Here is a 110666-nt window from a genome sequence, read left to right as displayed (position 1 = left end):
TCCCGGGCGCCGACGATCTCGGCAACATGTTCCAGTACTACCGCGACTTCGAAGCCGATTTCCGCAGAACGCGCGACCTCGACGAGACGCGCGCCCTGAATCCCGAGGTGCAGACCTTCGACGCGTGGATCGCCCGCAACGGAAAGAGGATTCCCCTGCCGGATTAGGGGAGGCGGGGGCCAACTTAATCATCGCCGGCCTCGTGCCGGTGATCCCGACCAGAGCGCTGCGAGCGGCTCCGATGGCCATTCACACCCGCCTCCATCCTGCAAGGGAGGGCGCGTTCGCCGGATCGTCTCAGGCCGTCTTCGCAAACAGCTCGCGGCCGATGAGCATGCGGCGGATCTCGCTCGTGCCCGCGCCGATCTCGTAGAGCTTCGCGTCGCGCAGCAGGCGGCCCGTCGGATAATCGTTGATGTAGCCGTTGCCGCCGAGCAGCTGAATGGCATCGAGGGCGCATTGGGTCGCCTTCTCGGCGGCATACAGGATCGCGCCCGCCGCGTCCTCGCGGGTGGTCTCGCCCCGGTCGCAGGCTTTCGCCACCGCATACACGTAGGCCTTGGCGGCGTTCATGGTCACGTACATGTCCGCGACCTTGCCCTGAACGAGCTGGAACTCGCCGATGGGCTGCCCGAACTGCTTGCGCTCGTGGATATAGGGCAACACCACGTCCATGCAGGCCTGCATGATTCCGAGGGGACCGGCCGCGAGCACGGCACGCTCGTAATCAAGGCCCGACATGAGCACGTTCACGCCCTTGCCTACCTGGCCGAGCACGTTCTCCTCAGGCACCTCGCAATCCTCGAACACCAGCTCGCAGGTGTCCGAGCCGCGCATGCCGAGCTTGTCGAGCTTCTGGTGCGTGGAGAAGCCCTTGAAGTCCTTCTCGATCAGGAACGCCGTAATGCCGCGCGGGCCCGCCTCCGGGTCGGTCTTGGCATAAACCACGAGGGTCTCGGCGGTGGGGCCGTTGGTGATCCACATCTTGGTGCCGTTGAGCACGTAGCGGTCGCCACGCTTCTCGGCGCGGGTGCGCATGGAAACCACATCCGAGCCGGAGCCCGGCTCCGACATGGCGAGCGCCCCCACATGCTCGCCGGAGATGAGCTTCGGCAGATAGCGACGCTTCTGCTCGTCGGTGCCGTTGCGGCGGATCTGGTTGACGCAGAGGTTGGAATGCGCCCCGTAGGACAGGCCGACGGAGGCGGAGGCGCGGGAGATTTCCTCCATGGCGATCACGTGCTCGAGATAGCCGAGGCCCGTGCCGCCGAACTCCTCCTCGACGGTGATGCCGTGCAGTCCGAGCTCGCCCATCTGCGGCCAGAGATCCCGCGGGAACTGGTTCGTCCGGTCGATCTCCTCCGCCCGCGGGGCGATCCTCTCCTGGGCGAAGTCGCGCACCGTCTCGCGGATGGCATCGGCGGTCTCGCCGAGGTCGAAGTTGAAGGCCTTTTGGGCGTTCGGCAGCATTCCCGTTCCTCCACATGTCCACAGGCGTCGTTGCGCCAGGGATCGCTCGTCGTTCCGCCATGATCTTGGACAGCCATGCTGACCTTTTCAAGCGGTGCGGTGGAGGAAATTGGTCGAAGGCGGCCGAATGAAAAACTCCCCGGCGGTATGCAGGGGAGCTCAGAAGGCTCGTTGGGTGACGTGTCCTTATTCGTCGATGCTGGCGGTCTGGATCGGGTCCAGGCTCTGGCACTTTCCGGCGGGCGCGAGCCTGCGGTAGTCGCGCGGGTCGCAGGCGCTCTGGACGAACATCCGCCACTGGTTCTCGGTGCCGTAGAAGGTGTTGCGGTCCACGTCGCCGTTGACGCCCGGCACGCGGCCGGTGGTGGTGAACTGCCAGAAGGTCCAGCGGCGGTTGGCATAGCGCTCGTGGGGCTCCGCCGCCGTGCTGCGGATCCAGAACGGGTAATCGGTGAACTCGCCTTCCAGGATCTCCTTGTGGAAGGTGATGTCGGTATAGATGATCGGGCGCTTGCCCGTATGCGCCTCCATCTCCCGCAGCATGACCTCGATCATGGCGAGCGCCTGCTCGCGCGGAACCTTTTTCGGGCAGTTCACGGACTGGCCGTTCCATTCCACGTCGAGGACCGGGGGCAGGGCGTCCGGATCGGCCGGTACGTTCTTCCTGAACCAGGCCGCCTGCTCGTGGGCCGGGCGGCACCAGAACACGAAGTGATAGGCGCCGCGCGGAATGCCCGCCCTCTTCGCCTGATGCCAGTTCTCGAGGAAGCGGCTGTCCACGTGGTCGCCGCCCTCGGTGGCCTTGATGAAGGCGAACTTGGTGCCCGCCTGGCGCAGGGAGGCCCAGTCCACCTGGCCCTGCCACTTGGAGATGTCCACGCCGTGGATCGGCATCCGATGAGCCCTGGCCACGCCCTGGTGCGGGCGGGCGTCGCTTTTCATGGGATAATGGCCGGAGGGCGCGATTGCACAGGAGGCCAGCCCGAGGGCGACGGCGGTCAGAGCGCCAAGGCGGGCTGCCCGGAGGAACGTCGTCAAACCGGAGCTTCGGGAGCGGCGGGGGGAGCGGCGGCGTGTCTTCATCGGGCTTATCTGTAAGGGACGCAGAACTTGATCGCAGCAGGGATACCCCGATTGGGTTAACATCCCCCTTACGACCAAGCTTGCGCAATTCTATTACAGGTTAAACCAGAGCGTTGCTATTCCCAAGAAGGAGAAGAAGCCGACGATATCGGTGATCGTCGTCACGAAGGGGCCGGACGACACCGCGGGATCGACCCCGAGGCGGTTGAGGGTCAGGGGCACGAAGATGCCGCCCAGGGCCGCGAAGGTCAGCACGGTGATGAGCGCCAAGCCGATCACGAGGCCGATCTCGGCGGATTGGAACCACAGGGCCGCGATACCGCCCAGGATGAGGGCGAAGAGGACGCCGTTCAGGAGGCCCACGGCCGCCTCGCGCAGGATGATGCGCCAGGCGTTCGAGCGGCCCAGCTCGCGGGTGGCGAGCGCGCGCACGGCGACGGTCATGGTCTGCGTGCCCGCGTTGCCGCCCATGGAGGCGACGATGGGCATGAGGATGGCGAGCGCCACCATGCTCTGGATCGAGCCCTCGAAGAGGCGGATGACGCCCGCTGCCAGAAAGGCCGTGCACATGTTGGCGAAGAGCCAGGGGAAACGGCTGCGCTGGGTGTACCAGACCGTGTCCGACAGCTCCTCGTCCGGCTTCACGCCGCCGAGCTGCTTGATGTCGGCGTCGGCTTCCTCTTCCAGCACGTCGACGATGTCGTCGACCAGGATCACGCCCACGAGACGGCCTTCGGAATCCACCACGGCTGCGGAGACGAGATTGAAGCGCTCGAACAGGCGGGCGACCTCCTCCTGGTGCTCGGTGGCCTCCACCCGGTCCGGCTCGTCGTCCATGATCTCCTGGATCGTGACGGGGCGCTTGGAGCGCAGCAGCCGGTCGAGGGCGACGGCGCCGAGGAGATGCCCGGCCGGATCGATCACGAAGATCTCGTAGAAGGTCTCGGGCAGGTCCGCCGTCTCGCGCATGAAGTCGATGGTCTGCCCCACAGTCCAGAACGGCGGCACGGCGATGAACCCGGTCTGCATGCGCCGGCCGGCGCTGTCCTCCGGGTAGTCGAGGGAGCGCTGGAGCGCGACGCGCTCCATGGCGGGGAGCTGCTCCAGGACCTCGGCCTTTTCCTCGTCCGGGAGGCTTTCGAGAATCGTGACGGCATCGTCGGAATCGAGGTCGCGGACGCCCTCCGCCACGGTCGAGGTTTCGAGTTCCTCGAGAATCTCCTCGCGCACGGCCTCGTCGACTTCGGTCAGCGCCGTGAAGTCGAAGGCCGATCCGAGAAGCTCGATGAGGCGGGGGCGGTGCTCCGGCGCGAGCGCCTCCAGCAGGTCGCCCAGTTCGGATTCGTGGAAGTCCTCCACCAGCTGCTGCAGGCGCTCGGCATCGGACGCCTCGATGGCGTCCGCGGCGGTGGCGAGGAATTCCGGATTGAGCTCGCCTTCCTGGTCCCTGAGGGTCATGGGCTGAGGCACCGGCCCGTCGGGCGGCGGAAGAGTCGGGGTGTTGTCGACTTCCAGCATGAGCCTGTCCTCGGAATGTTGAGCGGGCCTTTTAGGAGGGTGCGCAGATGAGCGCAATGCGCCTGAAAGCCTTGCTCCGGGAATCGCTTGGCTGCCGTTCCTGCGGGATTGTTTCAGGTTCGGGGGAGGGTGATGCGGGAACCTAGTGCATCGTGCGGAAATGTGGACCCGGTTTTTCCGCACCAACGACGTTCTCCTCCAAGAAAACGCATCGGAAGAATGCATCGGAGCGTTCCCGCGAGGATCGATCCGCTTTGGGCTCCGATGCTGCCGAGTCGATGTCTCGGCCATATCGTTCCGAGAAGTTGAGTGCTTCATCGTATCGGGATCACCGGCACAAGGCCGGTGATGACCTCGGGAGCGGGGCCGTGTCTCCACCGTCATGGTCGTGCTTGTCGCGGCCTTCCACGTCTTGTGCGTACGGGGAGACCGCCTCCTGCATCAGCCATGCGCCGCGTCGGTTCGGAGAGCGGATGGAGCCCGAGCGTCGGCACCACCCGTGGGGTCGCCGCTTTGGCGCGCAGGATGCGCGCAACAAAAAAGGCCCCGGATGGGGCCTTTTTGTCATGCCCGAAGGCATCCGGTGAGTTGGTGCGGCCAAGAGGACTCGAACCTCCACGGGTCTCCCCACTAGCACCTCAAGCTAGCGCGTCTACCAATTCCGCCATGGCCGCGGAACTCGCTCCAGGAGTTGCGCTCCCGAAGTGGTGGTGGCTCTAACAGATCGATCCGGGCGCCGCAAGCCCATCTTTGCACCCTGCGGCGAAACTCGACGTTTCGTTTGGGAACGCATGCATGATCCGGGCCGCAATCCCTATATGGGGCGCAGGTTCGGGAGCGGCGCGTGTTGACCGCCGCCGCTTTTCGGGACCACAACACGCCATCATGAGCAGAAGGTGAAATGGTGTCGAACCTGCGCGACAGCTTGGCCGATCGTTTCGTCGGCGAAAGCGGATCCGATCCCGTGGAATGGGCCATTGCCGAGGGACTGACCCCCTACGCGGAGGCCGTTGCCTTCATGGAGGCACGGGCCCAGGCGATCGCCGACGGCGAGGCCCGCGAGCTCGTCTGGCTGGTGGAGCATCCGCCGCTCTATACGGCCGGAACCTCGGCCCGGCCGGAGGACCTGGTGGACCCGGACCGGTTTCCGGTTCACGCGACCGGGAGAGGCGGGCAATACACCTATCACGGCCCTGGCCAGCGGGTCGCCTATGTGATGCTCGACCTGAAACGCCGCAGGCCCGATCTGCGCCGCTACGTGGCGGCCCTCGAATCATGGCTGATCGGGACGCTCGCGGAATTCAATGTCCGGGGCGAGCGCCGGGAGGACCGGGTCGGCGTCTGGGTGCGCCGGCCGGACAAGGGCGAGGCCGTCGAGGACAAGATCGCCGCCATCGGAATCCGCGTCCGGCGCTGGGCGACCTATCATGGGATCAGCCTCAACGTGGAGCCGGACCTGTCCCATTTCTCCGGCATCGTGCCCTGCGGAGTCACCCGGCATGGGGTCACGAGCCTCGTGGATCTTGGGATCCCTGTGACCATGCCCGAGGTCGATGCGGTCATGCGCAAGGCGTTCGAGGACATCTTCGGCCCCACCGAGAGGGTCGAGGCGCCGTTGCTTCCCGGCCACTGACGGACAGTTATTTCACGTCCGCCTCGGTCAGGCTTCTCCTCCCGCCCGCTTCGTGCTCTAAGCTAGAGCAAACGGATGATCATTGGCGGATATTTCATGCAACGTGCCCTCCTTGCTTCCCTTCTTCTCCTCGGCGTCTCGGCCTGCGGCTATCGCCCGGATCCGGAGGATCTGGTGAAGGTCGTCGATTCGCCCGCCGACGTGCGGGTCTGTCAGCGCCTCGGCGAGGTGAGCCCCGTGGTGCCGACCACGCCCGGCTTCGGCTCCGCGTTCGACGGCATGAAGGAGGCGGTGGTCGCGCTGGGCGGCACGCATCTCTATCTGCAGCAGACTTCCCGGGACTGGTCGCTCGTGCGCGGCATCGCCTACCGCTGCGGCACGCGGGGCACGGTCACCCGGCAAACCGTCATCCGGGCCAAGGGCTGAGGAACAGCCTCGCGAACGGCGCTGCGTGGGCCTCTCTGGTAACGACTGGCGGAGGGCCCTCCGGTTCAGCCGTGACGGAACCATCAGAGGAACAGGGAGCCTGACGCCGTGCCTGTCATCGCCACTTCCGCCGATCTGAACTCGGACGCCGCGCGGGCCAACCGCGCCGCCTGGGCGGAACTCGCCCGTGACCTCCAGGCCCGGCGGCAGGCCGTTGCCGAGGGCGGGCCCGCGAAGGCGCGCGAGCGCCATCTCGCCCGCGGCAAGCTCCTGCCGCGCGAGCGCGTGATGCGCCTGCTCGATCCGGGCGCGCCATTCCTGGAACTCGGTTCGCTTGCGGCCTACGGCATGTACGAGGATGCGATCCACGGGGCCGGGATCATCACCGGCATCGGCCGGGTCGAGGGCCGCGAGGTCATGATCGTCTGCAACGATTCGACGATCAAGGGCGGCACCTATTATCCGATGACGGTGAAGAAGCACCTGCGCGCTCAGGAGATCGCGCGCGAGAACCGTCTGCCGTGCATCTATCTCGTCGATTCGGGCGGCGCGAACCTGCCGCACCAGACGGAGGTTTTTCCCGACCGCGACCATTTCGGCCGCATCTTCTACAACCAGGCGACCCTGTCGTCTCTGGGCATTCCGCAGATCGCCTGCGTGATGGGCTCGTGCACGGCGGGCGGCGCCTATGTGCCGGCCATGTCCGACGAGACCGTGATCGTGCGCCGTCAGGGCACGATCTTTCTCGGTGGCCCGCCCCTGGTGAAGGCGGCGACCGGCGAGGTGGTGTCGGCGGAGGATCTCGGCGGCGCCGATGTTCATGCGCGCCTGTCCGGTGTCGCGGACCACTACGCCACCGACGACGTGCACGCGCTCGCCATCGTGCGGCGCATCGTCGGCACGCTCAACACGCGCAAGTCCGTCGACATCGATCTCGCCGAGCCGGTGGAGCCGAAATACGCCATCGACGATCTCGACGCGATCGTGCCCACCGACCTCAAGAAGCAATACGACATCCGCGAGGTGATCGCGCGGCTCGTCGACGGCTCGGAATTCGACGAGTTCAAGCGGCTCTACGGCACCACCCTGGTCACGGGCTTCGCCCGGATCTGGGGCATGCCCGTGGGCATCGTCGCCAACAACGGCATCCTGTTCTCCGAGAGCGCGCTCAAAGGTGCGCATTTCATCGAGCTGTGCTGCCAGCGGCGGATCCCGCTGCTCTTCCTGCAGAATATCTCCGGCTTCATGGTGGGCCGCCAGTACGAGGCGGGCGGCATCGCCAAGGACGGCGCGAAGCTCGTCACGGCGGTGGCCTGCGCCCGGGTGCCGAAGATCACGTTGCTCGTCGGCGGCTCCTTCGGGGCGGGCAATTACGGCATGTGCGGGCGCGCCTATTCCCCGCGTTTCCTGTTTACCTGGCCCAATTCCCGCATCTCGGTGATGGGCGGCGAGCAGGCGGCGAGCGTTCTGGCGACCGTCCGGCGCGACAACATCGAGGCCGAAGGCAAGTCCTGGAGCGCCGAGGAGGAGGAGGCCTTCAAGGCGCCGATCCGCAGCAAATACGAGGAGGAGGGCTCCCCCTACCACGCCACCGCGCGGCTCTGGGACGACGGCATCATCCTGCCGTCCGAGACCCGGCGCGTGCTGGCGCTCGCCTTCTCGGCGGCGCTCAACGCGCCGATCCCGGAGACGAAGTTCGGCGTGTTCCGGATGTAGGCTTCGAACAAGGGCGGGTCAGGGCGTCTTCCTGCGGGACGATGTCTGCCTCGCCTTGACCTTCTTGGTCTTGGCGCCGGCCTGCGCGGCATGCTGTGCAGCGTGGGCTTCGATCTGCCTCTCAATGTAGGCGTCATTCTCCTGCACGGCGCGTCCCAGCTCGTCGTCGAACCTTTGGGCTTCCTGATTTCTGGACTTGATGATGGATTCCTGAAATTTGGACAGCGCCATTCCGGCAACGCCGGACGGGTCCACGCCACCGACCGTGTTCAGCACGTCCAGCCCGATATTCTCCCCGAACTCCCTCAGCATCCTTCTCTTGTGCGCATCCGCCATGGCGTTCAGATCGACCGGCCCCTGGGGGTGGGCTGGGCAAGACCCGTGGCGGGACAGCAGAGCATGGTGAGGAAACAAAGCTTCAGGATCTGTCGCATGACTGACCGTTCAATCAACAAAGGGATGGGGCAGAGCTGCAACAGGATTACGAAGAAACAGAGTTGCAGTCAAAGCGGAGGTCATTGTCTCCCATGCAGAACCTGTACGGCAGAGCTTGCTGATCCCGTAGGTTTCGAACCTTCGGGGGTGGTCTCCTGGTTTTGGGCTGATGAAAAAAGCCGGTGCCCCGGCCGCTCAAACGGGAGCGCTGTGCGTTATGCCTGCATGCAGGTGACAGCCAGATCCGACGAGCTTCGCAGCGTTTACGCTCGTGCCGTTGCGCAGACGGCAGGAATCCGTGATCCGCGCATCGAGCAGGCGTTTGCCGCCGTTCCCCGCGAGGATTTCCTCCTGCCGCCGCCCTGGACCACCATCAGCGCAGGCGTTGCGATCCAGACCCATGACCTTGCGGGCATCTACGACAATGTTCTTGTGGCCATCGATCGCAGGCGCGGCATCAACAACGGCGAGCCGGCGCTCCATGCGGCCTGGCTCGATGCTGTCGGCCCCCAGCCCGGCGAGGCGGTCGTCCATGTGGGCGCGGGCCTGGGCTATTACACCGCCATCCTGGCGCGCCTGGTCGAACCCGGCGGCCACGTGGACGCCTTCGAGTACGAGGCCGACCTCGCCGCGACGGCCGCGCGGAATCTGAGCGGTTGCGTCAACGTGGCCGTCCATGCGGAATCGGCCTTCGGACGCCCGCTACCCGGGGCCGACGTGATCTACGTGAATGCCGGGGTCGCGGCCCCCGATCCCGAATGGCTGAAAGCGCTCAAGCCCGACGGTCGGCTGATCTTTCCGTGGCAGCCCCATGACGGTTGGGGGCCTGCCGTTCTGGTGCGCCGTCGGGCGGAGGGCTTTCGTGCCACGCCGCTTATGACGGTCGGCTTCATCTCGTGCAGCGGCGCGGCGGCGGAGGAAACGACGCATCCCTTTGCCGAGGCGGATCTCGCCGCCATGCGTTCGATCTGGCTCACCGAAAGCCGGCCTCCCGACCAGAGTGCGATCGCCGTCTACGACCGGGTCTGGTTCTCCTCCGGAGAGGCAGGGGCCTGAAGCAACAGACGCGAAAAACGGGTTCGCACTTTCGGAATCAATCGCTTCTTCCTCTCCCGGCCTGCCGCTCGTGTGTGCTCTCGCACCTTACCTAACGGAATCATGACCTAGACTCATTTCCGAGAGGGACAGGGGAAGCAAGTCGGGCCGGGGTTACAAAGTACCGGAAATGGTTAAAAGTTGTTGCGTGCAGGCAACACCCAGAAACCTTCCTTATCCTGCCGCTCTTGGCCCAAGCGTCGCCGCGATCCCGCCATAAAGCGCGAGCACCTGTAGAAGTCTGTTAAAGTGCTTCCAAACCAACGCTTTATGACGAAGCGCTTCAGGGGCTCAGCCGATTAACGATATCGGACGACCTGTTGCGAGGATCATTGCATCGGTGGCGCAGCACATGGCAGATCACGAAAGTTCCATCCTGTTGGGGCTCTCGTGAGAACCGGATGGAAAAGAGTTGAAGTCCATGCACGCGCGCCTGATCGACACGATGAAGCAGATGAACCGTCGGATGACGGTGGCCGCCTGCGCGCTGGTGCTGCTCGGCACGTCCTCCGCCTTCGCTCTCGACGCCGCGCCGCATCCCCAGCCCCTGACTCAGGCGCTGACGCCCGGCCTCGTTCCAACCGTGAAGTATGGTTCGGTGCGCGAGGCGCTGCGCTCGGGCATGCGCGACTACAATGCGGGCGACAAGCTCGGAGCCGCCGCCGCGCTCGAATACGCGGCGGGGCAAGGGCATACGCTGGCGCTGTGGAAACTCGGTCGCATGTACGCGGACGGCGACGGCGTCGCGCACGACGATCTGCGGGCGTTCGAGTATTTCTCCCGACTCGCGGACCAGCACGCGGACGAGAGCCCGGATTCGCCGAACGCGATGGTCGTCTCGAGCGCGTTCGTGGCGCTGGGCACCTATTTCCTGGACGGCATCAAGGGCACCTACGTGATCGCCAATCCGGCCCGTGCGGTGGAAATGTTCAGCTACGCGGCATCCTATTTCAGCGATTCCAACGCGCAGTACAATCTCGCCCGCCTCTACATGGAGGGAACGGGCGTTTCCCGGGATGCGCGGCAGGCCGCGCGCTGGTTCAACCTGGCGGCTGAAAAGGGGCATCCCCCCTCCCAGGCGCTCCTCGGGCACATGCTGATGAACGGCCAGGGCGTGCCCCGCCAGCGGGCCAAGGGGCTCATGTGGCTGACGCTGGCCCGCGAGGCCGCGATGGCGTCCGGCAAGGACCCGTGGATCGAGAGCCTTCATGCGCAGGCCTTCGCCGGCGCGGACGAGAGCGACCGCAAGCTCGCTCTTGATCTTCTCGAGCAATATATCCAGACCCGCCACTGAAGCATTGGACGTGAAAACCGGATTTGCCCTTTCGGGATCGATCCGAACGTCTATCCCCAGCCTCTCTCAGCCATGACGGCGTAGGATGCGGGGAGGTGCGAGGGTGACGTTTACTCTCCGGTCTCCAGATCGATCATCACCGGCACATGGTCGGAGGGCTTGTCCCAGCCGCGCACCTCCTTGCGGATCGATGCGCTTTTCAGCCTGTCCTGCGCCTGAGGCGACAGGAGGAGATGGTCGATGCGGATGCCGTTGTTCCGCTGGAAGGCTCCGGCCTGATAATCCCAGAACGAGTAGAGACCCGGCTGATCGCTGCAGGAGCGCAAGGCGTCGGCGAATCCGAGATTCAGGAGCTCCCGGAACTTCCTGCGGCTTTCCGGCCGGAACAGCGCGTCGTTCGCCCAGGCCTCCGGATTGGCCGCGTCCTCCGGTTCGGGAATCACGTTGTAGTCGCCGCACAGGACGAGAGGTTCCTCCAGGGCGAGAAGGCGGCGCGCATGGGCGTTCAGCCGGTCCATCCAGGCGAGCTTGTAGTCGAATTTCGGCGTGCCGATGGGATTGCCGTTCGGCAGGTAGATGGAAGCGACCCGCACGATTCCTGCCGGTGTCGAGACGACGCCCTCGAGGTAGCGGGACTGCTCGTCGCCGTCGTCTCCCGGCAGCCCCCGGCGCACATCCTCGAGCGGACGCTTCGACAGGATGGCGACGCCGTTATAGGCCTTCTGGCCATGGGTGACGACGTTGTAGCCGAGCGCTTCGACCTCGGCCCTCGGGAAGGTCTCGTCCGTGCATTTCAGCTCCTGGAGGCACAGCACGTCGGGCTCCGCGCTTTTCACGAAGGTGGCGAGGTGGTCCAATCGCTGCTTGATCGAGTTCACGTTCCAGGTGGCTATGCGCATCTCGTCCGTCTCGTCTGCCTCTCTACAGCCTTCATCGGATGTTCGTCGAAAGCTTGCAAGGTGGCGCTCGCGGCCATCCCCACGGTTGCGTCCCCTGAGGGCATCATGAGCTCGTCATGAATCCATCCTGGTTCCAGGCGATCGACAGCTATTGCGAGCGGCTCGGCCCAGGCTTCTGGGCGGAGCCGGTCAATGCGGCCACGAACGCGGCCTTCCTGCTCGCGGCCGCGCACGCCTTCCTTCTCTGGCGGAGGTGGCGGCCGAGAGACTGGCCCGCCCTGTGGCTCATCGCCGTCACGGCCGTCGTGGGGATCGGAAGCTTCCTGTTCCATACCTTCGCCAATCGATGGTCCCTGCTCGCCGACGTGCTGCCGATCGCGGTGTTCATCTACAGCTATTTTCTGCTGGCCATGTACCGCTACCTGCGCCTGGGAGCCGCCGCCGCGACCGCGGCCACCCTCGCTTTCGCGGTCTTCAACCTGTCCTTCCCGCGCGTGTGGTTCAGCCTCTTTCCCGGCATCGGCCTGAACGGATCGGTCGGCTATCTTCCGGCCCTGGCGGCGCTGGTCGCCGTGGGTATCGCATGCCGGATCCGGCGCGCGGTGCAGCCGGGCCGCGCGCTGCTGTGGGGTGCCGGCGCGTTCGCCCTCTCGCTGGGCTTCCGGTCCATCGACAACGCGGTCTGCCCTGCGCTACCACTCGGCACGCATGCGCTCTGGCACGTGCTGAACGCGCTGGTGCTGTGGATCCTCATGAGAGCGGCGCTGCTGCGCGCTCCCGATCGAAAGGTGCCCCATGTCCCGCATTGAGATCCACGGCTATGCCATCGTGTCGGATGACGAGCGCATCGCCGATGCGGCGGGCCGGACCCCGGACGTGCTGCGCAACGAGGCGGACTGGGCCTATTTTCAGGCCGAGCTCAACCGGTCCGAGGTGACGGTGCTCGGGCGCCTGGGCCACGAGGCCAACCCCAATCCCCGGAACCGCACGCGGATGATCCTGTCCTCCTCCTCACGCGGAATCGAGAGGCGACCGGACGGCTGGTGGTGGAACCCCGGGATGCTCCCATGGGCGGAGGCCATCCGCATGGTCCTGCCGCATGGCGGCCGGGTCGCGGTGCCGGGCGGGCGGCGGGTCTTCGATCTCTTCCTCGACATCGGCTACGACGCGTTCCACCTCACGCGCGCCGAGGGGATTCTCGTCCCGGGCGGGATCGCGCTTTTCTCCGCCTGCGAAGCCGGCAGGAGCGCGGAGGCCGTGCTCTCCGAAGCGGGTCTCGCGCCCGACCCCAGGCAGGTGATCGACCCGGCCGGGCCGGTCAGCCTCGTGGTCTGGCGCAAATGACCTGAAACCGGTGACCTGAAACCTACCCAGTGCGCGCCGAGTTGACGTGCGACAGCCCCTGACGGGAGAAAGCACATGCGCCTCACCATTCCAGCCGTTCTGATCGTCGGCAGTCTCGTGGCCGGCGCCGCCTGGGCCCAGAGCTCGTCTTCGGGAGGCGGAGGCGCCGGTGGAGGCGCTTCCGGCGGAGGCGTCTCCGGGGGCGGCGCCGCGGGAACGTCCTCCGGCGTCGGGACGTCTCCCGGCATCACCGCGCCGTCGACGGGTGCTGCTCCCACGACGACCGACAACAATCCCGCGACCAACGATCCTCCGGCGATCCCGCGTCCCAGGCAGGGCGCTCAGTCCCCGGTCAATCCGGACGAGAATACGGGCCGCGCGCCCGCGCAGGACAGCGCGAACACCGCTCCGACGCCCCCGCCCGGCACCGAAGGGAGCACGGGAGGAACGGCCGCGAGCCGCGGCGGCGACACCACCACGACCGGCGGCATCTCCGGAAGAAACCTGCGGCCGGGCGAGCCGTCTGCCGTTGGTCCGTCGGAACGGGAGGAGGAACTGCTCCGGCAGGGCGAGGAGCTGGAGCAGAAAGCCCGGCAGGGCGTGTGCAAGGGGTGCTGAGCCCCACGGCAGCCCGCGCGGCCAGGCCGGTTCGTGCATGAGGGCACGGCTGAGCTCAATGCTCTGGAAGCCTGGGTTTTCCAGGCTTTCGCCGCGTTCGTAAGCCTTCGTTAACCATGCGCGCTCATTGTTTTCCGCGGCCGATGGAAGTGTTCCAGGCGATTCACCGGGGGTAGCGCTCATGACCGATAAGAGCTTCGCAGAGACGATCCGCGAGAGGGTTGCGGCGGTTGAAGTGGTGGCGGAGGCGATTGCAGAGCACGGGCGGGAAACGGACCTGCGCGATCTGCGCGTTCTGCTCATCAACACCATGAGCCTGCTGAGCCGGGATCCCGGCGTCGAAGCCGCCGTCGACGATCTCTATGCCGCTGCAAGGGAGATCGTGAACGACGCCGCGGCCGGCGTCCATCCGGTCATCCGCAACGTTCGCTGCCTGCGCGGCGCCCTTGTGCGCTTCTCCGAGCGGGTACCCGTCGTGTCCGGCCTGTCCGAGTCCGAAGAGGCCCCGCGCTTCCGCGGCCTGGAGGCGGCCTATGCGGTTCAACTGGAGCGCCAGGAGACGGAAGCAGTGGAGGAGGACGGCGCTGTCCGCTCGGCCGCCTGAAGCATCGTGCGGCGAAGGGGATCCGGCTCGCCGACACCTAGGAGGCCGCTCGGACCAGCGATGCGGCGAGACGCGCCGCCAGCGCGGCGTTGTTCTTGACGAGCGCGATATTGGTCGCAAGGCTGCGGCCGCCCGTGGTCTCGAACAGGAACGACAGCAGGAAGGGCGTCACGGCTTTTCCGGTCACGCCGCGGCGGCTTGCCTCGGCAATCGCCCCGTCGATGAAGCCCCTCATGTCGGACGCGGAGATCTCGTCGGCTTCCGGCACCGGATTGGCCACGAGAACGCCGCCGGTAAGGTCGAGGGCCTGCTTGGTGCGCATGAGATCCGCGATGGCCTCGGGCGTGTCGAGCCGGATCGGAACGGCCAAGCCGCTCGAGCGGCTCCAGAAGGCCGGAAACGTATCGGTCCCGTATCCCACCACCGGCACGCCTCTGGTCTCAAGATATTCCAGGGTTCGCGGCAGGTCGAGGATGGCCTTGGCGCCGGCGCAGACCACGGCGACGGGCGTCCGGGCCAGTTCATCGAGATCGGCCGAGATGTCCATGGTGCTCTCGACCCCTTGATGCACTCCGCCGATCCCGCCGGTGGCGAACACCCGGATTCCGGCCAGGTGCGCGCAGATCATGGTGGCGGCGACCGTCGTCGCGCCATGACGCTTCACGGCAACGGCGTAGGGCAGATCGGCGCGGCTGAGCTTCATCACCTCAGTGGCGGTGCCGAGCCACTCGAGCTCCTCGTCCTTAAGGCCGATCTTGATCCGTCCGCCGATGACGGCGATCGTCGCCGGCACGGCTCCGTTCTCGCGCACCACGGCCTCGACCTCGCGGGCGGTCGCGACGTTCTGCGGGTAGGGCATGCCATGGGTGATGATGGTCGATTCCAAAGCAACGACCGCGCCGCCGCGCTCGAGGGCTGATTCGACCTCGGGGGCGACGTCGAGGAAATAGCCGGTCACGGCATGGCTCATGGGATTTCCCCTTCAGGTTTCCGATGGACGCTCCGCGCCAGGGCGGATTCGAGCAAGGCGGGCGAGAGATCCGGACGGACGCTGTGCGGAGATTCCAGGGTCAATGCCGCCGCGACCGTACCGGTTCGCACCGAGTCCGCCAAGGAGCGGCCCGCGCGCAGGGCCACGAGGGTGGCGGCGATGAGGGCGTCCCCGGCTCCGGTCGCATCGACGATCCGCGCCGGAACCGGCGCGACGCTCGCGAGACCCGTGGAATCGATCGTGAGCACTCCGCCTTCGCCCAGGGTCAGGACGACCCGCGCGGCGCCGCAGGCGCGCAGCGCGACCGCGATCTCGCGCGGCGTCGCGTCGGGCTCGCCCAGGAAGGCTCGCGCCTCGTCCAGGTTGAGGAAGAGGATGCCGACACCGGCGAGGTCGCGCGGCAGGCGCATCACTTTCAGCGCCGAGACGGCGTCGACCGCCAGCATGCGGGAATGCCGCTGCGCCAGATCGAGCAGCGCGTGCAGGGTGGGCGAGGGGAGATTGCAATCGGCGAAGATCCAGGAGTTCAAGACCGCGGCGGAGAGCGCCGGCCATGTTCCGTGCAGGGTCTCGTGCAGGGTCTCATGCAGGGTCTCATGCAGGGTCTCGTGCAGGAGCGATGGCGTGAGTCCGTCGAGGATCGCCATGTCGGCCAGCCCGAGAACGAGTTCGCCGTCCGGGTCGAGAATGGCGACGTATTCCGCGGTCGCATGATCCCGCGAGACCGCCACATGCCGCGTGTCGATCCCGAGGCGCACGAGATCGTCCCGGATCGCGCGTCCGTTCTCGTCCTCGCCGAGGATCGTCACGAGGGTGGACGGGGTGCCGAGCCGCGTGATGGTTTCCGCCACGTTGCGGGCCACGCCGCCGAACGAGCGCTCGGACGTGACCGGGTTGGAGGTCCCGAGCCGGACGGTCTCGCGCGTGCGGTACTTCCGGTCGACGGTCGCGCCTCCGATGCAGATCACCCGGTTGTCGTCTGGGCTCATGCCTGCGGGCCTTTCATGGGATGGCGCTCCTTCGCGCTGACGACAGGCCTCACCGCGTGGCGAACGCGGTCGCGGCTGTGACATCCGACACGTGGTACCCGATCCGCGACACCCGGCACAACCCGAGGCGGACGTCGGGCCGGCTCGTGCGCAACGTCGCGGCTATCCTCTTGCGACGCGCTGGCTGATCCAGTCTTGGGCCATGTCGAGATTGGAGAAGGCGGGGTGGCTGACTCCATCGAGGCGGCCGAAGCCCGCCTCCAGATACCACCGCCCCGGAGCGACCTCGTTCTCGTCCGAAAGACGCACCAGCACTGCCAGGAGACGCTCCTCCTCATCGAGGACCAGCATGCCTTCCTCGTCAAAGCCGGTCGCCACGCGGATGGGCTGGAGGGTGAAGGTCATGCGGCCGCCTGTCCATTCTCCAGGTGCAGGTAGGTAGGGTCGAACTCGCCGGCTTCCTTCAACCTGTTCCAATCCGGAACCTTCAGCCGTGTTCCGTTGGTCTCGATGAGACCCTCGGCCCGCATCTGCTGGAGAACCCGGTTGACGTGAACCGTGGTGAAGCCGAGCGCATCGGCGAACTCGCCCTGTGTGATCGGCAGGTCGCAGGCATGGTCCTCGACCAGGCCGACCGCCCGCAGGCGCACCATCAGCTCGCACAGCACATGGGCCATGCGGCTCATGCCGTCGCGGCGGCCGACATTGGTCACCCATTCCCGGAAGATCGCCGCATCGATGAGCGTCTCGCGCCAGAAGGCCGCGGCGATGCGGGGATGGCGGGTGCAGATGTCGCGCAGGGCCTCATGGGTGATGAAACCGACACTGCATGAGCTGTTGGTGGCCACGCTGTTGTCGAGGACCTTGAGATGGAGGCTCTGGAGGTCGGGAATGTCGCCGGGGATGTTGAAGGAGACGATCTGGCGCTTGCCGCCGGCCGTGAGCTTGTAGGTGCAGGCGAAGCCGCTGAGGAGCAGGCAGGACCGGGAAGGACGGTCCCCCTCGCGCACGATGTCCTGACGGTCCTTGATGACCTGCACTTGCATGGGCAGGGTCTCAAGCGCCTGCCGCTCGTCCTCGGTGAGCGTGAAGACGCTCTCGATCTTGCGGATCAGTGGATTGTGGTCGGGATGAAAAGACGAGTGCATCGCGGCGCTCCCTCGTTGGCAGGCGGGAGCACGTCGTATCTCTCAGGTATCAGCGCCTAGATCCGGTTGCCGATAATAAAAATACCGTCGCACATAAATCAAGACCCGTCATTAATCCATGTTAATCTTAGGCGTTAAATTCGTGGATCGAAGATGATATATCGAAGTGACTTTGATTTCTATGAATGTACTTGTGATGTAGCCAGAGAAAGCTATGTAAATTGATGCCCACAATAAATAATTCATCAGAGCATCTTTCAGGGTGTCCGGCCACTTGGCACTGACCTTTCGCCCGACAGGGAAGGCGAAGACCATGACCCCTGACATCTCATTCATCCCCTTGCGCGTGCTCATCGAGGGTCATGACAGCGAGGGCAACCTCGTCCTCGCGGACAACCAGCTTGCCGCCGTGTTCGTCCGCCTCCACGGGGCGCACCATGACCCCCAGCACAACGGGTGGTGGTACCTGGAAGCCGGGTTCGGCAAGTGCGACATCCAGGCCGCGCCCCTGTTCAGGACGCCCGAAGAGGCCGGAGCCTGGATCGGACAGATCCTGACGGGCAAGCCCGCGCAATTTGCAAAAAGCTCCCTCCGGAACCGGACAGGGCTGCGCTCGGCTCCGTCGGCGCATCCTCTCGGGAGACGGCAACGAACGGGTCCGAGCCGCCGCCTTGCCCGGCCCGCGCGGTCCCGTGTGACGTTCGTCACGGTCGTCACGGCGCGTTGTCGGCAAGATGCGTCCATCGGAGCTTGGGAGGACCGCACCATGATGCTCGGCAATTCAACCGATCCGGAACTCACCGACCTCGTGCAGCGCAGCGAACAGGCCAACGCGGCGCTGATGCGCGGAGACATGAAGACGTACTGCGACCTCGTCACACTCGCCGACGATTTCATGTTGATGTCGCCGTTCGGCGGCACGCCCACCTCTGCGGCCGACTACACGCCCGAGCGCATGGATGCGATGGGACGCTTCTTCAAAAACGGCACCTTCGAGCAGGACGTCCTTCAGGCTTACATTTGCGCCGACATGGCGGTTCTCGCGATCATCGAGCGGGCGCATGTGGAGGTTGGCGGTCTCCCGGCCCAGGATTGGGCGCTGCGCGTGACCCTGGTCTATCGCCGAGACGGGGCGGAGTGGCGCCTGGCCCACCGGCACGCCGATCCCCTGGTCGGCGGTGTCAGCCTGGAGCAGGCGGCAGCCCTTGCCCGTGGCGAAGCGCCTTCCCCCCAGAGGGATCTGCAAGGCTCTGCGCCGGGTCGATGACGTGGGGGAGGGGGACGGCAGAGGACGCGTGGGACGGGACCCTTGAAATCTCCCCGTCATGGCCGGGCTTGTCCCGTCACCCCCTTTCCCTGCGGGAGGAGAGGCCACTACCCCTTTTGAACGTTCCAGGTGAGACAAACGGCACAGAAATTGCAACGTCACGCAAAGTACGTCTCGCCGTGTTCAGTTAGGGTTTACTGGAGGGATGTTGCGGGGGGCAGCAGGCATGACGGCGAGACAGGTTCAACTTTGCCTGTGGCGAAGACTCGAGGCTCAGCGGACGCAGCAGGAGGATTCCCGTGATCCGGCGCTGTCCCGGCGCGAGACGGAGGTGTTGCGCCATCTGACCACGGGGCAGGAGGTCGGCGCCATCGCAAGGCAGCTCTCGGTGAGCGAGACCGCCGTCACCGAGCACATCAGGTCGGTCTTCCGAAAGGCCCGGGCTCGGGTCGAGGCCGACCGGGCAGAAACGTCGCCGCAGGCATCTCTTGAATCTTCCGAACCCTAGAAGGTCTCGTCACGCTTGCCCGTCATCACTGGCCTTGTACCGGTGATTCAATCCGATGCTCCACTCGCGCGAGCACAACGCATCCACCTGAGCCGCGCCGGTAGGCCGTCGCTGGCAGAAGGACAGGCCATGGGGTGTGCCGGCTGAGGTTCAGGCGTACGGCGATTCCGGATCTCAGATCGGGAACACGCTCCTGCGGGACATCCTGTCCTGGGTTCTCCCTGTCTCACGGTCTTCGTCGCTTCGCCGCTCGTCACTCTGAAGCCTGAGCCTGTGAATTCGCTCCGGGCGACGGCGTGTCTGAGGCCTCGGTCGACGTATCGACGCTCACCACCACCGACATGCCGGGCGCGAGGCGCTCCGCGAGAGCCTGGCCCGGATCGATGGCGATGCGCACGGGAATGCGCTGGGCCACCTTGGTGAAATTGCCTGTGGCGTTGTCCGTGCGGATCACGCTGAACTCGGATCCCGCCGCAGGCGAGAAACGCTCAATGCGGCCGGTCAGCCGCGCATGATCGAGCGCATCGACCGTGAAGGCGACAGGCTGGCCGGCCCTCATGCCCGCGATCTGGGTTTCCTTGAAATTGGCGATGATCCAGATCCGCTCCGGGACCACGGTCATCAGCTGCGTGCCGGCCGAGACATACTGGCCGACGCGGGTCCCGACCTCCCCGAGCTCGCCATCGTCCGGCGCGACGATCTTGGTGTTCTGCAGGTCGATCTCGGCGAGTCGGACGGCCGCCTGGGCGCCCTGGACCGCAGCCTCCAGGGACTGGCGGTTGACGAGGGTCGAGGCGAGATCCTGACGGGAGACTTCAAGGGCGGCCTGGGCCTGGTGCAGCGAGGCGGTGGCCTGGTCGAGCGCGGCCCGGGCCTGATCGGCCTGGCTCTGCGTGGTGACGCCCCGCTCCAGAAGCGGCTCGATCCGATTCCAGTTGGCCGCGGCCTGCGTGAGAGCCGCCTGAGCGCTCTCCACCCGAGCCTGGCTCGAGGCGATTCCCGCTTCGGCCGAACGCTGCTTCTGCTCGGAATTGGCCAGCGCAGCCTGCTGGCTCGCAAGCGTCGCCTTCGCTTGTTCCAGCCTCTGCTCATAGATCCGGTCGTCGATCGTCACCAGGATCTGGCCGGCTTTCACGTGCTGGAAATCCTGAACCAGAACCTGAGCCACATAGCCGGCGAGCTGCGGGCTGATGACGGTCACCTGTCCGCGCACATAAGCATTGTCCGTGGTCTGCACGGTGCTGGTGAAGGGTGGAAGCCGCCACGCGTAGAGCACCAGGAGAACGCCGGCGATGCCGGCGGCCGCTGCGAGGATGGTGGAGGCGGATCTGAAAACCTTTGACATGACGATGTTAGCTGACGGCCGGTTGCGGTTCGGGTGAAAGGCGCTTGCCGATGGTGCGGATCGCGAGATGGAGGAGCATCGCGGCCAAGGCCAGAGCGGCCAGAAGGGCGATGGCGAGAAAGGCGTCGTTATAGGCGAGAACGGTGGCTTCGCGCGTCACCTGCTGGCTCAGCAGGGCCACACCCTCGGCATTGAGCAGGCTCCTGTCGGTGATGACGTGGCTGTAGGCGCCGGAGAGCTGCGAGATGCGCTGGGCGACGAGTGGGTTGCCAAAGGTCAGGTTCTCGACGAGGTGCTGGAAATGGAATTGCGTGCGCCACGTGATGAAGGTGCCGACCAGGGCCGATCCAATCACGCCGCCGAGGCTCTGCGTGGTCAGGAACACGACGATGAAGTTCAGGATGAAGGTGGGACCGCGCTGGAGCGCCATCATCATGCCGGCCGCCATGGCGGGCGGGAGGAAGAGAACGCCGGCGACTGCGATCAGCGCCTGGCTCACATACATCTGCTCGGGCCTCGTCAGGCTGGTCACGTCGCTGTCCATCAGCGCGCCGATCAGGAGGAGGGCGAAGGCCGTCATCCGGATGGCGTTCTCCCGGCCGGGCTTGAAGACCGCGAGATAGGCGAGGCCGCCCGCGATCGAGGAGCCGATGATCACCAGCGACAGGGTGGTCATCTGGTCGTTCTGCAGGCCGAGAATCTGGAAGAACGTGAAGGCGCCGCTCGTCTGCTCCGACATCAGGAGGCGGAAGACGAAGAGCATGCCGGCGAGGTGCAGGATCTCCTTGCTGGTGAGCCAGCGGATATCGAGAAACGGCGTCTCGCGGTTGAGCTCGATCACCACCGCGCAGGTCAGCGACGCCAGGCCGACCGCCAGCATGATTCCGAGCCATGGCGCTTCGAACCACCAGTAGACCCGGCCGAGCGTGAAGACCACGGCCGTGAGGCCGAAGCCGACGGCGATGAAAAGATAACTCACCACGTCCAACCAATGGATGACCTTGGCGCGGGGCGGCGGTGCGAGGGGCAGCAGGTAGACCGCCGCGAAGGACATCGTGGCGAGAGCGATCTCGAAGAGGTACAGGCCGTGCCAATCGCCCAGCATCAGCAGATCGGGCGAGATCAGCCGTGCAAGGGGCGCCCCCAGCGCGATGTTGGTCAGAACGAGCGGCTGGCCGACGGCGAGCTTCTTCGCCGGAGGGAGCGGCTCGAGCATGTAGAGGAAGGCGAGCGTCGAGATCGGTGCTGCCGCGATGCCGCTGAAGAAGCGCACGATGAGCGCCGATTGCAGATCCCGCACGAAAATGTGCAGAATCATCACGAGCACGAACAGCAGGATGCTCAGCTCCGCGAAATTGCGAAGCCCGAACTGCGCCCTGACTTTGACGAGGATCAAGGAGAGACTGACATTCGGCGCCATATAGGCGGCGATGAGCCACGTGACCTCGTTGGTGGTGGCGCCGAGCGGTCCCTGAAGCTGCGGCAGGTTTGCGGCCGCAAGGTTCATGCCCAAGCCTTGCGTGAGCGACAGCAGGAGCGAGGCGAGCATGTAGAGGGCAGCCCGCGAACGGGTCATGGGAGCAGGCGCCGCCGGAGGGGGCGGCGGCGCCTGTGGCTGCCCGGGGACCGAGAGTTCCGAAGAGGTTCCGTTCCTGGGGGCCTCGGCATCAGGAAAGGGAGGATCGTTCGGGCGATCACCTCCAATTATCGTCATCGACAATGCACCACCATCAGCTCGCGGCTTCGATGTTTCGAGCCATGGCCTGGAAAACGCGGATGGCGGCCTTTAGGTCGTCTTCGCCGACGTCCTTCAGAACATCGCTGCGGAATGCCTTGGCGAGTTCGTTCACGTGAGCGGCCTGATCCTGGCCCGCCGGGGTCAGGACGATCTGCTTTGCCCGCCGGTCGCCCTCGACCGGCTGGCGCTCGATCAGGCCCTGCTTTTCCAGCCCGTCGAGGAGGGGGACCAGGGTCGGGCCCTCGATTTCGAGCGCGTCCGCCAGCTCCGTCTGGGTCATGCAGTCCTTCTTGCCGAGGAGCATCAGCGTCCGGGCTCTGGGCAGGGTGAGCCCCTCGGCGCGGACCCTGGCGTCGAACAGGGTTCGCATCTTGCGGCTGACTTTCCAGAGCTCGTCGGAGAATGTTGTTTTCGCCGTCACGGCAAAACCTTGTTAGCAGGCATATGAATAGGGTACTAATTATATGGGCACTCCATAGATCTTTTCCAGGCCGCTTTCAAGATCCGGAGTGCCCAGGTGTCCCTAGGAAAGGAGGCGCATGACCTGCCGAGCGGACGAAAACCCGGCTTTTAAATTGTTGTTCTTGCGCGCCGGACATCATAGCTTGCGCGGGTATTTCCAACCAAAGGTCGAAGTGCAACCATCTTGCCTCCCCCATCACGCCAATCCGCTTCCGTCGGCGCCGTGCGCCGCACCTTCGCTCCCTGGGCCGATCCCGATGCCAAGCCGCTGATCCGCTTCGAGAACGTCACGAAGCGCTTCGGCGAGGCCGTGGCCGTGGATCATCTGACGCTGGATGTCTTCGAGGGCGAGTTCTTCTGCCTGCTCGGCCCGTCCGGCTGCGGCAAGACGACCCTCATGCGCATGCTTGCGGGCTTCGAGTTCCCGACGGAGGGCGTGATCACCCTGGCGGGCCAGAGCCTGGAAGGTGTTCCGCCCTACCGCCGTCCCGTGAACATGATGTTCCAGTCCTATGCGCTCTTTCCACATATGAGCGTGGAGAAGAACATCGCCTTCGGATTGAAGCAGGACGGATTGCCCAAGGCCGAGATTGCCGACCGTGTGGGCGAGATGCTGCGTCTCGTGCAGCTGGAGAAGCTCGCCCGGCGCTATCCGAGCCAGCTCTCGGGTGGACAGCGTCAGCGTGTGGCGCTGGCCCGCGCGCTCGCCAAGCGGCCGAAGGTGCTCCTGCTGGACGAGCCGCTCGGGGCCCTCGACAAGAAGCTGCGCGAGGAGACCCAGTTCGAGCTGATGGACATCCAGCATGAGCTCGGCATGACCTTCGTGGTGGTCACGCACGACCAGGAGGAGGCGATGACCATGGCCGATCGCATCGCGGTCATGGACCATGGCCGGATCGTGCAGGTGGCCACTCCCGGCGAGATCTACGAGCAGCCCAAGACGCGCTTTATCGCCGAGTTCGTCGGCGACGTGAACATCCTTGAAGGTCATGTGCAGGGCCAGGAGAACGGCCTCTGGCACGTGAAGTCGCCCTCGGCCGAGGCGCCGCTCACGATCGACGATCCCGACGAGGTGCTGCATTCAGGCCAGGCGGTCGCCATCGCGGTTCGGCCCGAGAAGATGGTTGTCCAGCGCGAGAAGCCGGGTCCGGACGCCCTCAACGTGCTCACCGGCGAGGTGTGGGACATCGGCTATCTCGGCGACTGGACCGTTTACCGGATCAGGCTCGCGACGGGCGAGATCCTGCGCGTGTCCTGTGCGAACGTGTCCCGCTTCGTGGAAAGCCCCATCGACTGGGACGAGCAGGTTTATGTCACCTTCGCGCCGGGCGCGGCGGTCATTCTGGCGGAATAGCCATGAAGGAACGTTCGTTCACGAAGAGGCTCACCGCAGGGCTGGTGCCCGCCGTGCCCTATCTCTGGCTCGGGGTCTTCTTCCTCGTCCCATTCCTGATCGTGCTCAAGATCAGCCTGTCGGACCCGGCCGTCGCGCAGCCGCCCTACAGGCCGGTCTTCGAGTGGAGCGACATCGCGGGCTTTATCGGCGCGCTCGATGTCGAGAATTTCGAGCTGCTGACGCAGGACGATCTCTATTTCCGGGCGACGCTCTCGTCCGTGCGCATCGCAGGAATCTCGACGCTGCTGCTTCTGCTCGTGGGCTTTCCCATCGCCTACGGCATGGCGCGGGCGCCGGAGCGGCATCGATCCCTGCTGGTGGCCCTCATCATCCTGCCGTTCTGGACGAGCTTTCTCATCCGCATCTATGCATGGATCGCGATCCTGAAGCCGGAAGGATTGCTCACGCAGGCGCTCACGGGACTGGGCGTCATTTCGGAGCCCATCGAGATCCTCAACACGGAATGGGCGGTCTATATCGGCATCGTCTATGCCTATCTGCCGTTCATGGTGCTGCCGCTCTACGCGACGCTGGAGAAGATGGACGACACCCTGCTCGAAGCGGCCCTTGACCTCGGCTCCACGCCGTGGCGGTCCTTCTGGACGATCACGGTGCCCCTCGCGATGCCGGGCATCATCGCGGGCTCCCTCCTGTGTTTCATCCCGGCGGTGGGCGAGTTCGTGATTCCCGATCTGCTCGGCGGATCCGAGACGCTCATGATCGGCCGCCAGCTCTGGAGCGAGTTCTTCTCGAACCGCGACTGGCCGCTCGCCTCCGCCGTCGCCATCCTGCTGCTCATCGTTCTCGTGCTGCCCATCGTGATCTATCGCGATGTCGAGGCACGGCGCTTGGAGACGCGGCCATGACGCGGCGCTTGAGCCTGTTCAACATCACGTCCCTGGTTTTGGGCTTCGCCTTCCTTTACCTGCCGATTCTGCTGCTCGTCGTGTATTCCTTCAACGGCTCACGGCTCGTCACGGTGTGGGGAGGCTTCTCGACCCAGTGGTACGGGGCGCTGTTCCGCAACCAGGCGCTCATGGAAGCGGCCTGGGTGACGCTGCGGATCGCGCTGCTGTCCGCGAGCATCGCGACGGTGCTCGGGACGCTCGCGGCCCTGGCGCTCACGCGCTATGGGCGCTTCACTGGAAGGACGCTGTTCACCGGCATGGTCTATGCGCCCATGGTCATGCCGGAGGTCATCACAGGCCTGTCGCTCCTGCTGTTCTTCGTCGCCATCGACCTCGATCGCGGCTTCTGGACGATCACGCTCGCCCACACCACGCTCACCATGTGCTTCGTCACGGTCGTCGTGCAGGCTCGCCTCATGACCTTCGACCGATCCCTGGAAGAGGCCGCGATGGATCTCGGGGCGCCACCCCTGCGCACGTTCTTCTCGGTGACGCTGCCGCTGATCGCGCCTTCCATCGTGGCGGGCTTTCTGCTGGCGTTCACCCTGTCGCTCGATGATCTGGTGATCGCGAGCTTCAACACGGGGCCGGGCGCGACGACGCTGCCGATTAAGATCTACAGCCAAGTCCGTCTTGGTCTTTCACCCGAAATCAACGCGGCCTCCACCATTCTCATCGGCCTGGTGACAGCCGGCGTGATCTCGGCGACCCTGCTCAGCAAGCGCTCGGTGCTGCGCTCGCGGCGCAACGCTCACTGAGCGGTCGCCTGCGGTGCCGGCTCGTTCGCGGGCACCGGGGCGGCGGGGAGGAGAGGCTTCGCCGCGCCCGACCGCTCGATCAGGGAGCGGGCGTTGGGTATCACCGTGATGTTGTCCCATCCGCCGTCGATGTCGAACGCGATGGCGGCTGCCGATGGGGAGCCGGCGGACGAAACTTTCGCCTTCAGGTTGAGCGTACGGTCCACGATCAGCACCTCGCCCTTGAGTTCGGCCGTCAGATCCGCGGATGTGAGCCTGCCTTCCGTCACTTCGCCCACGCCCTTCTGAACGACGATTTGCGCCTGCGCTTCGTCGAACGGGGTGCGGCCGCCCTTCCAGTTGAGGGACGCGAGGAGGGGGTGCTTCTCGACACGCTTCAGGGCATCGCCGAGGGCTATGCCGACGAGCTCGCCCCCGCGGACGGTGATCGTGCTGCGCCCCTGCGCCCGGCGGACCACTTCGACCGGATTCGTTCCCTTGCCTTCGAAGGCGAACTGCCCTTGGGCCTGACCGGTGATCCAGCGCGGTTCTCCCAAGCTGCTCAGGAAGGGCGCGATTTCGATTCCTGTGAAGGTGCCCTGGCTCTTGAACTCCGTCATGCCGTTGGCCGACATGAGCGACAGGCGGCCCTTCAGGCTGCCGTCATGGAAGTCGGCGCGGCCGATGGAGGCCTCGATCTCTCCAGGGCGGACGAGAACGCTGGCGGCCATGTCCTCGACACGCAGCTTGCCGAGGCGGGCCGAGGCGGCCGAGAGACGCAGATCCAGATCGCTGCCCGTCACACGGGCCAGATCCAGGCTTTCCTCGCTCCAGGAGCCGGAGGAGGTGCGAGCCTGGGCGAAGGGCGCGAAGAGGTCGGTGAGATCCAATCCCTCCGCGGCAAGCGTCCCTGTGATCACAGGCCGCTCCGTATCGAGGCGAACCGCCAGGGTGCCCTCCAGCTCGTCCTCGCCCAGCTTGACGGAGACTGAAGGCCAGGACAGGCGTCGATGGTCCATCGAGAAGTCGCCCTTGACGGAGAGCGCCTGGATCAGCGACCCGAACGGCAGCTTCACGCCGGTCCAGCGGGTGAAGTCCCGCACCGACCGGGCCTCGATGGAGCTCTCTCCCGTCAGGCCGGGATTGCGGCCAAGCTGGGCCTCGCCTTGCAGGCTCACACGGGCGGCAGGAGCGGAGATACCCAACCTGAAGGGGGAAATGCTGCCGGAGACGAGACGGTCGGGATAGATGGACGCCTCCGTCAGAAAGACGCGCTCGCCTCGCCACGTGGCGTTGCCGTAGGCCGTCAGAGGTTCGTTCTCGCCGACCCAGCGGATGACCAGTTCCTCGACCTCCAGATCCGCATCCTTCAGATCGGTCCAATGAATGCTGGTCCGGTTGAGGATGAGGCGCCGGGCATGGAGGGTTCGTGAACGGCTTTTGACCGCACTCGACCAATTCACCGCTTGAAGCGCCCGGGCGGAGGCCGTGATCCGGCTGTCGCTCAGATCGAAATCGGAGAGCTCGATCCGTCCGAACAGGAGGGGCATGATTCGGATTTCACCCCGCAGAATCCCGCCCTCGGCCTGGAGCGTCCGGTCGGGAAACCGGACCGTCACATCCTCGAACTTGACCCGCGGGATCGGCAGCACCGCAAAGGTGCTCCGGCCCTTGACCGTCAGGTCCAGCCCGTAGCGCTCCTTCATGTGGTCCGCGAGGGCGGACGACAGGCCGTTCTCCCTGAAGGTCCAGGGAGCGGCCGCTGCTCCGATGAGGGCAAGGGCAATCAACGCGGTGAGGAAGGCGACGCGGCGAGACATAGCTTCTGAGTGTTTAACCTTGCGTTCCGCCTCGCAAGGGATGGGAGAGGGGCAGCCTGTGGGCGGCGGGACCGAATAATCATTTGTTCTCATATATCCACCGCAAGGGATTGTCTAAATTGAGGCCAGGTTGCACCGTGTGGGTCGATATCGTTTCAAGAGCTGAGGGCAGGAACATGCCCAGGAGGAATCGTGGATGAATAAGGTTTACAGCGATGCGCCATCGGCGCTGGCTGGTCTGGTGAAGGACGGGATGACCATCATGGCCGGCGGGTTCGGCCTGTGCGGCATCCCGGAGACCCTCATCGAGGCGATACGTGATTCGGGGGCCAAGGATCTCACCTTCATCTCCAACAATGCGGGCGTCGACGGGGTCGGCCTCGGCCGCCTCCTGGAAACCCGCCAGATCCGGAAGATGATCTCTTCCTACGTCGGCGAGAACAAGCTCTTCGCCCAGCAGTACCTGTCCGGCGAGCTCGAACTCGAGTTCAACCCGCAAGGGACGCTCGCCGAGCGCATCCGCGCCGGGGGAGCCGGCATTCCGGCCTTCTACACCAAGACGGGCGTCGGTACGCTGATCGCCGAAGGCAAGGAGGTGCGCGAGTTCAACGGCGAGAAATACGTCATGGAAACCGGGCTGTTCGCCGACATCTCCGTGGTCCATGCCTGGAAGGGCGACACGGAAGGCAACCTTGTCTATCGCAAGACCGCCCGCAACTTTAACCCGATGATGGCGACCGCCTCGCGGATGACCGTCGCCGAAGTGGAGCACCTGGTGCCCGCCGGCGAGATCGATCCGGATTGCATCCACACGCCGGGCATCTTCGTGAAGCGCCTGGTCCATGTGAAGAACCCGGTCAAACGCATCGAACAGCGCACCACCCGCAAGCGCGAGGAGACAGTCTGATGGCATGGACCCGTGAACAGATGGCGGCCCGCGCCGCCAAGGAGTTGCGCGACGGCTACTATGTGAACCTCGGCATCGGCATCCCGACGCTGGTGTCGAACTACATCCCGCAAGGCATCCACGTGCAGCTGCAGTCGGAGAACGGCATGCTGGGCATGGGCCCGTTCCCGTACGAGGGCGAGGAGGACGCCGATCTCATCAATGCCGGCAAGCAGACGATCACCGAGCTGCCGACCACGAGCTATTTTTCCTCGGCCGACTCGTTCGGCATGATCCGCGGCGGTCACATCGATCTGTCCATCCTGGGGGCCATGCAGGTGGCGAGTAACGGCGATCTCGCCAACTGGATGATCCCCGGCAAGATGGTGAAGGGCATGGGCGGCGCCATGGACCTGGTCGCGGGCGTGAAGCGCGTGGTCGTGGTGATGGAACACGTGGCCAAGGGCAAGGATGGTTCGGAGGAGCCGAAGCTGCTGAGAGAATGCACGCTGCCGCTCACCGGCGCCGGCGTGGTCGATCTGGTGATCACCGATCTCGGCGTTTTCAGCCTCGACAAGAAGGGCGGCTCCGGCATGACCCTGATCGAACTCGCCGACGGCGTGACGGTCGAGGAGATCACGGCCAAGACGCAGGCCGAGTTCAAGGTCGACCTCGCCGCAAAGCAAAACGCCGCCTGACGCGCTCACGCATGAGACGATCCCGGAAAGCGGCCCTCGCGGCCGCTTTTCTTGTTCAGGAGCCTGATGTCTCCGGGGCTTTCGGGCGGGCCTCGGCGCTGCGCACCAGCTGAATCACCGGCAGCAGGCCGACGAGGACGATGACGAGGGCCGCGAGCGATCCGTCCTCGAACCGGCCGCGCGCCGCATAGGTATAGACCTGCGTGGCGAGGGTTTCCGTGTTGAGCGGGCGCAGGAGCAGGGTCGCCGGCAGCTCCTTGATGCAGTCGACGAAGATCAGCAGGGCTGCGCTGGCCAGGGCGGGGCGCATGAGGGGGATCTGGATGCGCCAGGCCATCTCGCGCCGCGATGATCCCAACGTGCGCGCCGCGTCCTCCAGGCTCGGCGAGACGCGGTCGAGCCCCGCCGAGAGGGAGCCGGTGGCAATCGACAGGAAGCGCAGGACATAGGCAATGAGGATGCCTCCGGCCGAGCCCATCAGGAGCAGCCCGAGGCGCTCTCCCGTGATGCTGCTCCAGGCCGCGCCGATCAGCCCGTCGATCTTCACCAGCGGCGTCATGAGCCCGAGCGCGAGGACCGTCCCGGGCACCGTGTAGCCCAAGCTCGCCACGAAGAGGGTGCTCTTCGTCAAGGTGGTTTTTGCGATCCGGGCGGCGGAGACGAGCAGGACAGCAAGCGCCAGCACGGCGAGGGTGGCCGTCACCGACAGGCCGATCGTCGTGAGGAGATGCTCGAGAAATTCCTCGTCGAATTGCGACACGAGGCTGCCGCGCAGGATCTCACGCACGAGAAATGCGAGCGGAAGAGCAAAGCCGAGGACGACCGGAATGGCGCAGAGAACCGTTGCCAGCACCGCCCGTCCGCCCGAGAGCGGAGCCGGATGCACCACGCGCGAGCGCTTGGCGGAGGTGGCATAGCGCCGGTCCTTGCGCCCGTAGCGTTCGACCAGGATCAACGCCACGACGATGGCCAGCATCACGCATGCGATCTGCGCCGCACCGGGGAGGCTGCCGCGATTGAGCCAGGTGTTGTAGACGGAAACGGTGAGGGTGCGCACCCCGAGGTATTCGCTCGCGCCGATATCGTTCAGCGCTTCGAGCAGAGCGAGCGACAGGCCGACCGCGAGGGCAGGGCGGGCGAGGGGAAGCGCGATGACGCGGAAGAGCTTCAGGCGGCTTGCGCCGAGAACGCGTGCGACTTCCAGCATGCTCGCGCTCTGCGTCAGGAACATCGCGCGGGCGGCGATGTAGACGTAAGGGTAGAGCACGGCGGACATCACCAGGACGCAGCCGTAAAGCGAACGGATCTCGGGGAACCAGTAATCGGCGCGGGATTTCCAACCCATGGCGTCCCGCAAGGCCATCTGCACGAGCCCGGCGGAGTCGAAGAGCTCCACGTAGATATAGGCCGTGATGTAGGTCGGCACCGCGAGCGGCAGGGGAAGAAGCCAGACGAGAACGGTGCGGCCGGGAAAACGATGGGCGGTTACGAGCCACGCCGATGTGATCCCCATGGAGCCCGCCACGAGAGCGATCCCGGCAAGAAGGGCGAGCGTGTCGACGATGCTCGCCGGCAGGACGTTCCGGATGAGATGCGGCCAGATCTCCGCGTCGCCTTCCGCCGCGATCCCGATCAGCGCCGCAAGGGGCAGCAGCACGAGCAGCCCCACTCCGGCCACGGCGGCGGAGAGCCACCAGGGAATGCGCTTGATGTTCCGCCAGGGAACGCTGCGAAACAGAAAGTGAGATCCGAGGGTCGCTTTCAACGTGAAATGGCGCTGCCGTTGCCGGCAGCGCCTCCTATCAGGGGAGCGGTTTCAAAAGGGCTCGTCGGCTTACTGGTCGAAACCGACCTTGTCGACCAGCTCGCTGGCCTTCTTCCGCAGTTTGGCGATCTCGGCGATCGGCACATTGTCCGCCTTGAGCTCGCCGAAGGAGGCGATCGTCGGGTGGATCTTGCTGCCGGCCTTCACTGGGTATTCCGAGTTGAGCTCAGCATGGATCTGCTGGGACGCGTCCGAGACCATGTACTCCATGAACTTCATGGCATTCGCCTTGTTGGGCGCATGCTTGGCGAGCGCCAGGCCGGAAACGTTCACATGCGTGCCGCCGCCCTCGAACGTGGGCAGGATCACGTTGATCGCCTCGCCCCACTTCTTCTGCTCCTCGTCCTTGCCGTTGAGCATGAGCGAGACATAGTAGGTGTTGCCGATGCCGATGTCGCACACGCCGGCCAGGATGTCCTTGGCCTGCTCACGGTCGCCGCCCGAAGGCTTCTTGGCGAGGTTCGCCTTGACGCCCTTCAGCCACTCCTCGGCCTTCGCTTCGCCCTTATGGGCGATCATCGCGGCGATGAGGCTGATGTTGTAGAGATGCTGGCCCGAGCGGATGCAGACCTTGCCCTTCCACTTGGGGTCGGCAAGCTCCTCATAGGTAATCTTGTTCTGCTTCACGCGCTCCTTGGAGGCATAGACGACGCGGCCGCGCAGGGCGATGCCGAACCAGTGGCCTTCCGGATCGCGGTACGCGGCGGGGATCACCTTCTCGAGCGCCTCGGACTTCACGGGCTGCGTCACGCCGTAATCCTTGGCGGCCTGGAGGCGCCCGATATCGACGGTGAGGATCAGGTCGGCCGGGCTGTTCTCGCCCTCGGTGCGAACGCGCTCCTCGAGACCGTTGTTGATGAAGATCGTATTGACCTTGATGCCCGTCTCTTTGGTGAATTCGTCGAGAACAGGCTTGATGAGGCCGGGCTCACGGGTCGTGTAGATGTTCAGCGATTCCTCGGCCGACGCGGATCCGGCCAAAGCCCAAAGAGCGGCAGCGCCCAGGAGCAGACTGCGTGCAATATTCGTCGTCACCATCATGATGTTCCTCACCGGCAGCATTCTTGGGCGCAAGCAAGCCCTACCTTAAGGCGATGCAACAACCATGAATGGCACGGCCGGGTCAACAAAATTATTAATTAAAACAACAACTTGTAGAATTTCTAAACTGGGCCGTCATTAGAGCTGTTCTAAGCTGAGATGGCTTGGCGGAGAGGGGCGGGTTCCTGCGGGGAGGTCTTCAGGCGTTCGATTTCGAACTCCAGCCTCTCCATATTCTTGAACATGCGTTCGCTCGTCAGGCGCAGGAGATAGAAGCCGAATTCCGGATTCTGGAAATAGAGCTGGCGCACCTCGTCATAGGAGATGGTCAGCACCTCGCCGTCCTCCATGCATTCGAGGGTCTGCGTGCGCCGGTTCTCGGGGGACAGGAAGCCCATCTCTCCGACGACCTGACCCTGGCGCAGCTCGATGTCGAGCTCCTTGAGGCGATAGCGGCCGGACAGGGTGTAGAACATGCAGGTGGCGCTGTCGCCCTTGGCGAACAGGATCTCGCCGGTCTTGACCTTACGACGGGTCATGAACGGCTTGAGCCAGTCCATGGAAAGGTCGCTCTTCGATGCCTGCTTCACTTGGCGGATCAGGCGCAGCATCTGGTAGAGGCGAACTGCATTCAGGGGAAGAAGAATCAGATTGACCGTGATGCTGGGATAAAGCCGCATGCCGACCGCATAGGTGAGCGACACCGCGTTCGTCGCGATGCCGATGCAGCGCAGCGGGATGATCGTGCGCATCGCGCTCCCGGTGATGGCCAGGACGGCAGCGAGCCACGCGAATGCGTCGAGCCAAGTCAATCCTTCAAGCCAAGCCATAGGATTCCTTCCCCTCACCCTTCATCTACCGCAACGTCATATACCGGCCACGGCCTGCGAAGGCTACAGCCATTCCCGCGTGGATCTGGTGGTAATCCGGTTGTGGCGGACGATAAAAAGGCCCCATTCAAAGGGCCTCGCACACTTCATCGGAAATGCCGTCGAGCGCGACTCAGGGTCGCGTCGCTGGCTGCGGAGGCACCAGTGTGCCGGGCACGCTCAGCTCTTGGCGCCGGGATTGCGCAGCTGCCGTTTCGGGTGTCCCGGCGCGGTTCGGGCCGGCTCCGGAGACCGAGGGCGGCGGGGGCAGATCCGTGCGCGGAAGGACCCCCTGGGGGGCGGGCGATGTCGAGCAGCCACCGAGGGTGAGGCTCGCGAATGCAACAATGGATAAGATCGTTTTCCGACGCATGCAGCAAGTCTCCCGTACTTTGACTGAAGCTAGGCTATAGACCGGCATTGTCGAGTCCGTCGAGGGCTGAAAATTCCTAGCGCGGGGCTCCTCTGAAAGGTCTTGAGACCTACTTTTACCGGAAGGTCTGAACATGGAGCCGAAGAGGAGTTCATGAGGCGTGATCCCATGAGAATGAGTGCGCAACCGTCCCGCACGGGAAGAGGCTTGCTGCTCGTCGCCGCAATTTTCGCCGCTTGCGGCAGTGCGGCTGAGGCCAAGTGTCAGGATGCACCGGGGCCGAAGGTCGATTGGGCGGGGTGCTCCAAGGCACGCCTCATGCTGAATGGAGAGGATCTTTCAGGCACCAACTTCCAGAGGTCGCTTCTGACGCTGAGCGATTTCGGCGGTTCGAAGATGATGAAGGCGAATCTGAGCGAAACCGAGATCAGCCGGACCCGCTTCGAGAAAGCCGATCTTTCGAGCGCCGATTTCACCAAGGCGCTTGGATGGCGGGCGAACTTCGCCGGGGCCGTCTTGGCCGAGGCCAACTTCTCTTCGGCCGACATGAACCGTTCGAACTTCGCCCAAGCCCAGGCTTCCAGAGCCAATTTCCAAAAGGCCGAACTGAACAGATCGGATTTCAGCGGTGCCGATCTGGAAGGCGCCACCATGACGAAGGCTGAGCTGGCGCGAGTCATCTTCCAGCACGCCAAGCTGTCCGGTGTCGATTTCAGCCACTCCAATCTGTCCCGGGCCCAACTGCAAGGGGCAATGCTTCAGGATGCGACGATGGCCGGGAGCTATCTGTACCTGACGCAACTGGCCGGAGCGGATCTGACGACCGTCAAGGGCTTGACCCAGGCGCAGGTCGACATCGCCTGCGGCGATGCGCAGACCAAGCTGCCTCCCGGTCTGGCGGTCCCGAAAACCTGGCCCTGCAGCAGCGACGACGATTGAGAAGCTTCGCGCCTGAAACCAAGCGCCAGCTTGACCGTTGCTTTAGTTGAGATTCCAAGACCCGAACCACCAGATGCCGGGAGCAGGCCAAGGTGACGACACTCAAGGAATTCGAGGACGCTCTTCGCGAACAGGGCATGCATATGGCTCTCGCCATCCTGCAGAAGCTGCGTGAGAGGGAGCGTGACAAGCGCACGGTGGCCCCGGCGCGGCGTATTGCGGGTCGCAAGATGACGCCTGAACTTGCACGGCGCATCCTCGAGCTTCACGCGACCACGGAGATGACTCAGCAGGAGATCGCCTTCGAGCTCGGGGTCAATCAGGGTCGGGTGAACGAGGTGATCAAGCGCGGCAAGTGGCTTGACGACAATCCAAACTCCCCGGAGGCCCAGGCAAGGGATAAAGCCAAGGCGCGAATGAGAGCCGCGGGAGGAGTGGACCGTGTCAAGGGCGGGAGAGCCGCCCCTCGAAAGAGCCAGGGCCGCAAATCCGACCCCAAGGCTCAATTGACCCTCGGAGACCTATAGGTTTCGGGAGATGCCCAGAAAAAACCCTGCCCGACGGGCAGGGTGGATAGTTGTCTCCTCGCCTTCGGTTGCTACCCGAAAACGCAATTATTAGCGCATGTTTAAAAGTTAAAGTCAAACCAATCTCATGTATTTATTGTCGATCAGAATATATACCTGAAAGATCCACGGTAACACAAAGGTGGTACTACTTTTGTTTCTTAGGTATATGTCCGCTTGTAAGGTGGTGTTGCTCCCTTGCAATAGATTTCTCCTACCGTAAGCGTAAGTTTTCAACCGTGGATCCTCACACTAGGGGTTACGGTTATGAAAAAATGCGTGTTTAGCCTTCTTGCCGGGGTTGCTGGTGTCGCATTGGCGGCAGCAACCGCGTCTGCGGCGGACCTTCCGGCCCGCGAAGCGCCTCCGGCTCCGATCATTGCGCCTGCTCCGATCTTCACGTGGACCGGCTTCTATGCCGGTGTGAACGCCGGTTGGGGCTGGCGCAGCGACGACAGCGAATCCGTGGTCATCGGCGGCGCGGTTCCGGGTACCTTGTTCTTCGACAACAATGACGACGGCGGCTTCGTCGGTGGTGCTCAGATCGGGTACAACTACCAGATCGGCTCGTTCGTGATCGGTATCGAGACGGACATCCAGTGGGCCGACACTGATCAGGAGGAGGAAGTGACCTTCGTGCCGATCGGGGCGCCGGGCACCTTCATCCCGGGCGAGTTCGACAACAACCTGTCCGACTGGTTCGGCACGGTGCGTGCTCGGGTCGGTGTGGCCTTCGACCGCGTCCTGATCTACGGCACCGGCGGTCTTGCCTACACGGATGACAACACCGGCTGGGCGCTGGGCGGTGGTGTCGAGTGGGCGTTGCCGGTGAACTGGTTCGGCTCCTCGGCGGTGACCTTCGGCATCGAAGGCCTGTGGCTCAGCTTCGACGAGGACGACGATGACGATGACGGCTTCGTCGGAACCTTCACCAGCGGCGGCGTCACGACCAATGTCTTCGCACCGGATGTCGGCAACGATGAGAACGACTTCTTCGTTGCGCGCGCCAAGCTGAATTTCAAGTTCGGCACGTATTAAGGCAACCACCCTCAAGAACAACAAGGGCCCGGGAGAAATCCTGGGCCTTCGTCTTGGGTCCGGAGGATCGGCCGCGACCGGCCCGTTTTCGGGTCCTGGTCGCGGCCTTGGCCCGTGTTTGCCCCCACGGGAAGCTGAGCCAATGGGCGGAGAACGTGACCTCAATGAGGCGCAGGATCAAAAACAAAATTTTTCGAAAAACTTTGGAACCAAGTCGGCTGGTGGGTGTTAATAGGGTCTTCCGGTCCCTTTTGCCCCTACGGCCGGACACCTTAGAGCACCCCTGCCGGGTGCTTTTTCTTTTTCAGCCGTAGCTGCGCTCGTCCGCAATGACCTTGCCATCGTTGGGGAGGGTGCCGGGCGGAACCAGCGTGACCCTGCCCCTCAGCTTAGTGACGGAAAGCAGGGTGTCCGCCAAGGCCGCCGCCAGATCGTCGGAACCCCGCCCGCACTCGGCCATCAGGGTCATCACATCGGTTTCGTGCTCCCGGTCGACGACCAAGCGCAAGCACCCAAGCTCCGGATGGCGGCGGCCGATCTCGGCCACCTGCTCGGGGCGCACGAACATGCCCTTGACCTTGGCGGCCTGGTCGGCCCGGCCCATCCACCCCTTGATCCGCAGGTTGGTGCGCCCGCAGGGGCTTGATCCCGGCAGGATGGCGGTCAGATCCCCGAGCGCCAAGCGGATGAAGGGATGGTGCGGGTCGAGGGTGGTGACGACGATCTCGCCGACGTCGCCCTCCGGAACCGGATCGCCCGTGCCCGGGCGGACGATCTCCACGATGATGTTCTCGTTGACCACGAGGCCATCCCGGGCGGAGGTCTCGTAGGCAATGAAGCCGAGATCGGCTGTGGCATAGGCCTGGTAGGCCTCGATGCCGAGCCCGGCGAATGTCTCCTGAAGCGATCTGGGAAAGGCGGCGCCCGAAACGAGAGCGCGCTTGAGGCAGGACACGTCACGCCCGTTCGCCGTCGCGCTGTCGATCAGGATCTTGAGGAAGTCCGGCGTGCCGCAATAGGCGTTCGGACGATAGGCCTCGATCAATTCGAGCTGCTGCTCGGTATTGCCGGGGCCGGCGGGAATGACCGCGCATCCGAGCGCCCGTGCGCCGGAATCCATGATGAAGCCGCCTGGCGTCAGATGATAGCTGAAAGTGTTCAGGACAATGTCGCCGCGGCGGAAGCCCGCCGCGAAAAGGCCGCGCGCCGCACGCCAGGGATCGGGCACGGCAGATTCCGGCTCGAAGATCGGGCCAGGCGATGTGAAGAGGCGTGCGAAGGCCCCCGGCGCATCTTTGACGAGCCCTCCGAAGGGCAGGCCAGCCTTCTGCAGGGCAGGGAGTTCCGCCTTCCGAAGGACGGGGATTTCGGCGAGGGCCTTGCGGTCCCGGACGCGCTCGATATCGATGCCCCTGAGCCGCTCCGCGTAGGCGGGTGCCGCGAGGGCGCTTCTCAGGATGTCCGGCAGCCGGTCGAAGAGAGCTGCTTCGCGCAAGGCCGGATCACGGGTTTCGAGTTCGTCGTAGTTATCTGCCAAGGCGTATCCTCCGCGTCCCCATAATCGCCGGGGCCATACCGTCGAGCCCAGGATGCCGGGCTGACGGTATGAGAACAAGCGTCGATGAGACGCCAAGTCGTGACAAGCTGTTTACGCTTGCGCCAGGGCTCCGAACGAGGCGGACGACGGCTCCGGCCCGAACCGGTTCTCGCCTGGGCTGCCGGGCTGGCAGTAAAGATAGAGGAGCGCGAGACCGCCGACGATGGGAACCAGGGCGAGAAGCAGCCACCAGCCCGACCGGTCGGTATCATGCAGGCGGCGCACACCGGCGGAAAGGGTCGGTACCAACGCAGCAAGACCCAGGATCGTGCCGAGGATCGGCATTCCATCGAGCAGGATCGAATCGATTAGATTCGCCACGATCAGGATGACGATCACCGGGAGCATGAAATACCAGTATTCCGGGCGCGACGAGCGGCCGGAGAAATCGGCAAACTTGCCGAGGCTGGTTCGGGTCGCCTGCTCTACATTCATTTTCAAGGTCTCGAAGTTCATCGTAAGCCCCTCTGTTCAGGCATTGTGCGTGAGTCGGCGTACAGACTCCGCTTCCATGGTGCTAGAAAGGTTACGTTGCAACGTCAAGATGCCGTTCGTCCCTGTACACTTGTTCCGGTCCATGGACTAGGCCAGCCACCGTTTCCGCCGTTTGTAGCTCTTCACCGCGCGGAACGACTTGCGGTCCCCCTCCGAGACGCCGAGGTAGAATTCCTTCACGTCCTCGTTCTCGCGCAGCGCCAGGGCGGGGCCGTCCATGACCACGCGGCCGGTTTCCAGGATGTAGCCGTAGGTCGCGTATTTCAGCGCCATGTTGGTGTTCTGCTCCGCGAGCAGGAAGGAGACGCCCTCGGAGGCGTTGAGAACGCGCACGATCTCGAAGATCTCTTCCACGATCTGCGGCGCGAGACCCATGGAAGGCTCGTCGAGCAGGATCATGGAAGGGCGCGACATCATCGCCCGGCCGATGGCGCACATCTGCTGCTCGCCGCCGGAGGTGTAGCCCGCCAGGGAGCCGCGCCGCTGCTTCAGGCGCGGGAAGTACTCGTAGATCGCTTCCAGGTCGCGTCGGATGGCGGCGTTTCCATCCCTGCGGGTGAATGCGCCGGTCAGAAGATTCTCCTCGATCGTCAGATGACCGAAGCAGTGGCGGCCCTCCAGAACCTGGATGCAGCCGCGCCGCACCAGCTCGTTGGGAGAGAGCCTGTCGACGCGCTTGCCTTGGAACTCGATGCTGCCTTTGGTCACCTCGCCGCGTTCCGCATGCAGCAGGTTGGAGATGGCCTTCAAGGTTGTGGTCTTGCCTGCGCCGTTGGCGCCGAGCAAGGCGACGATCCCGCCCTTCGGCACGGTGAGCGACACGCCCTTGAGCACTAGGATCACATGGTCGTAGACGACCTCGATGTTGTTGACCGCCAGGACGGTCTCGGATTCCTGCGGATTCATCTGAACGGCGCTGGCCATGGGCGGATCTCTCTTTCCTTCCCCCGTGAGGGAAGGGGCAGGGTGGGGGTGCGAGCGATAGTCTGTGCAGGTGTGGCGCCCGCACCTCCACCTCCAACTCCTCCCCACAAGGGGAGGAGGGGTTCAGGTGCCTGCGATCAGCTCGCCTTGTCGCAGGCCTCCGTGCGCTTGGGCCAGCCGGCGTTCTTCTCGGCATAGTCCTTCGCAGCGGCGTCGAGCTGGCCTTTCACGCGGTCCGTCATCGGCTCGATGGGATTGGAGATCTTCACCCATTTCGCGCCGTCCCATTCCTGCATGAAGGCGGCGCGATGGCCGTTGTGATCCGAGCAGGAAAGCACGAGCTGATCGGTGAAGCCCTCGAGCCCGAGCTCCTTCAGGCGAGCCGGATCGAGCTTGATGTTCTCCATGCCGCGGCGAACGTCCTCGCCGGTCACGGCCTTCTTGCCCGTCAGCTTCTGGGCCTGGGCGATTCCTTCCGCGATCAGCAGCGAATTGTAGATGCCGCGATTGTAGAGGAGCTCGCCCACCTTGTCCTTGGGAGCCTTCGAAAGGCCCTTGTCGACCACGTGCTTCTGGATGTCCTGGATGGCGGGGAAATTCGCTCCAACCGCGTGCCAGTTCAGCATCTTGAAGCCCTTGGCGCCTGCGCCGCCGGCGCGGGCGTCGTCCTCGCCCGGCCACCAGACCGAGTAGAACTTGTCGATCGGATAGCCCGAGCGCACGGCTTCCTTCACGGCCGCGCCGTTCATCGAGCCCCAGCCCCACATGATCATGTAGTCGGGCCGGTCGCGGCGGGCGCTGAGCCATTGCGAGGACTGGTTCTGCATGTCCTGCGCGGCCACCGGATAGAGCGCCACCTCGAAGCCGAGCTCCTTCGAGAGCTCCTGCAGCAGCGGGATCGGCTCCTTGCCGAAGCTGGCATCGAGATGCAGGAAGCCGATCTTCTTGCCTTTCAGCTTGTCCAGTCCGCCTTCCTTCTCGCCGATATATCTGACGATCATCGACAGACCGTCCCAGTAGGTGGCTGGCGGGTTGAAGACCCACGGGAAGATGTCGCCGCGGGCGGAGGCCGAGAGGCCATAGGCCATGGACAGGATCGGGATCTTGTCGACGGAGGCGCGGGGGATGAGCGGCAGGGTGATGCCGGTCGACCACGGATTGACGATGACCGGGTTCTTGCCCTTCACGGCCTCGTAGCATTCAACGCCCTTCTTGGTGTCGTAGCCGGTCTCGCATTCCTCGAGCACGAGCTTCACGCCACCGATGCCCCCGTCGCGCTCGTTGAGCATGCGCAGGTAATCGTGCATGCCGTCGGCGATGGGGGTGCCGGACCCGGCGAAGGGGCCGGTCCGATAGGTGAAAAGGGGTACGTAGATCGAGTCCTGCGCGAAGGCAGGCAGGGCCATGCCGGCGAGCATCGTCGCGGCGGCCAGTCCCAGGCTCAATTTGCGAAACGACATTCTCGTTTCCTCCCGTTGTTGGTCCGGCTGCGCCGGATTTTTAGAGTTCCCGTCTCCTTTTGCCCGGCCCTCAATAGGGGAACGGCCAGACCAGGAGCTTCTGTTTGCCGATCTGCCAGAGCCGCGCGAGGCCGTGCGGTTCGACGATCAGGAAAAAGATGATGAGCGCCCCGACGATCATGAAGCGCAGGTGCTCGATCGTGTCCGCCCCCACAGAGATGCCGAAAGGCGACAGAAGCGCAGGCAGCGTCAGCCCGAGCACGATCGGCATGATGAAGATGAGCGCCGCGCCGAAGAACGAGCCGATGAGGCTGCCCAGGCCTCCGATGATCACCATGAAGAGGATGAAGAAGGACTGGTTGATGTTGAACACGTCGTATTCCGCGCCCCCGTACCAGAGGAAGACGAGAAGCGCCCCCGCGACACCGCAGTAATAGGACGAGACCGCGAAGGCGAGGAGCTTGGTCTGGAGCGGGCGGATTCCCATGAGCTCGGCCGCGAGATCCATGTCGCGGATGGCGATCCACATCCGGCCGATGCGGCCGTGCACGAGGTTGGACGCGAGCCAGGTGAGCAGGATCACGATGGACAGGACCAGCAGGTAGCGCGTCTGGGGCGTGGCGTTCGGGCCCATGATCGGAACGCCGAACAGGGTGCGCAACGGCGCATCGAGCGCACCCGAGACATTGTAGTTCACGAGCCACGGAATGCGGATGAAGCACCATTGCAGGAAGAACTGGGCGGCCAGCGTCGCGACCGCGAGATAGAAGCCCTTGATGCGCAAGGACGGCAGGCCGAACAGGGCGCCGACGGCTGCGGAGAAGAAGCCGGAGACGAAGATCCAGACGATGACGTTCACGCCGGGAAACGCAGTCATCAGCTTGTAGCAGGCATAGGCTCCCACGCCCATGAAGGCGCCGGTGCCGAGCGACAGAAGGCCCGTATAGCCCGTGAGGATATTGAGGCCGATGGAGGCGAGCGAGAACACGAGGAACGGGATCATCACCGCCTGGAGCAGGAAGTCGTTGCCCAGGAACGCGAGGGCAAAGGCCGCCACGATGATGAGCCCCAGGCCGATCCTGTCCTGGCGCAGCGGGAAGATCGCGGAGTCGCTCACATAATTCGTCTTGAATTGACCCGCCTCGCGGTAGAACACAGGCGCTCTCCCTCAAATCCGCTCGATGATCTTTTCGCCGAACAGCCCCTGCGGCCGGTAGAGCAGGAACAGGAGGGCGATGACGTAGGCGAGCCACGTCTCGATGCCGCCGCCCACGAGCGGCCCCCAGTAGAACTCGCCGAGCTTCTCGCCGACGCCGATGATGAGCCCGCCGATGATCGCCCCGGGAATCGACGTGAAACCGCCCAGAATGAGCACGGGCAGGGCCTTGAGAGCGATGATCTGCAACGAGAACGACACGCCCGAGCGCGCGCCCCACATGATCCCGGCCACAAGGGCCACGAGTCCCGCCGCGAACCACACGATCACCCAGATCTGGTTGAGCGAGATGCCGACCGACAGCGCCGCCTTGTGGCTGTCCGCCACCGCGCGCAGCGCGCGGCCGATGCGGGTCTTCGAGAAGAACACCGCGAGCAGCCCAATCATCAGGGACGCGATGACGGCGGCGGCGATGTCGAGATGCTGGATCCGGATGGAGCCGCCGAGCGCGTTGATCTCCGTCGTGCCCTGCGGCAGGAGGAGCGCGTCCGTGATCATTTCCCGCGGGCTGCCGCCGAAGATCAGCTCGCCGAAGCCGATGAGCAGATAGGTGAGGCCGAAGGTTGCCATGAAGAGGATGATGTCGGGTTGGTTCACGAGAGGCCTCAGCACCACCCGCTCCACCACCACGGCGAGAACCAGCATGGCGAGCGCCGCGAGGATCAGCGCCAGGAAGGCCGGAACGCCCTTCTCGTACAGGCCGACCAGGATCAGGGCCGCGAACACCACCATGATGCCCTGCGCGAAGTTGAACACGCCCGAGGCCTTGAAGATCAGCACGAAGCCCAGCGCGATCAGCGCATAGAGCACGCCCGAGACCAGGCCTTCCCAGAGCGTCTGGATCAGGAGGTCCGGCGCCTCGCCCATGAACACGAAGGGTTCGATGAAAACTTTGTAGAGAATGTCCATCGGCTGCCCCTCAATGCGCCACGCCGAGATAGGCATCGATCACGCGCTGGTCCCGCTTCACCTCGTCCGGCGTGCCGTCCGCGATCTTGCGGCCGTATTCCAGCACCACGACGCGGTCCGAGAGGTCCATCACCACGCCCATGTCGTGCTCGATCAGCGCGATGGTCGTACCGTATTGCTGGTTCACCTCCAGGATGAAGCGCGACATGTCCTCCTTCTCCTCGAGGTTCATGCCGGCCATCGGTTCGTCGAGCAGCAGCAGGTCCGGCTCCATCGCCAGCGCGCGGCCGAGTTCCACCCGCTTCTGCAGGCCGTAGGGAAGGCGCCCCACGGGCGTTCTGCGGATGTGCTGGATTTCGAGGAAGTCGATGATCTCCTCCACGAAGCGGCGATGCTCGACCTCCTCCTTCATGGCCGGGCCATGGCGGAAGAGCTGCCAGAAGAAATTCGACCGCATCTTGATGGATCGTCCCGCCATGATGTTGTCGAGGGTCGACATGCTCTTGAACAGCGCGACGTTCTGGAAGGTGCGGGCGATGCCGCCGCGCGCCGCCTCGTAGGGGCGCATCTTCGGTCGCTTCACGCCCTTGAAGGTGATGCGGCCTTGCGTGGGATAATAGAAGCCGTTGATGCAGTTGAGCATCGAGGTTTTGCCAGCGCCGTTCGGGCCGATGATCGCGCGGATCTCGCTCTTGCGGATGTCGAAGGACACGTCAGTCAGGGCCTTCACCCCGCCGAAGCCGAGCGACACGTTCTCCACGGCCAGCAGCACATCCCCTTTGCTCAGAACCGGATGGTCGGGGGCTCTCATTCCGCGGCCTCCGGCAAAGTGGCTGTCTGCTGCACCGGGTATAGCTCCATGTCCCTGATCTTCACGCGGGCGGAGATCACGCCCTTGCGCCCGTCCTCGAAGGTGACTTCGGTGGAGATGTCGGCCTCGGGCGAGCCGTCGTAGAGCGCCTGGATCAGCGGCGCGTAGCGCTCGGCGATGAACCCGCGGCGCACCTTCTGGGTGCGGGTCAGCTCGCCGTCGTCCGCGTCGAGCTCCTTGTGCAGGATGAGGAAGCGCCTGATCTGGGCGCCGCCCATGCGCGGCTCTCCGGCGAGCGAGCGGTTCACCTCGTCCACGTGCTTCTCGACCATTTCATAGACGCGGGGATGGCCCGCCAGCTCCTGGTAGGAGGCGTAGGTGACGCCGTTGCGCTCGGCCCAGTTGCTCACCGCCACGAGGTCGATGTTGACGAAGGCCGAGACGTAATCCCGCCCGTCGCCGAAGCAGACCGCTTCCTTGATGTTGGGGTAGAACTTCAGCTTGTTCTCGACGTATTTCGGCGGGAAGAGCGACCCGTCGCGCAACTTGCCCACATCCTTGGCGCGGTCGATGATCTTGAGATGCCCGCTGGCGTCGAAGAAACCGGCGTCGCCCGAATGCACGAAGCCGTCGTCCGTCTTTGTCTCGGCGGTCTTCTCCTCGTCCTTGTAATAGCCCATGAACACGCCCGGGGAGCGGTAGAGCACCTCGCCGTTGTCGGCGATGCGGATCTCCACGCCCGGGGCAGGGCGGCCGACCGTGTCGGCGCGGATCTCGCCGTCGGGCTGCATGGTGATGTAGACGCTGGCTTCCGTCTGCCCGTAGAGCTGCTTCAGGTTCACGCCGATGGAGCGGTAGAACCGGAAGATCTCGGGCCCAATGGCTTCGCCCGCCGTGTAGCCCACCTTCACCCGCGTCATGCCGAAACGATTGCGCAAAGGGGCATAGACGAGCACGTTGCCGAGCCGCCAGAGGAGGCGGTCCCACGCACCGACGCCGGGCTCGCCGTTCAGGATCTTCTCGCCGACCCTGTTGGCGTGCTTGATGAAGTAGTGGAACATGCGGCGCTTGAGCGCGCTCGCATCCTCGATGCGCACCATGGTGAGCGTGAGGATGCTCTCGAAGACGCGTGGCGGCGCGAAGATGTAGGTCGCGCCGACCTCCCGCCGGTCCTCGGCCACCGTCTCGGGACTCTCGGGGCAGTTCACGCACAGGCCCGCAAGGAATGCCTGCGCATAGGAGAAGATGTGGTCGCCCACCCAGGCGACCGGCAGATAGGCCAGGATCTCGTCCGTCTCGGTGAGATGGTCGAATTCGCAGCCCATGCGGGCCGCCGCGATCACCGCGTCGGAGGTGAGCATCACGCCCTTGGGGCGGCCGGTCGTGCCGGAGGTGTAGAGAATGATGGCAAGGTCCGAGCCCTTGCCGTCCTGCAGCTCCCGATCGATCGCCGCGGCCTCGGTGGCATCCGCCAGGCGCGCGCGCCCCTCCTCGACGACCGAAGCGATGGCGTGCAGGCGGCTGTGGTCGTAGTCGCGCAGCCCCTTCTCCTCGTCGTAGAGCACGTGTTCCAGGACCGGCAATTGCTCTGACACGGAGAGGAGCTTGTCCACCTGCTCCTGGTCCTGCACCGCCGCATGGGTCACTTCCGCGTGGGCAAGCACATAGGCCATCTCCTCGGCCACGGAATCCGCATAGACCGGGATCGGGATCGCTCCGAGCCATTGGGCAGCGGCGATGGTCCAATAGAGGTGAGGACGGTTGTACCCGATGACGGCGATCTTGCCGCCCCGCCGGAGGCCGAGCGCCTGAAGGCCGGCGGCATAGGCCCGGACGGTGTCGTAGACCTCCGCCCAGGTCCAGGATTGCCAGATGCCGAGGTCCTTGTGGCGGAATGCGGTTCGCTGGGGACGAATGCGTGCATTCCGTGCCAGCAGTTTGGGGAACGTATCTTCGCGCGAATCCGCAGCCGCCGTCACCGACGTCTCCTCCCTGGACGCCGCAGGCCGGACGGCCTGCGGGTCGGTCTTCGTTTCCTCTGCTGCGCAGCTTCTTGGGCCACGCTTTAATTCCCGGTCTGTCGCCGGCAGCTCCTGAGGAGCGTTATGGGAGGTATTCTGTCGTGGCCCCCGGGTATCGGCAAGGGTACCGCACCACTACCATGGGCTAATATGATCGCGCGCGTTTCCGGGGCAGCGGGCGGACCCCCGATTCAGACCCTAGGGCACCGCCGTGAGAGCCGCGGGCTCGATCTCGGCTGCGCTGACCACCCGCTCGCCGCCGACCGTGTTCTTGACCCTGTAGAGCTGAGGGCCTCGATCCTGTGCGATCATGCGGACGATGCAGTAGATCCGGTGGTCCGCATAGCCCGAGGCCGGGCGGGTGATGCGTATAAGCTGGCCGATATGAAAGCTGTTCTCCATCAGCGCCTCCGCCATCATTCAAGACGCAAAGAGCACGGCCGTGACAGGCGAGACCGGGATGCGGCCTGATCGGGTTCCGTGCGGTGTTGGATCAAGGATGATGCCTGCGGCAAAACAATGACAGGAGCCTGTTCCACCGCAGGATCCGCTCCTGAATCCGACATGCGCCGAGTCAACCCGATTGTGCGGGAGGCGCATTAACATAGATCAATCTTGAGCAAGGGGCGGGATGCGGAAGATCTGGAGGCCTCCGCACCCGATGATCGGGGAAGCGGACTGCCTATTGTGTCGGTTGGGCAGGGGCGCCGCCCGGAGGGGGATTGGCCGGGGCCGTGGAGGCCGGATTGTTCTGGTCGGTGCTGCCGGTCTTGTCGGGGCCGTCCTCGCCGCAGGCCGTCAGCGCGAGCATGGCAACCAGGGGCAGGATTATTCGAAATCGCATGCGGGTCTCCTTTTCTGAGGCGTCAACTCATGGCTGGAGAGAAGGTTCTGGCCTGGAGCTTGGATCTTGGCGGCATTGTCCCCCATGTCCGCCGGAGCGTTTCAGGTGCGGCCTCCAATGGAAAGCGTCCGTCTTGCGAGGAGAACCGAACGCGTTTGCTCTCGCCGGGACATTTCCCTGGCCGGACGCGTTGTGACGGCAGGCGATCGGAGGCAAGGGACCCGCCATGGATCCGGAAAACCGCACGAACATCCTGACCGTCTTGGGCTTCGCGGCAGGTGTGCTGGCGCTGGGGGCGCTGATCACGGTCATGCTGGTCTTCGGGTAAAGGAGCCGCGCCCAGGACATCTGACGTAAGGGCATTCACATGCGGCCAAGCTATGGTAAAGAGGGCCAACCTCTCGAAACAAGAGCGGCGGGGCGGCAGAATGCGTCTTTTCCTGACAATCGCGGCGATGATCGCCTATTCAATGGTTCCGGCCCAGGCCCAGCCTTGGGGCGGGGGCGGCGGGTGCCCGCCTCAAACGCGCCCGAGCGGCTCGTTTTGCTTGATCGACATTCCCGATTCCGTTCGCAACAGGGGCATCTGCCCGGCCGGGTATGTCAGCACGGCCGACCGCGCCTATTGCGTTCTGGAGCCGCGGAAGGAATGGGTTAGAACCAGATCCGGCTGCCCGGCGGGCTTTCGGCCGAGCCCGGGCGGAGAGTTCTGCGCCGCCGATTGAAGGATTCGCGGCTTACCGGTGGAACCAGCAATCCGTCATGGGGAGCATCTCTTGGCTCTTGTGGTTGTAGTAGGCCTGCCGCGCGCGGCTGTAGCTCCAGGGCTCGTCTTTGCAGTTCCGTCCGAAGGCTCCCAGGTCGTTCTCGAAAATCACCCACTTGAGCTCTGAATTCGGGCACTGCCCCTCATACTGGAACGAAATGTTGCCGATTGGGGGATAGCAGTGCCGGCTCTCGGCCAAAGCCGTGCCGATCATGGCCAGGATCAGAACCGAGGAAGCTGCAAGTCTCAGCATGGCGAACCCGTGCGAATGCGTACACCGTCAGGAAGAGGGCCATCCTGCGCCTCGGGCGAGCTTGGCCGTTGCGGGCTCTCTTAGCAGCAACCTTATGCTTCGTCACGCCGCAAAGGGGGCTCGCCGCGCGTAGCCGGTATGATCGCTCCGACGCCGGCGGTCTGAAGGCAAACCGACAGAGGGCGGTCGGGCGGTTGCGCCTGGGCGATGAGCCTAGAACTGGCTCCACTGGCATGGAATCAGCTCTCTTCTTTGGTATCCGGCATTTTTGACCGCGAACCGGAGCCGCTTCGCCGAAAAATGCTCTAGTACCGGCCGCGGAGTGTCTCGAACCGGGCCACCTGATCCGCCTTTGGGGTATGATCCCTGTTGTACCCGACCGAGATCGTGAACATGACGTCGCCGTCCTCGTCCACGAAGCGGATCGCGCAGGAGCGTGTTTCGAAATAGGGCCTGTCGACGAAGTAGATCGCGCGGCAGCGTTCGATCTTGAAGTGACCGCCGATCGGGCTATCGCCGTGAACGTTGAAATAGCCATGCCCGAACTCGCCGGGCACGATGTCGCCGTCGCACTCGAAGAAGCCGTTCCGGTTATGCACAATGAAGATGACCTCGCCCCACGTGGTCAGGTCGTTCCAAATCTCCTCGAAATGTTCGCCCGGGACACGCAGGGCCGCCTCGGGGGTCAGGCATTCGAGCACCACCTGCATCGGAACCTGGCGGGCTTCTGCGATGGATTCGAGAATGCCGTCCGGCTGCTCGGCGAGATCCTGACGGATCAGATCGTTCACGGTTTGCGTCATCGTCGTTGTCCAACCCGCAGTTCGGGACTTGGTTTGAGTGGTGGAAGGGAGAGGAGAGCCGTTCTCCGGCTCTCGAGCGTGGAGACGCGAAAGGCGGCGCCTTGGGGCTGGTCTCTCGCTCTCATCATATTCACGCCCTTCCTATAAAGAAGCTGGCGCTCATTCAAGCTCAAAGAACGTCAGGGAGCGTATCTCTTCTTTAGAATGCTTACAATGAACGTAGTTTTTGGATTAAAACAATTAAAAACTAAAATATTTGACCTTGATTTACTTATTTTGTTAGGCGCATTCATCCAATGTATTCTGGGGTGCGTCATGAAACTCAGTTATGCCCTTTTGGCATCAACCGCTCTTGTCCTGATCTCGAACGAAGCGCTCGCGCAATCGGCGGTGTCCACGCCGATCCGGCTCGACGAGGTCACCGTCGAGGCAGACCAGAACGAAGCAGGCGGTGTCCTTGGCGCAAGCGGCTATGTGGCTACCTCGGGGCGGAGCGCGACCAAAACCGACACGCCTCTTCTCGAGACGCCGCAATCGGTCTCGATCGTGACGCAGCAGCAGATCGAGGACCGCAAGCCGCAGACCTTGCTCGATGCGGTTGCCTACACGCCGGGATCACGGGTTGGCGGTTACGGCTTCGATCCGCGTTATGATGCCTTCTGGATCCGTGGCATCGATGTCACCTATACGGGTGTGTTCCGCGACGGGCTGCGTCAGGTCAACTCTCCGAACGGCTTGTTCCGGCTCGAACCCTATGGCCTGGAAGGCATCTCCATCCTGAGAGGGCCGGCGGCTTCGATCTACGGTGCAAGCAGCACCGGCGGCATCGTCGACCTGATCTCGAAGCGTCCGACCTTCATTCCCTTCCACGAGGTGGAGGTTCAGACGGGCTCCTACGGCCGCCTGCAAGGCAATTTCGACCTGTCCGGCCCCGTCAATTCCGACAACACCCTGTTCTACCGGCTGACGGGCCTCGTGCGCGAGGCCGGCACTCAGCTCGATGCCGTCCCTGACGACCGGGTTTTCATCGCCCCGGCCTTCACCTGGAAGCCGACGGATGCAACGACCTTGACGATTCTCGGCGAGTACATGGACTCGACGACCGGCGGCAGTGCCGCCTATGTCAACAACTACGAATTGGATGAGAACGGCGTTTCGACGGGTCGGGTGATCGGCGCCACCAGGGTCTATGAAGGCGACGCGCGCTACAACGACTACCGTCAGAAGCAGGGGCGGATCGGCTATGAGTTCGAGCACCGCTTCAGCGACATGTTCACCCTGCGCCAGCGCATGCGCTTCTCGGCCCTCGGCACCAACCAGGAATATTACTCCCTCGGCGCCGGCTCTGGCCTGGTCCGCGAGAACAACTGGGGGATCGTTTCCGATACGCATCTCGAAAGCCGCGTGAGAACGGGCGCTGTCGATCACACGATTCTGACCGGCCTCGACGTCAGCCGCTTGAGCTACCGAAACAGATTGGCGTTCGGCGTGGTTCCCATCGGAACGGATCCCGACTTCGTCTACCAACGCGACGAGCAGACGCAGACGCTGACCGGGATCTATGTCCAAGACCAACTCAAGTGGCAGAACTGGCGCCTGACCCTGGGCGGCCGCCATGACTGGCTGACGAGTGAGTACGAAAGCAATGGAGCGGAGTTCGACCGTGACGACAGCAAGTTCACGGGGCGCGCGGCGCTGAGCTACGTGACCGAGTTCGGCCTTGCGCCTTATGTCAGCTACGGCACGTCCTTCACGCCGAATCCCGGGACGGTCCTCAACGGCGGGGTCGCCGAGCCGACGACCGGCGAGCAGATCGAACTCGGCGTGAAGTACGATCTGCCGAACGTCAACGCATCGCTGCGGGCCGCCGTCTTCGATCTGCGCCAGGACGATGCGGTGATCTACCAGGTCGTCGACGGCTTGAACCGGCAGATCCAGCTCGATCTGCGTTCGCGGGGCTTCGAGATCGAAGGTGTCGCGTCCCTGGCGGAGGGACTCAACGTTCTGGCGTCCTACTCCTACACCGATGCCCGCATTCTGGAGCTGACTCCGGAGACGGAAGGCAATCAGCTGACGAGCGTGCCCAACCACATGGCTTCGCTCTGGCTCGATTATACGATCCAGGAGGGGCCCGCGAGAGGTCTCGGCATCGCCGGCGGTGTTCGCTATGTCGGCTCCAGCTTCGGCGACAATCTCAACCGCGCCGTCATCGAGAACGATCCGCGCACCTATCTCGATGCGGCGATCCGCTATGACCTGGAAAACATCAATCCGAGCCTCAAGGGCGTGCGGCTCCAGGTGAATGCCACCAACCTGCTCGACGAGGACGGTCAGGTCTGCACGTCCAACTACTGCTACTTCGACGAAGGCCGCAAGGTCATCGCGAGCCTGCGGTACCGCTGGTGAGAGGGCTGTCCGCCATGTATCGCTTCAGCACGCCCGCCGCCGTCGTCCTGGGCATCGGCGGGCTCTATGTGGGACAGAGCGTCATCTCGGGGATCACCTTCAGCGCCCTGCCGAGCGTGCTGCGCGACCAGGGCATGCCGCTCGATCGGATCGGCCTGACCTATCTGGCCGTTCTGCCGTGGGTGCTGAAGTTCCTCTGGGCTCCGGCGATCGAGCGCTACCGGCTGCCGCCGACCGGCCCGAGCCGCTCGCGCTCGGTGGTGCTGATCGGCGGCCTGGTCTGCGCCGCCTGCCTCGTCCTCGTGGGGGCAATCGGGCCCACGAAGCTGGTGCCGCTCATGGCGGCCCTCATGGTCATCGCCTTCGCGGCCGCCACCGTGGACATCGCCTGCGACGGGCACGCGGTCGAAAGCCTGCATGAGCGTTATCATGGCTGGGGCAATGCCGCTCAGGTCGGCGGAGCCTATATCGGCGCGGCGATCGGCGCGGGCTTGTTCCTCATCCTGGTCGACCGCCTCGACTGGATGCAGGCAAGCCTCGCCATGGCCGTGCTGATCGTGCTTCTGGGCCTGCCCTTCGTGCTGTCGCGGGCATCCGTGCCGGTCGCGCCGCGCACGTACCAGCCGTCCTTGCGCGCTGCGCTCAGGCGCAGCGGGATGCGCAAGGGCCTCGTGCTCGCCGCCGTCTACACGCTGACCCAGAAATGGTCGCTCGGCATGGTCGGCCCCTTCCTGATCGACAAGGGCCTCGATCTGAGCGCCCTCGGCGTCCTCAACGGCTTGGGAGGCCTGCTGGTCGGCTTTGTCTGCGCGCTCCTCGGAGGCGCATTGGTGCGCATATGGGGGGCACGCGCCGTCCTGGTCGTCGCCCTGGTGCTGCAAGCCGGCGCCTTGTACGGCCTTGCGGCGGCCGCATGGTGGAGCGAGGTTCCGCAGGCGCTTCTGCTCGGGCTCGCGCTTGCCAGTTCCTCCGCCGTCATGGCCCTGGGATACGTTGCGCTCTACGCCCACTTCATGGCGTTGTCCGATCCACGCCAGGCTGGGATCGACTTCACGCTGCTGCAATGCATGGATGCCGCCGTCAGCATGGTGGGCGGTGTCGGCGCCGGCTGGATCGCCCAGCATTTCGGCTACGTGACGTTCTTCGGACTGGCCAGTTTCCTCGCCCTGCTGGCTGTGCCTGCCGGAGCCTATTTGAGCCGCCGTTCGGGAGAGCGCGGCCGCTCCGATGACGATCCCGTTCGGCACCGGGCTGCCTCACGGCCATGATCCCTTCGCTCGCGCCATGCTTCACCGGCACCTTCGTTCACTTCAAGGACGGTCTCGCCCTTCCCGGCGAGCACACGGGAGCCATCCCGTGCCGCGATCTGCTCGATGCGGGCGTGATCGAAGGCCTCATGGAGCGGTTCGCCGAAGTGTATCCTGGCGGCGACCGGCGTGCGCTCGTGTCCATGTGGGCGCAGTGGCACTTCGGGGCTCTCATCATCCCGACGACGGCGGCTGTCGTCATTCTCAACCGCGATCTGCCGGTGGAACTCGATCAGGTCGGCATCGCGCTGCATGAGGGGGGACAGACGGCGGCGATCATCCTGCCCCATGACGGCACTTCGCAGCCACCGGGTGGGAGCAGGACGTTCGCGCGCCTGTTCTCGGGCCATGTGGAGCCGCTGGTCCGCCATCTGTCGAACCAGTTCGGCGTCTCGCGCCGCATGCTATGGAACAACGCCGCCGACATCTTCGAGTGGACGCTGCAGCAGGCCGCCGCGGATGTGAGCGCCCATCCGGATGCGCTCGATGAGGGCAGGGCTTTGCTGCAGAGCAGGTCGGATGCGAGCGACCGCGCCAATCCCATGTTCGGCCTGATCCGATACGTGCCTCAGGACGGGCAGGCGATCAGGCGCCGCAAGCTGTGCTGCCTGCGCTACCTGCTGCCCGGCATCGAGTGCTGCGGCGACATCTGCCCGACGCCGCCGAAAGCGACCCGGAAGTAGGGAGACGTGCACAAGGGCAGGGTGCAGGACGATCAAGCGCGAGCACGGTTGTCTAAGCAGCGGAAAATCTGGGTCGAACTGCTTCGAGCAATTTGTCAGAAGGTGCGGCTAAGCCTTGAAGAAGGGGGTGGGGGACCTGAATTCGAACCAAGACTGACGGAGTCAGAGTCCGGTGATTGGATGTCACTGCTTGTCGTTAGACGTCGATGCTTGTCGCAACCCATTGATATTGTTTGATCTCATTGCCTCTGAGCATCCTTTGTTGTTGCTGATGTCACGTCCAGTTAGTGACATGGCGGTGATCTCGAGACCGCCGATTTATCGTGAAACATGCCGGGCGCATGGCGAAGGCTCCCGCAAAGACGGCCGAAAAACATCTCGCACACCAGTTGCAGGTGCGGCGGAGACTATGATTTGGCGAGGCATTGCCCCTGAGGTTGTCGAGCGGGAGGTTCGGACCCTCGAAAGTGCCATTCGAGCCGCTGTTCCGTTAGCAGGGGGTCAAACACCTTCTTGTTCATGAGCCCGATTCTCAGTCCGGCAACGAGGGCTTCGCGCATCAGGTGTGCATTGTCGGTGCGGAAGGTCGAGCGAACGGGAGTTTCCACACGCTCACGACCCGAAGCTGACCTTCATTGACGCGGGGGCACTCAATCCCACCCTTCTTGTTCCTCAGGCAGCCGCGCTCCGGTGCGATTTCCAGGCCTCGTGCTGCTTCCCCCATTTCGACATCGCGGTTACCGCTTCGTTCAGGCTCAGGCCCAACGGCGTAATAGAATATTCCACTCGCGGGGGCACTTCACCGAAGTCACGACGGGTGATCAAGCCATCCGCCTCCATCTGGCGCAACTGTTGGGTGAGCACCTTCTCGCTCACGCCAGGCAAGAGCCGGCGCAACTCCGCGAACCGGTGCGGCCGCAGATGCAATTCCCACAGCAGTGAGATTTTCCACTTGCCGCCGACCGCCTGGAGAGCGGCCGCAAAACCGCAATTATCTGGCTCCTTGCTCCGCATGCGATAGCTCCTGTCTAAGCCTAGGGTAGCTTACCTGAAGGTGCGTACTTCCAATCAATCCGGGAACATATATCTTCAAATGCGGCCGGCCAAACCGAAACTGTTTCTGTCGAAGCGATCTTCAACAATCGGAGAAATTGCCATGAAAACGGTAGTCTGCGTTCTTGGCGCGGGCCGGATGGGCTCGTCTATTGCTCGGACTTTTCTGAGCCACGGCTATGAGACATGGGTGTGGAACCGCACCCAGGCCAAGTGTGAGCCGCTGGCGTCGCAGGGCGCGCAGACAGCCCCCTCTGTAGCAGATGGAATCCAGGCGGCTGACGTCGTCATCATCAATGTCCTGGACTATGCTGCCAGCGCGACATTGTTGAAGCACGATAGCGTCACCTCAGTTTTGCCTGGCAAGACGGTCGTGCAGCTCACCTCGGGTTCGCCGCGATTGGCGAGGGAGGAGGCCGCCTGGGTGGAAGCACATGGGGCCTCCTACTTGGATGGGGCGATCATGGCGACACCCGACTTTATCGGCAGGCCCGAGGCGGCATTACTCTATTCAGGGCCACGCATGGTGTTCGAGGCGAACAGGGGCCTGCTATCCGCTCTTGGTGGCGGCACGACCTATGTTGGGGATGTTCCTGGCCAGGCCTCCGCGCTCGATACCGCTCTGCTGACCCAGATGTGGGGTGGGCTCTTCGGCGCCCTTCAAGGCATGGCTGTCATTGAGGCGGAGAACCTCAATCTTGAGATATTCCGGCACCAACTTACCGCTTTCAAGCCGGTCGTCGATGCAGCGCTTTACGATCTGATCGACCGGACCAGAGCGCAGCGCTTTTCCGGTGACGAGACCACCCTGGCGTCGCTGGGCGCCCACTACAGTGCCTTTCAACATCTGCTCGAAGCGTGTGAGGAGCAGGGTCTTGACGCGTCTCTCCCCGAGGCCATGAACAGGTTCTTCCGTCAGGGGCTCTCCCAAGGAGGCCCGGAGAGCGATCTTGCCGCGCTGGCCCCGTTGTTCCGGAAGGGCCACACCGTCGCTCCGCCCGCGGAGATCGCCAATGTATGACGCAGCACAGACACGAGTGGCGGCCTGCTCCTGCCGGAGCGTCGAACTCGTCCTCGCGGGCGAGCCCCGGCGCGTCTACGCATGCAGTTGCCTTGAGTGCCAGCGCTGCACCGGATCGGCGTTCTCATACCGGGCGATCTATCCAGATGCAGCCATCCTCAGCCAGAAGGGAGAAACGCGATCCTGGCGGCGAAGCGGCTCATCCGGAAAATGGCTTGAGCAACATTTCTGTCCCACGTGCGGATCAGTCGTGTTCATGCGGGCAGAAGCCCTGAAGAACGCGCTTTCCGTGTCGGCGGGCTGTCTGGAGGATGAGCAGTTTCCTGCACCACAAGTTCTCCACTGGCCCGAAAGGAAGCACCGGTGGCTGTGTCTGGAAGGTGTTCCTGACGCCAGTTCTGCGTGAGTACCAATCAAAGTAGGCGTGTAATCTGGGAACAAACATTGCACATCCAACACTGAGAAAGCCCGCCTTGCGTTTCGAGGCGGGCTTTAGATGTATTCGAGCTCGCGATGGGTGATTCATCGCCAACATTTGCACTAGCCGCCGCTTCGTCGCTGAATCGGGAACGCCTCATATAGGCACGGGGCTGACCTTACCCTAGTTTCCGCGCTTGCACGCTGAGCAGACCTTCATTGGATCCGCTCTACATTACACTTTGACCCTGATCGGACCATTGCGTGGCACTGCATTCCATATCGTCCCGCTCCGCGAAGATCGATCTAGCGACAGCCGGCCACCCGTTCCCATCACAGGAAACGGGCGTAGGAAACGGGTCGCATCACAGGTCATAGTTTGGGATCTCCCTCTTGAGCGTCGAGCTCACAGAAAAGGGATCTATCCATGACAGCACTAATGAACAAAACCGCCATCGTGACGGGAGCAAGCTCTGGGATCGGCTACGCCACTGCGCGGCTGTTCGCACGGGAGGGGGCAAACATTGTTGTTACAGCCAGGCGCGCCGATGAACTGAACGCATTAGTTGCGGATATCAAAGAAGGTGGCGGGCGGGCCATTGCCGTCGCCGGAGATGTGCGGGATGAGGCGCTCGCCCGGGCACTCGTCGAGAAGGCACTCGACGCCTTCGGTGGACTTGATATTGCCTTCAACAATGCCGGCGCGAATGGCGAAATGGGACCAACACCGGGCATATCGCTTGAAGGGTGGAACGAGGCGCTCGCGGTGAACCTCACCGCCGCTTTTCTGGGAGCCAAGTATCAGATCCCAGCAATGCTCGACCGTGGGGCAGGTTCACTGATCTTCACCTCGACCTTCGTTGGTCATACTGTCGGCATGCCAGGTGTGGCCGCTTACGCCGCCAGCAAAGCTGGCCTGATTGGGCTGACCCAATCACTGGCAGCCGAGTTCGGGCCGAAGGGCATCCGCGTCAATGCGCTCCTTCCAGGAGGGACGGATACTCCTATGGCTGAAGCGTGGGTCAGTACCCCCGAGGCCAAAGCCTTTGTGGAAGGCCTCCACGCCCTAAAGCGCCGGGCTCGTCCTGAGGAGATTGCTCAGTCGGCACTCTACCTTGCATCTGATGCATCAAGCTTCACGACAGGGACCGCCCTTCTTGCCGACGGTGGTGTCTCCATCAACCGCACCTGATACGGGACGGCAGCACACCTGAGGCCTCAGGCTTCTGAGGAGGCACCTGAGGCCTCAGCTATTCAGACTGGTTCTGAAACAAGTCTAGCCGCCAGATTTTCGGGAAATGTCAATTGAAGCAGCACAAGCTCTCCGAAGTATTTGTTCTTCATGACGTACATCGCATGGAGGCTGGCTAGGCTAGAGCTGTACTAGCTCACCGCCTGCACTGGGATGCCATGCTTCCAAATGCGCTCTAAAGACACCTTATCCAGCTCCATAAACGGACACACCCGAAAGCTTAGCCGTAAGCCGTTGATGAATATAGCACGCGACAGCCTCACGCTCGGGAGATCTCAACATGGCACGCCTGAGGCGTCTGTGCTTGTTCCGCTTTGGCGCTTGAAAGCCGACATTCGTTGGGTCATCGCACTTGGAAAGTCTGGCTCACGGCAGTCATACATTGCTTGCTCCGGTCGAACACTGAACCGGATGCGAGCGATCCGCAGACAGAACTGATCGCGGGACACTCTCAGTTGCGTGAACCTGGAGCATCTGCAAGCTCGACCGTGCGGCTCAGACATGCTGCGCTACTGTTGGTCTCATGTCAGTGGCGGGCCGGCCTTGGCAAGACCTTCTCTGATTAACTCACGATGTGCTCTGGATATGTATTCGCCGGTGCCAAGGAACTCGTCGAGGGAACGGATCGTGGAGTGCCTGCGCAGCTCCTCGACCGACGAAAGCGCCGCGGCCTTCTGGCCGAGATGCGCGTAAGCCACGGCTGCGAACAGGTGGCAGGACCAGTAGTCCGGTGCCCGGCGAGCACAGTCCCGCAGGTGTGGCAGGGCCTCGTCGAACCGTTGCTTCAGCAGGAGCGCGCGGGCCAGGTACATATCGTAGTTGGGCGGGTGGAGCGGATCGAGCACGAATGCCCGCTGCATGAGGGAGACAGCCTCATCGGCCTGACCCGCGAAGGTGAGGATGTTGGCCAAGCCCGCATGGTACTCAGCTTCACTGGGATTGAGCTCAACGGCTCGCCTTGCCCAGCGGATAGCCTCGTCATGGGTGAGGCGGCGCAACAGCAGATCGCCCGTCACCATGTGAGCCAAAGGGAGGGCAGGATCGGTAGCCAGTGCTCGTTTGGCATAAGCCAGCCCCCGCGCCAGCACCTTCTCCCGATGAGGCGGATCCCAACGCAGGGCAACCTCGCGGTAGTCGGCATAGGCCAGCTCCGCGATGGCCGGCGCGAACAGGGGGGCGAGCTCGATGGCCTTCTCGAACAGGGCGCTGGCCTCAAGCGAGCGCTCCCGTCGGTTTGTCTCGCGGAGGCTGCGACCGCGCAGGTAGTAGTCATAGGCTGTAAGGTCACTGGTCGGCTTTCCCAGGCTTGCCGCTACCTCGGCCTTTTGAATGCTGGCTCCGAGGCGGGCAGCAATCCTGTCGGCAATCTCGTCCCGAACTGCGAAGATGTCCTGCAAAGGCCGATCATACCGGTCGGCCCAGGACTTGGGTGCCGCCGTATATGTCGCTGAGTTGGGCCGCGATGCGGATCTGATCCCCTGTCTTCTCCACGCTTCCCTCCAGGGCGTAGCGCACGCCGAGGGTGCGACCGACCTCGGCCAAGTCAATTGGCCTGCCCTTGTAGGATAAGGTCGAGTTGCGCAAGATGACGAACAAGTGCGGGAAGCGGGTCAGTGCCGTTAGGACATTCTCTGTCAATCCATCGCTGAACTATTCCTGCGATGGATCACCGGAGCGGTTGGCGAAAGGCAACACAGCAATTGTCGGACGGCCCTGGTGATCCGGTGCAGACGAGAATTGACGGCTCAGAAAAAGGGCGATCAGCCCGACTGCGACGATGGCCATCACGGCCGCCGCGAGGGGAATAGCACGGTTGCGCCAGCCCAGCGCCCGCCGGGGACGCAGGCGCAGCATTTGCTCTCCGGCGGCACTGAACGTGCGAATTGGGCGCGGGATGTTCTTGAGCCTTCGTTCTCCGACCTCCTCAAATCGGAAATGATCCCGAGCGTAGTCACGGACAGGGCGGGACACCAGAATGCCACCCGGCTCAGCAATTTCCTGCAATCGGGCCGCAATGTTGACGCCGTCCACGAAGACATCTCCGTCCTTGGTGACGTCCCCGACGTGAATGCCAACGCGGAAGCACAGTGGGCTGCTCGCTTCTTTGCATCAGCGCTGGACGTCCACAGCAAAGCCGACAGCTTGGACAGTACTGCCGAATTCCGCCAGGAAGCCGTCATCCATAGTCTTGACATTTCGGCCACGGTGGCGTTCCGCGGATGGATAGACGATCTTGGTCAGCAGTTCCTGTAGGCGAGCGAATGTGCCGTCCTCGTCCTCGCTCATCAGGCGAGAATAGCCCTCGATGTCGGCGCAGACTATTGCGAGCAGACGGCGATCCGGCTCGTTCACAGCACCCTCCCGTCACTAGGATGGTGCGCTTTCCCGTCGACCAGGTCCATGTGGGACGGCAGCAATAGAGTTATGTGATGTTATGGCGAAGATTCCGGAGGCCTTCCGCTACGATCGCCTCAAGCCAGGAACTTCAGACCTTTCGACGAGTGAAGTCACCTCATCGGCCTCGCCTTTGGCGGGAAGGACCGCTGTTGGCCCGCCTGAGACGTAAGAGCTTGGTCCGCTTGGGCACCTGAGAGCCGACGTTCGTTGGATGACCGGAAGGTGAAAGTTTGACCCGAAAGAGACCTTTTAAGCCCGAGCTTCAGATCGAGGCGGCTCAAGCCACGCGTGGGAGGGGCTGGATCACCGTGGGCTAGTCAGCCCTGCGCCTGACCTGCCCGACACGGTTCAGCACCTCACGCGGGATGCTGTAGTCCCTCACCACAGCCTCCCAGTTCCGGAGGCCGCATAGCTCCCGCTGGATCATGAAGGCCCAGACGAGGTCTGCTGCATCGTCCAGCAAGGCACGGCGACGATGGTCCCGATCAGGTTGGTGCGCTTCCGCATCGAAGGCTCGCAACGCCGCGAGAGCCTGCTCGACTTGGCCGCTCAAGGTGCCAAGCGTATGCGCTTTCTGCTCCCGGAGCTCGTGATCAAGCACGCTCCAGCCTGTCTCCGGCTGAAGACCGGTCGACGAGCTCTGGGGAATGCGAACTGCCATCTCAGGTCTCCGCCAGGCAACGATGGAGGGGAGATAGTGCTACAGCCCTCATGGGTGAACGCGACACCCTGGCGCAAGCCCGCACAGGCCACGCCTGCTGGCATCTGTCACGTGGCGATGTGAACCAAAAGCCCTTGCTGCCTGCCACGGAGTTGAACTTGGCGGGAGGATTGGGACCTCGTGAGCCACTCCGGATCTCCTGTGGCGCGGATGCAGTCCTCAGACGCGACGATTGAGCCGCCAATCTCGCGCGTCACCTCCTCGAGCCTGCTCGCCACGTTCACGACATCGCCGACGACGGTAAACTCGATGCGCTCCCTGCCGCCGAGATTGCCGACCGTCACCGGGCCACAGTGAACTCCGACCGAGACACGCAGCGGATTGGCGCCGCGAGTGGACCTCTTACGACTCCAGCGCTCGATCTCCTGCTGAAGTTCGAAGGCGCACGCGAGCGCGCGGGCCGGCGCGTCCGGTTGCAGGCCGATCGAGCCGAAGGTCGCCATGAAGCCGTCGCCCAGGTACTTGTCGAGGGTGCCGCCATGCCTGAAGACGATGGCGCAGCTCCGCTCCTGGAAACTGCGCAGCAAGGCGAACGTCCGCTCGGGCGAGAGAGGCTCCGTGATCTTCGTGAAGCCGACGATGTCCGCGAACAGGACGGCCACCGTTCGTGTCGCCGGATCCCCGAACGCAGTCCCGCCGCGGCTGGCGAGGGCCTCGGCCACGTCCGGGGAGACATAGCGTGCGAGGTCCGCGCGCACGACCTCGGCCTCGACCTGGTTCAGCAAGGTCCGTCTGCTGCGCCAGACGGCGAGGGTGATGAGCAGGGTGAACAGGGAGGTTGCAACAAGCTGGGTATACCATGCCGTCAGACCGACAAAGGCAGGCTTGAAGGAGATATCCAGGGCCACGGCTGACGTAAGTGCTCCCTCCGCAGCCGCATCATTGAACCGCAGTGTGTCCGGCTGGGAGTAGATCTTGAAGACGCCGATCGACCAGATGACGAGGATCGACAACCCCGTCCAGAGCACCCGCCTTGGAGAGTAGGTGAGCGCAGCCTCTCCGAGGAGAAGGAGAACGTAGAGGAATTCCTGCCCGCGCAGGCGGGTCTGAAGCGGCCAGTCGTTGCCGAGACTGGCTGGCGGCGGGACCAGGATCGCGGCCGTCACCAAGGTCACGTCGAGGACGATGAAGCCAAGCTTGATCGTCTCGCTATGAGGATGGTGTCGCAGGCGGTACGGGATGAAGCCCAGGAGGAAGAACCCAAAGGCGTAGGCACCGTAATAGAGGTCCCGTGGCCACGGGACGAGCCAAGCCAGCCACACGGAAACAACGATGATCGCGATCAGCCGGGCGTAGAAGGCGAACTGGAGGCCTTCGAGCTCTGCCTGTCGAATGCTCGCCTGAAGACGACCCTGGGAGTGCCCAAGAGACCAAAGCGATCGAAGCCCATCCGAGATCCTGGACACAAAGCCGACAATCCGGGTTGCCAAGTCAGACATATGCTCACTCTGCTGATCCAAGAAGATCAGGATCTGAACCTGATAGCATTCCGACAAGGGCCTTGCACGGTGCCAGCGGAAACGGCAATGGGGAGGCTAAGGCCAGAATATGGAATCCTCGTCGAAGCGGACGTTCCGGAAACGCAGGGGCTCGGTTCCTATCGGATGCGCTCAATGCGCAGCGGGAACTTGCCGCGCACCCGCAGCGGCTCGAAGCTGCCATCGAAGCGGCCGAGCCGGATCAGGCCGTCCCACCGGTAATCGGCGTAGAACATGGCCGGGTTGCCCCCAGGGCTTGAAGTAGCAGAGATCGCCCGGCCGCTCGTTGCCGAAGGGGCCGCTGCCATCCTCCGTGAGCTTGCGCGGCAGGTAGGCGATCCTCTCGTTGTTGCCGTAGTCCTCTATGGTGAGGTCCAGGGGGAGAAGCGTGGCTAGATCCCGTGCCGACGGGTTGTCGTAGAGTGTAGCCATCATGGTTCGACCACCGAAGGTCAGCTTGATCCTCACATCGGTCGGCTTCTGGCTTGCCGGATCCCTGCCGCTCTGACCGTGAGCCAGACGCGGCACGGCAGCCGCAAGCGTGGCGCCTAGCATCGTGCGACGGCTGATCGTCGGTAGTCTCATCACCATGGACATGCTCCGGATTGTGCGGGACGAGGCTTCACTACTGCCGGCTTTTCTCGCTGGGCTAACCCGTAGCTGCCGGAAAGGGATTTGGCCAAGCCCATCGTGCTTAGACCTGAGGGGGCAATCAGAACCAAACCGAGGTTTACGTAGCGGTAAGTTTTGCTAGCGTAGGATCATAGTCCAAGGCATGACGCCTCTGACCGTGTTCGCCTCCGCGGCGCAATGATTGTTGCTCGCAGGGGCAGTCGTGAGGTTTGGCCATGAAGATCGGCTCCGCGTCATCGCAGAGTGTCCCCGTTGCGGTCCCAACGTCCACCCCATCGACCACGTCGTCGGTCTCCAACGCATCGGCACCTTCGAGTTCGATCACAATTTCGATGCGGTCGAAAGCCCTGTCACTTGAGCTTTTGAACATCCTCTTCAAGTTGAATGTCGAGGTTGAGGGCAGCAAAGGTGACGACCTGATCTCGATCATTTCCCGCGGCCGGGGCCAAGTGAGCGTCGATGGCGGCGATGGCGATGACACGATCGATGTCCATGCCCCGAACGTGGTCGTCAATGGAGGATCCGGCAACGACCGCGTGACCGTGTCTGCGTGGGATCGCGCCAGTATCTCCGGAGGCGACGGAGATGACGTTCTTGCTACGCTTGGGGGGCACCATGTGACTGTTGACGGCGGCTCGGGTGATGACACGATCGATGTCCGGTTCGCGCAGCATGCATATGTCTCGGGCGGCAGCGGTGATGATACCATCACCGCCTGGGCCTCGCGTTATGCCCTGATTGATGCTGGGAGCGGTGACGACCATGTCCGCTCCTTTTCATCGGGCCACATCGATCTCGGTTCTGGAGACGACAAAATCGACTCCCTTTGGGGCGGCTATGTGAACGGTGGTAGCGGTGACGACCTCGTTTATATCTCCCGCGCTGCCACGGTGGACGGTGGCAGTGGCGATGATCGCCTGTGGTCGGGTGGCAGTAAGGGTGCCGTGATCTCAGGTGGTCTGGGCGATGATCAGGTCTCCATTGATGGCGGCACCGCGATCTTCAACAAGGGTGACGGGAACGACAGCATTGGTCTTGGCCCATTCAGTGGAGAGAAGAACACGATCAAGATCCATGGCTATAGCGCTAACGATGTGAGCCTAGTTGAATCGGACGGGAGCGTGCACCTCAGGTTTGCCGGCAGTGATGACAGCATTAAGCTGAAAGGCGCGATTGGCACAGCGCTGCTGACGTTCGACGATGGAACGACCATCGACCTAGGAACGAAATACTCGTCAGAGATTCGGACGTTACATACTGACATTCAGCAGTTGCCAGCGGGATTGAAGTTCGCTTGATCGCTCGATAATCGGTTTCCCATCAAGCCCACTCAGAGAGACTGCACTTTTGTCGGGCCTTCTTCTTTCATGGTGCGCGGAATTTTTAGGAAGCAGGACGTATCCCATAGAATCCGCTGCGGCAATCTCCCGCTCAGCATGAGCGGATGTGCTATCCGGGGAGGTCTCCTATTGGCACGAGGCCGACCTTGTCCCAAGTTCCGCGGTCGCGCGTTAAACGGACCTTCGTTCGATCGGCTCTTCGTTACACTTCGACCATCTCTGATATTCGACCACTTTTCTTCAGCGGCTCAGGAAGGCACGAGCATGTTCAACCTCGGCTAAGCCTGGCTGAGCTCGTGCCGTAACCTCAAGCAGGCGCGCATAATGCCGGCGCGCCGCCTCACCAGCGCCGTCCAACTCAGCGGCCCGCGCAGCGCCATAGATGGCGCGAAAGCGACCAGGCTCCGTCATCTGGACGGCCTCGTACTCGCGCTGCGCCTCGGCGTAGCGGCCCATCATCAGCAGCATCTCCCCCAGTTGCTCGCGGGCGGGAACGAGTGGTCCAGGCGTCACTGGATGCTTGTCCGTCCGCCCCTCGCGCTCGGCCGCCTCCCGCATTGTCGTGACCGCCTGATCATGCTGGGTTCGTGCAAAGGCAACCCACGCTTCGGCAGCGAGGCGCAGGATCTCCGTCTGCTCCGCCCAATAGGCATCGCTGCCGCGAAGAGCCGCAGCCGCAGTCTTCAATGCCTCAATGTCAGCAGCCGCCGCATCCGGGCGCCCAGCCCGAGCCGCGCCCACGGCACGAGCGAAGTGCGTGTTTGCGACAACCAGCGGTGCCGTTTGCTGGCCTGGGGTGAGAGCCGCCGCCTCCTCCCATGCCCCGCGCTCGAGGGCAAAACGGGCCGGCATCACCGTCAGGGCCCACGCAAAGATCGGCGCCGGCGCGCTCCACGATGCAAAGCGCCCCAAGTCGGTGATCACGCGCTGTGCCGCCTCAATCTGTCCGGTCTGGAGATAGCCGTAGACCATGTAGTCCAGCGCATGAACCTCGTCGAACACGGCCTTCTGCGCCCGCGCCGTCTCGGCGGAGCGGCGGTTGGTCTCGATCGAGTCCTCCCAGCGCCCGATCCGGGTGAAGATGTGGGAGGGCATGTGCAGCGCATGCGGGGCGTCCGCTGCAATCTCGGCGTAGCGCTCGGCTGCCGCCACACCGCGCGCCGCGAGTGCCGGCGTGTCATAGGTGTGGATCAAGTAATGGGCGATGCCAGGATGCTGCGGCTGCCGCGCCCACGCCCGCTCCAGGATCTCGGCGGCGCGAAACTGGCGCGCGTAGGTCTTGTCCGTCGGGGGTGCGGCCATTGCCAGAGCGAGGGCGTAATGGATGCCGACCTCTAGGTCGTCGGGAAAGCGTCCGTACAACCCGCTCATCGCCTGCTCATAGCGCTCCAGACGGGCTCGATGCGTCGCCGGGTCGTCGCTGCCGTAAAGCTCGGAAAGGGCGGCGATGAAGCCAGCCTCGCGCTCGCTCCGGGCACCGATCCGCCGCGCCTCCTCAAGCACAGCGCGCCCCTGCCGGAGGTTGGTGGCGGTGGTGACGGTGAAGGGATTCACCAAGAGGGCCATGGCCTCGCCCCAGTAAGCCATAACGCAGGTCGGATCGCGCTCGCGCACCCGCCGGAAGGCTTCGCCGGCGGCTTGGTACCAGAACGAGTGCTGAAGCTTCATCGCCTCGTCGAAGGCGGCCTGCGCCTCGGGCGTGCAACTGACGGGGAAATGAACTTCGCCGAGGGTCGCCGCGCCTGGGGACGCGCTCTGCGCGCGGCCGTGATCATGCTGGGCCTGTCCATATGCTGGGCAGAGCACGAGACCCAAGGCCACCGCCCACAAGTTGGTTTTCGCTGGCATCGCTTCCTCCCTGCCGGAGGACCCGATTGGGCGCCCGGCCTCATCCGCGAATACCCAGCCCAACTCACCATACGCCCAGCCTAGCGCGGCTTCAACGGTGCTGCATGAGTGATCCTTGATCGATTGCTCTGCCACTTCCGTTGAATGCACGCTGCCGGCTTGGTCGGGAAATTCCACCAGGATAGGCGTCTTGGATTGTCGCAGGCAGAAGGCCTTGAGGCGGCCCGTCGGCGGGCCGCCTTGGCGTTTAGATCTCAACCTGCTCCGTAGTCAGAAGGGCATCGTCGACATCAATGCCGAGATACCGCACGGTACTCTCGATCTTGGTGTGACCCAGCAGGAGCTGGACGGCCCGGAGGTTGCCTGTTCGTCGGTAGATCATTGAGGCCCTGGTACGTCGTAGGGAATGGGTGCCGTAGGCGAGGGGATCAAGGCCAATCGCGCGAAGCCAGGATGCCAGCAGGCGGGCGTATTGGCGCGTCGTCATGGGCCTCCCTCGATTGGTCCGGCTTGGCAACAGCGGCTCGCCCCTGTGCCGGTCCTTCTTCTCCAACCAGCGCCCCACAGTCTCGCGGGTCTGCTCGGGGGCCTCTGTTGGGACCGAGTTGATGAAATGCAGATAAGTTGAGCTAAATCAACAGCTGAGAGAAGAAAATTGGCGGAGAGGGGGAGACTCCGCGGAAAGCTACCCGAAGCCCTGAAACAACAAGGACTTAGCGGCACCAGATGGACGCCCTGTGTAGCACTCGTGAGGAGGCCACCTCAACGAGCGTTCTGCATTGAAATCCACGCAAGGAGCGGTAGTTTGGAAGATATGTCCGTCGCTATCCTTGGCCTGAATTGCCCTGGCGGTCGGCTACCTTCGATCCCCGGTTATGAAGGTCCGAGAGGAAGCAGTATGCACACCTTCGCGATGATTGTTGTACTTTCCTTCCTGACCTGACCCGGACCCTCGGAAGTTCAATTCACACGCTGGCCAATGGAGAGTCTGGGGCGGCCATCTCAAAAGGCTGCAGTTCAGAATCCTCACCTGGCTTGCGAGGGCTCTGCGTGCCACAATATCGAACGCAGGAGGCTGCAGCATGGGCAGGGCTGCTCCGATCATTGCCTGGCTTCATCAGCAGGGGCTGAGGGGAATGGGCTCTGGCAAAGTTCTGGAGGGCTTGTGTGAGCAACTCCTGAACGCAGGGATCAACCTCGACCGATCAGTGGTCGGTTACCTCGTGTTCCACCCGCAGTTCGACGGGATGAACTTCACGTGGACCCGCAGTACACGAACAGCCGAACGGCAGGCTGTCGTTCGGATTGACATTCTGCGCCTTCCTTCGCCGTTTCTGAACATGCAGGCGACCGGAACTCGTGAAATGCGGTATCGCTTGGATGATCCTAACGTTGTGCTGCCATTTCCTTTCCTGGATCGTCTCAGGAGCCTCGGCTATAAGGATTACTTCGCCTTCTTCGAGCCGTTCGGTACCTGCGCGGATCGGACGGTCTGGCCTGATCTGCCGGACGGGTTGATCATGCACGAGGGGGTCACTGGCTCATTTGGCACAACCCAGGAGGGCGGGTTCAACAGGAGTGACATCGCCCTGTTCCGCGACCTCGCGGTGCCGATCTCGGTTGCGATTAAGGTTGGGGCGATCCTGGAGATGGCCGAGACCCTCCTAGGGGCCTATCTTGGGCCAACCTCTGGCCGAAATGTGCTGCTCGGGCATGTGCGGCGCGGGCAAGGTCAGATCATCAGGGCCGTTGTCTGGCATAGCGATCTGCGCGGCTCGACCGCCCTGGCGGAGACCAGCGCGCTTGACACGTACCTTTCCACACTCGACAGCTACTATGACTGCGTTGTTGATGCGGTCATCGCGCATGGTGGCGAGGTTCTGAAGTTCATCGGGGATGGCGTGCTTGCCATGTTTCCCTTCGGGGACGACGCCCTCACGGAGGTGGAGGCCTGCGAACTGGCGTTTGCAGCTGGGCGTGATGCTCTCGCAAGGCTGGAAAGCATCAATGCTGAGCAGGCTGCGGCAGGAAGAGCGCAGATCCGCTGCGGGATTGCGCTTCATGCCGGCACCGTCATGTATGGCAATGTGGGCTCGGCGCAGCGGCTTGATTTCACAGTCATGGGGTCGACGGTCAACGAGGTCGCGCGCCTGGAGACGCTCTGCAAGACGCTCGATGTTCCCCTCGTCCTGTCAGAGGCTGTTGCAGGGCACTTGAAGGAGCAGCTTGGGAGTTTGGGCTGGCATGCTCTTGCGGGCGTCAGCCGTGAGATAGAGGTGTTTTCACCTCTAGCAACTGCTCCGGTTCAGGAAGGGCCCAATCCCGGCTGCAAGCTCTGACTCATCGAGCGGACAACGGTGCCTTCTCCAGTCGCGTCAACTCGTCGGGGTCACGAGGGGACGCCACCATAGGACGAAGCCTCACTCGCCGAGGCCAGTAACATCGCCGTCTGGCAGATCTTGTTGAGAAACTCCGCAAGTGCTGTTTTTCGGGTGCTTGACGTGCAGGATGCTGGGCCTGATCTGGCACACAGACCCTAGTAATAGACCGACGCAGCCGCGCCTCGGGATTTTTCAAGACTATCGGCACGAAGCGGACGTTTGATGAACGTCCGCTTCTGCTTTGAACTCGGCCTTTTATGTGAGCGGCCAGGCTGGACAGAACTTCACTCTAGCTGGCAGGGTAGTATGCCAAGGCTCCCTAGTTTTGGTCAGATGCCGGCGGTCCTGGGCGAACAAGCTGGGCGAAGAAATGAGGCGCCCAGGCTCGCTCGGAACGAACCGGAGTACCCGGTATCCTGAAGCTTGGATCGCGTCTGCAAGCGTCGGCTCGGAGGTCTCGTCCAAGCGACAGAACGGTTTGGCGGAAACAGCCCCGAATACCTCCGACTTCGACCGATTTCCCGGCTTTCATCTACTCGAAATCTAGCTTCCCCCCGAGCGGAGTCGTCGGCGCAAGCTCCGAACGAAGATTTCCTGGAACGCTACGGTGCTCAGGGAGGTTACCCGGGTCGTGGCTCAACCCAGCAGGAGAACAGGAATGTCCGAGAAGGATCTGAAAGCTCTCTTTTTGCACCAGCTCAAGGACACCTACTTTGCCGAGAACGCCATTCTCAAAGCGCTACCGCAGCTGGCAGAGGCCGCTCAGGCTGAAGAGCTCAAGGGCGCTTTCGCTGTCCACCTGAAGGAAACCGAAGGGCAGGTGAAACGCTTGGAGCAGGTTTTTCAGATGCTGGGCGAGAAGCCTACGGCGGTCGAATGCAGGGCCATTCAGGGCATCATTGAGGAAGGGCAGGAGATCCTTCAGGAGTTCAGGGACGGCGAGGCCCTGGATGCTGGGCTGATCGCAGCAGCCCAAGCGGTGGAGCATTACGAGATTACCCGCTACGGCACCCTGTTGGCCTGGGCCAAGCAGCTTGGCCTCACAGAGGCCGAAGGTCTCATCCAGGAAACCCTGGTTGAAGAAGAGAACACCGACCAGATCCTCTCTGAGTTGGCTGAGGACGCCATCAACCCTGCCGCTGCCACTTAAGGCTCGGAGTAATGAGAGCCGGCTCACATCCAAGAATGAAAATAGTTGCTCCGGTTGCACGATACCTGCTGCCTCACTCCCTGACAGGGGAGCAACTCTGGCGCGACCTCACCTTCGAGGTTTGGCCATAGCAGACGCCGGTAGCACCGGCTGGGTGGATGGGGTCAGCTCATTGTGATCAGGGGGAGCATAGGTTCCGGGCAGCAGCTTCTCAAAGTGATAGCGGATCCTGCTATAGCACTCGCAGGCTGCCTGCTCGAGGCCAAGTCGGTCTGTCACCACGATGCCACCTCGCTGCTGGGTAATCAGACCGGTCGCCTGAAGAGTACGCAGGATGGCGCTGACCGTGGAACGCTGCACACCTAGCATCTCGGCCAGAAACTCATGAGTGAGGGGTAGGGCATCATGATCCACCCGGTCATGCGTGCTGAGAAGCCATCGGCAGCACCGGGCCTCGACGGAATGAATGGCGTTGCAGGCCACCGTCTGGAACGCCTGCGCGAGCAGGGCGTCGCTGTATCCGAACACCTGCCGACGAAGAGTGGAGCGCGATCTGATCGCCTCGTGCAGGTGTCTGAGCTCGACCCGCGAGCCAGAGCCGGGAATTTGTACCACGTAGCGCCCGAAAGCTTCGTCATTGATCAGATGGCCCAGATACCCGCAGAAGCCCTCACGGCCAAACAGCGCCACCTCAACCAGACGGCCATCCTCCATCGCTCCAACCAGGGAGATGATGGCATCGTGTGGGAAATAGGCGTGCCGGATGGTGTCACCGGTATCGTAGAGCACCCGGCCTCGCGGCAGATCCACAACCTCAAGGTACGGCTCCAGGATCGCAAAGTCGCCTGGTTCCAGCGCGGCAATGAAACGGTTGGCACGATGATCCCGCGGCAAGCTCTTGGCCGCTGGGAGAATACGTCGCCCGTCCGGAAGCATGATCCCTCTCACGAGCAAGAACAAACGACTAACTGAGCCTTAATAACGCGCCAACGGCAGTTTTGTTTAGCCGATGAATTCTGTGACATGTCAGGACGGCGGTGAGGAGGAGCCTGCCATGTGCAAGTAACTCTTGCGCGCCCTCGTTCTTGGCTACTTCACGCTTCGGAGGTTAGACAACCAGAGATAAGTCCCACAGACTCAGGCTGATTTTATCCTGCTTTTACATCTTGCCTGTCGTTGGCAAGTGCCCCAAAGCCCGCTGCAATGCGGCCGTCAGCTCACGCGAGGCAAACGGCTTAAGCAGAAGCTCGCTCTCGACGACTTCGCCACCTTCCAGTCTTTCGCTGTATCCAGTCATGAGGATAACGATCAGATCGGGCGAAGCAGCCTTGGCAAGCCTTGCCAGGCTAATCCCATCCATCTCGCCGGGCATCACAATATCCGACAGCAACACGTCAAAGGACGCTTTGCGCAGAATTGACATCGCCTCCGTCGCAGAGTGTGCTTGCTTTACTATGCAGCCTTGCTCCTCAAGAGCATTGGTAGCCAAGGCCGAAATATCGGGATTGTCATCGACAACGAGGACGTTCAATCCCGCAGGCAGGGAGGGCAACTCGTCGTTCTCGGCAATCACAGCCTGCATTGGCTCGCATGAACGTGGGAATAGCAGTGATACCGCAGTGCCTGTTCCGGGAGTCGTATCAAGCTTCAGCTTGCCTCCTGATTGATGAACAAAGCCATACACCTGTGCCAGCCCCAGCCCCGTTCCCTTGCCCATCTCCTTAGTCGTGAAAAAGGGCTCGAACACCCGGGCGGCGATGTCCTGGCTCATGCCCGTGCCGGTATCGCTCACCGTGAGGCAAACCTCGTCCGTGGCAGGATGATTTTGGCTCTGGATGCGCAGCACGCCGCCGTTTGGCATGGCGTCACGGGCATTCACGGCAAGGTTGATGAGAGCGACATGGAACTGATCCGCATCGATCTTCACGGGCCACAGCTGTGGGCTGAGGTCCAATTCCACAGCGATGTCGTCGCGAAGGGAGTGGGTCAGCATCCCTCCGATCTCGACAACCAAGCGGTTGAGGTCTGTAACGGCAGGCGAAAGCGTTTGACGGCGGCTGAAGGCGAGAAGCTGGTGCGTGAGGGCCTTGGCGCGTTCGCCGGCAAAAACAGCATTATCAATGTAGCGCGCACGCCGGTCCTCCCTGGCCTGGCGCAGCATGTCGAGGCTGCCCATAATGATGGTGAGCAGATTGTTGAAGTCGTGGGCGATGCCACCGGTCAGGCGGCCCAGGGCCTCCAGGCGCTGCGTATGGTGGAGGCGTGCTGTGGCCGCTGCCTCGCGTCGCACAACCCAGACCGCCGCCACCATGGCAAGTGTCAGCACCAAGGCCAAGCCAAGTAAGGAGGCAATGATGGGCAATCTCACGGCCGCCAAGCGGCGATCCAGGTAAGCCTGATCGAAGGCCACCATCGTGAGAAACGGGTAGCGCTCCGACGTGGTGAAATAGCCGACGCGTGCGACATTATCGATGGCGCTGAGGTCGTCGAAGCGGCCGTTCCGCTCCGCAACGATCTTTTGGAACCGGGGCAATGCGGAAAGGTCCTGCGCATAGCTCGCCTCTGCCGCGCTGCGGACGCGCACGATGCCGTCAAGGCCCGCCAGCGCGACCATGCCTTGTCCGCCGATGTTGAGGCCGCCATAGAACGAGGTGAAGTCTCTCAGGTCATAGGAGGCCACCAGGATGGCCTGGAGATTGCCCTCGCCATCGCGAACCGCTCGCGTGAATTGGATCGTCCAGAGATTCGAGATGCGTCCCAAAACTGGGGGGCTGATATAGAGGCCGTCCACCCGGTTCTCGCGATGGACACGGATATGCATCCGGTCGGAGACATCAACGCGCTCGGGCTCAGGGGTGAGATTGTTCACCAGCGCTCGTCCGTCAGGGCTGACAACGGTCAGCTGCACAATTGCACTCGGCAGGTTAAGGCTGCGAAGCCGCTCGAAAAGCTCGCTTGGGGTCGACTGCGGGGAAAACCCTGTTGCGAAGTTCTTCAGGAACCCGTCAACTGAGTCCGATGTACGCTCAAAGTTTGCGAGCAACAGGCGGGAAACCCGCTCCGCATTGGCTGCCGCCTCGTCGGCCATCTGGCGCTTTGTCTGGCGCAAGGTGCCAAACCCGATTAGGCCAATGCCGATACAAAGTACCGCCCAAGCAACGACGAGCCACAAAAGTGCCCGTTTCCCGCTCAGGATCTCCGCAATGTTGCGCACGTTGAAACGCCCCAGATGAAATGAATTCAGCCATATCCGTAAAACTTCAAGAGGAATAGCAGGCTCTCTAACTCATGTGCTCACGTTAGGAACTAGAAGTAGGCAAACACCTTCTAAACAAGCGCCGATGCTTGATCTCGCAGGGCTCGGGTTTCTGGCCAATTTGCCTGTGGAACTAAGTCGTGTGTCAAAGGTTGTTACGGGTCCCATCCCCGCTTGATGATACTTTATGACCATCCGCAAAACCCGCAACGTTTCGCTCACTCCTGAGCTGGAGTTCCTTATTGACAGCAAGGTCGCCTCGGGCCGTTATCGTAGCGCCAGCGAGGTCGTGAGAGCCGCCCTGCGGCTGCTGGACGAGCGCGAGCGTCAGGTTGAGCAGCCGCTCAGGCGTGGTGCCGTAGAGCGCGCACCATGCTGATAAACTTCCCGGCCAAACAGCTGCCGACCATGCATGACTTGCTTCAAGGTGGTGGACACATGGGCGCCCGCATGCGGGCGCACGATTGGTCCACATCGCCGCTGGGGGAGCCAGCACATTGGCCCCAGTCCCTGCGGAACTATGTCGAGCTGATGCTCAATGCCAAGCAGGCGATGTTTGTCGCCTGGGGGCCTGAGCTCGCTTTCCTCTACAACGACGAGTATGCGCCGATCTTCGGTGTCAGGCATCCTGGCGCTCTTGGCCGTCCCTTTGCTGAGGTGTGGGCCGATATCTGGGGGCAGATCGGCCCCATCGTCGAGCAGACACTCTCCGGACAGGCGAGCTGGTTCGAGGATCTCCTCATTCCCATGGAGCGGCACGGCCGCAGGGAAGATGCCTGGTTCAGCTTCTCCTACACGCCCATCCGCGATGAAAGCGGCCAAGTCGCGGGGATGTTCTGCGCCGCTGTTGAGACGACGGGCAAGGTTCTTGCTGAACGCCGAGCCATGGCTGAGCGTGAGCGCCTGCAGCAACTGTTCCAGCAAGCGCCAAGCTTCATGGCGATAGTCCGAGGGCCCGATCACGTCTTCGAGCTTGTGAATTCATCCTATCAGCAACTGATCGGTCACCGCGAGGTGCTCGGAATGCAAGCGCGGGAGGCGCTGCCGGAGCTCGTGGAGCAAGGCTTTATCGAGTTGCTGGATGAGGTCTACCGGACTGGAAAAGCCTTTATCGCGAACGCAATCCCGATCTCCCTTCAGCAGGTGCCGAGTGGAGCGGCCGAGCAGCGGTTTCTCAACTTCGTTTATCAGCCTATCACCGATGCTTCCGGCCATGTTACCGGTATCTTTGGTGAGGGCTACGATGTCACCGAGCAGGTCCAAGCTGAACAGGCGCTGCGGGAAAGCGAGGAGTTCAACCGGCGTATCCTGGAGAGCTCCAGCGACTGCATCAAGGTGCTCGACACCAACGGCCGGCTCCAATTCATGAGCGCGGGCGGCATGGAGGTCATGGAGGTAGACGACTTCGGGGCCATTCAGGGTTGTGACTGGCGCAGCTTCTGGTACGGTCCTGAGCATCCCAAGGCGCGTGAGGCTGTCGAGACCGCTCTTGCCGGCGGTATGGCCCGCTTCCAGGGGCCGACGCCGACCTTCAAGGGCACTCTCAAATGGTGGGATGTGGCTGTCACGCCGATCACCGGGCCTGATGGCAAGGTCGAGAAGATCCTCTCGATCTCGCGCGACATCAGTGACCTCAAGAAGATCGAGGAGGCCCTTCGCAAGAGTGAGGCGCGGCACCGGGCAATCATCGAGGCGACGCCGGAATGCGTGAAGCTGGTCGCAGCTGACGGCAAGGTCCTGGAGATGAACCCGGCTGGCCTTGCCATGCTGGAGATTGCTGATCCTGCCATGCTGAAAGGCGCCAGCGTGCTGGATGTCATTGCTCCCGAGTTCCGGCAGGAATGGAGAGCCAACCACGCGCGTGTTTGCAATGGTGAGAGCCTGAGTTGGGAGTTTGACATCATCGGCCTGAAGGGCACGCGTCGGCACATGGAGACACATGCAGTCCCGCTAACGATGCCGGACGGCTCCACCGCACATCTAGGTGTAACCCGCGACATCAGTGCACGTAAGCGAGCCGAGGAGCACCAAAAGCTGCTGATCAACGAGCTGAACCACGGGTGAAGAACACGTTGGCCAGTGTGCAGTCAATTACCGTGCAGACCCTGCGCACTGCCGTGACGGCGGGCAGCGCAAAAGAAGCTCTCGAAGGCCGGCTGCTGGCTCTTTCCCGTGCGCATGACGTGCTGACGCGGGAGAACTGGGAGGGAGCGGGGCTTCGCGAGATCATCGGCCAGGCGGCTGAGCCCTACAGCAGTTCGGGCAAGGACCGGCTGCATGTGAAAGGGCCTAAGGTGCGGCTCTCACCTCGCATGGCTCTGGCGCTGGCGATGGCATTGCAGGAGCTGGCGACTAACGCGGTGAAATACGGTGCGCTGTCAAATCTGACGGGTCAGGTCCAGATCGCATGGAAGGTCGAGCAAAAAGACGGGCAGCCCTGTCTACATCTTGAGTGGGCGGAGAAAGGTGGGCCACCTGTTCAGGTGCCCAAGCAACGTGGCTTTGGCACACGCCTGATTGAGCGCAGCTTGGCGCATGACCTCGGGGGCACGGCCCAGATCAGCTTCAAGCCGGATGGCCTCCGCTGTACTGTCCATGCGCCCTTGGCATAAGGCGACCGAGCTAAGGCACCAAGGGCAACACAGTCATCGGTGGGAACGTGCTCAGGCAGGGATGAGGCCATGCCGAAGCATGATCTCCTTGACCTGCGCCAAGTCGGGCTTGCCTGGAACGTTCACCGCCGCAGCAATCTCCTCAAAGTAGCGCCGCCCGATTGAGCCCGGTGTCAGGACCACCAGTGCCCGTGCGGCCTGCTCATGCAGGTTCTCGTGGTGGTGCACGCTCCCGCGCGGGATGAAGATGACCTCACCGGGGCGCAATTCGCGCCTGTCTCCGTCCAAGGTCATCGTGAGGGTTCCTTCCAACCCATACACGGCCTCGTCCACGTCGCGGTGGAAGTGCGGCGCTGGCACCCGAGCTTGTGGCGGAACGGTGAATTCAAACATGACGAGGTCACCTGAGCCTTGCGTTTCGTCGATCAGGAACCGCAGATCCAGGTCGCCAATCCGGACAGTCTTGCTGCTGCTGCCTTCCATAAAGCGCTCCTCTGATGTAAAGTGACTTTATGTCTGCCAACATAAAGCGGCTTTATAATGAGTGCAAGTGCGTTTGAACACACGAAGGGACCCGGGGCGGGCGAGCACAATGGCCCTCCGTTCGTGGGAGCCTTGCTGCGCCAGTGCTGGCGGCGCGTGCGCGACCGGATCCAAGACGCTGTTCGAGCTGCTGGTTTTGACGATCTGCAGGAGGCGCATCTTGCCGTATTCACTTACCCCCTGCCTGACGGGGTCAGGCCGGCGGACCTGGCAAGGCGCATGGGGATGACACCGCAGGCCACCAACTACCTGATCGCTCAAGTCGAAGCACTCGGATACCTCGAAAGACGCGCCGCAAAGGGCAGTGATCGGCGCCTGGTCTACCTGACGGAGCGCGGCTGGCAGGTGGGTGAGACGATCTTTGGCTGCCTACGTGAACTACAGGCAGAATGGGCTGACGGCGTCGGGCAGCAGAGGTTCGCCGAGTTCATGGACGTCTTGCGACACCTGGCAGCGGAGGAACGGGCGCCGGGCTTTCCCAAATAGGTCATGCGGCAGGTGATCTGTGCTTTGAGATGCGTCGTCCGCACCGCTCAACGGCATGTAGGCCGGCGCCCCCGCTCAGATTGAGTGTTCGAGCAGAACGTCAGCATTTGACAGTTACTGTTGAAAACCTGCCTTCAGCGCCCAGACACCTGCGGATTAAATTGGGTCACTGGCGTAGCCACAACATCAGGTACGTTGATGCTATCAAACTGGCGCTTCTCGGAAGTAGCGCTTGGGCCCACACGTCCTGCCTAAGACACCCGTGACCGACAACTTTGCCTTTGTTGCCCCCATGCTTCCATGATCGCCCTCATCAAGGGTACGCCCATAGTTCATCGGCCGCGTGGGCATCCCCACTCCAGCGTAGCTCTGCCGGCGGCTTGGGTGGAAAGACCCTGACGCTTTCTTGAGTTCACCAGGTTTGTGGGCTGCAGTCCTTCCCGACTTCTCGCCGACAAGCCGCAAGGTCGGACAGATCATCTCCGCCATCTCGGCAGTCGCGTCGATCAGGGCCTCTCCGTCCGTGGTACCGTACCCATACTCCGAGGGCATGGCTCCGGGGAAATCCGAAGCATTATTGTCCAGGAACAGCGCAACTTCCCAGAATGCAACGCCGGTTTGGTCAAGCGAGGTGAGAGGAAACGCGGTATACCGCCCCTTGGGGAGAGCGTCGGCGTAGCGCCGGGCTGCGTCAGGGAGATCACCGGGAAGACCTGGGATGGGCATGAGGGCTCATTGGGCTGGTTGCACGTGTCCTCAGGGTAAGCTAGTGCCCACCCCAACAAGGGAGTTAGTGCGCCGGTCTCCGCCGGAAAGATACACTTGGTCCCAAAGCCGCTTCTGTGGGCTTTGCCTCGATCCAGCGGCTTTCGCTTCATGCACCTAGGTCACAGTTGCCTTCAGAATGCGTAACGAACTCCACAGTAGGGGAGCTTGTCCGCCAACAAATCCTGAAAGCGCGTAAGCCATTGCTGCTTCCAGGCTACCTTGTAGCGCAGGTTCAGCATGCCGCCCTCTGAGCGCTTGACCTGCTGCAGGTCAGGACGCCACAGGTACTCCTCGGCCTTCGGGTGCCAGCGCAGGTTCACCTCGTGCAACTGCTCATTATGCGTGAGGAAGATGATCTCCGCCCGCAGCTGCTCCTTCGCTTCCTGTGAGAGCACGTCATTAATCTGCTCGAACAGCGGCTGATAATCCTGCTCCCAACCTTCGTAGACGATCACGGGCGAGAAGTTCAGGTGAACCTCATAGCCTGCGCGCACAAAATCATTCACCGCTGCAATGCGCTCGGCGATAGGGGAGGTGCGCACATCAACGACCTTGGCGATCCTCTCGGGCATCAGCGAGAAGCGAATGCGGCTCTTGCCCTGCGGATCGTACGACAGCAGATCCCGGTTCACGTACTTGGTCGCGAACGAGCACTTGGCATTGGGCAGGCGCCGGAACAGGCCGACCAGATCTCGGACATTGTCGCAAATCGATGCATCGACCGAGAGATCGCCATTCTCGCCAATGTCATAGACCCAGTGCTGTGGATCGATCTGGTCGGGCGCGGGAAGGATGCCCTGCCGTGCCGTATGTCGCTCAGTGGCCGCGCATGCTTCCTCGATGTTGACGAAGATCGAGATCGGGTTGGCATAGCCCTTGCGGCGCGGAACATAGCAATAGGCACAAGCCATGGCACAGCCGTTCGATGTCGAAGGGGCAATGAAATGGGCGCTGCGGCCGTTCGGACGCATGGTAAGTCCCTTCTTGACGCCGAGCACTAGGCTGCTGCGCTTGATCCTGAGCCAATCCTCGGCATTGCCCTCGTTTCCGTGAAGGGACGGAATCGTCCAGTGCGAGTCGACGTAGAGGCGCTCGGCATCCGGGTACTTGGCGAGGATTTCCTGGCCACGAGTGTAGGTTTTCACGGCCGGCTCAAGGTAGATCCGCTCAATGTCGATCAACTGCTTCGGCAGGGCCATACAAGATTCCACCAGTCCGCTCCCCCGATGCCTAGGCACAGGTCCGATACGGAGTCATTTAAGAGGATTCGCTGATCTATATGGTCATTCGCAGGCGGGATTTCAGCCTGTCAGGCCGCTAGATGTGCGGTCTAAGCACCTCCATTGGGCTCGGTCTCCAGCAAGGCTGCTTCCTCCTGCTCCAGGAGTGCTGCTTCCGCTGTGTTAAGACCAAAACGCGCCGCTACATCAGGAGCGTAGCGCAACAGATCCGGACGCAGCCGGATGAGCGCCAGATCCTTCACCTTGGCCTCAAGCATCACGTCGAACTCAAGACCATCCACCGCCCTCATGAAAGTGATGAACTCGAACGGATTGCAGAAGTCCGCATGTCCCGTCCACACGGGCGCGACGTTCACCATCGTGCTCTTGCGGGTCTTGCGGTCCGTGCGCTTGACCTGACGGAGTTCTGTACGGGGTGACGAGAAGTGGATCTTAGGTTGCTCACCCGCTGGCCAGCTCCTGAGAATGGCCTCGACCGTCGGCCGCAACTCCAGCCCTTCCGGGTTCAGGCACCAGAAGTGCTGATGGTCGAAGACCAGCCTCACACCCGTGTGCTCGTGGATCCAGAGGATGTCGGCCGCGCTGAAGCGGATATCGTCATGCTCCAGCACAAGCCGCCGGCGAACCGGTTCGGGAAGGGTCTTCCAGGTCTCCACCCAGCGTGCGGCACTGGCCTGCCGGTCGCCGTACATCCCACCGACGTGGATTACCAGCACCGCTTCCGGGCCGAGCTCCATCAGGTCCAGCATCTCGGCTTGGGACAGGAGGTCCCAGGTGCTCTTTTCCACCAGCTTCGGGTCAGGGCTGTTGAGCACCACAAACTGCGAGGGATGGAAGGAGAGGCGGACGTCTAGACGCTTGGCTTTCGCTCCGAACGCCTGCAGCTCGGCAGCGCTGTCCCGCACCATGCTGTGGAACTGCGGCATGTCCGGGTGGGTGGCGTAGGGCGCGATATCCGACGACATCCGGTACATCCGGATCTGGTGCCGGTCCAGGTAATCGAGGATCGCGTCGAGGTATTCGAGCGAGACCTTCAGATGCGGATTGCTGCCGGAGCGCCGGGCATCGTTGCTCTTGAGGTCAGGCTGCCCCATGATTTTGACCGGAAAGCCGAGGCGGGCAGGCCGGGTGCTCATGGCTGCACCATCACGTCGGGGCCGAAGCCGAGCTTTGCAGCAAACATGTTCCAGGCCTCAGGGCGCAGCGCGCCGCCTGTGGCCTGCCTATGACCGTTGCCGTAGTTCTCGTCAGCCCCTGGAGGAGCATGGTTGAGCAAGAAGGCAATCAGATCGAGGTCGAGAGCCGTGCGGGCGGCAAAGTGGATCCAACCCGGCCGATAGCCCGTGTTGACGGCAAGGACGATGTTGTTCCTGAGGCGACCGCGCCAGGCTTGCGCCACCAGCGGATGGATCTGGCATGGCGAGTGGAACCAGATCAGCGCCACATTGCCCTTCACCTTCGGAGGCACGCGCTTGGCGGCCTCAAGCTCCCGCTTGACCTCCTCACGGGCGGCTTGGAGAAGGGCAGTCTCCGGGTGCTCGCCGGAGAGAATCTCCTTAGGACCACCAGCCTTCATAAGGAGTTCTAATGCAGGCTTTGCATCTCCGCTGGCGCTGCGTCGCGGCGCATTGAGCAGGGTGGTTGCCTCCCGCAGGGCGGTGATCCCGTAGCGCTTGCGCGCGTCCTCCATTTCCCCGAAGCCCGCTTTCTCGGCCATGTCGCCGATGATGCCAAGCGCAGCGATCCAGAGCAGATCGTCAATCTCGGCCAATGCAGCGACGCACCAGTAGGCCAGCAAGCTGGACGTGGGCACCGGGTCCATGTGGAAGCCCGAGATCACGGTTGCCGATCCAGGGATGCCAGTGGGGACGTGGTGGTCGATCACCACGGTTTCGGCTCCCGCCAGGATCCCGCCCTTGCGCACTCCCAGATCGGCGACGATCAAGCCGCCGACTGGAGCGTTAGACAGTTCGGTGCGCATTGTATCGGACCAAGGGTTCTCCCCCCGTCCCAAGATCCGGACCCGAACGGGATGAGCCTGCTGACCGAGCGCCCGCGCCAGCAGGGCACTAGCCGACAGACCATCCGCATCATTGTGCCCGAGGATCAGCACGGGAGCATCAGCCCTAAACCTGCCCACAGCCGTGCGGAAGGTTTGCTGAACAGCTGGAATCAGGTTTTCGGCACTCACGGCATCTCACCCGCAAAGGGACACCCACTCCAACGAGCAGTGTGGGCCGGAGTTCGTTCCCGTTGGAATAGCCGTTGCCTCGGCCTTAAACTCAAGCGGCGGGTCTTCCGGTATTCGCGCCGTGCGCTCCTGGTGAGCCTCCATCGTGTCCTGGGGTGCTCCGGAACATCCACCTCAGGCGTGGATTGGTAATGCGGCGAGTTCTGGAGACCTCCCATGGGCACCTATCACCGGCACGGCGTCGAGAGCACAGCCGCCGTCTTTCGTCACCCGATCCATCCGATGCTGATCCCTTTCCCGATTGCATCCCTGATCGGCGCTCTGGTGACCGACATAGCGTTCCGAGCCACCAACAACGTGTTTTGGGCTGATGTGTCGTTCTGGCTGCTTCTGGCCGGCGTTGTCACGGGTGCAGTCGCGGCCATTCCGGGCATGATCGACTTCTCCACCATCGACCGGGTGCGCAGCCTCACAAGCGCTTGGGTCCATGCCGGAGGCAATGTCGTTGCCCTGACCCTTGCCATCATCAACCTAAGCCTGCGCTGGAACGATCCAGTGGCAGGGGTACAGGGCTGGGGCTTGGTTCTGTCGTTTGTCACGGTTGCCTTGCTGGGGGTGACGGGCTGGCTGGGCGGTGAGCTATCCTACCGGCATCGGATCGGCGCCATCAACGACGAGAGCGGGGCCGCCGGCGATCACAGTGTAGAGGTTGCACGTGCTGAGAATCGGTGGGTTGCGAACAAAACCCGCTGACCATTCCCAAGCTTCTACGTACCTTTGGTCCGCGGCTGAGGTTGCTCCATGACGCGATTAGAAATCGTTGGCGGCATCGGTGCCGGCAAGACAACACTTGCCCGTGTTCTGGCTAAGGCTTGGAGCTCGCAGGTGGTGCACGAGGACGTGCTCAACGTGCCCTTTTTCAGCAAGTTCTACGCGGCTCCTCAGGTCTATGGATTTGAGAAGAACATTAGCTTCCTTCTCTCGCATGCCGATCTCATCCGGGATGCCGCAGGCAAGAGCGAGGACTTGATCGTCTGTGACTTCGCCCTCTTCCAGGATCTATCCTACACGGACATCGGCTGCTCGCCGGCTGATGCAGATGCTATAGAGGCTGTCTATCATCGTCTTATCGACCGTGTGGGTCATCCTTCGCTTGTGGTTCATCTGCGATGCACCCCTGATACTCAGATACAGCGGATCGCACTCCGCGGCAGGAGCCAGGAAACAGGCATTGAACGTGCCTATCTCGCTGACCTGTGCGCAGCCATCGACCGCCGGCTGGAACAGGTGCGATCAGAGGCTCCCGGCCTGAAAGTGGTTGAGGTTGACACAGATAAGGTCGACTTCGCCACAAATCCTGCGGCAGCCCATATATTAGCAGGAGATTTCATCGCTTCCCTGGGAACTGCGGCCCCGATGCTTCCTGAGCGCGCAGGCGCAGCGGGAAGGCTGGCCTGAGCATTTCCTGCTGATTGCCGTGTTACCGGCGTGCTCTGCTTACCGCAGCAAGCCCAATCGCCAAGCCGCCGAGGATCGCTGCTGTCGCGGCCGGATACATTTGAGCTTGCAGATAGGGGCTGTTCTTGAGAACAACCGGGTACCCCAGGCTGCTGCGCTCGGCTCCATCCTCGCGGGGGCTATAAAGATTGTCCCGGCGTGCAGGAATCTCCGGGTTTCTAGTCTCTTGGACCCAGTACCCGACAGCCTCCATCAGCCGGTCGGTCAAGCGCGGGAACAGCCTGCCCATTAGCGGAGCCATCTTGCCGCCAAAGCCGACGGTCAACTCGCGCCGCGGGGTCTGACAAGCAAAGAGGATCGCCTTTGCAACGAGGGTAGGGGAATAGATAGGCGGCGGAACCTGGACGCCGGTCTCGAGGTAGTTGCGGGCATGCTCGGGAAAGGGCGTGTCGATGGAGCTCGGCTTAATGTGGGTGATGGAGACAGGCGCGCCTTCCCGCTCAAGCTCCATCCGGAGCCCTGTCGTGAAGGCCCGGACCGCGTGCTTGGTCGCGCAGTAGGGGCCCTGAAGAACAACGGTGCGCTCGCCCAGCACGCTGCCGATGTTGATAATGGCTCCACCCCGTCGGCGGAGATGCTTGGCCGCTTCGAGGGAGCCGTATACCACGCCCCAGTAGTTGACCTCGAAGACCCGGCGATGATCCTCAAGCGTGACTTTGTCCAGCTCGCCGGCTGTTCCTACGGAAGCATTGTTCACCCAGCTGTCAAAGCCGCCGAAGCGCTCAATGGCCGCTCGAACGGTGCGCTCATGGTCCTCCCTATAGCTGACGTCAGCGGCAACATAGTCAACGCGGGCACCGTCCGCCTGCAGTTCCTCTGCAATCCGGCGCAAAGCCTCCTCGTTGCGGGCGACAAGCAGCACACCGGCTCCCGCTTTTGCAGCCATCCGCGCCGTTACCAGGCCGATGCCGCTGGATGCGCCAGTGATCACGATCACCTGTTGGTGGAGGGGCTTCAAGTCGGGATTGCTCATCGCCTGCGTGCCGAGATCACATGGAAGATGAGCACCAACGCATAGCTAAACCTTCGGTTCAGCATGTGACACATCGGCGTTGTCTTCCCTCTTTGCTTACAATCGGCTGCTCCAAGACACACATAAGAAGTCAGCAAGGCGGGCGGCTCCAAGTCGCCTTTAGCCTGTCTTGCGAATGCCACATCTATCCCAAAGCACCCGAGTCCGCTGACCAGCGGACTTCCGTCAGAGGCATGTTGTCGTGCTGACCGAACCCGTGAGAGCTGCCGCACCCAGTCCTAAACCACGAACCGGTCAGACGTCATCGAGGCTCTGGCGGCCGAAGCGTGTGCTCGTGACTCCGGCTGCGCTGGAGTGGGAACATGGGCGGGCCATTCTGGAGCGGGCCGCCGCTCTTGGGTCCGAGATTGTTGAGCTCAAGAGCAATCGCCTGACGGGCCTTTCCGGCGAGAATAGCCGGCAGGCCTATGTGAACGCCAAAGCGACCCTTGCTGTTGTGGTTGCGCCTCCCAGCAAGCGTCGCCTGCAACCGATCCCACCCAGTGCGGACTGGCGCGTGGACCTTGCGGAGGGTTGCCCAGCTCACTGCCAGTACTGCTATCTCGCAGGCTCCCTTGCTGGTCCGCCGGTCACGCGGGTCTATGCCAATCTGCCAGAAATCCTCGACAGCCTGACAGACTTTATAGGCAGAGGCGGCGTGACATCCCGCTCAACCGACAGGGCGCATGAAGGAACGACCTTTGAGGCGTCATGCTACACGGATCCCCTGGGCATCGAGCACCTGACAGGCTCCCTGGCGTCGACAATTGCGCATTTTGGCTCCTGGCAGTCTCCGGCGCAGCTGCGCTTTACGACCAAGTACGATGCGGTCCAGCCCCTGCTCACTCTCTCGCATCAACGACACACCCGGATCCGCTTCTCAGTCAATGCCCAGCCGGTGGCGCGTTTCGAGGGTGGCACGGCGCCTGTTGCAGCCCGGCTTCGGGCTATGCGCCAGGTGGCTCTTGCAGGGTACCGGGTGGGACTGACGATTGCTCCCATCATGCCGGTGGAAGGCTGGCGGGACGCTTACAGCGCTCTTCTGCAGGAGGCTGCGCAGCAGATCGCCGACGTTCCGGATCTTGACCTAACGGTGGAGCTGATCACGCATCGCTTCACGCCGGGGTCAAAGAGCGTGCTGACCGGGTGGTATCCCGGCTCCGACCTGGACATGGACGAAGCCAAGCGAGCGCGTAAGACGACTAAGTTCAATACGGTCAAGTACGTGTACACGCCCGATGTCATGAGGGACATGCGCGCCTTCTTTGAAGAAGCAATTAGCAGCCACCTCCCTGCGGCCCAGGTTCTGTACTGGACCTGACCCGAGGTCGACCGAGGCGGCTGGAACCTGGCGAAGGACTGTCTGTTACCGTTGAAGAACTCTTGGAGGAGCACGTTCATGGCCACAGACGCCCGCTCGATCTATGTCACAGCACTGCGCAACACCCATGCGATGGAGCAGCAGGGTCTGCAGCAGATGGAAGCCCAGATTTCGCGTCTGGAGCGGTATCCCGAGTATGTTGCTCTCCTTCAGCGGCACATTGAAACCACACGCCAGCAGCTGGCTCGCCTCGAACAGGCTCTTCAATCTGCAGGCGAGAGCATCTCCAGCATCAAGGAGACCGTCACCACAGTAGCTGGAACCATCGGCGCTACGGTTCATGGCCTGTTTCAGGATGAGACGCTCAAGAACCTCTATGCGGGCTACGCTTATCAGTATGAGCAGATTGGAGCCTACCGTTCTCTGATCACCATCGCAGAAACTGCCGGCGAGACGGCGCATGTTTCCGCATTCCAGCAGTCGGTGCAGGAGGAGGAGCAGGCGGCCCAGGATGTTGCTGGCCTCATCGAACCTGTCACCCGCCGCTACGTGGAGTTGACCACCAGCGGGGATAAGGCCGACCGCTAAGCACACTGCTCTCCTTCAACCTCAAATGTCAGTCATGTCGCCGCCTTTCTAGGCGGCGACATGCAATCTTCTTTCCAGCTGGCGAGCCTCAGTAGTAGCGCAGATCCGTCGCCTTGCCCCAGAAGATGCGATAAGCGAAGGCCGAGTAGGCGGCGATAATCGGCAGGACCACCAAGGCACCCACGAAGATGATCATCAGCGACTCCGGCGCGGCGGCAGCCTGCCAGACTGTCAGCTTGTCCGGCACAATGTACGGGAAGAAGCTGTAGGCAAGGCCGTGGAATCCAAGCATAAAGATACCAACGGCCCCCGCGAAAGGCAGCCAGCAGAAGCGGTCCGTACGCGTGGGCAGATGCCGCAGCACGATGCTGAGCCCCACAAAGAGGCCTGCAGTCACAAGGGGAATAGGTGCAAGGAGAACGAAGTTCGGCAGGCTCAGCCACTTGTCCCAGATGCGTTCCGATACAAGCGGTGTGACGACAGAGACCGCCACCATGCCGATCCCCGACAGAAGAAGGGTGCCGCGAGCCCAAGCCACGGCCCGGCGCTGCAGCTCGCCTTCGGTCTTCATGATGAGCCATGTCGCTCCGATGAAGCTATACCCCGCAACCAGGCAGAGAGCTGTCAGCAGGGCGAAGGACACATTGGCGGCGGTGCGCTCGAAGCCGACGATGTAGAGGCCCAGCATGTAGCCCTGCATGAGGGCAGCCAATGTGGAGCCCCCTATAAAGGCACGGTCCCACCAGACCTTGTGCCCCGCAACCGACTTGGCCCTGAACTCGAAGGCGACCCCGCGCAAGATGAGCCCGAGCAGCAGGCCGGCGACCGGGAGGTAAAGTTCTCCCAGAATCGCGCCATGAGCCTGCGGAAAGGCGACAAGGAGCAGGCCGACGGCGAGCACGAGCCATGTCTCGTTGGCGTCCCAGAAGGGGCCAATGGAGGCGATCATCCGGTCGCGGTGCTCCCCCTCGGCGGCGCCGCTGAGGATACCGACGCCGAGGTCATAGCCGTCGAGCACCACGTAGAGAAGGACAGCAAAACCCATCAGGCCCGCAAAGGCCACGGGCAGCCAGGTGGCAGGAGTAAGATCCATGATCATGGTCCTTTACAGGGCGGCTGCCACGGCCTCGCCTGCAGCCGTTGCACCTCCCGCGCGGACGGGCTCGGCAGGGCTGTGGTCGGCCGGCGCGGCAGACTTGCGCGCGAGGTAGAAGATCGTCGCGATATAGGCAGCCAAGAGGCCTGCATAGACGAGCAGGTAGCCGATGAGCGTCGAGGCGATCATGGGGGCTGCAACGCCGGAGGCGGCCTGCTTAGCGGTGAGGATGCCTGTCACGAGCCAGGGTTGCCGGCCGATCTCGGTGACATACCAGCCGGACAGGGTAGCAATCCAGCCGGCGAAGGTCATCGCGACCAGCACACGGGCCACATGACGGTGCACCTCGCCGCTGCGGCGCAACTGCCAGGCAGCAAGCCACGACACGGCGAGCATGAGCAGGCCGATGCCGACCATGGTCCGGAAGGCGAAGAACACGGGCGCAACCGGCGGGCGGTGCTCGAAGCTGTTGAGGCCCTTTACCTCGCCCTGCCAATCATGCGTCAGGTAGAACGAGGCGATGTTCGGGATCGCGATCTCGAACCGGTTGGACTTCGTTGCCTCGTCCGGCAGGCCGAAGACCACCATGGGTGCGCCCTTGCGGGTCTCCCAGATGCCCTCCATGGCGGCGATCTTGGCAGGTTGGTGTTCCAAGGTGTTGAGGCCGTGCATGTCGCCGACGAAGATCTGAACCGGGATCAGGGCCGCTGCCAGGAAAACACCTGTGCGCAGGCCCGCCATGACGCCCGGCGAGCGGTCGCGGCGCAGCCAGCGGAACGCGGAGACGCCGGCCACGAGAAAGGCCACCGTCAGACCAGAAGCCAGCAGCATGTGCGTCAGGCGGTAAGGCATGGACGGGTTGAAGACGATCGCCCACCAATCGGTCGCATGAGCCACCCCATCGCGCATCTCGAAACCTGCGGGCGTCTGCATCCAGGAGTTCAGGGCCAGGATCCAAAACGCCGAGATGGTGGTGCCGACAGCCACCAGAACCGTCGCGAGCGTGTGGACCCGGTTCGAAACACGGTTCCAGCCGAACAGCATGATGCCTAGGAAACCCGCCTCCAGAAAGAAGGCCGTCAGAATCTCGTAGGCCAGCAACGGGCCGGCGATGTTGCCGACCGTGTTCATGAAACCCGGCCAGTTTGTGCCGAATTGGAAGGACATGGTGATACCGGACACCACGCCGAGCGCAAAGCTCAGGGCGAAGATCTTCACCCAGAACTTATAAGCGTCCATCCAGGCGGCCTCGCCCGTGCGGTTGAAGCGCAGCTTGAAGAACAGCAGCACCCAGCCGAGCGCGATGGTGATGGTCGGGAAGAGGATATGGAAGGAGATATTCGCGGCGAACTGGATGCGCGCGAGAAGGAGAGGGTCGTCCATGATATCTACTTGTCCTTGCCGCTGCTGCGGCGGTTCTTGGAGCCCGAGGTCAGAAAGACGCGGTCCTTGATGTCCAGAATCTTCTGGACCTTCGTGCCAAGCTTCAGGAGCTGCACCAGACGCACGGTCTCAAGGCGCTGCATGTCGGCGTACCAGTCGGTCAGAAGCTCGAAGAGGTCGTGCATCTCCCGCATCCGGGCCTGCGCGTGGCGCTCCTCGGTGCTGGCGGGTTCCTGCATCAGGACCTCGCGAAGGAGGGTGAGCGTGGGGTCGATCTCGCGCTTCTTGCGCTCCTCCACCAAGGTGCGAACGATCTGCCAAATGTCGTCAGGGGTAGAGAAGTAGTCGCGGCGGTCTCCTGGCATGTGCTGTAGGCGCACCAAGTTCCAGGATTGGAGCTCTTTCAGTCCCATGCTCACGTTGGAGCGCGAGACGCCAAGCCGCTCGACGATGTCCTCGGCGTTCAGGGGCTCGCTGGACAGGAAAAGCAGAGCATAGATCTGCCCGACGGTGCGGTTGATGCCCCACCGCGATCCCATCTCGCCAAAGTGCAGTACGAAGGTTTGGATCAGAGGCGGGAGATTCACGGCGGCGTCCTGAAGTTTCAGAATTTACTGAAATATCGGGATTCAGCACGTTGTCAACAAGGGACAGGATGCCGCGCACGTGCGGATTTTTGCCTCGCCGGGGTACTGTCTACAAACATCTTCCTGGGAGAGGCCACGAGACAGCCCAAACCACCAAGCAACTGACACCAGAGCGCAGGGAACACCTGTTTGAGCCCTTGGTGACAGCGCACGCGAGCGTTCGGCTGATAGTCAGCAGAGGCTGTCATCATGCTAGTGGACAATCTTGAGACCCTCTACACCGCCTGTATTGTAAAGCTCAGGAACGCCGAGCCGCAGGTCTAGCGGCTGGAGCAGATTATCCAGCGCTCTGGCGGCGTGACTATGCAGGTCGGAGACGAGATCATGCCGATGATCCTTCGCGAGAATCAGAAGATGCAGTCGATGATCGACAACGATGAACGCTCGGACGTGTCGCTGATTGCCAGTGCTCAGATTGGCGAGCATTACGAGATCGCCGCCTATGGCCCCGCGGCAGCGCATGCCAAACTGCTCGGACGTCAAGAGGATCTCCAACTCCTTCTGCAAACGCTGGAGGAGATGCGCACGTACGAGCTATTGACCCAAATCGCTGAACGCTCAGTCGATCAACAAGCTCCGGCATAAACTCCTTCGATCCTCACGTACGGCGGTGAGCCTGTCGCTGTACGTGCCGGTCTGCTCATCTCACACAGACAACCACGACATCACGTTCTTTCAACGGGGGAGATCCGTTGCCATGGCATGCGAACGGAGCGTCTGGGACTAGCCGCCAGGATCATCATCATCTCGGCGATGTTTTCGGGCGTGACCAGCCCCACAAGGCGAGCCTCGCCGTTGGCGACCCCTATGGCAGGCAAACGGTCGTTCTGCATGAGGCGTAAGGCATCCTCAAGCGGCAGGCGGTGGTGAAGGACCGGGATGTCGGCGCGCATGACCTCCATCACGGGCGTGTCCGGCCCCCGTTCCCGCAGGGCCCGGATCATGTCGTCACGCGTGAGCACGCCGCGCATACCTCCCGCACCGTCAACAACCGGGAACTCATGCTGGGTGGTCTTGATCAGACACTGCACCGCATCCTCGACGCGGCTGCTGGGTGTCAGGGTCTCAAATCGGGTTATCATGGCATCAGACACCAGCAAGCCCCGTGACACCTGACGCATCTGGACCGCATGGGCTTCCGAGGCCGCCCCCAGATAGACGAACACCGCAATGAAGATCAGAAGCGGGTTGCCCAAGAGGCCGAGCAGGCCAAGGCCGAACGCCACCACCTGCCCGACGGTGGCTGCAATCTGTGTGCCCCGGCTGTACCCGAGGCGGTAGGCCAAAACGGCACGGAGCACGCGCCCGCCATCCATCGGAAAGGCAGGAATGAGGTTGAAGACAGCCAGGAAGATGTTCACCGAGGCGAGGCGGGCCAGCAGGCCGACCCCTGAATTCTGCACCTCCATGCTTTCCCACGGCAAGACACCCCCGAGCAGCAGGAACAAGACAGCAGCAATCGCGAGATTGACAGCCGGGCCAGCCAAGGCGACGATCAACTCCTGAGAGGGCTCCTCGGGGATGCGCTCAAGCCGGGCCACGCCACCAATCGGCAGGAGCGTGATGTCCGGCGTTTGTACGCCATAGCGCCTGGCCGCCAGAACATGGCCGAACTCGTGCAGCAGGACGCATAGAAAGAGCAGAAGAATGAAGATGACGCCCTGGAGCGCTGCGTCGCGGCCACCCTGCGCGTAGTGCGTCACGCCAATCCAGACAAGGAAGAGGAGAAAGGTGAAGTGCACGCGGATAACTGTGCCCTTCACGGAGCCGATAGGAATGGACCAGCCCATAATCTCTCCTTCCAAGGTGTTCCTGATGTGGGAACGTGTGATGTCAGGGACAGGTTCTCAAGCGTTGTGGCGACCCGCTCCCCACCAGACCGGCTTCATCCTGCTCGATTGAAATCACCGGTCGAGCATTGGCTCGGTTGAGGCGAGCCACCGTTTCGGTCAGTTGCTCACGCGGAGTCGGCTTTCCCATCCAGGGCATTCCCAGCGGTTCTTCGGGCAGGGCAGGTGTGAACGGAAGGCGCGTGTCGAACCCGATGCGGAGACTGTATCCGGCAGGCTCATCTTTGGAGGGAACGGCTTCCCCCAGAATCCCTGGGCAACCGCTACCGACATGTCTGCGGTGCTCCGTCCCAACTAAATTTGCCGTCACGCTGAAACAACGCTGGTCTCCTTCAAGTTCGTCTGGGTGGGCGGTTTGGCAGCTTGAGCGAGCCGCTCCCCAACAAGCAGGAGCTCCCCATGGATCGTCGCCTCGTTTTGGTCAGCCTGACAGCGGCAGTCGCTGCTCCGGCCTTAGCGCAACAGAGTAACCAGAATGCCGGAACCTCACCCGACACCACAGCCCGCAGCGGACTGCTCGGACCAGACGAGATGCAGCACATCCAGCAGACGCTTCAGCTCGGCATGGTGGCCCTGGAAACGTCGCGCATTGCTCTTCAGAAAGCTCGCAACGAGAACCTGAAGCAGTTCGCCCAATTCGAAACTGACGAACAAACAACGCTTGCTCAGGTCCTGCACACAATGATGGACCCGACAGCGCCAGCAGCCACTGGTGCTACTACCCGAAGCCAGCCAGCCCAGACAGGCTCCTCCGCCTCCTCGACGCCATCGACAGCAGCAAGCTCTGCGGCTCGGGCGCCGGACTCAGTGCTCGATACCAAGGGCCGGGAGACGATCCAGAAGTTGCAGCAGGCGTCGGAAGCTGAGTTCGATAAAACCTACTTGGCGGGGCAGATCGAGGGTCACCGCGACTTACTGCAGGTTCAGGAGCGGTATCTGTCGACAAACCCTCAGAACATTAATCACGTAAATGTGGTGAAGCTCGCACGCGGACAGATCAAGGAGCATATTGCGCTTCTTACGAACATTCAGAACATCGTTCGCTGACGAGCCAACGCAGATACCCCATTTGGGCTGCCTGGTCAGACTGCGTCTGGCTGCCGGTGCCGGGCGAGTATGGCCCTGTCGGCCCGACACCGGGCGCGGAGCTTTCGTAAGCCGATTGTCTGCATCATGTGAAAAGTTGGACGTTCCCAAAGGGCACGGCTTTCCTGGATTGGATCAGCGGACGGTAGCTGTGACGCTTACATTGAACGGGAAGCGCACCGACGAACTCCTAACCCAAGCCGCGGAGCGCTCCGTCAATTAGCAAGCGCCCGCGGAAAGCTCCGCGATCCCGCATCAGCTGGCGGGCTCGCCTTACACCTCTCGCCTGCACAACCGCTTTCCTATTGAGGCCTCCCACCGAAGGGCGAGGATTAACTTGCCGCGACCAGCTTAAAGCTAGGAAGCGAGTCTCAGCAATCCTTTCGTTACGGCTCTGAGTTGCGACCCAGCCGGTCACCGTCTCCGAGACGTGGGCCTGTGTTGGGGTGAAGAGGAGGTTGAGCCCTTGGTGCGGAGCATCTGCATTGCAATGAGGCCTGCGCCCGCGAGTGCAGCGAGGGCGATACCCGGTACAGCGCTCTTGGCATTGAGCCGCGCTTGCAGGGACTGGCTGGCCGCGAGCGCTCCCTGAGCCAGGGATGGCTGGTCGCCGCCATCCTCCCGCCCCTGGTGCCCGGGATCACGGCTCTCCTGGAATGGGGTTGAAGCAAGGGTGGAAGCCACTGGGCGGAGCATCCGCAACGCAGCGAAGCCTGCACTCGCAAAGGTGGAGAGGACCATACCAGGGACCGCACTTACGGGATTGAGCTGCGCCTCCAGGAACAGGCTGGTCTTGCGCGACCCGCCCGGCAGGGAGGACCGCTCGACCCCGTCCTGCCGGGGCTCGTACAGATTATCTCGCCTTTCCGGGCGCCCGGGATCGTTGCTTTCTTGGAGAATGCGTCCACCGGCTTCCATGACATAGTCGGTCAGACGAGGCGCCACCGCTCCCATCACGGACAGAGCCCAGCCGCCAAAGCCGATGACGATGTCGCGCCGGTCGTTCTCGCAGGCGAAGACGATGGCCCGCGCAACCAGCTCGGGATCATAGGACGGCGGTGGGTTCTTCGTGCCGGGCGTATCCAGATAGCTACGCGCATGCTCCATGTAGGGGGTATCAATGGCTGACGGTTTGATGAGCGTGACCAGAACCGGTGCGCCCGCTTCCTCCAACTCCATCCTGAGCGCATCGGTGAGCCCCTTCACGGCGTGCTTCGAAGTAGAGTATGGACCTTGCAGGATATCGGCGCGGTCGCTCAGCACGCTTCCCATGTTGATGATCTTGCCGCCGCGATCGCGCAGGTGCTTGGTGGCCACGAGGCAGCCATGCAGGACGCCGAAGTAGTTGGTGTCGAAGAGCCGCCGATGGTCTTCGAGCGGGATCTGCTCGACCGTGCCGAAGATCGCCACGCCGGCATTGTTGATCCAGGTGTCGAAGCCGCCGAACTCCTGGATGGCCCTCTCGGCGACCCGCTCCACGTCCTCAAAGCGCCCGACATCCGCCGCCACCGCGATGGCTCTGGCGCCTTTTACCTCACAGTCTCGCGCGAGATCCTGCAAAGCGGCCTCGTTGCGCGAGACAAGGACGAGCTTGGCTCCGCGATCAGCCAAGGCGCAAGCGGTCGCGAGACCGATACCGCTCGATGCCCCGGTGAGAACCACCACTTGCTCTGCGACTGGCTTGAGACGCACTGCCACGGGGCCTCCTGAGCCGGGATCCCATCCCGGGTTCTGGTCAAGGAGATAATGAGTGTGGAAGTTCCGCCGGATCCGCCGGGCAGAAGCTCAGGCGATCACGGCAACCCCGAGCAAAACCACCACAGCCAGCGTGAGCTGAACCCGCAGGGAAGCGTACCATCGTGGCGCAAGCCCTTGACGGACGGTGGACAGGTCATAGGCCAGCAGCGCCAGGAAGCCGACGACGAGCCCAATGAGACCGGACGTGTTTGGGATGAGCAGGCACAGGAACGCGAGCAGTGCGGGGAGAACCGAGATCGCATAGCGGAAGAACGGCACAGGACCGCCCTCCCGCGGCAGCATCACGCCCCATTGCACTCCGCCCATTAACGACAGGATGCAGGCGCCATAGGCACACAGGGCCATCCTCGGATCCAAGGACCAGGGATGGATGCCGAGAACAGACGCTGCCGTCAATAGAGCAAACGGAATGACCCCGGCCCGTCCCAGGAGCAGAGCGGGTCGCGGGATCGCGTCCGTCGTCATCATGGTGGCTCCTCCGTGGTCGCGTGGAAATGTGGCGGCGGGTCCCTCGCGTCAATCGCGCCTGTTGTGCTGCGCTTATCAGAGCACGCTCAAGCTGAAACCCCTCCTGTGGTGGCACGTTGCTTCTCATTCCGGCTGATGCGGAGGCTGCACCGATGATGTGTCCGTACTGCAAACATGACGTGGAGAGTCCCTGCACCGATATGCCGGAGGTCCAGCAGCGCGCAGCCAGCCATGTTGAGCGCTGCGAGAGGGCGTTCGACAGCCAGATGGATGCAAGCCAGGGCCAATCTGGCGGCAGCATCTAGGGATTGGATCGAATCAGGCACTGAGGCGCCGCGCACCTTGCGCAGGAGGGTGAGATGACGGACACGACCGTGACAAAGGTAAGCAGCGCCCATTCACCCACAGGCGACCAAGGCGAGGTTTATCTGGCCTCAGGCAAGAGGCTGTCGATGCGCATGTGGCGCGATGAACCACCAAGCCAGAACAAGCCCGCTCACCGGCAGGACTATGAAGTTGTCGGCTATGTAATCGCGGGACGGGCTGAACTGGAGATCGAGGGCCAGACCGTGCGGCTGGAGCCAGGTGACTCCTGGGTGGTGCCGGCGGGCTCGCAGCATACCTATCGCATCCTGGAGACCTTCACGGCCATCGAGGCAACCGCTCCTCCAGCCCAGGTGCATGGACGTGAGCAGACATGAACTCTTGGCTACGCTGGACGGTTAAGCATTGAGCGATATCGGAAAAGCAAGCTCCTAGCACGACGTTGCAGTAAAGTTTCGGGCCGCTCTCCCAGCCCACGTCGACTCTCGTGAGGGCTGGGATATCTTCGGAGGCGGTCCTGAAGCTTGTACTCTGGGCATACGATCAATGGTCAGCACCCTAATCAGTCTGCGCCCCCTCCGCGCGTAGGCTCATTGAGGAAACGTTGGGCAATGTCGCGTACGGCCTCGTCGCTCCGAGAAGCATCATCAGCCTGGTCCCACGGATGGGATAAACTACTCTCCAGTTCGTTCAACAGTTCAGGATGACGTCGCGAGAGAAACCGTATGGTGCCGAAAAAAGGTGCTCAATCGTCACCTCACGGCGACGAGCCTCCACAATTTGAGAGGAGTCGGGCTGGTCCTGTGTGAGGAAAGCTCATGACAACTCGATCTTTGGTTTCGCTCCTCGCGCTCAGCGGGTCTTTCGCTAGAGTTTGGAACGCAAGCGCTGCCGCTCGTGCGATAGCCGGATCGACAGGTGCCAACCTTCGGAGCGGCTTGGGCGTAATCAGAGAGTAGTGGCAACAGAATTGCTGTGGAAACGCACAGAATGCACGTCAATACACAGCGATATGCCATCGCGGACCTTCCAGCTTCGCAGTATGTAACGGCATCATATAGCCCTGGCACGTTACACTCGGACATCTATGCGTCTCACGATAATTTCACTGATCCCACTGGCGCTCGCAGCCAATCCTGCACGGGCAGAGACAACCTCAGTCTACACCGACGCCACCAAGTGCCGGGTCGAGGACACCAATTGGGATCACTTCTTTCGTGAATGCAAAGGTCCGAATGGAAGAATGGTGACGCTATTCTACCTCGAAGGCATCGCTCGCATCATTGTTGATAAGGACGAGGACAGCCCAAGTGCCGAGGCCGCCATTAACGTGGGCGGCAATGGCAAGGTCTTTGGCGACAAGATTGAATGGCGGCTCCGGGATGGCAAGCCTTGCGCCGTGATCACGCGGGTCAGCACGGATAAAGGATCACGCCTCATTGTAACTTCTTTGGACAAGCCTGCCCGACCACTAGGACAAGAGCGGACGAATGAGGGTGCACGCAGAGCGGCAGAGATCGTGTGCAACAACGAAGCAGGCACCAACTCAGGTGCCGTTACGAGTGCGGCCATTCCAGGGCTAAATGGCCCGGCTGCCGAAGCTATACGGGCGCAAATCAAGAAGGAAGACCTCAGCGATCCAGAAGTCCACGTGTTCTATGGCGACCTCACTGGGAATGGTACGAAGGATGCGATCTCCTTCGTCTACAGCCCGATTGAGGGTGGAAACGGCATCAGTCTCTCGGTTTGGGTTTGGTATGACCGCAATGGAGTGTACCAACTTGCACGGAATGCCAACACAGATGACATTGTTGGACAAGATCCTCGCGACGTGAAGTTCGCACCGGCGCATATTTCAGTGACGACCACGGTTCTCAAGCCGGGCGATCCGCGATGCTGCCCGACTGGCACAAAGACCTTCACGATTGTGGATCGCTAGTCATTGTTCATGGCTGTCGCGCGTGTCGCGAGCTTTTGCGCCACAAGGCTGGCTCATTCAACAAGGTGCTTCAGCCGTGGGCGTAGAACATTGACGTACTGATTGAGGACCGGATTCAGCCACTCGCGCTTCTCATCATCGTTTTTGTACGTGCCAATCGCCCTTGTCGTCTTGATCGCCATCTCTCCTGAAGACCGGACGTTACCGATCTCTGTTCCTTCGGGGAGTTCAGAAGCAATCTGATCCAACTGAGGCGATAGGAGATGGAGAACTTCTTCCTCAAGTTCACGCTTGCGTCCTGCGAGGAAAACACCACACGTTCTCGTACTCTGGTAGGCTGTAATCCAAGTCCCCGGCCATAGGAGTTGTGCGCGAACATTGTTCGGCCAGTACAGCTTCAAGGGCTCCTGATCGGGATCATCGAAGCTCATGCCGAGGACAGGCTGCCACCATCGGCGATACTCGGCCTGCTTCGGGTTTTCGGATCCTCCTTGACCACCTGCTTTCTTTCCTGGGTTCGCGCTCGGACCTCGTTCTGGCTCATCCTCAGAGCCGATCTCCTCCACACCGACTGAGCCATCGGCCTGATAGATGACAATGTTCCGCTCGAAGACGTCCGTCCGCGCGATGACGCGAGGCTGGATCGCGAGCCCATCGTCCCCAAGGTCGTAGAGCTCGACCTCGACGAGGCCAAAGGAGAATCCGAGAGCCGCGTTGCGGTTAATAAGTTTTGCTAAGGCACCAACGTCCTCCCGAATGCCATCACCTGCGATCAGGAGCAGAATGCGGCCTGAGCGCATCGTGCGGACGACTGCATCGGCAAACTGGTGCTCGACAAGCGTCGGATTGACAGCCTTAGCGAATTCGAACGGGATGTTGCCGTGCCTGCTGGGGGCCATCGAGACTTGACGCTGCAAATCGGCATAGGACCAGCGGGAGATTGCCCGAGCATAGTCCAGCACTTGGGCGACCACCTTTCTCCGCGCTTCCCACATGAACAAGGGCCTTCGGGAGGGCATAGCTCGGGCCGAGCACCATGGCCTGCTCGATCAACCGAAAGCCCTCTGCCGTAGTTTCTGCGTCCTGAGACCGGACGGCAGGCAGCGCCCGCACCACGCAGTCATATGCGTCGATGTTATCGGGTCGCTTGCGCTTTGCCCATTCGACTTCACTCAGCGTAATCGTCGGCTCGATGGCTCCGACAATGGTTTCCGTTACGCGGTCTTGAAGATCGAAAAGGTCGGCAAACTCGCCGTCGTACCGCTCGGACCAGAGATGGCTGGCGGTGGTGGCATCAATCAGATGGGCGATGATGCGAAGCCGACTGCCTGCTCGCCGAACGCTGCCTTCCAACACATAGCGGACGCCAAGATCGTGGCTGACTTGGCGGATATCCACGGCCTTGCCTTTGTAGTGAAAGTGGAGTTATGGGCGATCACGAACAGCGACCGGAAGCGTGAGAGCGCCGCAATGATTTCCTGAGCCATGCTACCGGCGAAGTAGTCCTGCTCTGGGTCGCCACTCATGTTTGTGAAGGGAGAACCGCAATGGATGGTTTGTCGGGCAGGGCGAGCGATTTGGGAGGGTCTATTCTGGCTGGGGCAGGCGAGGCTGCCTCGAGGGCATAAGCTCGAACTGGCTCCTCAATGTTCTTCACTTTCTGTGGCCCAAGTTCCGTAAAGGTGAATCATACCCGTAGGCAGCCTCAGAGAGGCAGATACCACCCGATTCAGCGATGCTTTCAAGACGTGCGGCAATGTTCATTCACTCACCCGACAGGTCGCTGCCCCGCACCATCACGTCGCCGACATGTACTACGATACGGAACCGAACGCGGCGCTCGGCGGGGTGCCATAGCCTGCTTGAGCGAGAGTCTCTTGCACAGCTACGGCGCATTGGACGGCATCAACGGCGCTGGGGAACTCGGCCAAAAGATTATCGCCAGCGGTGTTTGCTATGCGCCCGCCGTGCTCCGCAATCAGCTTGTCCATTATTTCACGATGGGCAGTGAGCGTGCGGAGCGTCCCAACCTCGTCCTGCTCCATAAGCCGCGAGTAGCCCACCACGTCAGCCGCGAAGATGGCTACAAGCCGCCGCCCGAACTTGTGCTCCTGCCGATCCACGGGAGCCTCAATGCTACTCAAGATGGATTCTGATGTGGACCGGGCAAGGTGTCCAGTCTTTAGCGGAAGAGAGGAAGGTTATCTGTCAAGCTGGACTGGAAACCTGAGCGCGGAGCATCGGAAGCTGCTATGGTAAGGGCCCTTCCGGGAGGCGGTACTCAGGTGTAGTATTCTCCCAATCAGGAGTGTTCCGCTACCAGAGGCCATAAAGGTGTAGCAGATCTGGTTGGGATGCAGCCCCCTCGACCAGCTTGAACGGTCAGTCACCCGCGTTGCGTCAGAGTACCTCGTCTAAGCTGTATACGCTCGGCATCCCAAGTTGCTCCAGCGAGAGAGCCGCCATGGATGACTTAATCCGGTTTGCAGGCGCGATGGTCGTCATCCTTATGCCCGGTCTGGGCACCGCCACCGAAATGCCGGTGGAGGTGGACGCGAACCTTGTAACGGCTCTGGATACATCAGCCTCGGTTGGGCGCTACGAAGAATGGGCCGAGCGAGAAGGTCTGGCCTCCGCTCTTGCTCATCCTGGGTTCTTGGCGGCAGTTCGAGCCGGGCATCACAGGCGCATTGGCTTTGCCGTGTTCATGTGGTCAAGCCACGGCCACACGAAGATACTTGTTCCCTGGACCACGATAGCCACGCCCGAGGATGCTGCGCAGATCTCCGGGAATCTGCGCTCAAGGCATCTTATCGAAGAGGCCCAGCTTCTGGACCGGGATATCCCGACAGATCATTACGAGGCTCCCACTGGACACCATCAGACTGATATCGCGCTGGCGATTCGCTCCGCATCAACGCTTCTTGGATCTGCTCCGACCTCAAGCCGCCGCTCCGTCATTAACATCGTTGGGAATGGACCAAGTAACAGCGGAACGGAGCCTGCCCAGGCCCGCGACGCTGCTCTGGAGGCAGGACAGGTCATCAATGGCCTTGTCGTCGGTTCCGGCCTTACTGGTGATGTCGAATATTACCGCACGCATGTGATCGGTGGCCTAGGCTCGTTCGTCATGCAGATCTCCAGTACGCAAGAGGTCGCCGACGCTTTCCTGGCTAAGTTCCGCTTGGACATTGCGGGATTGAGCGAGGGCACGTCTTTCGACCAGCGGTTTCTCACAGCCAACAGGATGTCTGATCAGCCCGATCCATAAACCAGGAGGCCAGCCATGCGTGTGATCATCTCGTCTCTCAAGATCATCGGGCTCGGCTTGTGGTTGGCCACGGGCGGTGCTGCCGCCCAGACACTGCCCTTGCCCGAGTCACTCGTCAGCCTCAACAGTGAACGAGGTGCCCGCCTGCTGCTGGAGAGTGAGGCGAACCGCGCCTACTGGCCGCTGAGCATCCAGTTCGTCACCCAGAAGAACCAAGCCTACTGCGGTGTCGCCAGCCTCACGATGGTGCTCAATGCGCTGGGCGTTCCAGCCCCGTCCACCCCGGAGTTCGAGCCGTTCAAGACCTTCACCCAGGACAATCTCCTCAACGAGACAACTGAGAAGGTGCTGCCCAAGGAGGTGCTGGCGAGGATCGGAATGACCCTTGATCAGATTGGTGGGATTTTGGAGTCCTACTCGGTTACGGCTGATGTGCGGCATGCTGCAGACACCAGTTTGGATGAGTTCCGCAAGCTTGCCACCGAAGCCTTGAACACTCCCAACCGTTATGTGATCGTGAACTACCTTCGTCGCACGATAGGCCAAGAGCGCGGAGGGCATATCTCTCCGCTGGCGGCTTATGACGCTGACACAGATCGCTTTCTGGTTCTGGATGTCTCCCGGTATAAGTACCCGCCCGTCTGGGTTGAGGCTGACGATCTTTTCGCAGCCATGAACACGCCCGACTCAGACAATGGAAACCGAACGCGAGGCTTCGTGCTCGTGGCCTGGACCATCTGACCCTGCCCTGATCCTCCGTCTCTGCTTTGTCTAATTGCCTCGCAGTTGTTCTGATGGGGCTGGTTGACCGGCTGACTTGAAGCTGCGGGCTGCCTCGCCGCCCTTCTGGAACAGGCGCATGGCCTCTGGACCGCTCAGAGCACGGGCTACCTTGATGTCCTGAACGCCACCACCTCCTCGTTGGGAGCCTCTGCCAGGAGCATCCAGTCGAAGTCACAGCCTGGGGTCATGTGCCAGGAAACCAGCCTTCCACGCAGCGACTCGAACAGCTTGGAGACGGGCTCTGTGCGATCTTCAGGGGTCTGCAACATGCCGCGCATGGCCTCACGGGTGAACCGTCCATAACCGATGAAGGTTGGCATTTATCCCTCCCTGCGCGCCGCATTTGGATGAGCAGAGGGATTATATTACCTTCTGATATGGATCCTCGAACGACCTCGCATACCCACTCAGGATGAGGTGCGTTCGTTCAGCCTAATGTGGTTCGATGCTCCATCACCTGAAAGGAGCAAGCCATGGCGGGTAAAGCTCGCATGAGGCCGTCGTTCAAGAAGCACACCCGCCGCTACAAGGAGGTGATTGCCCCAGCCAAGGTGCTCGAAGGGCAGAAGAACCTTACCAAGAAGCGGCGCTACGCCAACCGCCACGGTTAGTTGGGTACCGGCCGAAGTCGAGCGGCTGCCACGGGCGGCTCAAGGTTGAAGCGATGAAGGATACGACTCTTCGTCGAAGGCAACTTTATCGTCCCTGTCCCAGAATGCGATGGCAAGAAGCTCTTGGCGTGTCACTCGACTGCCCATCTCATTCGCAGCAAGGAAGCCTTTAACCTGATCTTGGCGGGAGGGACGCACAAATGCAAACGCATCTGCAAAATCAACTTCCTCGCCGAACGCAAATATAAAATGAAGAAGATCGGTATCTTCTGCGAAGTCAGGCATTAGCACCGGCCCAGATAGACGCTCACAGTTCCGAGAGGACGGTAATGGATAATATCTATGGCTTTCCCAACAGTGAGATCATAGGCGAACACGATAGGGATGATATTCTTATGGCTTCGGTTCACATCAGTATGGGCATCGGCGCGAAACAATCGTTTTTCTCGGTGAGAGGTGCGATTCCGACAGAACGGGTTCGCGACGTGGCCAGATTGCCAGCTTCCGATACTGATACCGAGATTGATCTTGCCCGTCGCTCCAGATCACGTGGGGACGCACGGCTTCGCAGAGATGGCGGCGTAGGTCAGTGATGTTGACGGGACTTAAAGTGACGGGCCGCCGTCTACTGAGCGCAGCGTCGACTTCGTGCTTCATAAGGGCTTCAAGCGTAATAACCCCACGCACCCGACTGACCTGAGAGAGCCACCGCAAACCAGAGCTTCAACAGCGAACCCGAGCCGGTGCTGGGATTTCTGCGGCTACAGCGGGTCAAACTGTCATACTCAGAATAGACTACAGATGCGGGCGGTCAGGGCCATGATCGACCGCCTGATCGGACAGTCTCCACACTGATATGGTTGCTTATGAGGTGCCCAAGCCGACGTATTCGCTGAGGGAACTAGGCCGGCGCAACCGGTTGAGGCGAGCTAGGGAGGTGATCTGTGCCCGGATGTCTTTCATTAGACAGGCAATCCCGCCACCCGCACCGGCGGCAAGATGAAATCAGGACGCTAGTGGCCTGAGAGGCGACACCAAGTTGCAACAGTGAAGGCAAGATAGATTAAGCCAAGGGGAAGACTCAAAACGCCACGGGCAGTCTCAAAGACACTCTCAAGAAGAAGTAAGCCGCAGCGGCATGAAACTCACCACCCCACCGAACGTCCCGGTGGGGCAGGTGGCGCAATAGCGGCGCCGCTTGACACGACAGACCTTAGCAGTTGGTCTGCTGCTTCGTCGTTGTACTACCCGTGACATTGTCGGTCTTTTGTTGGGTTGTAGTCGAGCAGCCGGTCGTTCCGGTTGTACCAACATCCCGATGCTCGATCGTGATGTTCTTTTGGTCCGGTCCCGAGGCTGCATCCCCAGCCGCACCGCCGACACCCGCGCCAACGGCTGCCCCAACCGGACCTCCAACAACGGCACCAGCCGCACCACCGGCTACGGCACCTGCTGCTGCGCCCCCAGTTTCAGCAACGGCAAGAGCTGGGAAAACCAGGGCAGCGGCAACAAAAGCACACTTCAGGTCTACACGCATGGCAGCACCTCCGTATGAGCCAATCGCTCACAGCGATCCTGTGCTCAATTAACGGGAGCGGCCCAAGAGCGTTTCAGCTTGGCTTTTAAGGCAACCCAGTTGCTCATTGACCCGGCTCAACGTGGTAATTTTCCTAGTAACAACCAGAAGAGTCCTAAATTCGCAAGCAGGAACATCCATCCAGGATTCTCGTTGGTCCGCCAACATTGCGAGGTTCCGTCGAGTGCAAAAACACAATGACCTGAACGGGCGAATTGCCGAACTGGCTGCTTTCCTTGATCCCGTTGCCTTTCAGTACGATGAACATCTTTTCCTTGAAAAACGCCGGAAAGCCGCATGGCGAGAAGCGGCGAACCGGATCAGACAATAGGAGGATTGCGACAGTGCGGCCCGACTCTTCTGGGCGAACGTGGCAGATCCGCTGGTGAATGAGCGCTGGTCCTCGGCGCTCATTCCTCTTTTCCCGCGCTAGATGATCCTGAGCTTACGCATCATCGACGGAAGGTCCAGGCGAGCGCCGTGTGCCCGTTCATCATCTGTTCGGCTTTCTCTGGCATCCGGAGAAACACGCAGAAACGGGACACCGGAAGGACAACAATGTTCGGCCAATCGCACTCGCATCGGGTTTGGCGAATGATGAATGCCTTGATCGATGCTCGACCCGAGTGGGCTGATCAAGGCACGTTCGAGGCAGACCGGGAGAAGATGCTCCAGTATGGCATCACTATGGGAATGACAAAGGAGGATCTCTTCAGGATCACCGATCCGGACTTGATCTTAGGGTTATGGACGGCGGCTGTGGCTAGAGACGCTGAAGTATGAAAGGCTCTGCCCTTTGAGCCTCACGGGAGACGGAAACTTCGACGGTGACCGGCATTGTCTGTGCTACCTCCGAGGAGTTCGACACTCTTCATCACCGATTCGAGTTCGATCTGGAGCCGACCACCCTTGCCGGTTTCCAGTTCTGGAAAGGTCATTTCCAACCTGCGCTCGGTCCATTGTCCTAGCCCAGTCTGGCATCGGGAAGGTCAATGTTGCCACGCTGGCCACGATCCTGAGATGGTATCCATCGTGGTCCACAACTCGGCAGTATGTGTCGAGGATCTGCTCAGGATCATGCGCTAACACGAGAATCAGCAGGTGCGGGAGGCCGGCTCACGTTTCCTGACTGCTTGCGACGGAGAATAGTGGCATGGGCTCGCTCAAGCCCTTGAGAATATTGGTGCCACGGTCCTCCAGCCGGAGATTGGACCCGGCTACTAAATCGCGCACGGTTCGCGACACCAGCACCTGACCGCCCTCGGCCAGCGCGGCGATACGGGCTGCAATGTGGACCGCGATACCACCGATGTCCTCGCCCTTCATTTCGATCTCACCCGTGTGGATGCCGCATCGGACATCCAAGTTCAGCACCCGCAGGGCCGCTATGATCGTGGTGGCGCATCGGACGGCTCGTGCAGGACCATCAAAGGTCGCCAGAAATCCGTCGCCGAGCGTTTTCACCTCTCGTCCGCGAAAGCGGTCGATCTCGCGTCGAACGATCTGATCATGCTCGTCGAGGAGGATACGCCAGCGCCGGTCGCCTATCTCCTCGGCCCGCCTTGTCGAGTCCACCAGATCGGTGAACATTACTGTGGCAAGCACGCGGTCGGGTTCAACCTCGCCATGGGTGCCGGTGAGGAACTCCTCAATCTCGTCAGCCAATTCATCCATGTTACCGGCCCATGTGAGGTGATCAGGGCCTGGGAACTCGACGTATTTGGCTCCAGGTATGTTGTCGGCAAGGTATCGCCCGCCTTCAACACGGACCCGTGTATCCCCTGAACGATGGAGTACCAGGGTCGGAACACGGATCGCGGGCAGGACATGCCGAACATCAATCTGGCTATTCATCCGCGTGAGCATGATGGCTGCCGAGGGGCTGGCGCTCAACCGTTCAAATCGAGCCCACCACTGCTTGAAGCGGCCATCGGTGGCTTTGCTTGGCGCGAAGGTGCTCAAACTCGCGCCCTTTCCCCACGATTGCGCAATGTTCTCCAGGGACTGCTCGAACTGGTCGGGCGGCAGCACCCAAGTGTGGAAGTGGGCATAGGTCCCATACAGGATGAGCGCTTGGGTCCGATCCGGGTAGGTGGCGGCAAAGAGCATGCTCATTGCACCTCCCTCGGACATACCGAAGAGCGCGGCGCGCTTGCTCTCTACCGCATCCATGACGGCTCGAACATCGTCCATGCGCTCTTCGAGAGTCGGCAGGGCTCCAAGGCGGTCCGAGAGACCGGTCCCCCGCTTGTCGAACAGGATCAGGCGACTGAATGAACTTAGGCGGGTAAGGAAGTGGGCTACGGTCGGCTCATCCCAGTAGAGATCAAGATTGGAGATGAAGCCTGGAACAAGGACCAGATCGAGCGGACCCTTGCCGACCACCTGATAGGCGATCCGGAGATCACCGCTCTTAGCGTAGTGCGTCTCCACCAGCATGGCTCGGCTCCCGTGTTGGAAAACCTGTCCGCCGAAGATAGCAGATGCTGTTCAGATCGGAGGAGATAAGTCGATCTGATCGATGCGATGAGGTTTTAGTGCAGGTAGGAAGCCTGTGGCGTCAGCCGCGAAGATGGCTGGCAGCCGCCGCTCGACCTTGTGGCCCTGCGATCCATGGGAGCCTCGGTGCTGTTCCAGATCCGATTCTGATATGGACCGGGTAAGGCGTCCAGTCCTGATCTGGGCACAGCTACGTTAAGGGCGGGCCGGCAAGCTCTATTCAAACTGCTGACACGCATGGGCCAGAACTTCAGCCTGTTCCGGGGTGGGAGGGCCAAGCGGACCGGGGAGCCCATCCCGTTCGGAAGGGCGTCCGAAAGCGCGAATGGAGTTCTCGAACTCGCCTCGGGTGATGGTGAGCCTGCGAGCCTCAGCCGACTCAACCTGGTAGGTGTGGGGAATGCCTTTGGGGGGCAGAAGCGTCTCTCCCGGAGGCGCGCAGCGCTCCTGATCTCCGATCCGGTACCGCACCACATCTTCGATCACGTGAAAGATTTTATCCTCGTCATGGTGGATGTGCAGGCTGGTGAGTTCCCCTGTGAGGCTCGGCGCTCAAGGACCGAGATACCATCTGGACTGTCCCGTTCCGAGACGCGGATGGTGACATAGGTGTTGAGGAACCAGATGTTGTGGCTATCGGCAGCTTCCCTGTTCATTTCTTCATTTCACAAGCAGCAGGGTAGGTACCTAAGCGTAATCGCAACTATATTACGAAAAACAGAAATTCCGGTGCAGAGAAAAGTCAGATTCACCGGACTTTTGAAGACTTTCCTCACGACTTCATGGCCGGAGTGACCACCGATGCCTGTATCAGCGGCTGAAGATTGAGGTGCGAACCGTCTATTCGTTCATCATCCATGCTGCTCCGGATCGTATTCGGCGGCGGGTTGGGCGAGGTGTCCAGTCGTCTTCGAAGACATAAACGAAAGATTATCTGCGAGGCTTTAACTGATGGGATTACAAACCGCTGGTCGGATGCTTTGCCAACTCATCGTGCATGAGGTAAAATACTTTCTTCTTACATCAGGAGGCGACAATGCGTAAGAATGCGCTGGTTGTTGCGTTCTGTTTGCTTGTGTTACCTGCATCCGCTCAAGATAAAGCCGAGTTTCAGAAGATTGCTGATCATTTCGTGGAGGCATACGCTAAGGGTGATCTCAACGCGGTTCTGAAACTCTATGCAGAGGATGCTTCCATCCTCCCGCCTCAAGCACCTATGGCGAAAGGGCAGAGCAGCATCGCAGGATTCTGGAAGGACGAGGCGCAGCGCGCCGAACTCAAACAGGTCACCGTCGTCGATGTCCAGCAGCTTGGCAACGACAGGGCGCACGTGATCTTCACCACAGTCGGGCGGACCAAGGGGCAATCACCCCAGGAGTTCCAGGGCAAAGGCACGGCTTTGGTCCAGAAGGCAGGGAATGAGTGGAAGATGCTGGTGCATGTCTGGAACCGGAATGACCGTGGCCCGTGAGGCTATAAGAAGCATCCCATTGTCGGCATGGTTCAATCCGCGCAGGCAGGGTTTGGAGTGGCGCACTGATCGGACGGTTCGGAAGTGATTGGCCGGGGAGGTGCCAATGGGTTGGGCAGGGTCCGGAGCGCTGATCGCATGGCACGATGTCGAGAAGGGCCGCGAGGCCGAGTACCTCGACTGGCACTCCCATGAACATATGAAGGAGCGGCTCGCGATCCCTGGTTTTCTCCAAGGTCGCCGGTACTCCGTTGTCGGCTCTGGGCCTCAGTTTCTTGTCTTGTACACAGTCCTTAAGCCCGATGTCTTTGCATCCCAGACCTATCTGGAACACCTGAACCATCCCTCGGAGTGGACCCAGCAAGTTATGCCTGCGCTGCGGAACATGAACCGGAGCCTTTGTCGCGTTGCAGCATCGAGCGGATCGGGTGCGGGTTGCTGTCTTCAAACCACCCGGTTCTCTCCTGAGCCCGGATGCGAGCCACATTTGTGCGGTGTATTGACGAGCGAAGCGCAGTCGCTTGCGCACCAACAGGGCATCTGTGCCGCGCATCTCCTGATTGCAGATCAGGACCGAAGCAGGACGCCAACCCGCGAAACAGCCCTTCGGGCAGGCCAGGATGCGGTGGCCGATTGGGTGCTGGTTGTCGAAGGCTATGACGAGGCTGCGGTGGCTAAAGACCGTTCCGGGTTGCTGCGGCAGAGCGGTGCTGGGCCGAACATTACCCGCGATCTGTACGGGATAGATCACATCTGCTTCTGAGAGAAGGCGTGTACTCCGTGAGCCCCACCTCTGCATGCGTCGGTCTGAGAGTGGGTGAAGGATGCACCAGTAACCTTACGGCTTGCGACCTTACGTCTGCTGCCGCTGGTTGGCATCGAGTGCCTCGCCCTCATGCTCCAAGTGCAAGTAGCCAGGGCTAAACATTGCCACCTTCTGCAAAGCATCCAGATCAAGAATGGTGAGATGCCTGCCCCTGAGTTCAACAAGACTGTCGCGCCGCAGATCCTGGAGCATGCGGTTGGTATGGACGATGGTGAGCCCGAGTGTGTCGCCCAACTCACCCTGCGTGATGGGCAGGATGCAGGATTTGCCGTTGGTCAGCCCCACGGCTCGCAGTCGGTAGAACAACTCGCACAGGAGATGAGCCGCGCGCTCATAGGCGCTGCGCTGGCCAAGGTTGACCACCCAGGCTCGCAAAGTTGCCTCATCCACCAGGGTAGACCACCACAGCGCTTGGGTGATGCGGGGATGCTGCGCCATCAGGTCGAGCATGGTGTCGCGCGGGATCAGGGCGATGGTGGCCGGGGTGAGGGTCGAGATGGAGTGATCCATCTGGCGCAGGATGAACACGTTGATGTCGCACAGATCACCGGGCACAAAGTAGGCCATGATCTGCCGCCGCCCATCCTCCAGGGTCTTGCAGCGGCAGGCCCAGCCTTCGATCAGCAGGATCACGGCTTCTGGGCAGTCGCCCTCGCAGATGATGTCCTCGCGTGCAGGATAGACACGGACCTGACGGGTGGCCTTGTCTAAGGCGAGCTTGTCGTCGTCAGAGAGCTTGGTGAAGTTCTCCAGCTTGCGGATGAGAGGGCTCGGCATGGCGGCGTCCTCCGCTAGGCGCATGATACCACACCCAGGACCACAGATCTCATTCGATTGAGTCCGTCAGGGAAGATCGAACCTGGACAGGTTGGCGCGTGACGCACTCAGCAACTCGCGCGAGCGGCGGATACCCTCGTTCGGAATGGGTCTACGACAAGCTGAAACCCGTGCCTGTGTTGCAAAAACTCTGGTCAGAGGGAGATCTCTATGAACTGCGAACGAGGATCATCGTTCTTCTAGACGATGTGAGGCTTGGAGGCATCCATGGCAGGACCAAAGCAGCCCAACCAAGATGCGGGTCTGGAGAACCTGAGCGTCAACAGCAGCCGACGTAGCGGTGTGCAAGAGGACGGAACCGGCAACCCGGCTCACCAGGACGGAAAGCACGACTCAACCAACAGCGCGAGGGTGCCGGATCAGCAGATACCCGTCGAACAGTCGCCAGGAATTGAGGATACCGAAGGTCACCCGACCTGAAGTTATTCGATCGTCACAGCCCTTGTCTGAAGAACTCCTGCACTACCCGCGTATGCAGTGGAAAGGCTGTTTCGACCGGCTCGTGAACAACAAGCACTTCCGAGACCTCGGCGTCATGGAAAAACGGCTCCTCGTGCATGATCGGACAGCTTTGGCAGAAGAGGAGGTTCTGCCGCCGATCTGGTGTGGTCTCCACTGCTACGATCCGCAGTGTTTCGGGGGCGATTCTCACGCCCGTTTCCTCCAACACCTCTTGCGCCCCAGCTTCCTGCCAAGTCTGACCAAGCATCTGGTAACCTCCCGGCAGCGCGAGTTTGCCCTGACCCTCACCGGGAAGGGCGCGTCGGATCATCAACAAGCCACCGCACAGCGGCACCAGCACGACCACTACGGTGGGGGTGTTTTCGTAACGAGCCATCACAGTCACCTTCTGTTCTGCCACTTGGTGCGAGGAGCGCAGGTGATGGTATGGCTTCGGGAAGCTAACGTCTTCCGTACATTTGCCACATTACCTCGCTGCATTGCACACGGAGACCCTGGAATGGGGCGAGGACATCGGGGCATTTTCCGGCACGTCGTGCCGCCAGCGAGAGTCTCTCAATGCAACAAGCCCTGCTGCCAGCCGACGCCCCAACAGTTGCGTTTCCTCGTCCTTCGGGCCCTGCACCGAACCAAGCGCTGGGCTCTTGTGACCTTCAGCGGCTTGGGGAGCGGCTACGCGTGACATACGGTCAGGTTGAGAGTGCTCTTCCTGCGCGACTGGCAGAGCTTGTGGAGCGGCTCGCACGACGCGAGCAGCCCGAAGATGAGGTCGAGAGGAACTGTTACAAGACGAGCTGTGTCGAGTCGACGGGAGGGTCTGCATGAAGAAGGCGCGCAAGCTCTATGAGAGCCCAAGCGGTGATCGCTGGTATCTGATCAGCGATCCTTCAGGGGCTATCTTCATCCGCCACGAAGGGAACGTGGCTTCCGGAGGGCAGGTGGAGCACGAGGAGATTGCGAGCTTTCTCGGTCGCGGTGAGGGTCCGGAACAGCAGGAACTGCTGCGCCTGATTGGAACACTTGTCGAGGAACACTCCATCCACGCGTAATCCGTTCTATGAAGCGCGGAGTTAGGGGGTGATCGAGAGAACGGCTCTCGGAGGCAGACCAGCTTAGATAGCACGGCGCGAGGAAACCAGTCCCACGGCTGCGGCCCTTAGGTCTCGTCCTCTTCCGGCAGAGACTCGATCCTACCGATGTCCCATGCGCGGTAACCTGCCCGCCGTTCCAGGGCTTCCACCTGCCGAAGAAGCTGTGCCGCGAGTGCGGCTTCGCGCCGGAAGCCCTCATCACCAGGGTCGCTTCCGAGGCGCAGGTGCATATCCCGCACCCTCGCCTCCAAGGCTCGCCTGAGAACACCTATCTGCTCTTTGTTCAGTTCGAGCAACATCGCGCCTCCAAGTAGGAACAAGTCGGATTCAAGCTCATAGCCTCTCCACCTGATGACCGTCGCTGGGATCGATTCTGTCACTCATGCCGTCTTGGAGCATAGGCTAGGCGCTGCCCTTCAACGCGGATCGACCACCTCAGCCATCGAGCATCCGGATCATGTGGACCTTGTTCACCACCCGACCATCCACCATCAGCATGGCGCGAGGCTCCCGTCCGAACTCAACGAAGCCGCATGAGCGATAAAGCCGTTGCGCAGCCGTATTCCCCTCGGAGTACATGAGCAGGACTTGCCGAACTCCCTGAATGCGTGCTGCCTCGGCAAGGGTTTGTTCGACCAGGGTTCCGCCGATGCCGCGACCACGAGCCGAGGTTGAGACCGCCATCCCGTACAGAATTGCTTTGTGGCGCTCCTGGGCACGCGGCAGCACATCGAGACCGACCGCCCCGGCCATCTCAGAGGATGCTTGATCGAACGCCCCAAGGACGAAGTTGTGGGGTTGCTGGGGCGATGAGATCCGCTCCTTGATCCATTCAATGGGTTTGGACCAATATTCATCATGGGTCACGACGAAAGCTGACGGGGTATCCTGAAGCGTCTGTAGAGCGAAGGTCCGGTAGGTTTCAGCGTCATCATGGGTCAGCCTGCGGATCGAAATGGGGTCGGCGTGCCCGCTGGTCATTCTGTTTACCCCGTCTGCGTGCGCTGATTATGACGCGCAGAGAATCGCCGAGCATTATCTCAAAAGGATCACCTCTTTCCACCCAGGACGACCGTGATCTTCCGCAGCATCAGCGGAATGTCCGGAGGAGAGCGGCTGCGTCGCTTATGGTCATCAGACCGGTCGCAGTTTGCATTTGTTGAGTAAGGTGGTCGCCGTTGTGCCGCATTGCTCGTGCAGCTTGGCCAGTCAGAATCACTTTGTCAGTTTTCAAGAGGACCATCTGAATGAAGCCACGCACCATCGAAGAGTGGGTCACATATATCCAGACTGCTCCACGTCGTCTCAGAAACGCCACGGCGCAGGTCAAAGTCCGGGAGCAAGGGATCGACCGGTATCCCGCGCAGACGACCCATGCCTCTGATGTGCCAGCCAGCCCAATACTCATCCTTGGAGCGATCACGCTTGGGCTTCCGGCCCTCGCGCTGATCCTGGTGGTTGGGATGAACTCGGGCGTCCGGGAAGGCTCTCTTTTGACCATCCTGACGTTCCTCGTGATCTCGGCTTTCGTGATCGCCGCGATCTTTGAGATCAAGAGGCTTGCTGACCAATCTGCTGATCCGGATCATCGCTAGATGGCCATCCGGCATCCGTATCCTTCGGTCGCGAAGGCGGCTCTATTCCTAGTGTTAGCCGGGTTGGGTACCTAAAGCAGCTTTTGTGAGCGTTCGCCCAGAAGGCCCCGATCCTTTGCTGCTTGGCTGGCGACAGGGCCGCGTCACATCACGGAACGACAGTCCACATCCTAGCGGCAGAGGTCTGATCCCTCCCCACTTAGAGGCAGATCCTCGACAGATGACCGGCTAAACTAATTTTACGGGAGCATCCCGAATACGATCATCGTCGCCATGGCCACTCTGGATCGACTTTCTTGAGGAACAGACGCCGGGCTTCCTCCGACAGACTCAATGCCTTTCCAGGAGGAGGGGGCTGCACGAGCTTGGGACCATGCCAATCCTCCCGCTTGAGCGATCGCAATGCCTCGGGCGAGAGTTTGGGCAGACCCTCGGTAGCTATGCGATGACGCAACTGCTGTAAGGTCTCGTCAAGGTCGTCGGGCATGGCTGTTCTCGCAGCCAGAAGGGCACGGAGTCCAAGTTATCGCTCGAGGGCAGGGGAGGTTCCTTTCCGTGCCTTACCCATGACTGAGAATCGGCCGGTTCGGTCTCAGTCTTTCCCACCCTGAATGACCATCAGCCGCCCCAGCATCGGCGGAAGGGCCGGGGGAGGGCGACTGGTCGCCTCCAGATCCGTGAACCGGGCCTTGCACCTGGGATCATGCTGGTCCGGAGGTCGCTCCCAAGGAGGTGACTTCCTCTGGCAATCGAGGGCAATCCTGTCGATCGACTCGCAACGCAGAATGACGGCTCCAAACTTTTCGGCAAATCGAGCCAAGCGATACTGGCCCTTGCGGTGGGGGCAGAGGGGGCAATCGATGCGGACGATCACCCATGGCTAATCGCTGAGCCGCTCGATCATCACTGCCCCATTTGGCAATGGGAACGACAAGTCGAAGGTTCCAGGTGCTTCAGAACAGGGTTCGAACCTGAAGTGTAAACCGAGATGTAAACGGACGGATTCAGGGATCTGGCGGATCTAACCGCGAACCGAATTTTGCTCTATTTTGTAGAGCTTTAGAGTGGCTGGGGGACCTGGATTCGAACCAAGACTAACGGAGTCAGAGTCCGCTGTTCTACCATTAAACTATCCCCCACCGAAGCCATTGAAATTACTTGCCTTTTTAGGATGATTTTTCAATCCGGGGCGAAGGTTTTTTCAATCCACGTCCGTGGTGGCGTTCAGATAGGGGCTTTTGCGTTCATGGTCAAGGGCCTTCGTCACGGCCTCGGTTTCACCCACCGGAAGCATTTTACACCTAACGTTGCCGGCGCCCATGGGCTGCGATCGACCTCCACGAAACATCATCCGTTGGCTCTTCGTCCGACATCCGCAGACAAGACATCTTCTCGTGTGCCTCGGCCGAGCTTCGTCGAGACTCGGGCGCCGTTCGACCTGGTGGCGCGGTGCTCTCCGCCTCTGGCGGACGCGATCTTTGCCGCCGCGATCTTTGAATGCATCCTTCGTAGGTTTCCTGGCACAACGAATCCGCCTTCGGCATTGCGCGAACACCGCCAAGGTCATTGCAGGCCGATTCAAACTGTCGTGGTTCGAAGACCGGAGCTGACGGAGCCCATGAGCAGCTCGAATGTTTGGAGAGGCGCTGACGATCGGCAAACAGGGGAGGAGCGCCGCGACCGAGCTCGCTC

114 protein-coding genes, 2 tRNA genes and 1 pseudogene (1 of these 117 cut by a window edge) are annotated in these 110666 nt (G+C 62.2%); 54 read left to right on the top strand and 63 right to left on the bottom strand.

Features of this window, described 5'->3' with window-relative positions; genetic code table 11:
• Positions 1–167: the final stretch of an NmrA/HSCARG family protein gene (locus E4K09_RS05805; protein ID WP_134495796.1), read on the top strand. 787 nt of this gene lie to the left of the window's left edge; the window shows 167 of its 954 coding nt (coding positions 788–954); its start codon lies off the left edge, out of view; it ends in the stop codon at positions 165–167.
• Between the two features lie 130 nt (positions 168–297).
• Here E4K09_RS05805 and E4K09_RS05800 read toward each other — a convergent pair whose 3' ends face one another.
• The 4 genes from E4K09_RS05800 to E4K09_RS05785 all read right to left on the bottom strand — a co-directional run bounded on the left by E4K09_RS05800 (position 298) and on the right by E4K09_RS05785 (position 4745).
• Positions 298–1470, bottom strand: a complete 1173-nt coding sequence (locus E4K09_RS05800; RefSeq protein WP_134495795.1) for an isovaleryl-CoA dehydrogenase — start codon at positions 1468–1470, stop codon at positions 298–300.
• A 186-nt stretch (positions 1471–1656) separates the two neighbouring features.
• On the bottom strand, positions 1657–2553 hold the full coding sequence (locus E4K09_RS05795) for a glycoside hydrolase family 25 protein (RefSeq protein WP_134495794.1): 897 nt from the start codon (positions 2551–2553) through the stop codon (positions 1657–1659).
• A gap of 93 nt (positions 2554–2646) precedes the next feature.
• Entirely contained in the window at positions 2647–4071 is a 1425-nt protein-coding gene (gene mgtE, locus E4K09_RS05790) for a magnesium transporter (protein WP_134495793.1), read from the bottom strand.
• 589 nt (positions 4072–4660) lie between these two features.
• Positions 4661–4745 (bottom strand) — tRNA-Leu (locus E4K09_RS05785).
• Positions 4746–4972: 227 nt separating this feature from the next.
• Between E4K09_RS05785 and lipB the strand changes: the two genes are divergently transcribed.
• The 3 genes from lipB (at position 4973) to E4K09_RS05770 (ending at position 7846) form a co-directional block, all read left to right on the top strand.
• Complete coding sequence (gene lipB, locus E4K09_RS05780) at positions 4973–5704, top strand: lipoyl(octanoyl) transferase LipB (protein ID WP_134495792.1); 732 nt, start codon at positions 4973–4975, stop codon at positions 5702–5704.
• Positions 5705–5800: 96 nt separating this feature from the next.
• Positions 5801–6130, top strand: coding sequence for a hypothetical protein (locus E4K09_RS05775; RefSeq protein WP_134495791.1), 330 nt, complete (start codon positions 5801–5803; stop codon positions 6128–6130).
• Between the two features lie 108 nt (positions 6131–6238).
• Entirely contained in the window at positions 6239–7846 is a 1608-nt protein-coding gene (locus tag E4K09_RS05770; protein WP_134495790.1) for a carboxyl transferase domain-containing protein, read from the top strand.
• Positions 7847–7864: 18 nt separating this feature from the next.
• Here E4K09_RS05770 and E4K09_RS05765 read toward each other — a convergent pair whose 3' ends face one another.
• Positions 7865–8158, bottom strand: a complete 294-nt coding sequence (locus tag E4K09_RS05765; RefSeq protein WP_134495789.1) for a hypothetical protein — start codon at positions 8156–8158, stop codon at positions 7865–7867.
• 348 nt (positions 8159–8506) lie between these two features.
• Between E4K09_RS05765 and E4K09_RS05760 the strand changes: the two genes are divergently transcribed.
• The gene (locus E4K09_RS05760; protein WP_134495834.1) at positions 8507–9337 is read left to right on the top strand and encodes a protein-L-isoaspartate O-methyltransferase family protein; all 831 of its coding nucleotides are present in this window, start codon (positions 8507–8509) and stop codon (positions 9335–9337) included.
• Positions 9338–9830: 493 nt separating this feature from the next.
• Positions 9831–10670, top strand: coding sequence for a tetratricopeptide repeat protein (locus tag E4K09_RS05755; protein ID WP_425293818.1), 840 nt, complete (start codon positions 9831–9833; stop codon positions 10668–10670).
• Positions 10671–10780: 110 nt separating this feature from the next.
• Here E4K09_RS05755 and xth read toward each other — a convergent pair whose 3' ends face one another.
• Entirely contained in the window at positions 10781–11569 is a 789-nt protein-coding gene (xth, locus tag E4K09_RS05750; RefSeq protein WP_134495788.1) for an exodeoxyribonuclease III, read from the bottom strand.
• A 116-nt stretch (positions 11570–11685) separates the two neighbouring features.
• Here xth and E4K09_RS05745 point away from each other — a divergent pair, with 116 nt between their 5' ends.
• From E4K09_RS05745 to E4K09_RS05730, 4 genes are all read left to right on the top strand, one after another.
• Positions 11686–12378, top strand: coding sequence for a ceramidase domain-containing protein (locus E4K09_RS05745; protein WP_134495787.1), 693 nt, complete (start codon positions 11686–11688; stop codon positions 12376–12378).
• A complete protein-coding gene (locus E4K09_RS05740) occupies positions 12365–12913 on the top strand; it encodes a dihydrofolate reductase family protein (protein ID WP_134495786.1) in 549 nt (182 codons plus the stop codon). The genes E4K09_RS05745 and E4K09_RS05740 overlap by 14 nt, the downstream gene beginning before the upstream one ends.
• Before the next feature lie 75 nt (positions 12914–12988).
• Complete coding sequence (locus E4K09_RS05735) at positions 12989–13531, top strand: RodZ family helix-turn-helix domain-containing protein (RefSeq protein WP_134495785.1); 543 nt, start codon at positions 12989–12991, stop codon at positions 13529–13531.
• A 181-nt stretch (positions 13532–13712) separates the two neighbouring features.
• A complete protein-coding gene (locus E4K09_RS05730; RefSeq protein ID WP_134495784.1) occupies positions 13713–14135 on the top strand; it encodes a hypothetical protein in 423 nt (140 codons plus the stop codon).
• Between the two features lie 37 nt (positions 14136–14172).
• On the opposite strand, the gene E4K09_RS05725 is transcribed toward E4K09_RS05730, so the two are convergent.
• The 4 genes from E4K09_RS05725 to E4K09_RS05710 form a co-directional block, all read right to left on the bottom strand.
• Complete coding sequence (locus tag E4K09_RS05725; RefSeq protein ID WP_134495783.1) at positions 14173–15105, bottom strand: pseudouridine-5'-phosphate glycosidase; 933 nt, start codon at positions 15103–15105, stop codon at positions 14173–14175.
• Positions 15102–16115 carry a carbohydrate kinase family protein gene (locus tag E4K09_RS05720; protein WP_166802178.1) on the bottom strand — a complete coding sequence of 338 codons (1014 nt, stop codon included), beginning with the start codon at positions 16113–16115 and terminating at the stop codon, positions 15102–15104. The genes E4K09_RS05725 and E4K09_RS05720 overlap by 4 nt, the downstream gene beginning before the upstream one ends.
• Positions 16116–16277: 162 nt before the next feature.
• Positions 16278–16520, bottom strand: coding sequence for a hypothetical protein (locus E4K09_RS05715; protein WP_134495781.1), 243 nt, complete (start codon positions 16518–16520; stop codon positions 16278–16280).
• Complete coding sequence (locus E4K09_RS05710; RefSeq protein WP_134495780.1) at positions 16517–17263, bottom strand: Crp/Fnr family transcriptional regulator; 747 nt, start codon at positions 17261–17263, stop codon at positions 16517–16519. Before E4K09_RS05710 ends, E4K09_RS05715 begins: the two co-directional genes overlap by 4 nt.
• A gap of 313 nt (positions 17264–17576) precedes the next feature.
• Here E4K09_RS05710 and E4K09_RS30115 point away from each other — a divergent pair, with 313 nt between their 5' ends.
• On the top strand, positions 17577–18530 hold the full coding sequence (locus tag E4K09_RS30115; protein ID WP_244610373.1) for a YybH family protein: 954 nt from the start codon (positions 17577–17579) through the stop codon (positions 18528–18530).
• A gap of 226 nt (positions 18531–18756) precedes the next feature.
• Complete coding sequence (locus E4K09_RS05695) at positions 18757–19038, top strand: LuxR C-terminal-related transcriptional regulator (RefSeq protein ID WP_166802177.1); 282 nt, start codon at positions 18757–18759, stop codon at positions 19036–19038.
• 253 nt (positions 19039–19291) lie between these two features.
• On the opposite strand, the gene E4K09_RS05690 is transcribed toward E4K09_RS05695, so the two are convergent.
• The 3 genes from E4K09_RS05690 to E4K09_RS05680 all read right to left on the bottom strand — a co-directional run bounded on the left by E4K09_RS05690 (position 19292) and on the right by E4K09_RS05680 (position 22491).
• Positions 19292–20383 carry an HlyD family secretion protein gene (locus tag E4K09_RS05690; RefSeq protein ID WP_134495778.1) on the bottom strand — a complete coding sequence of 364 codons (1092 nt, stop codon included), beginning with the start codon at positions 20381–20383 and terminating at the stop codon, positions 19292–19294.
• A gap of 7 nt (positions 20384–20390) precedes the next feature.
• The gene (locus E4K09_RS05685) at positions 20391–21959 is read right to left on the bottom strand and encodes an efflux MFS transporter permease (RefSeq protein WP_166802176.1); all 1569 of its coding nucleotides are present in this window, start codon (positions 21957–21959) and stop codon (positions 20391–20393) included.
• A gap of 154 nt (positions 21960–22113) precedes the next feature.
• On the bottom strand, positions 22114–22491 hold the full coding sequence (locus E4K09_RS05680) for a MarR family winged helix-turn-helix transcriptional regulator (RefSeq protein WP_134495830.1): 378 nt from the start codon (positions 22489–22491) through the stop codon (positions 22114–22116).
• A gap of 276 nt (positions 22492–22767) precedes the next feature.
• On the opposite strand from E4K09_RS05680, the gene E4K09_RS05675 reads away from it, so the two are divergent.
• Genes E4K09_RS05675 through E4K09_RS05665 form a run of 3 tightly spaced genes read left to right on the top strand, consistent with a single transcriptional unit; the run spans position 22768 to position 25645 of the window.
• Positions 22768–23937, top strand: a complete 1170-nt coding sequence (locus E4K09_RS05675) for an ABC transporter ATP-binding protein (protein ID WP_166802175.1) — start codon at positions 22768–22770, stop codon at positions 23935–23937.
• A 2-nt stretch (positions 23938–23939) separates the two neighbouring features.
• Positions 23940–24845 (top strand): ABC transporter permease, encoded by a 906-nt coding sequence (locus E4K09_RS05670; protein ID WP_134495777.1) that lies wholly within the window; start codon positions 23940–23942, stop codon positions 24843–24845.
• The gene (locus tag E4K09_RS05665) at positions 24842–25645 is read left to right on the top strand and encodes an ABC transporter permease (RefSeq protein ID WP_134495776.1); all 804 of its coding nucleotides are present in this window, start codon (positions 24842–24844) and stop codon (positions 25643–25645) included. Before E4K09_RS05670 ends, E4K09_RS05665 begins: the two co-directional genes overlap by 4 nt.
• Here the strand turns inward: E4K09_RS05665 and E4K09_RS05660 are convergent.
• Complete coding sequence (locus E4K09_RS05660) at positions 25639–27444, bottom strand: AsmA family protein (RefSeq protein ID WP_166802174.1); 1806 nt, start codon at positions 27442–27444, stop codon at positions 25639–25641. The genes E4K09_RS05665 and E4K09_RS05660 overlap by 7 nt on opposite strands.
• 196 nt (positions 27445–27640) lie before the next feature.
• Here E4K09_RS05660 and E4K09_RS05655 point away from each other — a divergent pair, with 196 nt between their 5' ends.
• Entirely contained in the window at positions 27641–28351 is a 711-nt protein-coding gene (locus E4K09_RS05655; protein WP_134495774.1) for a CoA transferase subunit A, read from the top strand.
• Positions 28351–29028 (top strand): 3-oxoacid CoA-transferase subunit B, encoded by a 678-nt coding sequence (locus tag E4K09_RS05650; protein WP_134495773.1) that lies wholly within the window; start codon positions 28351–28353, stop codon positions 29026–29028. The genes E4K09_RS05655 and E4K09_RS05650 overlap by 1 nt, the downstream gene beginning before the upstream one ends.
• 55 nt (positions 29029–29083) lie before the next feature.
• On the opposite strand, the gene E4K09_RS05645 is transcribed toward E4K09_RS05650, so the two are convergent.
• From E4K09_RS05645 to E4K09_RS05635, 3 genes are all read right to left on the bottom strand, one after another.
• Positions 29084–30793 (bottom strand): ABC transporter permease, encoded by a 1710-nt coding sequence (locus tag E4K09_RS05645; RefSeq protein ID WP_244610371.1) that lies wholly within the window; start codon positions 30791–30793, stop codon positions 29084–29086.
• A gap of 69 nt (positions 30794–30862) precedes the next feature.
• A complete protein-coding gene (locus E4K09_RS05640) occupies positions 30863–31891 on the bottom strand; it encodes a Fe(3+) ABC transporter substrate-binding protein (RefSeq protein WP_425293816.1) in 1029 nt (342 codons plus the stop codon).
• A gap of 152 nt (positions 31892–32043) precedes the next feature.
• The gene (locus E4K09_RS05635; protein ID WP_134495772.1) at positions 32044–32724 is read right to left on the bottom strand and encodes a Crp/Fnr family transcriptional regulator; all 681 of its coding nucleotides are present in this window, start codon (positions 32722–32724) and stop codon (positions 32044–32046) included.
• A gap of 619 nt (positions 32725–33343) precedes the next feature.
• On the opposite strand from E4K09_RS05635, the gene E4K09_RS05630 reads away from it, so the two are divergent.
• From E4K09_RS05630 to E4K09_RS05620, 3 genes are all read left to right on the top strand, one after another.
• Positions 33344–34075, top strand: a complete 732-nt coding sequence (locus E4K09_RS05630; RefSeq protein ID WP_166802173.1) for a pentapeptide repeat-containing protein — start codon at positions 33344–33346, stop codon at positions 34073–34075.
• Positions 34076–34167: 92 nt separating this feature from the next.
• Positions 34168–34602, top strand: a complete 435-nt coding sequence (locus E4K09_RS05625) for a sigma factor-like helix-turn-helix DNA-binding protein (protein WP_134495770.1) — start codon at positions 34168–34170, stop codon at positions 34600–34602.
• Between the two features lie 318 nt (positions 34603–34920).
• Positions 34921–35679: an outer membrane protein gene (locus E4K09_RS05620; protein WP_342211334.1), complete on the top strand. Its 759-nt coding sequence runs from the start codon at positions 34921–34923 to the stop codon at positions 35677–35679.
• Between the two features lie 304 nt (positions 35680–35983).
• On the opposite strand, the gene E4K09_RS05615 is transcribed toward E4K09_RS05620, so the two are convergent.
• The 10 genes from E4K09_RS05615 to E4K09_RS28870 form a co-directional block, all read right to left on the bottom strand.
• Positions 35984–37216 (bottom strand): phenylacetate--CoA ligase family protein, encoded by a 1233-nt coding sequence (locus tag E4K09_RS05615; protein ID WP_134495768.1) that lies wholly within the window; start codon positions 37214–37216, stop codon positions 35984–35986.
• Positions 37217–37327: 111 nt separating this feature from the next.
• Positions 37328–37732 carry a DUF805 domain-containing protein gene (locus E4K09_RS05610; RefSeq protein ID WP_204985689.1) on the bottom strand — a complete coding sequence of 135 codons (405 nt, stop codon included), beginning with the start codon at positions 37730–37732 and terminating at the stop codon, positions 37328–37330.
• Between the two features lie 126 nt (positions 37733–37858).
• Positions 37859–38695, bottom strand: coding sequence for an ABC transporter ATP-binding protein (locus E4K09_RS05605; protein ID WP_134495767.1), 837 nt, complete (start codon positions 38693–38695; stop codon positions 37859–37861).
• 137 nt (positions 38696–38832) lie between these two features.
• Positions 38833–40155 (bottom strand): ABC transporter substrate-binding protein, encoded by a 1323-nt coding sequence (locus E4K09_RS05600; RefSeq protein WP_134495766.1) that lies wholly within the window; start codon positions 40153–40155, stop codon positions 38833–38835.
• A gap of 70 nt (positions 40156–40225) precedes the next feature.
• Positions 40226–41311, bottom strand: coding sequence for a branched-chain amino acid ABC transporter permease (locus E4K09_RS05595; RefSeq protein WP_134495765.1), 1086 nt, complete (start codon positions 41309–41311; stop codon positions 40226–40228).
• A gap of 12 nt (positions 41312–41323) precedes the next feature.
• Complete coding sequence (locus E4K09_RS05590) at positions 41324–42280, bottom strand: branched-chain amino acid ABC transporter permease (protein WP_193557255.1); 957 nt, start codon at positions 42278–42280, stop codon at positions 41324–41326.
• 10 nt (positions 42281–42290) lie between these two features.
• Entirely contained in the window at positions 42291–43091 is an 801-nt protein-coding gene (locus E4K09_RS05585; protein ID WP_134495764.1) for an ABC transporter ATP-binding protein, read from the bottom strand.
• Positions 43088–45070 carry an AMP-dependent synthetase/ligase gene (locus E4K09_RS05580; protein WP_193557254.1) on the bottom strand — a complete coding sequence of 661 codons (1983 nt, stop codon included), beginning with the start codon at positions 45068–45070 and terminating at the stop codon, positions 43088–43090. The genes E4K09_RS05585 and E4K09_RS05580 overlap by 4 nt, the downstream gene beginning before the upstream one ends.
• 240 nt (positions 45071–45310) lie before the next feature.
• Entirely contained in the window at positions 45311–45514 is a 204-nt protein-coding gene (locus E4K09_RS05575; RefSeq protein WP_134495763.1) for a hypothetical protein, read from the bottom strand.
• A 280-nt stretch (positions 45515–45794) separates the two neighbouring features.
• Positions 45795–45956, bottom strand: a complete 162-nt coding sequence (locus tag E4K09_RS28870) for a hypothetical protein (RefSeq protein ID WP_166802172.1) — start codon at positions 45954–45956, stop codon at positions 45795–45797.
• Positions 45957–46384: 428 nt separating this feature from the next.
• Here E4K09_RS28870 and E4K09_RS05570 point away from each other — a divergent pair, with 428 nt between their 5' ends.
• The gene (locus E4K09_RS05570; protein WP_134495762.1) at positions 46385–46681 is read left to right on the top strand and encodes a hypothetical protein; all 297 of its coding nucleotides are present in this window, start codon (positions 46385–46387) and stop codon (positions 46679–46681) included.
• Positions 46682–46693: 12 nt separating this feature from the next.
• On the opposite strand, the gene E4K09_RS05565 is transcribed toward E4K09_RS05570, so the two are convergent.
• The gene (locus tag E4K09_RS05565; protein ID WP_134495761.1) at positions 46694–46975 is read right to left on the bottom strand and encodes a hypothetical protein; all 282 of its coding nucleotides are present in this window, start codon (positions 46973–46975) and stop codon (positions 46694–46696) included.
• A 305-nt stretch (positions 46976–47280) separates the two neighbouring features.
• The gene (gene hutX, locus E4K09_RS05560; protein ID WP_134495760.1) at positions 47281–47778 is read right to left on the bottom strand and encodes a heme utilization cystosolic carrier protein HutX; all 498 of its coding nucleotides are present in this window, start codon (positions 47776–47778) and stop codon (positions 47281–47283) included.
• Positions 47779–48093: 315 nt separating this feature from the next.
• Between hutX and E4K09_RS05555 the strand changes: the two genes are divergently transcribed.
• Genes E4K09_RS05555 through fhuF form a run of 3 tightly spaced genes read left to right on the top strand, consistent with a single transcriptional unit; the run spans position 48094 to position 52174 of the window.
• Positions 48094–50184: a TonB-dependent siderophore receptor gene (locus E4K09_RS05555; protein WP_134495759.1), complete on the top strand. Its 2091-nt coding sequence runs from the start codon at positions 48094–48096 to the stop codon at positions 50182–50184.
• A gap of 14 nt (positions 50185–50198) precedes the next feature.
• Positions 50199–51452, top strand: coding sequence for an MFS transporter (locus tag E4K09_RS05550; RefSeq protein WP_134495758.1), 1254 nt, complete (start codon positions 50199–50201; stop codon positions 51450–51452).
• Complete coding sequence (fhuF, locus tag E4K09_RS05545) at positions 51449–52174, top strand: siderophore-iron reductase FhuF (RefSeq protein WP_134495757.1); 726 nt, start codon at positions 51449–51451, stop codon at positions 52172–52174. Before E4K09_RS05550 ends, fhuF begins: the two co-directional genes overlap by 4 nt.
• Positions 52175–52846: 672 nt before the next feature.
• On the opposite strand, the gene E4K09_RS05540 is transcribed toward fhuF, so the two are convergent.
• Positions 52847–53188 (bottom strand): winged helix-turn-helix transcriptional regulator, encoded by a 342-nt coding sequence (locus tag E4K09_RS05540; RefSeq protein WP_134495756.1) that lies wholly within the window; start codon positions 53186–53188, stop codon positions 52847–52849.
• A 79-nt stretch (positions 53189–53267) separates the two neighbouring features.
• Here E4K09_RS05540 and E4K09_RS05535 point away from each other — a divergent pair, with 79 nt between their 5' ends.
• The 3 genes from E4K09_RS05535 (at position 53268) to E4K09_RS05525 (ending at position 55857) form a co-directional block, all read left to right on the top strand.
• Positions 53268–54248: an NAD(P)-dependent oxidoreductase gene (locus E4K09_RS05535; protein ID WP_134495755.1), complete on the top strand. Its 981-nt coding sequence runs from the start codon at positions 53268–53270 to the stop codon at positions 54246–54248.
• Positions 54241–54654, top strand: coding sequence for a GFA family protein (locus E4K09_RS05530; RefSeq protein WP_134495754.1), 414 nt, complete (start codon positions 54241–54243; stop codon positions 54652–54654). The genes E4K09_RS05535 and E4K09_RS05530 overlap by 8 nt, the downstream gene beginning before the upstream one ends.
• 438 nt (positions 54655–55092) lie before the next feature.
• Positions 55093–55857 (top strand): SDR family oxidoreductase, encoded by a 765-nt coding sequence (locus E4K09_RS05525; RefSeq protein ID WP_134495753.1) that lies wholly within the window; start codon positions 55093–55095, stop codon positions 55855–55857.
• A gap of 581 nt (positions 55858–56438) precedes the next feature.
• Here the strand turns inward: E4K09_RS05525 and E4K09_RS05520 are convergent.
• The 7 genes and pseudogenes from E4K09_RS05520 to E4K09_RS05495 all read right to left on the bottom strand — a co-directional run bounded on the left by E4K09_RS05520 (position 56439) and on the right by E4K09_RS05495 (position 61104).
• Positions 56439–57314: a tetratricopeptide repeat protein gene (locus E4K09_RS05520; protein WP_166802171.1), complete on the bottom strand. Its 876-nt coding sequence runs from the start codon at positions 57312–57314 to the stop codon at positions 56439–56441.
• Positions 57315–57321: 7 nt separating this feature from the next.
• Entirely contained in the window at positions 57322–57555 is a 234-nt protein-coding gene (locus tag E4K09_RS28865) for a hypothetical protein (RefSeq protein WP_166802170.1), read from the bottom strand.
• A gap of 12 nt (positions 57556–57567) precedes the next feature.
• Positions 57568–58005 (bottom strand): adenylate/guanylate cyclase domain-containing protein, encoded by a 438-nt coding sequence (locus E4K09_RS05515; RefSeq protein WP_134495751.1) that lies wholly within the window; start codon positions 58003–58005, stop codon positions 57568–57570.
• A 21-nt stretch (positions 58006–58026) separates the two neighbouring features.
• The gene (locus E4K09_RS05510) at positions 58027–58269 is read right to left on the bottom strand and encodes a nucleotidyl cyclase domain-containing protein (protein WP_134495750.1); all 243 of its coding nucleotides are present in this window, start codon (positions 58267–58269) and stop codon (positions 58027–58029) included.
• Positions 58270–58627: 358 nt separating this feature from the next.
• Entirely contained in the window at positions 58628–58975 is a 348-nt protein-coding gene (locus tag E4K09_RS05505; RefSeq protein WP_134495749.1) for a DUF6665 family protein, read from the bottom strand.
• Positions 58976–59082: 107 nt separating this feature from the next.
• Positions 59083–60474: an adenylate/guanylate cyclase domain-containing protein gene (locus E4K09_RS05500; protein WP_134495748.1), complete on the bottom strand. Its 1392-nt coding sequence runs from the start codon at positions 60472–60474 to the stop codon at positions 59083–59085.
• A 158-nt stretch (positions 60475–60632) separates the two neighbouring features.
• A pseudogene (locus E4K09_RS05495) lies at positions 60633–61104 on the bottom strand (cyclophilin-like fold protein).
• Positions 61105–61361: 257 nt separating this feature from the next.
• Here E4K09_RS05495 and E4K09_RS05490 point away from each other — a divergent pair.
• A complete protein-coding gene (locus tag E4K09_RS05490; RefSeq protein WP_134495747.1) occupies positions 61362–62444 on the top strand; it encodes a hypothetical protein in 1083 nt (360 codons plus the stop codon).
• A gap of 282 nt (positions 62445–62726) precedes the next feature.
• On the opposite strand, the gene E4K09_RS05485 is transcribed toward E4K09_RS05490, so the two are convergent.
• Positions 62727–64334, bottom strand: coding sequence for a hypothetical protein (locus E4K09_RS05485; protein ID WP_134495746.1), 1608 nt, complete (start codon positions 64332–64334; stop codon positions 62727–62729).
• Between the two features lie 247 nt (positions 64335–64581).
• The gene (locus E4K09_RS05480; protein ID WP_280177448.1) at positions 64582–64944 is read right to left on the bottom strand and encodes a tyrosine-type recombinase/integrase; all 363 of its coding nucleotides are present in this window, start codon (positions 64942–64944) and stop codon (positions 64582–64584) included.
• A gap of 472 nt (positions 64945–65416) precedes the next feature.
• On the opposite strand from E4K09_RS05480, the gene E4K09_RS05475 reads away from it, so the two are divergent.
• Together E4K09_RS05475 and E4K09_RS05470 are read left to right on the top strand one after the other, a co-directional pair.
• Positions 65417–66673, top strand: a complete 1257-nt coding sequence (locus E4K09_RS05475; protein WP_134495744.1) for an adenylate/guanylate cyclase domain-containing protein — start codon at positions 65417–65419, stop codon at positions 66671–66673.
• A 700-nt stretch (positions 66674–67373) separates the two neighbouring features.
• Positions 67374–67865, top strand: a complete 492-nt coding sequence (locus E4K09_RS05470; RefSeq protein WP_134495743.1) for a YciE/YciF ferroxidase family protein — start codon at positions 67374–67376, stop codon at positions 67863–67865.
• A gap of 108 nt (positions 67866–67973) precedes the next feature.
• Here the strand turns inward: E4K09_RS05470 and E4K09_RS05465 are convergent, their stop codons facing one another.
• Positions 67974–68801, bottom strand: a complete 828-nt coding sequence (locus E4K09_RS05465; RefSeq protein ID WP_134495742.1) for a Crp/Fnr family transcriptional regulator — start codon at positions 68799–68801, stop codon at positions 67974–67976.
• A gap of 223 nt (positions 68802–69024) precedes the next feature.
• Positions 69025–71079 carry a response regulator gene (locus tag E4K09_RS05460; RefSeq protein WP_134495741.1) on the bottom strand — a complete coding sequence of 685 codons (2055 nt, stop codon included), beginning with the start codon at positions 71077–71079 and terminating at the stop codon, positions 69025–69027.
• Between the two features lie 229 nt (positions 71080–71308).
• Between E4K09_RS05460 and E4K09_RS05455 the strand changes: the two genes are divergently transcribed.
• From E4K09_RS05455 to E4K09_RS29615, 4 genes are all read left to right on the top strand, one after another.
• Positions 71309–71500: a type II toxin-antitoxin system ParD family antitoxin gene (locus E4K09_RS05455; RefSeq protein ID WP_134495740.1), complete on the top strand. Its 192-nt coding sequence runs from the start codon at positions 71309–71311 to the stop codon at positions 71498–71500.
• A gap of 85 nt (positions 71501–71585) precedes the next feature.
• Positions 71586–71696: a hypothetical protein gene (locus tag E4K09_RS30985; RefSeq protein WP_425293815.1), complete on the top strand. Its 111-nt coding sequence runs from the start codon at positions 71586–71588 to the stop codon at positions 71694–71696.
• Positions 71653–73185, top strand: coding sequence for a PAS domain-containing protein (locus E4K09_RS29620; protein WP_425293814.1), 1533 nt, complete (start codon positions 71653–71655; stop codon positions 73183–73185). The genes E4K09_RS30985 and E4K09_RS29620 overlap by 44 nt, the downstream gene beginning before the upstream one ends.
• Positions 73182–73733 carry a sensor histidine kinase gene (locus E4K09_RS29615; RefSeq protein ID WP_134495738.1) on the top strand — a complete coding sequence of 184 codons (552 nt, stop codon included), beginning with the start codon at positions 73182–73184 and terminating at the stop codon, positions 73731–73733. Before E4K09_RS29620 ends, E4K09_RS29615 begins: the two co-directional genes overlap by 4 nt.
• 51 nt (positions 73734–73784) lie before the next feature.
• On the opposite strand, the gene E4K09_RS05440 is transcribed toward E4K09_RS29615, so the two are convergent.
• Positions 73785–74216, bottom strand: a complete 432-nt coding sequence (locus E4K09_RS05440; RefSeq protein ID WP_134495737.1) for a cupin domain-containing protein — start codon at positions 74214–74216, stop codon at positions 73785–73787.
• 123 nt (positions 74217–74339) lie between these two features.
• Between E4K09_RS05440 and E4K09_RS05435 the strand changes: the two genes are divergently transcribed.
• A complete protein-coding gene (locus tag E4K09_RS05435) occupies positions 74340–74762 on the top strand; it encodes a MarR family winged helix-turn-helix transcriptional regulator (protein WP_342211337.1) in 423 nt (140 codons plus the stop codon).
• Between the two features lie 899 nt (positions 74763–75661).
• On the opposite strand, the gene E4K09_RS05430 is transcribed toward E4K09_RS05435, so the two are convergent.
• From E4K09_RS05430 to E4K09_RS05420, 3 genes are all read right to left on the bottom strand, one after another.
• Positions 75662–76729, bottom strand: coding sequence for a spore photoproduct lyase family protein (locus tag E4K09_RS05430; RefSeq protein ID WP_134495735.1), 1068 nt, complete (start codon positions 76727–76729; stop codon positions 75662–75664).
• Between the two features lie 131 nt (positions 76730–76860).
• Positions 76861–77907 carry a UV DNA damage repair endonuclease UvsE gene (gene uvsE, locus E4K09_RS05425; RefSeq protein WP_134495734.1) on the bottom strand — a complete coding sequence of 349 codons (1047 nt, stop codon included), beginning with the start codon at positions 77905–77907 and terminating at the stop codon, positions 76861–76863.
• Positions 77904–78962 carry a DHH family phosphoesterase gene (locus E4K09_RS05420; protein WP_244610368.1) on the bottom strand — a complete coding sequence of 353 codons (1059 nt, stop codon included), beginning with the start codon at positions 78960–78962 and terminating at the stop codon, positions 77904–77906. Before E4K09_RS05420 ends, uvsE begins: the two co-directional genes overlap by 4 nt.
• Positions 78963–79178: 216 nt before the next feature.
• Between E4K09_RS05420 and E4K09_RS05415 the strand changes: the two genes are divergently transcribed.
• A complete protein-coding gene (locus E4K09_RS05415) occupies positions 79179–79715 on the top strand; it encodes a DUF2231 domain-containing protein (RefSeq protein ID WP_134495733.1) in 537 nt (178 codons plus the stop codon).
• 48 nt (positions 79716–79763) lie between these two features.
• Complete coding sequence (locus tag E4K09_RS05410; protein WP_134495732.1) at positions 79764–80420, top strand: deoxynucleoside kinase; 657 nt, start codon at positions 79764–79766, stop codon at positions 80418–80420.
• Positions 80421–80442: 22 nt separating this feature from the next.
• Here E4K09_RS05410 and E4K09_RS05405 read toward each other — a convergent pair whose 3' ends face one another.
• Positions 80443–81453: an SDR family oxidoreductase gene (locus tag E4K09_RS05405; RefSeq protein WP_134495731.1), complete on the bottom strand. Its 1011-nt coding sequence runs from the start codon at positions 81451–81453 to the stop codon at positions 80443–80445.
• A gap of 244 nt (positions 81454–81697) precedes the next feature.
• On the opposite strand from E4K09_RS05405, the gene E4K09_RS05400 reads away from it, so the two are divergent.
• Complete coding sequence (locus E4K09_RS05400) at positions 81698–82813, top strand: spore photoproduct lyase family protein (RefSeq protein ID WP_425293817.1); 1116 nt, start codon at positions 81698–81700, stop codon at positions 82811–82813.
• Positions 82814–82891: 78 nt separating this feature from the next.
• A complete protein-coding gene (locus tag E4K09_RS05395) occupies positions 82892–83401 on the top strand; it encodes a ferritin-like domain-containing protein (protein WP_134495730.1) in 510 nt (169 codons plus the stop codon).
• Between the two features lie 88 nt (positions 83402–83489).
• On the opposite strand, the gene E4K09_RS05390 is transcribed toward E4K09_RS05395, so the two are convergent.
• The 3 genes from E4K09_RS05390 to E4K09_RS05380 are packed head-to-tail and all read right to left on the bottom strand — an operon-like array spanning position 83490 to position 86467.
• Entirely contained in the window at positions 83490–84494 is a 1005-nt protein-coding gene (locus E4K09_RS05390; protein WP_134495729.1) for a cytochrome d ubiquinol oxidase subunit II, read from the bottom strand.
• A gap of 12 nt (positions 84495–84506) precedes the next feature.
• A complete protein-coding gene (locus E4K09_RS05385) occupies positions 84507–85880 on the bottom strand; it encodes a cytochrome ubiquinol oxidase subunit I (protein WP_134495728.1) in 1374 nt (457 codons plus the stop codon).
• A gap of 5 nt (positions 85881–85885) precedes the next feature.
• Complete coding sequence (locus E4K09_RS05380) at positions 85886–86467, bottom strand: GbsR/MarR family transcriptional regulator (protein ID WP_134495727.1); 582 nt, start codon at positions 86465–86467, stop codon at positions 85886–85888.
• Positions 86468–86794: 327 nt separating this feature from the next.
• On the opposite strand from E4K09_RS05380, the gene E4K09_RS05375 reads away from it, so the two are divergent.
• On the top strand, positions 86795–87112 hold the full coding sequence (locus E4K09_RS05375; RefSeq protein WP_342211336.1) for a DUF892 family protein: 318 nt from the start codon (positions 86795–86797) through the stop codon (positions 87110–87112).
• Between the two features lie 80 nt (positions 87113–87192).
• On the opposite strand, the gene E4K09_RS05370 is transcribed toward E4K09_RS05375, so the two are convergent.
• Positions 87193–88317: a site-2 protease family protein gene (locus E4K09_RS05370; RefSeq protein ID WP_134495725.1), complete on the bottom strand. Its 1125-nt coding sequence runs from the start codon at positions 88315–88317 to the stop codon at positions 87193–87195.
• Positions 88318–88776: 459 nt separating this feature from the next.
• Between E4K09_RS05370 and E4K09_RS05365 the strand changes: the two genes are divergently transcribed.
• Positions 88777–89424, top strand: a complete 648-nt coding sequence (locus E4K09_RS05365) for a DUF4142 domain-containing protein (RefSeq protein WP_134495724.1) — start codon at positions 88777–88779, stop codon at positions 89422–89424.
• 453 nt (positions 89425–89877) lie between these two features.
• On the opposite strand, the gene E4K09_RS05360 is transcribed toward E4K09_RS05365, so the two are convergent.
• Both E4K09_RS05360 and E4K09_RS05355 read right to left on the bottom strand, forming a co-directional pair.
• Entirely contained in the window at positions 89878–91161 is a 1284-nt protein-coding gene (locus tag E4K09_RS05360) for an SDR family oxidoreductase (protein ID WP_134495723.1), read from the bottom strand.
• An 87-nt stretch (positions 91162–91248) separates the two neighbouring features.
• Entirely contained in the window at positions 91249–91689 is a 441-nt protein-coding gene (locus E4K09_RS05355; protein WP_204985687.1) for a DUF3429 domain-containing protein, read from the bottom strand.
• Positions 91690–92048: 359 nt separating this feature from the next.
• On the opposite strand from E4K09_RS05355, the gene E4K09_RS05350 reads away from it, so the two are divergent.
• Together E4K09_RS05350 and E4K09_RS05340 are read left to right on the top strand one after the other, a co-directional pair.
• Positions 92049–92390 carry a cupin domain-containing protein gene (locus E4K09_RS05350; protein WP_134495722.1) on the top strand — a complete coding sequence of 114 codons (342 nt, stop codon included), beginning with the start codon at positions 92049–92051 and terminating at the stop codon, positions 92388–92390.
• Between the two features lie 866 nt (positions 92391–93256).
• Positions 93257–93952, top strand: coding sequence for a hypothetical protein (locus tag E4K09_RS05340; RefSeq protein WP_134495721.1), 696 nt, complete (start codon positions 93257–93259; stop codon positions 93950–93952).
• A gap of 53 nt (positions 93953–94005) precedes the next feature.
• Here E4K09_RS05340 and E4K09_RS05335 read toward each other — a convergent pair whose 3' ends face one another.
• Positions 94006–94914, bottom strand: a complete 909-nt coding sequence (locus tag E4K09_RS05335) for a hypothetical protein (protein ID WP_166802169.1) — start codon at positions 94912–94914, stop codon at positions 94006–94008.
• Between the two features lie 31 nt (positions 94915–94945).
• On the opposite strand from E4K09_RS05335, the gene E4K09_RS28845 reads away from it, so the two are divergent.
• The 4 genes from E4K09_RS28845 (at position 94946) to E4K09_RS05320 (ending at position 97964) form a co-directional block, all read left to right on the top strand.
• Positions 94946–95434, top strand: a complete 489-nt coding sequence (locus tag E4K09_RS28845) for a hypothetical protein (RefSeq protein ID WP_166802168.1) — start codon at positions 94946–94948, stop codon at positions 95432–95434.
• 395 nt (positions 95435–95829) lie between these two features.
• Positions 95830–96108 (top strand): hypothetical protein, encoded by a 279-nt coding sequence (locus E4K09_RS28840; protein WP_166802167.1) that lies wholly within the window; start codon positions 95830–95832, stop codon positions 96106–96108.
• A gap of 308 nt (positions 96109–96416) precedes the next feature.
• Entirely contained in the window at positions 96417–97223 is an 807-nt protein-coding gene (locus E4K09_RS05325) for a DUF1194 domain-containing protein (protein ID WP_134495719.1), read from the top strand.
• Positions 97224–97238: 15 nt separating this feature from the next.
• Complete coding sequence (locus E4K09_RS05320) at positions 97239–97964, top strand: phytochelatin synthase family protein (protein WP_134495718.1); 726 nt, start codon at positions 97239–97241, stop codon at positions 97962–97964.
• Positions 97965–98110: 146 nt separating this feature from the next.
• Here the strand turns inward: E4K09_RS05320 and E4K09_RS05315 are convergent, their stop codons facing one another.
• A complete protein-coding gene (locus E4K09_RS05315; RefSeq protein WP_134495717.1) occupies positions 98111–98326 on the bottom strand; it encodes a GYD domain-containing protein in 216 nt (71 codons plus the stop codon).
• Between the two features lie 153 nt (positions 98327–98479).
• Between E4K09_RS05315 and E4K09_RS28835 the strand changes: the two genes are divergently transcribed.
• Positions 98480–98617, top strand: coding sequence for a hypothetical protein (locus E4K09_RS28835; protein ID WP_166802165.1), 138 nt, complete (start codon positions 98480–98482; stop codon positions 98615–98617).
• 39 nt (positions 98618–98656) lie between these two features.
• Here E4K09_RS28835 and E4K09_RS05310 read toward each other — a convergent pair whose 3' ends face one another.
• Positions 98657–98902, bottom strand: coding sequence for a hypothetical protein (locus E4K09_RS05310; protein WP_134495716.1), 246 nt, complete (start codon positions 98900–98902; stop codon positions 98657–98659).
• Positions 98903–98946: 44 nt separating this feature from the next.
• Between E4K09_RS05310 and E4K09_RS05305 the strand changes: the two genes are divergently transcribed.
• Both E4K09_RS05305 and E4K09_RS28830 read left to right on the top strand, forming a co-directional pair.
• Positions 98947–99210, top strand: coding sequence for a hypothetical protein (locus tag E4K09_RS05305; protein ID WP_134495715.1), 264 nt, complete (start codon positions 98947–98949; stop codon positions 99208–99210).
• A gap of 725 nt (positions 99211–99935) precedes the next feature.
• Positions 99936–100172 carry a hypothetical protein gene (locus E4K09_RS28830; RefSeq protein ID WP_166802156.1) on the top strand — a complete coding sequence of 79 codons (237 nt, stop codon included), beginning with the start codon at positions 99936–99938 and terminating at the stop codon, positions 100170–100172.
• A 1137-nt stretch (positions 100173–101309) separates the two neighbouring features.
• Here E4K09_RS28830 and E4K09_RS05295 read toward each other — a convergent pair.
• Positions 101310–102632 carry an adenylate/guanylate cyclase domain-containing protein gene (locus tag E4K09_RS05295; protein WP_134495713.1) on the bottom strand — a complete coding sequence of 441 codons (1323 nt, stop codon included), beginning with the start codon at positions 102630–102632 and terminating at the stop codon, positions 101310–101312.
• Positions 102633–102908: 276 nt separating this feature from the next.
• Entirely contained in the window at positions 102909–103208 is a 300-nt protein-coding gene (locus E4K09_RS05290; RefSeq protein WP_342211335.1) for an AraC family ligand binding domain-containing protein, read from the bottom strand.
• A gap of 520 nt (positions 103209–103728) precedes the next feature.
• On the opposite strand from E4K09_RS05290, the gene E4K09_RS05285 reads away from it, so the two are divergent.
• Positions 103729–104163 (top strand): YybH family protein, encoded by a 435-nt coding sequence (locus E4K09_RS05285; RefSeq protein ID WP_134495711.1) that lies wholly within the window; start codon positions 103729–103731, stop codon positions 104161–104163.
• A gap of 106 nt (positions 104164–104269) precedes the next feature.
• Positions 104270–104926 (top strand): hypothetical protein, encoded by a 657-nt coding sequence (locus tag E4K09_RS05280; protein WP_134495710.1) that lies wholly within the window; start codon positions 104270–104272, stop codon positions 104924–104926.
• Between the two features lie 90 nt (positions 104927–105016).
• On the opposite strand, the gene E4K09_RS05275 is transcribed toward E4K09_RS05280, so the two are convergent.
• Entirely contained in the window at positions 105017–105766 is a 750-nt protein-coding gene (locus tag E4K09_RS05275; protein WP_134495709.1) for a Crp/Fnr family transcriptional regulator, read from the bottom strand.
• Between the two features lie 493 nt (positions 105767–106259).
• Positions 106260–106664, bottom strand: coding sequence for an NUDIX domain-containing protein (locus tag E4K09_RS05270; RefSeq protein WP_134495708.1), 405 nt, complete (start codon positions 106662–106664; stop codon positions 106260–106262).
• Between the two features lie 445 nt (positions 106665–107109).
• On the opposite strand from E4K09_RS05270, the gene E4K09_RS05265 reads away from it, so the two are divergent.
• On the top strand, positions 107110–107337 hold the full coding sequence (locus tag E4K09_RS05265; protein ID WP_134495707.1) for a hypothetical protein: 228 nt from the start codon (positions 107110–107112) through the stop codon (positions 107335–107337).
• A gap of 107 nt (positions 107338–107444) precedes the next feature.
• On the opposite strand, the gene E4K09_RS05260 is transcribed toward E4K09_RS05265, so the two are convergent.
• Together E4K09_RS05260 and E4K09_RS05255 are read right to left on the bottom strand one after the other, a co-directional pair.
• Complete coding sequence (locus E4K09_RS05260) at positions 107445–107759, bottom strand: hypothetical protein (RefSeq protein WP_134495706.1); 315 nt, start codon at positions 107757–107759, stop codon at positions 107445–107447.
• Between the two features lie 55 nt (positions 107760–107814).
• Complete coding sequence (locus E4K09_RS05255; RefSeq protein WP_134495705.1) at positions 107815–108360, bottom strand: GNAT family N-acetyltransferase; 546 nt, start codon at positions 108358–108360, stop codon at positions 107815–107817.
• Between the two features lie 266 nt (positions 108361–108626).
• On the opposite strand from E4K09_RS05255, the gene E4K09_RS05250 reads away from it, so the two are divergent.
• Positions 108627–108974 (top strand): hypothetical protein, encoded by a 348-nt coding sequence (locus tag E4K09_RS05250; protein ID WP_134495704.1) that lies wholly within the window; start codon positions 108627–108629, stop codon positions 108972–108974.
• A gap of 262 nt (positions 108975–109236) precedes the next feature.
• Here E4K09_RS05250 and E4K09_RS05245 read toward each other — a convergent pair whose 3' ends face one another.
• Together E4K09_RS05245 and E4K09_RS05235 are read right to left on the bottom strand one after the other, a co-directional pair.
• Positions 109237–109461 carry a hypothetical protein gene (locus tag E4K09_RS05245; RefSeq protein WP_134495703.1) on the bottom strand — a complete coding sequence of 75 codons (225 nt, stop codon included), beginning with the start codon at positions 109459–109461 and terminating at the stop codon, positions 109237–109239.
• 578 nt (positions 109462–110039) lie between these two features.
• Positions 110040–110113: transfer RNA gene (locus E4K09_RS05235), tRNA-Gln, on the bottom strand.
• Positions 110114–110666 lie beyond the last annotated feature (553 nt).

It is taken from the genome of Microvirga pakistanensis (assembly GCF_004458765.1).
GTDB classification, from domain to species: Bacteria; Pseudomonadota; Alphaproteobacteria; order Rhizobiales; family Beijerinckiaceae; genus Microvirga; species Microvirga pakistanensis.
Note: the sequence above shows the minus strand (reverse complement) of the source record. Positions and strands in the feature narration are given on the sequence as shown.

Coding starts and splice junctions, on each gene's coding strand:
- E4K09_RS05800 (WP_134495795.1), bottom strand. CDS start 1,470: ATGCTGCCGAACGCCCAAAAGGCCTTCAACTTCGACCTCGGCGAGACC.
- E4K09_RS05795 (WP_134495794.1), bottom strand. CDS start 2,553: ATGAAGACACGCCGCCGCTCCCCCCGCCGCTCCCGAAGCTCCGGTTTG.
- mgtE (WP_134495793.1), bottom strand. CDS start 4,071: ATGCTGGAAGTCGACAACACCCCGACTCTTCCGCCGCCCGACGGGCCG.
- lipB (WP_134495792.1), top strand. CDS start 4,973: ATGGTGTCGAACCTGCGCGACAGCTTGGCCGATCGTTTCGTCGGCGAA.
- E4K09_RS05775 (WP_134495791.1), top strand. CDS start 5,801: ATGCAACGTGCCCTCCTTGCTTCCCTTCTTCTCCTCGGCGTCTCGGCC.
- E4K09_RS05765 (WP_134495789.1), bottom strand. CDS start 8,158: ATGCTGAGGGAGTTCGGGGAGAATATCGGGCTGGACGTGCTGAACACG.
- E4K09_RS05760 (WP_134495834.1), top strand. CDS start 8,507: ATGCAGGTGACAGCCAGATCCGACGAGCTTCGCAGCGTTTACGCTCGT.
- E4K09_RS05755 (WP_425293818.1), top strand. CDS start 9,831: ATGAACCGTCGGATGACGGTGGCCGCCTGCGCGCTGGTGCTGCTCGGC.
- xth (WP_134495788.1), bottom strand. CDS start 11,569: ATGCGCATAGCCACCTGGAACGTGAACTCGATCAAGCAGCGATTGGAC.
- E4K09_RS05745 (WP_134495787.1), top strand. CDS start 11,686: ATGAATCCATCCTGGTTCCAGGCGATCGACAGCTATTGCGAGCGGCTC.
- E4K09_RS05740 (WP_134495786.1), top strand. CDS start 12,365: ATGTCCCGCATTGAGATCCACGGCTATGCCATCGTGTCGGATGACGAG.
- E4K09_RS05735 (WP_134495785.1), top strand. CDS start 12,989: ATGCGCCTCACCATTCCAGCCGTTCTGATCGTCGGCAGTCTCGTGGCC.
- E4K09_RS05730 (WP_134495784.1), top strand. CDS start 13,713: ATGACCGATAAGAGCTTCGCAGAGACGATCCGCGAGAGGGTTGCGGCG.
- E4K09_RS05725 (WP_134495783.1), bottom strand. CDS start 15,105: ATGAGCCATGCCGTGACCGGCTATTTCCTCGACGTCGCCCCCGAGGTC.
- E4K09_RS05720 (WP_166802178.1), bottom strand. CDS start 16,115: ATGAGCCCAGACGACAACCGGGTGATCTGCATCGGAGGCGCGACCGTC.
- E4K09_RS05715 (WP_134495781.1), bottom strand. CDS start 16,520: ATGACCTTCACCCTCCAGCCCATCCGCGTGGCGACCGGCTTTGACGAG.
- E4K09_RS05710 (WP_134495780.1), bottom strand. CDS start 17,263: ATGCACTCGTCTTTTCATCCCGACCACAATCCACTGATCCGCAAGATC.
- E4K09_RS30115 (WP_244610373.1), top strand. CDS start 17,577: ATGACCCCTGACATCTCATTCATCCCCTTGCGCGTGCTCATCGAGGGT.
- E4K09_RS05695 (WP_166802177.1), top strand. CDS start 18,757: ATGACGGCGAGACAGGTTCAACTTTGCCTGTGGCGAAGACTCGAGGCT.
- E4K09_RS05690 (WP_134495778.1), bottom strand. CDS start 20,383: ATGTCAAAGGTTTTCAGATCCGCCTCCACCATCCTCGCAGCGGCCGCC.
- E4K09_RS05685 (WP_166802176.1), bottom strand. CDS start 21,959: ATGACCCGTTCGCGGGCTGCCCTCTACATGCTCGCCTCGCTCCTGCTG.
- E4K09_RS05680 (WP_134495830.1), bottom strand. CDS start 22,491: ATGCGAACCCTGTTCGACGCCAGGGTCCGCGCCGAGGGGCTCACCCTG.
- E4K09_RS05670 (WP_134495777.1), top strand. CDS start 23,940: ATGAAGGAACGTTCGTTCACGAAGAGGCTCACCGCAGGGCTGGTGCCC.
- E4K09_RS05665 (WP_134495776.1), top strand. CDS start 24,842: ATGACGCGGCGCTTGAGCCTGTTCAACATCACGTCCCTGGTTTTGGGC.
- E4K09_RS05660 (WP_166802174.1), bottom strand. CDS start 27,444: ATGTCTCGCCGCGTCGCCTTCCTCACCGCGTTGATTGCCCTTGCCCTC.
- E4K09_RS05655 (WP_134495774.1), top strand. CDS start 27,641: ATGAATAAGGTTTACAGCGATGCGCCATCGGCGCTGGCTGGTCTGGTG.
- E4K09_RS05650 (WP_134495773.1), top strand. CDS start 28,351: ATGGCATGGACCCGTGAACAGATGGCGGCCCGCGCCGCCAAGGAGTTG.
- E4K09_RS05640 (WP_425293816.1), bottom strand. CDS start 31,891: ATGGTGACGACGAATATTGCACGCAGTCTGCTCCTGGGCGCTGCCGCT.
- E4K09_RS05635 (WP_134495772.1), bottom strand. CDS start 32,724: ATGGCTTGGCTTGAAGGATTGACTTGGCTCGACGCATTCGCGTGGCTC.
- E4K09_RS05610 (WP_204985689.1), bottom strand. CDS start 37,732: ATGAACTTCGAGACCTTGAAAATGAATGTAGAGCAGGCGACCCGAACC.
- E4K09_RS05605 (WP_134495767.1), bottom strand. CDS start 38,695: ATGGCCAGCGCCGTTCAGATGAATCCGCAGGAATCCGAGACCGTCCTG.
- E4K09_RS05600 (WP_134495766.1), bottom strand. CDS start 40,155: ATGTCGTTTCGCAAATTGAGCCTGGGACTGGCCGCCGCGACGATGCTC.
- E4K09_RS05590 (WP_193557255.1), bottom strand. CDS start 42,280: ATGGACATTCTCTACAAAGTTTTCATCGAACCCTTCGTGTTCATGGGC.
- E4K09_RS05585 (WP_134495764.1), bottom strand. CDS start 43,091: ATGAGAGCCCCCGACCATCCGGTTCTGAGCAAAGGGGATGTGCTGCTG.
- E4K09_RS05575 (WP_134495763.1), bottom strand. CDS start 45,514: ATGGAGAACAGCTTTCATATCGGCCAGCTTATACGCATCACCCGCCCG.
- E4K09_RS28870 (WP_166802172.1), bottom strand. CDS start 45,956: ATGCGATTTCGAATAATCCTGCCCCTGGTTGCCATGCTCGCGCTGACG.
- E4K09_RS05570 (WP_134495762.1), top strand. CDS start 46,385: ATGCGTCTTTTCCTGACAATCGCGGCGATGATCGCCTATTCAATGGTT.
- E4K09_RS05565 (WP_134495761.1), bottom strand. CDS start 46,975: ATGCTGAGACTTGCAGCTTCCTCGGTTCTGATCCTGGCCATGATCGGC.
- hutX (WP_134495760.1), bottom strand. CDS start 47,778: ATGACGCAAACCGTGAACGATCTGATCCGTCAGGATCTCGCCGAGCAG.
- E4K09_RS05555 (WP_134495759.1), top strand. CDS start 48,094: ATGAAACTCAGTTATGCCCTTTTGGCATCAACCGCTCTTGTCCTGATC.
- E4K09_RS05550 (WP_134495758.1), top strand. CDS start 50,199: ATGTATCGCTTCAGCACGCCCGCCGCCGTCGTCCTGGGCATCGGCGGG.
- fhuF (WP_134495757.1), top strand. CDS start 51,449: ATGATCCCTTCGCTCGCGCCATGCTTCACCGGCACCTTCGTTCACTTC.
- E4K09_RS05540 (WP_134495756.1), bottom strand. CDS start 53,188: ATGCGGAGCAAGGAGCCAGATAATTGCGGTTTTGCGGCCGCTCTCCAG.
- E4K09_RS05535 (WP_134495755.1), top strand. CDS start 53,268: ATGCGGCCGGCCAAACCGAAACTGTTTCTGTCGAAGCGATCTTCAACA.
- E4K09_RS05530 (WP_134495754.1), top strand. CDS start 54,241: ATGTATGACGCAGCACAGACACGAGTGGCGGCCTGCTCCTGCCGGAGC.
- E4K09_RS05525 (WP_134495753.1), top strand. CDS start 55,093: ATGACAGCACTAATGAACAAAACCGCCATCGTGACGGGAGCAAGCTCT.
- E4K09_RS05505 (WP_134495749.1), bottom strand. CDS start 58,975: ATGGCAGTTCGCATTCCCCAGAGCTCGTCGACCGGTCTTCAGCCGGAG.
- E4K09_RS05500 (WP_134495748.1), bottom strand. CDS start 60,474: ATGTCTGACTTGGCAACCCGGATTGTCGGCTTTGTGTCCAGGATCTCG.
- E4K09_RS05490 (WP_134495747.1), top strand. CDS start 61,362: ATGAAGATCGGCTCCGCGTCATCGCAGAGTGTCCCCGTTGCGGTCCCA.
- E4K09_RS05485 (WP_134495746.1), bottom strand. CDS start 64,334: ATGCCAGCGAAAACCAACTTGTGGGCGGTGGCCTTGGGTCTCGTGCTC.
- E4K09_RS05475 (WP_134495744.1), top strand. CDS start 65,417: ATGGGCAGGGCTGCTCCGATCATTGCCTGGCTTCATCAGCAGGGGCTG.
- E4K09_RS05470 (WP_134495743.1), top strand. CDS start 67,374: ATGTCCGAGAAGGATCTGAAAGCTCTCTTTTTGCACCAGCTCAAGGAC.
- E4K09_RS05465 (WP_134495742.1), bottom strand. CDS start 68,801: ATGCTTCCGGACGGGCGACGTATTCTCCCAGCGGCCAAGAGCTTGCCG.
- E4K09_RS05455 (WP_134495740.1), top strand. CDS start 71,309: ATGACCATCCGCAAAACCCGCAACGTTTCGCTCACTCCTGAGCTGGAG.
- E4K09_RS29620 (WP_425293814.1), top strand. CDS start 71,653: ATGCTCAATGCCAAGCAGGCGATGTTTGTCGCCTGGGGGCCTGAGCTC.
- E4K09_RS05440 (WP_134495737.1), bottom strand. CDS start 74,216: ATGGAAGGCAGCAGCAGCAAGACTGTCCGGATTGGCGACCTGGATCTG.
- E4K09_RS05430 (WP_134495735.1), bottom strand. CDS start 76,729: ATGGCCCTGCCGAAGCAGTTGATCGACATTGAGCGGATCTACCTTGAG.
- uvsE (WP_134495734.1), bottom strand. CDS start 77,907: ATGAGCACCCGGCCTGCCCGCCTCGGCTTTCCGGTCAAAATCATGGGG.
- E4K09_RS05415 (WP_134495733.1), top strand. CDS start 79,179: ATGGGCACCTATCACCGGCACGGCGTCGAGAGCACAGCCGCCGTCTTT.
- E4K09_RS05410 (WP_134495732.1), top strand. CDS start 79,764: ATGACGCGATTAGAAATCGTTGGCGGCATCGGTGCCGGCAAGACAACA.
- E4K09_RS05405 (WP_134495731.1), bottom strand. CDS start 81,453: ATGAGCAATCCCGACTTGAAGCCCCTCCACCAACAGGTGATCGTGATC.
- E4K09_RS05395 (WP_134495730.1), top strand. CDS start 82,892: ATGGCCACAGACGCCCGCTCGATCTATGTCACAGCACTGCGCAACACC.
- E4K09_RS05390 (WP_134495729.1), bottom strand. CDS start 84,494: ATGGATCTTACTCCTGCCACCTGGCTGCCCGTGGCCTTTGCGGGCCTG.
- E4K09_RS05385 (WP_134495728.1), bottom strand. CDS start 85,880: ATGGACGACCCTCTCCTTCTCGCGCGCATCCAGTTCGCCGCGAATATC.
- E4K09_RS05370 (WP_134495725.1), bottom strand. CDS start 88,317: ATGGGCTGGTCCATTCCTATCGGCTCCGTGAAGGGCACAGTTATCCGC.
- E4K09_RS05365 (WP_134495724.1), top strand. CDS start 88,777: ATGGATCGTCGCCTCGTTTTGGTCAGCCTGACAGCGGCAGTCGCTGCT.
- E4K09_RS05355 (WP_204985687.1), bottom strand. CDS start 91,689: ATGATGACGACGGACGCGATCCCGCGACCCGCTCTGCTCCTGGGACGG.
- E4K09_RS05350 (WP_134495722.1), top strand. CDS start 92,049: ATGACGGACACGACCGTGACAAAGGTAAGCAGCGCCCATTCACCCACA.
- E4K09_RS05340 (WP_134495721.1), top strand. CDS start 93,257: ATGGTGACGCTATTCTACCTCGAAGGCATCGCTCGCATCATTGTTGAT.
- E4K09_RS28845 (WP_166802168.1), top strand. CDS start 94,946: ATGAACAAGGGCCTTCGGGAGGGCATAGCTCGGGCCGAGCACCATGGC.
- E4K09_RS05325 (WP_134495719.1), top strand. CDS start 96,417: ATGGATGACTTAATCCGGTTTGCAGGCGCGATGGTCGTCATCCTTATG.
- E4K09_RS05320 (WP_134495718.1), top strand. CDS start 97,239: ATGCGTGTGATCATCTCGTCTCTCAAGATCATCGGGCTCGGCTTGTGG.
- E4K09_RS05315 (WP_134495717.1), bottom strand. CDS start 98,326: ATGCCAACCTTCATCGGTTATGGACGGTTCACCCGTGAGGCCATGCGC.
- E4K09_RS28835 (WP_166802165.1), top strand. CDS start 98,480: ATGGCGGGTAAAGCTCGCATGAGGCCGTCGTTCAAGAAGCACACCCGC.
- E4K09_RS05310 (WP_134495716.1), bottom strand. CDS start 98,902: ATGCCTGACTTCGCAGAAGATACCGATCTTCTTCATTTTATATTTGCG.
- E4K09_RS05305 (WP_134495715.1), top strand. CDS start 98,947: ATGGATAATATCTATGGCTTTCCCAACAGTGAGATCATAGGCGAACAC.
- E4K09_RS28830 (WP_166802156.1), top strand. CDS start 99,936: ATGCTCGATCGTGATGTTCTTTTGGTCCGGTCCCGAGGCTGCATCCCC.
- E4K09_RS05295 (WP_134495713.1), bottom strand. CDS start 102,632: ATGCTGGTGGAGACGCACTACGCTAAGAGCGGTGATCTCCGGATCGCC.
- E4K09_RS05285 (WP_134495711.1), top strand. CDS start 103,729: ATGCGTAAGAATGCGCTGGTTGTTGCGTTCTGTTTGCTTGTGTTACCT.
- E4K09_RS05280 (WP_134495710.1), top strand. CDS start 104,270: ATGGGTTGGGCAGGGTCCGGAGCGCTGATCGCATGGCACGATGTCGAG.
- E4K09_RS05275 (WP_134495709.1), bottom strand. CDS start 105,766: ATGCCGAGCCCTCTCATCCGCAAGCTGGAGAACTTCACCAAGCTCTCT.
- E4K09_RS05270 (WP_134495708.1), bottom strand. CDS start 106,664: ATGGCTCGTTACGAAAACACCCCCACCGTAGTGGTCGTGCTGGTGCCG.
- E4K09_RS05265 (WP_134495707.1), top strand. CDS start 107,110: ATGAAGAAGGCGCGCAAGCTCTATGAGAGCCCAAGCGGTGATCGCTGG.
- E4K09_RS05255 (WP_134495705.1), bottom strand. CDS start 108,360: ATGACCAGCGGGCACGCCGACCCCATTTCGATCCGCAGGCTGACCCAT.
- E4K09_RS05250 (WP_134495704.1), top strand. CDS start 108,627: ATGAAGCCACGCACCATCGAAGAGTGGGTCACATATATCCAGACTGCT.
- E4K09_RS05245 (WP_134495703.1), bottom strand. CDS start 109,461: ATGCCCGACGACCTTGACGAGACCTTACAGCAGTTGCGTCATCGCATA.